At 44.6% G+C, this 115,343-nt stretch carries 97 protein-coding genes and 1 riboswitch (2 of these 98 cut by a window edge); of the genes, 82 read left to right on the top strand and 15 right to left on the bottom strand.

The features are described 5' to 3' along the window. A protein-coding gene (locus MKX68_RS27685) for an ABC transporter ATP-binding protein (protein ID WP_340914968.1) crosses the window boundary here: on the top strand, positions 1-932 show its 3' portion. Its footprint begins 838 nt before the window's first position; the window shows 932 of its 1,770 coding nt (coding positions 839-1,770); its start codon lies off the left edge, out of view; it ends in the stop codon at positions 930-932. 114 nt (positions 933-1,046) lie between these two features. Here MKX68_RS27685 and cyoE read toward each other — a convergent pair whose 3' ends face one another. Then, positions 1,047-1,976, bottom strand: coding sequence for a heme o synthase (gene cyoE, locus MKX68_RS27680; RefSeq protein ID WP_036608378.1), 930 nt, complete (start codon positions 1,974-1,976; stop codon positions 1,047-1,049). A 461-nt stretch (positions 1,977-2,437) separates the two neighbouring features. On the opposite strand from cyoE, the gene MKX68_RS27675 reads away from it, so the two are divergent. The 5 genes from MKX68_RS27675 (at position 2,438) to MKX68_RS27655 (ending at position 10,272) form a co-directional block, all read left to right on the top strand. After that, complete coding sequence (locus MKX68_RS27675; protein ID WP_340915525.1) at positions 2,438-3,358, top strand: NAD(P)/FAD-dependent oxidoreductase; 921 nt, start codon at positions 2,438-2,440, stop codon at positions 3,356-3,358. 297 nt (positions 3,359-3,655) lie between these two features. Then, positions 3,656-6,910 carry a bifunctional cytochrome P450/NADPH--P450 reductase gene (locus tag MKX68_RS27670; protein ID WP_340914966.1) on the top strand — a complete coding sequence of 1,085 codons (3,255 nt, stop codon included), beginning with the start codon at positions 3,656-3,658 and terminating at the stop codon, positions 6,908-6,910. 267 nt (positions 6,911-7,177) lie between these two features. Further along, positions 7,178-7,765: a TetR/AcrR family transcriptional regulator gene (locus MKX68_RS27665; RefSeq protein WP_036608373.1), complete on the top strand. Its 588-nt coding sequence runs from the start codon at positions 7,178-7,180 to the stop codon at positions 7,763-7,765. Between the two features lie 68 nt (positions 7,766-7,833). Continuing rightward, positions 7,834-9,315, top strand: a complete 1,482-nt coding sequence (locus MKX68_RS27660) for a DHA2 family efflux MFS transporter permease subunit (protein WP_340915523.1) — start codon at positions 7,834-7,836, stop codon at positions 9,313-9,315. 309 nt (positions 9,316-9,624) lie between these two features. After that, a complete protein-coding gene (locus tag MKX68_RS27655; RefSeq protein ID WP_036608371.1) occupies positions 9,625-10,272 on the top strand; it encodes a hypothetical protein in 648 nt (215 codons plus the stop codon). An 88-nt stretch (positions 10,273-10,360) separates the two neighbouring features. Here MKX68_RS27655 and MKX68_RS27650 read toward each other — a convergent pair whose 3' ends face one another. Then, positions 10,361-11,338 (bottom strand): alpha/beta fold hydrolase, encoded by a 978-nt coding sequence (locus MKX68_RS27650; protein WP_340914963.1) that lies wholly within the window; start codon positions 11,336-11,338, stop codon positions 10,361-10,363. A 234-nt stretch (positions 11,339-11,572) separates the two neighbouring features. On the opposite strand from MKX68_RS27650, the gene MKX68_RS27645 reads away from it, so the two are divergent. Then, complete coding sequence (locus MKX68_RS27645; protein ID WP_340914962.1) at positions 11,573-12,550, top strand: MBL fold metallo-hydrolase; 978 nt, start codon at positions 11,573-11,575, stop codon at positions 12,548-12,550. 53 nt (positions 12,551-12,603) lie between these two features. Here MKX68_RS27645 and MKX68_RS27640 read toward each other — a convergent pair whose 3' ends face one another. Next, entirely contained in the window at positions 12,604-13,185 is a 582-nt protein-coding gene (locus MKX68_RS27640; protein WP_338594432.1) for a LysE family transporter, read from the bottom strand. A 129-nt stretch (positions 13,186-13,314) separates the two neighbouring features. On the opposite strand from MKX68_RS27640, the gene MKX68_RS27635 reads away from it, so the two are divergent. Further along, positions 13,315-13,869, top strand: a complete 555-nt coding sequence (locus tag MKX68_RS27635; RefSeq protein ID WP_340914959.1) for a helix-turn-helix domain-containing protein — start codon at positions 13,315-13,317, stop codon at positions 13,867-13,869. A 136-nt stretch (positions 13,870-14,005) separates the two neighbouring features. Here MKX68_RS27635 and MKX68_RS27630 read toward each other — a convergent pair whose 3' ends face one another. After that, positions 14,006-16,423 (bottom strand): family 43 glycosylhydrolase, encoded by a 2,418-nt coding sequence (locus MKX68_RS27630; RefSeq protein WP_340914957.1) that lies wholly within the window; start codon positions 16,421-16,423, stop codon positions 14,006-14,008. A gap of 392 nt (positions 16,424-16,815) precedes the next feature. Between MKX68_RS27630 and MKX68_RS27625 the strand changes: the two genes are divergently transcribed. Then, positions 16,816-20,556 carry an alpha-L-arabinofuranosidase C-terminal domain-containing protein gene (locus tag MKX68_RS27625; RefSeq protein WP_340914953.1) on the top strand — a complete coding sequence of 1,247 codons (3,741 nt, stop codon included), beginning with the start codon at positions 16,816-16,818 and terminating at the stop codon, positions 20,554-20,556. A gap of 128 nt (positions 20,557-20,684) precedes the next feature. Here MKX68_RS27625 and MKX68_RS27620 read toward each other — a convergent pair whose 3' ends face one another. Beyond that, positions 20,685-20,945, bottom strand: a complete 261-nt coding sequence (locus MKX68_RS27620) for a hypothetical protein (protein WP_315935216.1) — start codon at positions 20,943-20,945, stop codon at positions 20,685-20,687. 206 nt (positions 20,946-21,151) lie between these two features. On the opposite strand from MKX68_RS27620, the gene MKX68_RS27615 reads away from it, so the two are divergent. The 5 genes from MKX68_RS27615 to MKX68_RS27595 all read left to right on the top strand — a co-directional run bounded on the left by MKX68_RS27615 (position 21,152) and on the right by MKX68_RS27595 (position 26,744). Next, on the top strand, positions 21,152-23,188 hold the full coding sequence (locus tag MKX68_RS27615) for a catalase (RefSeq protein WP_445671095.1): 2,037 nt from the start codon (positions 21,152-21,154) through the stop codon (positions 23,186-23,188). 87 nt (positions 23,189-23,275) lie between these two features. After that, the gene (locus MKX68_RS27610) at positions 23,276-24,028 is read left to right on the top strand and encodes a TrmB family transcriptional regulator (RefSeq protein WP_340914950.1); all 753 of its coding nucleotides are present in this window, start codon (positions 23,276-23,278) and stop codon (positions 24,026-24,028) included. Between the two features lie 127 nt (positions 24,029-24,155). Next, positions 24,156-25,319, top strand: coding sequence for an MFS transporter (locus tag MKX68_RS27605; protein ID WP_340914948.1), 1,164 nt, complete (start codon positions 24,156-24,158; stop codon positions 25,317-25,319). Positions 25,320-25,535: 216 nt separating this feature from the next. After that, entirely contained in the window at positions 25,536-26,102 is a 567-nt protein-coding gene (locus MKX68_RS27600; protein ID WP_340914946.1) for a sugar O-acetyltransferase, read from the top strand. Positions 26,103-26,141: 39 nt separating this feature from the next. Beyond that, complete coding sequence (locus MKX68_RS27595) at positions 26,142-26,744, top strand: sugar O-acetyltransferase (protein ID WP_340914944.1); 603 nt, start codon at positions 26,142-26,144, stop codon at positions 26,742-26,744. A gap of 194 nt (positions 26,745-26,938) precedes the next feature. On the opposite strand, the gene MKX68_RS27590 is transcribed toward MKX68_RS27595, so the two are convergent. Further along, a complete protein-coding gene (locus MKX68_RS27590) occupies positions 26,939-28,372 on the bottom strand; it encodes a glycoside hydrolase family 1 protein (RefSeq protein WP_340914942.1) in 1,434 nt (477 codons plus the stop codon). Between the two features lie 380 nt (positions 28,373-28,752). On the opposite strand from MKX68_RS27590, the gene MKX68_RS27585 reads away from it, so the two are divergent. Further along, on the top strand, positions 28,753-29,721 hold the full coding sequence (locus MKX68_RS27585) for a LacI family DNA-binding transcriptional regulator (RefSeq protein WP_339784070.1): 969 nt from the start codon (positions 28,753-28,755) through the stop codon (positions 29,719-29,721). A gap of 205 nt (positions 29,722-29,926) precedes the next feature. After that, positions 29,927-30,220 carry a DUF3817 domain-containing protein gene (locus MKX68_RS27580; RefSeq protein ID WP_036608336.1) on the top strand — a complete coding sequence of 98 codons (294 nt, stop codon included), beginning with the start codon at positions 29,927-29,929 and terminating at the stop codon, positions 30,218-30,220. A gap of 79 nt (positions 30,221-30,299) precedes the next feature. Here MKX68_RS27580 and MKX68_RS27575 read toward each other — a convergent pair whose 3' ends face one another. Then, positions 30,300-30,437: a hypothetical protein gene (locus MKX68_RS27575; protein WP_167350856.1), complete on the bottom strand. Its 138-nt coding sequence runs from the start codon at positions 30,435-30,437 to the stop codon at positions 30,300-30,302. A 118-nt stretch (positions 30,438-30,555) separates the two neighbouring features. On the opposite strand from MKX68_RS27575, the gene MKX68_RS27570 reads away from it, so the two are divergent. The 6 genes from MKX68_RS27570 (at position 30,556) to MKX68_RS27545 (ending at position 37,167) form a co-directional block, all read left to right on the top strand. After that, positions 30,556-30,900, top strand: coding sequence for a thioredoxin family protein (locus MKX68_RS27570; protein WP_340914939.1), 345 nt, complete (start codon positions 30,556-30,558; stop codon positions 30,898-30,900). A gap of 179 nt (positions 30,901-31,079) precedes the next feature. Next, positions 31,080-32,102 (top strand): LacI family DNA-binding transcriptional regulator, encoded by a 1,023-nt coding sequence (locus tag MKX68_RS27565; protein ID WP_076330992.1) that lies wholly within the window; start codon positions 31,080-31,082, stop codon positions 32,100-32,102. A gap of 119 nt (positions 32,103-32,221) precedes the next feature. Continuing rightward, the gene (locus MKX68_RS27560; protein ID WP_339784069.1) at positions 32,222-33,211 is read left to right on the top strand and encodes an ABC transporter permease; all 990 of its coding nucleotides are present in this window, start codon (positions 32,222-32,224) and stop codon (positions 33,209-33,211) included. A gap of 15 nt (positions 33,212-33,226) precedes the next feature. Next, entirely contained in the window at positions 33,227-34,114 is an 888-nt protein-coding gene (locus MKX68_RS27555; protein WP_017688674.1) for a carbohydrate ABC transporter permease, read from the top strand. Positions 34,115-34,151: 37 nt separating this feature from the next. Next, positions 34,152-35,795: a sugar ABC transporter substrate-binding protein gene (locus tag MKX68_RS27550; protein WP_340914936.1), complete on the top strand. Its 1,644-nt coding sequence runs from the start codon at positions 34,152-34,154 to the stop codon at positions 35,793-35,795. 22 nt (positions 35,796-35,817) lie between these two features. After that, a complete protein-coding gene (locus MKX68_RS27545; protein WP_340914934.1) occupies positions 35,818-37,167 on the top strand; it encodes a glycoside hydrolase family 30 protein in 1,350 nt (449 codons plus the stop codon). A 109-nt stretch (positions 37,168-37,276) separates the two neighbouring features. Here the strand turns inward: MKX68_RS27545 and MKX68_RS27540 are convergent, their stop codons facing one another. Continuing rightward, the gene (locus tag MKX68_RS27540; RefSeq protein ID WP_340914932.1) at positions 37,277-37,684 is read right to left on the bottom strand and encodes a hypothetical protein; all 408 of its coding nucleotides are present in this window, start codon (positions 37,682-37,684) and stop codon (positions 37,277-37,279) included. A 188-nt stretch (positions 37,685-37,872) separates the two neighbouring features. Between MKX68_RS27540 and MKX68_RS27535 the strand changes: the two genes are divergently transcribed. Both MKX68_RS27535 and MKX68_RS27530 read left to right on the top strand, forming a co-directional pair. After that, on the top strand, positions 37,873-38,964 hold the full coding sequence (locus MKX68_RS27535; protein ID WP_340914930.1) for a hypothetical protein: 1,092 nt from the start codon (positions 37,873-37,875) through the stop codon (positions 38,962-38,964). 61 nt (positions 38,965-39,025) lie between these two features. Next, the gene (locus MKX68_RS27530; protein WP_340914928.1) at positions 39,026-40,114 is read left to right on the top strand and encodes a glycosyltransferase WbsX family protein; all 1,089 of its coding nucleotides are present in this window, start codon (positions 39,026-39,028) and stop codon (positions 40,112-40,114) included. A 26-nt stretch (positions 40,115-40,140) separates the two neighbouring features. On the opposite strand, the gene MKX68_RS27525 is transcribed toward MKX68_RS27530, so the two are convergent. Beyond that, positions 40,141-40,986, bottom strand: coding sequence for an AraC family transcriptional regulator (locus MKX68_RS27525; protein WP_340914926.1), 846 nt, complete (start codon positions 40,984-40,986; stop codon positions 40,141-40,143). Between the two features lie 122 nt (positions 40,987-41,108). On the opposite strand from MKX68_RS27525, the gene MKX68_RS27520 reads away from it, so the two are divergent. From MKX68_RS27520 to MKX68_RS27345, 36 genes are all read left to right on the top strand, one after another. Next, the gene (locus tag MKX68_RS27520; RefSeq protein WP_340914923.1) at positions 41,109-42,569 is read left to right on the top strand and encodes an alpha-L-fucosidase; all 1,461 of its coding nucleotides are present in this window, start codon (positions 41,109-41,111) and stop codon (positions 42,567-42,569) included. Positions 42,570-42,852: 283 nt separating this feature from the next. Then, positions 42,853-44,319, top strand: coding sequence for an exosporium glycoprotein BclB-related protein (locus MKX68_RS27515; protein ID WP_340914921.1), 1,467 nt, complete (start codon positions 42,853-42,855; stop codon positions 44,317-44,319). A 688-nt stretch (positions 44,320-45,007) separates the two neighbouring features. Beyond that, entirely contained in the window at positions 45,008-50,254 is a 5,247-nt protein-coding gene (locus tag MKX68_RS27510; RefSeq protein WP_340914919.1) for a S8 family serine peptidase, read from the top strand. A 239-nt stretch (positions 50,255-50,493) separates the two neighbouring features. After that, positions 50,494-50,676, top strand: coding sequence for a sporulation protein Cse60 (locus tag MKX68_RS27505; RefSeq protein WP_133384634.1), 183 nt, complete (start codon positions 50,494-50,496; stop codon positions 50,674-50,676). Between the two features lie 153 nt (positions 50,677-50,829). After that, positions 50,830-52,002, top strand: a complete 1,173-nt coding sequence (locus MKX68_RS27500; RefSeq protein ID WP_340915520.1) for a GntR family transcriptional regulator — start codon at positions 50,830-50,832, stop codon at positions 52,000-52,002. A gap of 223 nt (positions 52,003-52,225) precedes the next feature. Further along, positions 52,226-53,527, top strand: coding sequence for a glycoside hydrolase family 125 protein (locus MKX68_RS27495; protein ID WP_340914917.1), 1,302 nt, complete (start codon positions 52,226-52,228; stop codon positions 53,525-53,527). Positions 53,528-53,606: 79 nt separating this feature from the next. Beyond that, complete coding sequence (locus MKX68_RS27490; protein WP_339784057.1) at positions 53,607-54,986, top strand: extracellular solute-binding protein; 1,380 nt, start codon at positions 53,607-53,609, stop codon at positions 54,984-54,986. 67 nt (positions 54,987-55,053) lie between these two features. Further along, a complete protein-coding gene (locus tag MKX68_RS27485; RefSeq protein ID WP_036608294.1) occupies positions 55,054-55,920 on the top strand; it encodes a carbohydrate ABC transporter permease in 867 nt (288 codons plus the stop codon). Positions 55,921-55,942: 22 nt separating this feature from the next. After that, positions 55,943-56,767, top strand: coding sequence for a carbohydrate ABC transporter permease (locus MKX68_RS27480; RefSeq protein ID WP_076211825.1), 825 nt, complete (start codon positions 55,943-55,945; stop codon positions 56,765-56,767). Positions 56,768-56,785: 18 nt separating this feature from the next. Further along, entirely contained in the window at positions 56,786-59,587 is a 2,802-nt protein-coding gene (locus tag MKX68_RS27475) for an alpha-mannosidase (RefSeq protein WP_340914913.1), read from the top strand. 210 nt (positions 59,588-59,797) lie between these two features. Further along, on the top strand, positions 59,798-60,445 hold the full coding sequence (locus MKX68_RS27470) for a restriction endonuclease (RefSeq protein WP_340914911.1): 648 nt from the start codon (positions 59,798-59,800) through the stop codon (positions 60,443-60,445). Positions 60,446-60,640: 195 nt separating this feature from the next. Further along, a complete protein-coding gene (locus tag MKX68_RS27465; RefSeq protein WP_339790636.1) occupies positions 60,641-61,165 on the top strand; it encodes a DUF5412 family protein in 525 nt (174 codons plus the stop codon). Between the two features lie 265 nt (positions 61,166-61,430). After that, the gene (locus tag MKX68_RS27460; RefSeq protein ID WP_340914909.1) at positions 61,431-62,435 is read left to right on the top strand and encodes a Gfo/Idh/MocA family protein; all 1,005 of its coding nucleotides are present in this window, start codon (positions 61,431-61,433) and stop codon (positions 62,433-62,435) included. Positions 62,436-62,459: 24 nt separating this feature from the next. Next, entirely contained in the window at positions 62,460-63,383 is a 924-nt protein-coding gene (locus tag MKX68_RS27455; RefSeq protein WP_340914907.1) for an AraC family transcriptional regulator, read from the top strand. Between the two features lie 12 nt (positions 63,384-63,395). Continuing rightward, the gene (locus MKX68_RS27450) at positions 63,396-64,493 is read left to right on the top strand and encodes a Gfo/Idh/MocA family protein (RefSeq protein WP_340914905.1); all 1,098 of its coding nucleotides are present in this window, start codon (positions 63,396-63,398) and stop codon (positions 64,491-64,493) included. Between the two features lie 135 nt (positions 64,494-64,628). Then, the gene (locus tag MKX68_RS27445) at positions 64,629-65,342 is read left to right on the top strand and encodes a glycosyltransferase (RefSeq protein WP_340914903.1); all 714 of its coding nucleotides are present in this window, start codon (positions 64,629-64,631) and stop codon (positions 65,340-65,342) included. Positions 65,343-65,707: 365 nt separating this feature from the next. Beyond that, positions 65,708-66,460: a FadR/GntR family transcriptional regulator gene (locus MKX68_RS27440; protein WP_036670784.1), complete on the top strand. Its 753-nt coding sequence runs from the start codon at positions 65,708-65,710 to the stop codon at positions 66,458-66,460. Next, positions 66,457-67,668, top strand: coding sequence for a M20 metallopeptidase family protein (locus MKX68_RS27435; RefSeq protein WP_340914899.1), 1,212 nt, complete (start codon positions 66,457-66,459; stop codon positions 67,666-67,668). The genes MKX68_RS27440 and MKX68_RS27435 overlap by 4 nt, the downstream gene beginning before the upstream one ends. Next, positions 67,665-69,230: an ABC transporter substrate-binding protein gene (locus tag MKX68_RS27430; RefSeq protein WP_340914897.1), complete on the top strand. Its 1,566-nt coding sequence runs from the start codon at positions 67,665-67,667 to the stop codon at positions 69,228-69,230. The genes MKX68_RS27435 and MKX68_RS27430 overlap by 4 nt, the downstream gene beginning before the upstream one ends. Before the next feature lie 103 nt (positions 69,231-69,333). Further along, a complete protein-coding gene (locus MKX68_RS27425; RefSeq protein WP_017688654.1) occupies positions 69,334-70,251 on the top strand; it encodes an ABC transporter permease in 918 nt (305 codons plus the stop codon). A gap of 16 nt (positions 70,252-70,267) precedes the next feature. Beyond that, positions 70,268-71,197, top strand: a complete 930-nt coding sequence (locus MKX68_RS27420; protein WP_091030896.1) for an ABC transporter permease — start codon at positions 70,268-70,270, stop codon at positions 71,195-71,197. Between the two features lie 21 nt (positions 71,198-71,218). Then, a complete protein-coding gene (locus MKX68_RS27415) occupies positions 71,219-73,240 on the top strand; it encodes a S9 family peptidase (RefSeq protein WP_340914893.1) in 2,022 nt (673 codons plus the stop codon). Next, positions 73,237-73,713: a hypothetical protein gene (locus tag MKX68_RS27410; protein ID WP_340914892.1), complete on the top strand. Its 477-nt coding sequence runs from the start codon at positions 73,237-73,239 to the stop codon at positions 73,711-73,713. Before MKX68_RS27415 ends, MKX68_RS27410 begins: the two co-directional genes overlap by 4 nt. A 163-nt stretch (positions 73,714-73,876) precedes the next feature. Further along, the gene (locus tag MKX68_RS27405; protein ID WP_340914890.1) at positions 73,877-74,239 is read left to right on the top strand and encodes an Asp23/Gls24 family envelope stress response protein; all 363 of its coding nucleotides are present in this window, start codon (positions 73,877-73,879) and stop codon (positions 74,237-74,239) included. Positions 74,240-74,271: 32 nt separating this feature from the next. Next, positions 74,272-74,880 (top strand): GNAT family N-acetyltransferase, encoded by a 609-nt coding sequence (locus MKX68_RS27400; RefSeq protein ID WP_340914889.1) that lies wholly within the window; start codon positions 74,272-74,274, stop codon positions 74,878-74,880. A 253-nt stretch (positions 74,881-75,133) separates the two neighbouring features. Continuing rightward, a complete protein-coding gene (locus MKX68_RS27395) occupies positions 75,134-75,739 on the top strand; it encodes a pentapeptide repeat-containing protein (protein ID WP_036608249.1) in 606 nt (201 codons plus the stop codon). A 143-nt stretch (positions 75,740-75,882) separates the two neighbouring features. Then, a complete protein-coding gene (locus MKX68_RS27390) occupies positions 75,883-76,266 on the top strand; it encodes a hypothetical protein (protein ID WP_340914885.1) in 384 nt (127 codons plus the stop codon). Between the two features lie 99 nt (positions 76,267-76,365). Next, entirely contained in the window at positions 76,366-76,902 is a 537-nt protein-coding gene (locus tag MKX68_RS27385; protein WP_340914883.1) for a GNAT family N-acetyltransferase, read from the top strand. Between the two features lie 376 nt (positions 76,903-77,278). Further along, positions 77,279-78,757 (top strand): Lsa family ABC-F type ribosomal protection protein, encoded by a 1,479-nt coding sequence (locus MKX68_RS27380; RefSeq protein WP_340914881.1) that lies wholly within the window; start codon positions 77,279-77,281, stop codon positions 78,755-78,757. Positions 78,758-78,909: 152 nt separating this feature from the next. Further along, on the top strand, positions 78,910-79,476 hold the full coding sequence (locus MKX68_RS27375) for a TetR/AcrR family transcriptional regulator (protein WP_338594503.1): 567 nt from the start codon (positions 78,910-78,912) through the stop codon (positions 79,474-79,476). 353 nt (positions 79,477-79,829) lie between these two features. Next, positions 79,830-80,984, top strand: a complete 1,155-nt coding sequence (locus MKX68_RS27370) for a glycosyltransferase family 2 protein (RefSeq protein ID WP_133384653.1) — start codon at positions 79,830-79,832, stop codon at positions 80,982-80,984. Positions 80,985-81,021: 37 nt separating this feature from the next. Then, positions 81,022-82,329, top strand: a complete 1,308-nt coding sequence (locus MKX68_RS27365) for an aminotransferase class III-fold pyridoxal phosphate-dependent enzyme (RefSeq protein WP_340914879.1) — start codon at positions 81,022-81,024, stop codon at positions 82,327-82,329. Positions 82,330-82,371: 42 nt separating this feature from the next. Then, entirely contained in the window at positions 82,372-83,403 is a 1,032-nt protein-coding gene (locus tag MKX68_RS27360) for a zinc-dependent alcohol dehydrogenase (RefSeq protein ID WP_036608226.1), read from the top strand. Between the two features lie 92 nt (positions 83,404-83,495). Beyond that, the gene (locus tag MKX68_RS27355; protein WP_091030860.1) at positions 83,496-84,740 is read left to right on the top strand and encodes an MFS transporter; all 1,245 of its coding nucleotides are present in this window, start codon (positions 83,496-83,498) and stop codon (positions 84,738-84,740) included. Between the two features lie 94 nt (positions 84,741-84,834). Beyond that, positions 84,835-85,428: a DUF1349 domain-containing protein gene (locus MKX68_RS27350; RefSeq protein ID WP_340914876.1), complete on the top strand. Its 594-nt coding sequence runs from the start codon at positions 84,835-84,837 to the stop codon at positions 85,426-85,428. 39 nt (positions 85,429-85,467) lie between these two features. Beyond that, on the top strand, positions 85,468-86,109 hold the full coding sequence (locus MKX68_RS27345; RefSeq protein ID WP_127548321.1) for an HAD family hydrolase: 642 nt from the start codon (positions 85,468-85,470) through the stop codon (positions 86,107-86,109). On the opposite strand, the gene MKX68_RS27340 is transcribed toward MKX68_RS27345, so the two are convergent. Then, positions 86,106-86,921 carry an AraC family transcriptional regulator gene (locus MKX68_RS27340; protein WP_340914874.1) on the bottom strand — a complete coding sequence of 272 codons (816 nt, stop codon included), beginning with the start codon at positions 86,919-86,921 and terminating at the stop codon, positions 86,106-86,108. The two genes, MKX68_RS27345 and MKX68_RS27340, sit on opposite strands and share 4 nt — an antisense overlap. A gap of 295 nt (positions 86,922-87,216) precedes the next feature. Here MKX68_RS27340 and MKX68_RS27335 point away from each other — a divergent pair, with 295 nt between their 5' ends. The 3 genes from MKX68_RS27335 to MKX68_RS27325 all read left to right on the top strand — a co-directional run bounded on the left by MKX68_RS27335 (position 87,217) and on the right by MKX68_RS27325 (position 90,093). Next, complete coding sequence (locus tag MKX68_RS27335) at positions 87,217-88,359, top strand: NAD(P)/FAD-dependent oxidoreductase (RefSeq protein WP_340914872.1); 1,143 nt, start codon at positions 87,217-87,219, stop codon at positions 88,357-88,359. After that, positions 88,356-88,643: a hypothetical protein gene (locus tag MKX68_RS27330; protein WP_340914870.1), complete on the top strand. Its 288-nt coding sequence runs from the start codon at positions 88,356-88,358 to the stop codon at positions 88,641-88,643. Before MKX68_RS27335 ends, MKX68_RS27330 begins: the two co-directional genes overlap by 4 nt. Positions 88,644-88,857: 214 nt before the next feature. Continuing rightward, a complete protein-coding gene (locus MKX68_RS27325) occupies positions 88,858-90,093 on the top strand; it encodes a cytochrome P450 (protein WP_340914868.1) in 1,236 nt (411 codons plus the stop codon). Positions 90,094-90,191: 98 nt separating this feature from the next. Here the strand turns inward: MKX68_RS27325 and MKX68_RS27320 are convergent, their stop codons facing one another. Then, a complete protein-coding gene (locus tag MKX68_RS27320; RefSeq protein ID WP_338594946.1) occupies positions 90,192-91,631 on the bottom strand; it encodes a DHA2 family efflux MFS transporter permease subunit in 1,440 nt (479 codons plus the stop codon). 281 nt (positions 91,632-91,912) lie between these two features. Between MKX68_RS27320 and MKX68_RS27315 the strand changes: the two genes are divergently transcribed. The 8 genes from MKX68_RS27315 (at position 91,913) to MKX68_RS27280 (ending at position 101,195) form a co-directional block, all read left to right on the top strand. Continuing rightward, positions 91,913-92,518: a TetR/AcrR family transcriptional regulator gene (locus MKX68_RS27315; RefSeq protein WP_339784029.1), complete on the top strand. Its 606-nt coding sequence runs from the start codon at positions 91,913-91,915 to the stop codon at positions 92,516-92,518. 89 nt (positions 92,519-92,607) lie between these two features. Continuing rightward, positions 92,608-93,141 carry a GNAT family N-acetyltransferase gene (locus tag MKX68_RS27310; protein WP_338594521.1) on the top strand — a complete coding sequence of 178 codons (534 nt, stop codon included), beginning with the start codon at positions 92,608-92,610 and terminating at the stop codon, positions 93,139-93,141. A gap of 73 nt (positions 93,142-93,214) precedes the next feature. After that, positions 93,215-93,889, top strand: coding sequence for a response regulator transcription factor (locus tag MKX68_RS27305; RefSeq protein ID WP_340914865.1), 675 nt, complete (start codon positions 93,215-93,217; stop codon positions 93,887-93,889). Continuing rightward, entirely contained in the window at positions 93,886-95,256 is a 1,371-nt protein-coding gene (locus tag MKX68_RS27300; RefSeq protein ID WP_340914863.1) for a sensor histidine kinase, read from the top strand. Before MKX68_RS27305 ends, MKX68_RS27300 begins: the two co-directional genes overlap by 4 nt. A 217-nt stretch (positions 95,257-95,473) precedes the next feature. Then, positions 95,474-96,460 carry an alpha/beta hydrolase gene (locus tag MKX68_RS27295; protein ID WP_340914861.1) on the top strand — a complete coding sequence of 329 codons (987 nt, stop codon included), beginning with the start codon at positions 95,474-95,476 and terminating at the stop codon, positions 96,458-96,460. 126 nt (positions 96,461-96,586) lie between these two features. Further along, positions 96,587-97,570 (top strand): alpha/beta hydrolase, encoded by a 984-nt coding sequence (locus MKX68_RS27290; RefSeq protein WP_340914859.1) that lies wholly within the window; start codon positions 96,587-96,589, stop codon positions 97,568-97,570. Positions 97,571-97,615: 45 nt separating this feature from the next. Further along, positions 97,616-99,070, top strand: coding sequence for an alpha/beta hydrolase family protein (locus MKX68_RS27285; protein ID WP_340914857.1), 1,455 nt, complete (start codon positions 97,616-97,618; stop codon positions 99,068-99,070). Positions 99,071-99,104: 34 nt separating this feature from the next. Next, the gene (locus tag MKX68_RS27280; protein ID WP_340914855.1) at positions 99,105-101,195 is read left to right on the top strand and encodes a serine hydrolase domain-containing protein; all 2,091 of its coding nucleotides are present in this window, start codon (positions 99,105-99,107) and stop codon (positions 101,193-101,195) included. 103 nt (positions 101,196-101,298) lie between these two features. Here the strand turns inward: MKX68_RS27280 and MKX68_RS27275 are convergent, their stop codons facing one another. Both MKX68_RS27275 and MKX68_RS27270 read right to left on the bottom strand, forming a co-directional pair. Continuing rightward, positions 101,299-102,687: an MFS transporter gene (locus MKX68_RS27275; protein WP_338594533.1), complete on the bottom strand. Its 1,389-nt coding sequence runs from the start codon at positions 102,685-102,687 to the stop codon at positions 101,299-101,301. A 112-nt stretch (positions 102,688-102,799) separates the two neighbouring features. Beyond that, positions 102,800-103,225, bottom strand: coding sequence for a MarR family winged helix-turn-helix transcriptional regulator (locus MKX68_RS27270; RefSeq protein ID WP_074094962.1), 426 nt, complete (start codon positions 103,223-103,225; stop codon positions 102,800-102,802). A 263-nt stretch (positions 103,226-103,488) separates the two neighbouring features. On the opposite strand from MKX68_RS27270, the gene MKX68_RS27265 reads away from it, so the two are divergent. The 4 genes from MKX68_RS27265 (at position 103,489) to MKX68_RS27250 (ending at position 107,317) form a co-directional block, all read left to right on the top strand. Then, on the top strand, positions 103,489-103,863 hold the full coding sequence (locus tag MKX68_RS27265) for a hypothetical protein (protein ID WP_338594536.1): 375 nt from the start codon (positions 103,489-103,491) through the stop codon (positions 103,861-103,863). A gap of 2 nt (positions 103,864-103,865) precedes the next feature. Continuing rightward, the gene (locus tag MKX68_RS27260; protein WP_340914853.1) at positions 103,866-105,584 is read left to right on the top strand and encodes an ABC transporter ATP-binding protein; all 1,719 of its coding nucleotides are present in this window, start codon (positions 103,866-103,868) and stop codon (positions 105,582-105,584) included. A 234-nt stretch (positions 105,585-105,818) separates the two neighbouring features. Beyond that, positions 105,819-106,241 (top strand): MarR family winged helix-turn-helix transcriptional regulator, encoded by a 423-nt coding sequence (locus MKX68_RS27255; RefSeq protein WP_036670809.1) that lies wholly within the window; start codon positions 105,819-105,821, stop codon positions 106,239-106,241. Further along, complete coding sequence (locus MKX68_RS27250) at positions 106,238-107,317, top strand: threonine aldolase family protein (RefSeq protein ID WP_340914851.1); 1,080 nt, start codon at positions 106,238-106,240, stop codon at positions 107,315-107,317. Before MKX68_RS27255 ends, MKX68_RS27250 begins: the two co-directional genes overlap by 4 nt. 179 nt (positions 107,318-107,496) lie before the next feature. Here the strand turns inward: MKX68_RS27250 and MKX68_RS27245 are convergent, their stop codons facing one another. Next, positions 107,497-108,414, bottom strand: a complete 918-nt coding sequence (locus MKX68_RS27245; RefSeq protein ID WP_340914849.1) for an AraC family transcriptional regulator — start codon at positions 108,412-108,414, stop codon at positions 107,497-107,499. A 537-nt stretch (positions 108,415-108,951) separates the two neighbouring features. Here MKX68_RS27245 and MKX68_RS27240 point away from each other — a divergent pair. The 6 genes from MKX68_RS27240 (at position 108,952) to MKX68_RS27215 (ending at position 113,303) form a co-directional block, all read left to right on the top strand. Further along, positions 108,952-109,716 (top strand): methyltransferase domain-containing protein, encoded by a 765-nt coding sequence (locus MKX68_RS27240; protein WP_340914847.1) that lies wholly within the window; start codon positions 108,952-108,954, stop codon positions 109,714-109,716. Between the two features lie 11 nt (positions 109,717-109,727). After that, on the top strand, positions 109,728-110,357 hold the full coding sequence (locus MKX68_RS27235) for a pentapeptide repeat-containing protein (protein WP_338594544.1): 630 nt from the start codon (positions 109,728-109,730) through the stop codon (positions 110,355-110,357). Between the two features lie 70 nt (positions 110,358-110,427). After that, a riboswitch (guanidine-I (ykkC/yxkD leader) is annotated at positions 110,428-110,528 on the top strand. 102 nt (positions 110,529-110,630) lie between these two features. Further along, complete coding sequence (locus MKX68_RS27230; RefSeq protein ID WP_340914844.1) at positions 110,631-110,969, top strand: DMT family transporter; 339 nt, start codon at positions 110,631-110,633, stop codon at positions 110,967-110,969. Beyond that, on the top strand, positions 110,969-111,283 hold the full coding sequence (locus MKX68_RS27225; RefSeq protein ID WP_340914842.1) for a DMT family transporter: 315 nt from the start codon (positions 110,969-110,971) through the stop codon (positions 111,281-111,283). The genes MKX68_RS27230 and MKX68_RS27225 overlap by 1 nt, the downstream gene beginning before the upstream one ends. A gap of 117 nt (positions 111,284-111,400) precedes the next feature. Further along, entirely contained in the window at positions 111,401-112,807 is a 1,407-nt protein-coding gene (locus MKX68_RS27220) for a DEAD/DEAH box helicase (RefSeq protein WP_340914840.1), read from the top strand. Positions 112,808-112,949: 142 nt separating this feature from the next. Beyond that, positions 112,950-113,303: an MmcQ/YjbR family DNA-binding protein gene (locus MKX68_RS27215; RefSeq protein WP_340914838.1), complete on the top strand. Its 354-nt coding sequence runs from the start codon at positions 112,950-112,952 to the stop codon at positions 113,301-113,303. Positions 113,304-113,343: 40 nt separating this feature from the next. Here MKX68_RS27215 and MKX68_RS27210 read toward each other — a convergent pair whose 3' ends face one another. Beyond that, positions 113,344-114,213, bottom strand: a complete 870-nt coding sequence (locus MKX68_RS27210; RefSeq protein ID WP_338594552.1) for a MurR/RpiR family transcriptional regulator — start codon at positions 114,211-114,213, stop codon at positions 113,344-113,346. A 180-nt stretch (positions 114,214-114,393) separates the two neighbouring features. On the opposite strand from MKX68_RS27210, the gene MKX68_RS27205 reads away from it, so the two are divergent. Further along, on the top strand, positions 114,394-115,343 hold the 5' portion of the coding sequence (locus MKX68_RS27205) for a Gfo/Idh/MocA family oxidoreductase (protein ID WP_340914835.1). It continues 70 nt past the right edge of the window; only the first 950 of its 1,020 coding nucleotides appear in the window; the start codon lies at positions 114,394-114,396; the stop codon falls past the right edge of the window.

Here is a 115,343-nt window from a genome sequence, read left to right as displayed (position 1 = left end):
ATCTTGCCAATATCGGATTTAGCATTTCACTGTTTGGTTATATGGTGTTTCAGCACAAAAGGCTCAAGGTATCCTATGATCGTATGCGTAAGCTATTCCGCCCAGGGGAAGAAGACCAGATCATGGATTCAAGGGAAATCTATCTGTATGAAGATCCGCCGGAGCTTGTAAGTGAACAGAGGGACCCTAAAGAGAAGTTGCAATCTCTTGAGGTGAATAAGCTGACTTATCAATATCCGAATTCTGCAAATGGCATAGAAGAGATCAGTTTCCGTCTGAAACGTGGACAATTTCTTGTGATTACAGGACGGATCGGATCAGGTAAATCAACGCTTGTACGCACACTTCTTGGACTGTTACCCAAACAAAAAGGGGACATTCACTGGAATGGAGCAGCTGTTGATCCAGCCACGTTCCTGATGCCGCCTAGAGCCGCGTATACCCCGCAAGTACCAAGACTTTTTAGTGATACGTTGAAAGAAAATATCGTCCAGGGCAAACAGGGTAACACCGAGCAAGCGCTGGAAAAAGCCATTCGTCTGGCTGTGATGGAGAAGGATATCAAACATCTGGATCAGGGGCTTGAGACCCCGGTTGGTCCAAGAGGGGTGATGCTGTCAGGCGGGCAGATTCAGCGCGCGGCCACAGGACGCATGTTAATGACGGAGGCGGACCTGTTTATCTTTGATGACCTGTCCAGTGCACTGGATGTGGAGACAGAACAACAAGTATGGGAAGGGCTGTTCCAAGAGCCGGATGTCACCTGCATTGCAGTTTCTCACCGCAGGGCAGCACTTTCCAAAGCAGATCATATTATTGTTATGAAAGATGGACGCATTGAAGCCGAGGGAAGCTTGGCCGAACTGCTTGCCACCAATGAAGAGATGCAGCTGCTGTGGCAAGGGGAGCAAACCCCCGCCAAAGTTGGATAGCTTTACAATTTTGAAAAGATAATAAAAAGCAAAAAAAGCCTTACAGGCGACTCCTTGCAAGAGTACAGTCTGTAAGGCTTTTATCGTTATAACGAGTGGAAAGATGGAATATTTTTATCTCATCATTTGAGCAATCAAGGAATACGCAATGATGACCAGGAAGATAATAGTGATATGGTTAATGGAGAAGATAAACATCCGTTTGGACCATTTCTCTGTTTCTTTCTTATCAAAGGTAGCCACACTAAGAATGAGCCAAGCCAAGCTAACCAGAAATGCCACAATAGCGACAAATGGACTCATTGGCCAGAATAAAAAGCTGGAGATCAGTAACAGTACCAGATACACATTGGTCTGAATGTATGTTCGTCTGATGCCTTTAACAACGGGTAGCATGGGAACACCAGCAGCTTTGTATTCGTCAAAACGACGAATCGCAATCCCGTAAAAGTGAGGCATTTGCCATAAGAGCATCGTAACAACCAATGCCCAGATCTCGAAATGACCCAGTTCCGGTGAAATGGCTGCCCAACCGATGAGCGGAGGCACAGCACCCGAAAGACTTCCCACTTCCGTGTTGTAGATCGTTGTACGTTTGGTCCACATCGTGTAAGGGAACACATACAGCAACAGACCCAAAATACCGAATACAGCAGCGGATGGGGAAGCGATGTACAACATGATGCCCCCGATGATGGTGATTGCAATACCGAGAATCAGACCCGACTTGGTATCTACGCGTCCCGTAACGGTAGGACGTTTCTTCGTACGTTCCATGATCGCATCGATATCACGATCATACAAGTTGTTAAACACCCCTGCAGCTCCAATAATGAGAGAAGATCCAATAAAGGAAAGGATGATTGGTACAATATTAGCTAAGATTGAAGCATCAAATACATATAAAGCCAAACTTAAACCCGCAAACATGGCGATCAGGTTGGACTTGATGATTCCGATTTTGATTGTATCGAAGAAAACTTTCGGAATCGAGCTATACTCCAGGCTGATATTGGTCTGTGAACCATTATTCAATGTTTTCAAGAACTCACTTCCTATATCTATACTTATATATTATGTCGCTATTATACCATTCAATACACTATGTGATTTAATTAACGTTTTAGTATTTAAAATAATGTCATTTGATTGTGAACAATTTAAAAACAAGGTTGTTTTTAATTGTTAAATAATTATTTCTGTGTTACAGGAGAGAATCGAAAAATCCGGAGATAACAGCGATGTGAAGTTTGTTCTGTCATTATAGTGTAAGTGTAAATGTTCTTTTGTTCAACTCACACAGGCTGGATTGAAAAAGATAGATAAAGATATATGTTGCAAAAAGCTTAGGATTTGTTTATTGTAGATATAAGATATCTTTAATGGTCTTTTTTAAAATAGTTCTTGTAATCTCCGAATTATCTTCTTTAAGAGAAAGCGGAGGTTATTTTTAAAACTTTATTAGAGATATTAAATGTCTGGAAAGGGTGTATAATATGAGTAATATGAATCAACTCTTGGATGTACTTATTATTGGTGGAGGACCAGCGGGGCTTAATGCGGCGCTTGTACTCGGCAGGGCACGTAAGAACGTCGTGGTCATTGATGATGAGACACCACGTAACTGGGTTACAAGGGAGACTCATGGGTTTGTGACAAGAGATGGGGCAAGTCCACGTGAATTCCGGAAAGCTGCCAAAGAACAGATTGAAGCGTATCCCTCAGTCCAATTTGCATCCGATACGGCAACAGCGATAACAGGTAGCGACGGTGATTTTGTAGTTAAGACTACTCAGGGGGCAAGCTATCGCACGAAAAAGATTTTGTTTGCGGTAGGTAAGAAAGACCTTCCCTTGGATATTAACGGATTAACAGAAGTTTACGGTAAAAGTGCGTTTGTGTGTCCATATTGTGATGGATGGGAGTTAAGAGACCAAGCGCTGGTCATCATCGTTAGTGGAGTTAACGCATTACATATGGCAAAAGTCATATCCGGCTGGACAGAACGTTATACGATCTGTACGAATGGATCAGATTCCTTAACCGATGAGCACCGTGAAGAGCTGAAGCAGCATCATGTTACTGTATTCGATGCACCGATTCAATCCATTAACTCTGAAGAAGGGATGGTACAGCAAGTTGTACTAAATGACGGAACAGCGATTCCTTGCACAGGAGTTTTCTTCCAACCGAAACTGTTCACTGGATCAGAACTGCCGAGAGCCATCGGTTGTGAAATTACAGAGTCGGGAACGGTTATCGTTGATGCTTCCGGCAAAACATCCGTATCGGGTGTATACAGTGCTGGTGATGCAGCTTCCGAGATGTATCAGGCAATCACGGCTGCGTCTCTGGGGGCATTGTCTGCGGTAAGCATTAATAATGAATTGAATTTCGAGAAGTGGGATGAGCCAAGTCATCATTAGAATAAATTAAAACGTCATTGAATCATAACGTCATTGGTTCATACAGTAGGGGATTGCATATGCAATCCTCTATTTGTTGTTATTCAATTTAAACGTTGAAGGGTTCAATTGAAAGTAATTCAGCCGGAAGAAAATTTGATATTAAATCAATTATGGTTTATTGTATTATCAAATGATACATATTACTATCAATTATATAATCATCAAAGGAGAGATCACTTATGAATGAAAGCAGAACAGCCATCATATGGCTAACGAATACTTTGCTCCACGGCGTACAGTTAAGAGGTGATCATCATGAGTGATGCAACTTATATTCCACAACCCAAAATGTATGGACCACTTGGCAATTTGCCCTTGATTGATAAAAATAAACCAACGTTGTCGCTAGGTGTTCTGGCTGAACAGCATGGACCGATATATCGACTTACCGTTCCCGGTTATTCCGGTTTAATCGTATCTGGACCAGATCTTGTCGCTGAGTTATGTGATGTGTCCCGTTTTGACAAATATGTATACAATGAACTCGAAAATGTACGTGCCTTTGGAGGCGATGGTTTATTTACAAGCAGAACATCAGAGCCCAACTGGAAAAAGGCCCATAACATTCTGCTTCCCACTTTTAGCAAACAGGCCATGAAAGGTTATCATCCCATGATGGTTGATATTGCCGAACAGTTGATCAACAAGTGGGCACGCCTCAATTCCAACGATACGATTGATGTTGCGGATGATATGACACGGCTTACGTTGGATACCATTGGACTATGTGGATTCAATTATCGGTTTAACAGCTTTTACAGACAGGACCACAGTCCTTTTATTGAAAGCATGGTTAGGGCGCTGAATGAAGCGATGCAGAAGAGTTCCCGTTTGAAAATTCAGAATCTGCTTATGGTGAAAACCAAGCGACAGTTCCAAGAGGATATTCAGACGATGTTCTCTCTGGTAGATCAGATTATAGAGGAACGTAAAGCGAGTTCAGCACCCGAAGAGGTCGACTTGCTCGCACGTATGCTGAATGGCAAAGATCCGGAGACTGGAGAAATGCTGGATGATGAGAACATCCGATATCAGATTATTACGTTTCTCATTGCCGGACATGAAACAACGAGTGGTTTGTTATCTTTTGCTCTTTACTTTCTACTGAAAAATCCGGAATCTCTTCAAAAGGCGTATGACGAGGTGGATCAGATATTGGTCAGTGACTCACCACAGTACGAGGAAATTCTTCAGCTTTCCTACATTCGCATGATTATCAGTGAATCGCTACGTTTATGGCCAACCGCTCCGGGATTTGACGTATATGCAAAAGAAGACACGGTTATAGGTGGCAGATATCCCTTGAAGAAAGGGGAAAGTTGCAGTATTCTTCTGCCTCAGCTTCACCGTGACAAAGAGGCATGGGGAGAGGATGCGGAACTTTTCCGTCCAGAGCGATTTGAAGATACAACGAAAGTACCTCACCATGCATATAAACCTTTTGGTAATGGGGAGAGAGCGTGTATCGGCATGCAGTTTGCTTTATATGAAGCAACACTTGTGCTTGGCATGGTCCTCAAACATTTTGAGCTGATCGATTACAGCAATTATGAATTGGATGTTAAACAGACGCTGACGTTGAAGCCGGGAGACTTCAGAATCCAGGTGAAAGCGCGTGAAGTGTCACAAAAGATGAATAAGTCTACCAGATCTATGGAAGAGAAACCTGCTCCTGATGTTCATAAAGACGTAGCAAGTTCCAGTCAAATGGGAGATACCCTGGCCGGTGAAGCAGATGGTAACCCTTCGCTCCTGGTGTTATATGGTTCCAATCTCGGAACGGCAGAAGGCATTGCCAGAGAGCTTGTGGTGAAAGGTCGTTCGTATGGAATCCCAAGCGAAGCAGCCACTCTGAATGAGTGGATGGGCCGCTTACCTCGTCAGGGTGTCGTTCTCATCGTCACTGCTTCGTATAATGGTAAACCTCCGCAAAATGCTACGGCATTTGTAGACTGGTTGAATGGTGCGGGGGCAGAGGAAGCAAGGGATGTGAACTATGCCGTTCTGGGCTGTGGAGATCGGAGTTGGTCCGGGACGTATCAGAGTATTCCTCGATTGATAGATGAGAAGCTTGAAGGATTGGGAGGTAAAAGACTGTTATCCCGCGGTGAAGCCGATGCCGGAGGTGATATGGAGAAACAAGTTGAGACGTGGCAGCATATGTTGTGGCCGCAGGTGTTGAATGCTCTGGGGATCAACGCGGAAGTAGTGAAGCCAACCCTACCAAGCACAAGCAGACTTCAAATGGAGATTGTCCATGAGAAAGCAGAGATGCCACTTGCACAAACTTATGATGCCAGCTATGCCACGGTTGTAGTCAATAAAGAGCTTCAGGCGCTGGGAAGTGGAAGAAGCACGCGTCACATCGAAGTGTTACTGCCTGAAGGCATGAGTTATAGAGAAGGCGACCATCTCGGCGTGTTGCCTAGCAACCAGAAGCAGAATGTGGATCGGATACTCAGTCGGTTCTCACTAAGTAGGGATATTCAGATCCAATTAACTTCGGACGTCAGCCACCTTACACATCTTCCATTGAACCGTCCCGTCGAGCTACATGAGTTGCTCACTCACTGTGTGGAATTGCAGACACCAGCTACCAGAACACAGTTGCAGGAGTTAGCCAATCATACGGTATGTCCACCTCATAAGCGTGAACTGGAAGGCATGTTGGATGAAAACAGCTACAAGGATTATATTCTTGCCAATCGAATCACCATGTTGGACCTGCTAGAAAAGTATGAGGCGTGTGAACTGCCATTCGAAAGGTTCCTTGAACTATTGCCTCCACTCAAGCCCAGATATTATTCAATATCCAGTTCGCCAAGCCTGAATTCAGAGCAAGCGAGCATAACCGTATCGGTAGTAAGAGAGCCTGCATGGAGTGGCAAAGGCGAATACCAGGGAGTTGCTTCATCGTACCTTGCCGGTTGTCCATCCGGAGAACGTATTCTGATGTTTGTGCGTACGCCGGAATCCGAATTTTATTTGCCGAAAGAGGCTGACGTACCGATGATCATGGTGGGACCGGGGACGGGGGTTGCACCGTTCAGAGGTTTCCTCCAGGCGAGAGCTGTCATGAAACAGAGAGGTTTGCCACTGAGTGAGGCGCATTTGTTCTTTGGGTGCAGGAATGATTCAGATTTCATATATCGTCAGGAGCTTGAGCAATACGAAAGGGAAGGGATCGTTAAGCTACACACTGCTTTTTCTCGTGCAGAAGGCAAGCCCAAAACGTATGTACAGCATCTGATGAAGGAAGATTCCGAAAAGTTAATTCACATGCTGATGAACAAAGGAAAACTCTACGTATGCGGGGATGGGAGCCTTATGGCTCCTGCGGTAGAAGAGACTTTGCAACAAGCATATCAGGAGGTGCATGGAGCAACGATGCAGCAAGCGAAAAACTGGCTCATTCAGCTTCAGGCCGAAGGACGCTACGTGCAAGACGTGTGGGCAGGTAATAAACGAACAGTTGAAACGCCTAAAGCTGTGCATGAGGAAGTACATTAAGACGGAGATGACTCCAATATCTACTAATATACAGTCCAGTCCTTAATATATTCAAGTTAACAAACAGCCGCTTAATCTGGAGCTTTGTCTCCAAATTAGCGGCTGTTATGATGATCTCACCATGAGCCGTCGCTCGGTTCATTTTCTCACTCCTGAACTGTTAGCGTTTACATTAAAATTTGAAATAAAAATGATTGACAGTCCTTATCTGAACGAGTTTAATTATATAGACCGATTGTTATAATTATTTGAAGGAAGTGGCTTTCGTTGAGTGAAAAGTCTAATGCTAGAGAGTCTATTGTCAGCACAGCAGCGAGACTGTTTTTTTCACAAGGATATCATGCGACCGGTCTGAATCAGATCATCAAAGAGAGTAGTACGCCGAAAGGGTCGTTGTATCATTATTTCCCGCATGGCAAGGAAGAGCTCGCGCACGAGTGTATTCAAAAAGCCAATGAACATATCCTGCAGACATTTGAGAAAACATTTGCAGCCCACGACAATACGGGGGATGCCATTCAGAGATTTATTCATGATTTGGCTCATGAAACAGAAGCAGCCGGGTTTACCGGATTTCTGCCATTCAGCTTCTGGGCAGCTGTGGAGACATCGTGTATTAGTCAGCAGTTGCGTATTGCATGTCAGGGTGTATTTGCAGATTGGCAGGATGTCATTAAGAAACATCTGATTCTGGATGGTGTTGGTGAAGAGAAGGCGCGGGAGACGGCACTTCTGATCATTTCTTTGATGGAGGGAGCACTGATTATCAGCCTGACGAATCAGGATAAACAGCCTCTGCTGACGGCTGCTGAGTATTTGTCGGTTGTGACGAAGAACGCCAAACAGATTCAATAATTTATACCAAGAGACAGAGAAAAAGAAAGTTCGATACGTTTGAGGAGGATGGGATCGTGGAGGTTTCCATGAAGGCTGATTCTGCACAGAATCAACAAGAAACAAAGCAATACAAGGTATTTCCGATTTTGTTCGCGATGCTGCTGAGCGGCTTTATTGGTCTGTTTGGAGAAACGGCATTAAACGTGGCATTGACGCCACTTATGGCTCTACTGGAAGTAGGTCCTACAACGATTCAATGGTTAACTACAGGTTACTTGCTTGTGTTGGGAATCCTGGTACCGGTATCCGGCATGCTGTTGCAGTGGTTTACCACAAGACAGCTGTTTACAACATCTTTGATTTTCTCGATTGCAGGAACATTTGTTGCTGCACTTGCACCTAGCTTCGAAATTCTGTTGGTGGCACGGGTACTACAGGCGATAGGTACAGCTCTGTTGTTGCCACTGATGTTTAACACCATATTGGTTATTTTCCCGATTGAAAAACGTGGCGCGGCCATGGGATTGATCGGTTTGGTTATCATGTTTGCACCAGCAAGCGGTCCGAGTATCTCCGGTCTGATTCTGGCTAATCTGAGCTGGCATTGGATCTTCTGGATCTCCTTGCCGTTCTTCCTGATCTCACTGGTATGCGGTTTGTTGTTCTTGCCTAATATTTCGAAATTGACCAAGCCCAAAATTGACGTACTTTCCATTATCCTTTCTACCCTTGGTTTTGGTGGTATCGTATACGGCTTCAGTAGCGCAGGGGGACACGGGGAAACTGGCGGAGGCTGGACGAGTCCGGTCGTTGTTGCCACTCTCGTTATTGGTGTGTTGTCCTTGCTGTTATTCAGTATCCGTCAGTTGAGAATGAAACAGCCAATGATGGATTTGCGAGCGTTCAAATATCCGATGTTTACGATTGGTTTGATCCTGATATTCATCTGTATGATGATGATGCTGTCATCCATGCTGATCCTGCCAATGTATCTGCAACAAGGTATGGCCGTTACCGCGTTAACTGCCGGACTGGTTCTATTGCCGGGCAGTTTGCTGAATGGTTTACTGTCTCCGGTTATGGGTCGACTGTTTGACAAGTTCGGTCCAAAGTGGCTTGTGATTATTGGTCTGACTATCGTAACGATTGTACTCTTCATGTACACTGGAATTACACCTACAACAACACTGGCGAAAATCATTACGCTGCATGTGTTCATGATGGTTGGAATCTCGATGATTATGATGCCTGCACAGACGAATGGTCTGAACCAATTGCCCCGTGAGTATTATCCTCACGGTACTGCCATCATGAATACGTTGCAACAGGTATCCGGAGCGATCGGTACGGCTGTTGCGGTAAGTATACTGAGCGCAGGACAATCCCGCTTTTTGAGCGGAGTGGCGAATCCGGAAAGTCCAGAAAATCAACTGGCAGGTTTCACGTCAGGTGTACAGAATGCGTTTGTATTCGCATTAGTTCTGTCGATTATCGGCCTGATTGCTTCACTCTTCGTGAAACGGGTCAAAGTAGGATCAACGCCAGGACAACAAGGTCCTATGCATTAATCCATTAATTAACAATAATAATTATATATTGTATAAGAGCGATGTGTCCCTTAACTTTAAGGGCGCATCGCTTTTTTTTGCGTATCTATCTTTTTTCGGTGTTGACGTGAAACGGGTTACAGCCATTAGAGTAAAAATATAGCCGGAATACGGCGGTTTAAAGAATGAATTTCAGAGCAAATACTTCATGTTCCGGCAAAATTGTATATGTTCATACTAATATAAAAGGGTAATATAGAATGTATTAGTACAATTTTTAACCAATTCGAAAACGGTTTATATTTTATTTTCACTCAAGGAGACATCGTTATGATTATCATCAATCCCATTAGCAATAACATTGAAAAGATGCTGTTGCACTACGAAAAAAACGGCCATCTCACTCTACAGGCTTCGCTTATTAGTAATAGCTCCGTCGTATATAGATTGCAAAACTATTGTCTCAAGGTATATGCTTCACGTGCAAGATTGGATGGGGAGTTAGAAAGTGAGGCACTTAGGGCACTGCAGAGTAATTCTTATGCACCTAAATTGTATGCGTATTCACCAGGTGAGTACACCCTGACAGAGTGGATTGAAGCATTCAAACTGAAAGAGTACCGTGTGACATATGGACATATTCCTCCCAACTTGATATACGATATGTTTACGACGGAACTTCAGCAGATTCATGCTGGATATTGGGACTGGGATGTCATCCGATATGAGAATTTGCTATGGACGGAGACAGGTGATGTGAAAAGAACAGACTTTTGGTTGTGTGAACCTGTGAACTCCAGACGTGAGAGCTTATATAACCAGGTCATTCGAAGAATTGATAACATCTACAATGGCGATCGTACCGAAATGGAGGCGATGGAACAGTACTTTTATCGTCACCAGTTGACTGCATTAGAGATCGAACAAGCTTTCAGCGATTTCAGGTCCCAACGGCCAAGACTGGCGATAGCACAATAAATCTCATACTTAAAACCCCAAAGATATTAGAGATACCTTTGGGGTTTCTTTCATGATATAACATAGCCTTACTTTAGCAGAGTGTACGTTACTTCTTCACCAGGGCCAATATTTCATCCGCAACGAGGTCAGGGCGATATTGATGGATGTAATGATCGGTATCTTTAATGGTTACCTGTTTTGAATCATCTGACCAAGATTTGAATTCTGATTGTGATTTATCCCATTCGGGTTCACTTGCACCAAGGTAGTCAGCTGTCAGTATGGTGAGTGGAAACGGTAAGGTTTGTTTGTGATCTACGACCACTTTGGCATTGGCAGCTATTTCACGTAATTCATCCAACGTATTAACATTACCATAGTTGTGCAACAGCGCAGTTGTATCCAGTTTTTTCAGATCTTCGGGTACAAGTTTCAGTTCATTACGATTGGCATTGGAAGTTTCGACAACCAAGTCAGATTGCATGGAGAGACGGAATAGTCCGGTTTGGATACGGAATTTATTCGCAAAACCACCAATTGTGTCTGCCAAAGAGTCATCGTCATTTGAATAATATTCGGGGCTTCCGCCATCAATCATGACGATACCCTTGACGAGATCCGGGTATTTTTGTGCGAAACGGATGGTCTCCAGCGAGCCGAGTGAATGTCCAACCAATACATAAGGTGGCTTCTGTCCAGATACCTGCAACAACTCGTGTAATTCTTCAGCTACGGTATCGACATCACGTTTCTTATCGGTCTGATCACTGTATCCATAGCCAAATCGATCATATACAGCGAATTTTGTGTTTGGAGCAAGCTTTTCATATAATGGATAATAATCTACATAGGGATTAGCGGTCCCCCAGCCAGAGGCGAGTACAACCGTTACATCGCCTTCTCCGCCAGTATATAGATGCATATTGTCTCCATGTACTTTGTAGAGCTTTCCAGGAGGTACGAGCATTTTTGCATCCTGCCTTACCCCTATTTGTTGGTAGATCACGCCTGTACCCAGAAGCAACAGAATTACCGCGAGGTCAAATATCAAAAACTTAACTAATCTTTTACGCCATTTCTTCATGTTCTCTCACATACTCTCCATGTATTTTCTCTATCATATATGCCCAATCTTATAGGAGAGAAAACAGAGTCTTAATTCTATCTTAATTGAGTTTATTTCTGATCAAGGGAGAAGGGCGTGTTCTAGTGAAAATTGTATATCAACGGCCAATGAATTAATATATAGCTACGATATGAATATATCTCATCTAAATGTTGAACCTAGATTGATTTTATAGAACAGAAGGTATGTACAATGACAAAATACGAAAATCAGCTCCCGACATCAGCCGGCATGAACTTCAAGTCCCTAATCAGTATATTGAGAGATTCCATGCGTGGCAATGTAGAGCGGAGGCCAGTGGGCGTAATGCCCATGGAGATATGTGAACCTGCTGAATCATTCAGTGCATCCGATAATCCACAGGTTACATGGTTCGGACATTCGGCTTTTTTGCTTGAAATTGAAGGGCACAGGTTGCTCTTTGATCCGATGCTGGGCAATCGTCCATCCCCTGTATCCTGGGTGGGTACCAAACGTTATAGCACGAATCTACCGATACAACCGGAGGATTTCCCGGCTCTGGATGCAATCATTATATCGCATGACCATTATGATCATCTGGATTATAACTCCATCCGCAGATTAAAGGATAAAACAAAGCGATTTATCGTACCGCTTGGGGTACGTCGACGGCTGATTCAACTGGGTGTGCCTTCGGAACAGATTACCGAGCACAACTGGTGGGATGAGTTATCGTTCAAAGGTTTAACATTGGCTTGCACGCCAGCAAGACATTTCTCGGGCAGAGGATTATTCGACCGTAATTCTACCTTATGGTGTTCGTGGGTTATCGCTGGACAACATACAAAGGTGTTCTTTAGTGGTGACAGCGGATACGGTCCTCATTTCAAGGAAATTGGCAGTAAATACGGTCCATTTGACCTCACCTTGATGGAATGTGGGCAATATGACGAGCGGTGGTGCAACATTCACATGATGCCGGAAGAGACGGTACAAGCACATTTGGATGTAGGTGGTAAGTTGCTCATTCCGATTCATTGGGCAGCTTTTACGCTGGCCTATCATGCCTGGAATGAACCGGTTGAACGAATTACGAAGGCTGCACATGCCCTGCAAGTTAAGATTGCAACACCCAAAATCGGCGAGAAGGTTGTGCTTCATACGGAGGATTACCCTACACATCCATGGTGGAGACCGGAATTGGGATGAAAAAATAAAAGCGTTCAGCTCATCGAATGAGTGGACGCTTTTTCTATTACATTTTACATCAGGATTGATAGTGCACTGTAAATTAACAACATACCCATTACGATATTAACAGGACGCTCGTATTTTAATAGAAAGCTCTGGAATAACATGCCACCGAACGCCCAGGTCATATTGGCACTAATGCCGATGAAGGTGAGCAGTAAGGAAAATACGATTAATTGAACATGGGACTGCCCAAGAGGCAGAACAAAAACGGATATGGCAGTAAGCCCATACAGAATGACTTTGGGATTGATAAATTGCAGGGTGAACCCGAATAGAAATGAATAATGATTGACCTTGTTTTCTTGTGCATCTGCAGGTTTACTTCGCATGATTTTGAACGCCAGATAGAGCATGTACACACATCCTAACACGTTCAAGACGGGTGTGATCCTGGGAATATATTGATGAAGAATAAGGTTGAAATAACTGGACAGAAACATAATTAGCAGGCAGCCGGCTGCAACTCCACTAATAAACGGAAGGGTCTTGCGAAACCCTTGATTTTTTGCATGCGTCATGGAAATGATGTTGTTGGGTCCGGGTGTAAATGAAGCGATGATTGCATAGGTCACTAAAGGTATAATGTTCATGGTTCCTCCACGTTTTCTTAGTTGTGTGATATAATGATATGAAATGTACGTTATAGCGTACGGTCTTCATTATTGTACAACATGTGCGTTATATAGCACAACATAATTATAAAATGAGGAGGATGGATTTTGAAAAACATTAATAGTATTCTTGCTCAGAACCTGAAACAGCTTAGGGAACAAAGAAAGCTTAGTCTGGACAAGGTCGCCGAAATGTCTGGTATTAGCAAGACCATGCTTGGTCAGATTGAACGTGGCGAATCCAATCCCTCCATTGCAACCGTATGGAAGATTGCTAATGGCCTGAAAACCTCCTTCACTGCTTTGATTCACGAGCCGAAGTCAGATACGACCGTTGTAACGGGCGATGATATTCAAGTATTGATGGAGGATGAGGGAAGGGTTCGGATTTATCCGCATTTTCCTTTTGAAGAGGGTCGTCGGTTTGAAATATATTTGATGGAGATGGACCCCAAGTCTGAGTTGAAAGCTGAACCGCATATAGAAGGTACGGAAGAATTTATTACTGTTTTTGAAGGGAAAGTTACGATACGGGTAGGCACGGAAGAATATACGGTGAACCAAGGGGAGTCAATTCGTTTTGGAGCGGACAAGCCTCATGCCTATGTAAACTCCGGTGCTAAGGAGAGTAAATTCAACATGGTCATCCATTATTCGAAGTGACAATAAAGCAGCCTGATGTAATGAACTGCAACGCCGCTGTTAGTTGTCTCTAACAAATGGGGTGCAGTTCGATACATTAGCTGCTTTATGATGTGTGCACTATGGAGTCCAACCGCTTGCGATTGGGGACTCTAAGTTAAGGCTTTTCTTTGGCTTGACGCTGGATTTCCTTGGCTGTTAATGCTTTATCATACACTCTTACGTTATCCAGACTGCCTTTGTAGAACGGATCAGCCGCATAACGACTCTTGCCCACATAAGCTTCAGTTACCTTTAGATCTTTCGGGTTAAAAGTAATCTCAGAGCTGCTTGCAACCGATGTACCATTCACATATAGAGTACCCACATCACCCTGAAGGGATACAGCCACATGAACCCACGCTTTGGAAGGCAGTGGATTTGCTGCAATCAGGTTCTGATCTCGACCCTCATTATGAATGGTGAATTGTAGCGCTCCATTATGCTGGGAGGGAGTAAGGAACATATGCCTGGTCAAACCATTTCCAAAGTCGAAAATACGCTGCCAGGACCCGCCGCCGTCCCAATTGACCCAAGCGCTAAACGTGAAATCCGTTGTATCTGTAATGAGTCCAGGTAACTGTATGAAACTGTCTGTCCCATTAAATGTGGCAGCCTGATTTTTGCCACCGGCAGCAGAACTGACCACGTTAAAGGCTTGTCCGTGATATTCGTTTTTACTGGAATCCTGTGCGACTTTGGCAAGTTTTTTGTGTTCAAAAGTATACTCCCCGAGCAACGGGCTTACCGCTTGCTTTGGAATGATAACGTTAAACGTTTTGGAGCTTACCGCAGTTCCTTTACGAATCGTTGCGGTTAATTTTACTTTGGCATCGCCCTTACCGGCGCGTGGTCGCTGTACTACACCTGTAGTGGATAGAACCGAAGTATTGGAGCTTTTCCACGTAATCTCTGCATCACTTGTTCCCTTGGTAGGCAGAGACAGATTAAAGAACACTTGATCTGTATTACCAATGCTCAGATCCTTTTTCACCGCATCTACAATGTCTTGATTACTCCGTTCAACACCTTGACTTCCCCAGATGGCTATCCCGGAGGAGGAGAGGGCGCTAAAGGTCAGAACCGTACTTTGAGATTCCGAATTCCATTCATGTGTGAAAACGCCTTTGTACAAAACGTTATTCGAAGTGATCTGAACCTTGTTGTCTGCACCAAGACTCCACGTTCCTGTCACGGCACCATGAATCTGCCCATCTGCCGTGAACTGAACGGTCTGGGATGGCTTGATGTCCGCCGTGATGTCCTTACCATGATTCACCCATTGGTACTGACCGGCGATCTCCTGAGTTGTCAGTTGCGTGGTATCTTCTCCCAAAGCCGCATAGCGATATGGAGAAACAACGGGCCAACCATCTGCATTCATATGCATCTCATGTACGCGAACTTCATGCTCTTCGCCACGCCCTGGAAAGCGGGTATGGAAGATGAGAAATTGTTTGCCAGTCTCCGGATCAACATAAGCAGAGTTATGCCCTGGCGATACATAGCCGCTACCTAGGCCTGTGCCCGGATCACCGATCTGTCTCTCGAACAGGAAGTTCCCCATCAATTTGACTCCAAATGGCTCAATAGAACGATCATCAAACAACGGTTTATCCTTGTCCGCTTTAACGTTGATCAAATCGTTTCCTTCCGCATCGAGGAAAGGCCCATCCGGTGTTTGGGAGCGAGCAACACGAATGTTGTATCCTCCATCAGCACCTAGTCCACCGTAAGACAGGTACAGATAATAATAATCGGTTTCGGGACTGTAGAGCATATAAGGTGCTTCAATACGACTATGATTGCCTCCGGTCAGCTTTTTGCCATAACCTTGATTCGGCAGTGGTTTACCTGTCGTTGCATCCATCTCCAGAATGAAAATCCCTCCGGAATATGAACCATACACCATCCATAACTTGCCGTTTTTATCATAAAAGACATCAGGATCAACCACATTGGGATGAATCGTTGCATCGTAAATGGTACCATCCTCACTGATCTGATCCCACATGCCGGATTTCAACAGAATGCCTTGATCCTTATAAGGGCCTTCGATATTGTCTGCGACAGCAATGCCGAGCGCTGATCGCGGGGAGTCCCCTTTACAAGCATTGTAGTACATATAAAATTTGCCGTCCGCGAGTTGAATGACATCTGCTGCCCATAACGTATCCGTCTGCGCCCACTCCAACCCTTCAGCGAATTCCTTGGTTACATTGGGGACAACAGGATTGTTATCTGTAACGCCGGAGGCGACGAGATCCCAGTTCAAAAAGTCTTTGGACTTAGCTACTTGCAGGTGTGAACCAAAAATATAAAACGTATCATCCACCTTAATGATGGAAGGGTCATGCACAGAAACATTTTTGAATGATGGAGCAGGAGTTGCGATAGTTGTGGTGGAAGTCTGCGAGTTACCCACGGGTGCCTCTGAACCATTTGCGAACACCGAGACCGGTGCCAAAGTTGTTGCAGTAAGTAATGTGGTGCTTAGTACAGAAATGTTAAGTACGCGTACCCAATAACGTTTCATACGTTTCCCCTTTCCTATTTCCCGGAATGAAAAATAACCCGATACTTGGCAACACACGATATAAGGTTCGGCAGACCTCCTTTGGGTATTTCATTATATCAAGCGCTTTCATTTGTTATATTATCAATTGGTTTATATGTTTGTAAACCATAAATATGATGTTTATAAGACTAAAATGAATAAATAAAGAGAGACGGAAAGAGCTCATAAACCTTCTAAGATTCAAATAAACCAGTCATCTTTCTCAAATTTAGGATTGAAATTAGGTTATGTGATGGGATATTATTACGTTTAGATTAGGCATTTAACTATTTATCAATCATTTTAAACTTATACGAATTAAAGGTGAGTATTCTTTAACGACAATTCCCAACTACATAGGAGGTAAGAACATGACCACATATCAAAATCAGTTGATTGCACAATACAAGTTTGAAGATACCGTTCAGATCGGGAAGGACAGCTCGGGTAAGGGACATGATGGTATAGCCAAAGGTGAGATTCGACCTGTGATATCCGAGTTGAAAGGCAGAACGGCGGTGACTTTTAACGGGGGAGCGAGTGGAACCTCTTATCTGCAATTACCCTCGAATCTGCTTCAGGATGTAAGCGATAACACTGGAGTTACTATTGCCACTTGGGTATTTCTCGGCAAAGGGTCCAATGTGTGGGAACGCATTTTTGACTTTGGCAAAGGCGAGAAGGGGCCGTATATGTTTCTGACGCGTCAGCTTCTGAGTACGTTATATGCCGGCGATAATCTGGTTGTCCACCCAAGTCGAGGAGTTGCAAGCGGAGAATGGTTGCATATTGCACTCTCCGTAGCGGGCAGCCAAGGGGGAACGTTGAGCAGTGCGGGTCCAATTGTATATGTGAATGGGGAGAAGGCCGCAGACGGCTCGATCAGTCAGACATCCAGTGGCAATTATGCCAAATTGCGCGAATGGTTTGATTCTTTCACCGATCCCGAAAATTATAGCCAGAATTATATTGGACGTTCCCAGTATGCAGCGGATGTGGATTTTGCAGGTTCGTTATCCGACTTTCGGATCTATGGGTCAGCGCTCACCATGGATGAAGTCATTGAAGTGATGTGTGAGTCACTGACAGATGAAGCGATTGTAAAGCTTGCGGCGGACAAGTACTTGTCCTTCCCCAACCGAATCATCACCAAGGATGTATCATTACCCGCAGACTTGCTGGGTGGTAAAGTGTCTGTTGAATGGAGCTCCAGTAAGCCGGAAGTCTTATCCGAGAGCGGAGAAGTTCAGGTGATCACATCAGCACAAGAGGTTACGCTCCGTGCGCTTCTGAACAGAGGTGATCGTAAGCTGAGCCAAAGCTTTGACGTGTCTGTTCTGCCAGCACATGTCGCTCCCTATACCGTCACCATCCATGGAGATCAGAAGGTGGCTGATATCAGTGAAGTCATGTATGGGCTTTTCTATGAGGATATTAACAACGCGGCAGATGGCGGAATCTATGCAGAGCTTGTTCAGAATCGATCATTTGAATCCTTTGCATTTGATACGTACTCACATGATTCTGGAGAATGTGGTTGTTCGACAGGTCGAAATCGTGAACCTTTGTTTGCCTGGTCAGGCGATACGGAGAAAATGCTCGTACAGCATACGGATGGACTAAACGTTCACTTTAACGTGGAAGACCCTGAAGTAAATGCTTATTATGTAACGGTTCAGGATGGGGCAACGATTCGAAATCGTGGATTCTCAGATTCCAACCAGCATTGTGCCATGTCCATCAAGCAGGGTGAATCATATGACTTTACCGTATGGGCAAAAGCAGAATCGGCAGGAACGATGACTGTTCAATTGCAGGATGGAAGCGACACTTCCATCAGTGATTCGGTAACGCTGCATGTTGAAGGCGGGAACACATGGAAGAAATACGGTTTGTCTCTGATCGGAACGGAGACTGTACTTGGTCAACTGGCACTTACGTTTGCAGGTGACATCTCCATCGATATGGTGTCCTTGGTCCCTCAGAATGTATGGGGAGCTGATCGGACAGAAGAGGGAATATCGGCTACAGCACATGCCAACTACACAGCTAACCCGAACTATCGATTGAGAAAAGATCTAATCCAGGCACTCGCAGATCTGCATCCGAAGTTCTTGCGTTTTCCGGGAGGGTGTATCTCGGAGGGATCTTTTATCTGGGATAACGTATATGACTGGAAGGATTCTGTGGGTCCGGTTGAGCTCCGCAAAGAAAATTATAATGTCTGGGGTTACATGATGACGATGGGGCTTGGTTATATGGAGTACTTCCAACTGGCGGAAGATCTGAATGCCGCTCCAGTTCCAGTCATGGCTTGCGGTGTGTTATGTCAGGCACGATCGGATTATGCTCACCCTGCGGGCGGTGCTTTAAGGGATTATTATATCAGCAACTTTACAGATCTGATTGACTTTGCGCTCAGTACAGACTTTGAACACAACGAATGGGCGGCGGTACGAAGCCAGATGGGACACCCTGAACCGTTTGATCTTCGTTATCTGGGCGTAGGCAATGAGAACTGGGGCACTGAATTTTTTGCCAACTTCGAAGTATTCAAACGTTCAATAGATGAGTACATGAAACAGAACTATCCTAATTATGAGCTGCACATTATCTCGACGGTGGGTGCTCAGGCAGATGATGATGCGTACCAGGAAGGATGGAAATTCCTCAGCGGGAACCTCACCGGGTCAGCTCAGGTTGCTTTTGCAGATGGTACTGAGGTGATTGAGGAGACCGTAACTTGGTATGAAAATCAGGACAATTACATGGACACCATCGCAGATGAGCACTACTACCGCTCCAATGAATATTTGCTGAATAACGTGGATCGGTACAACTATTATGACCGGGCCTATCTTGAAGACGGAAGTATCGATTGGAAAGAAACATCCAAAGTATTTGTTGGAGAATATGCTTCCACGGACAAAAACACGCTGGCAGGTGCGGTTGCAGAAGCTGCGATCATGACTGGATTTGAAAATAATGCAGACGTTGTTCGTTTGGCAGCCTATGCGCCATTGTTCAACAAAGTACTAACGGACGGCACCTACCGCTGGACGCCAGACTGCATCTGGTTTGATGATGAAACAGTATGGTATACACCGAATTATTATGTACAGCAGCTTTTTGCAAAACATGTAGGAAATCAGGTACTTGAAACTTCGTTCTCGACATATAGCAAAGGTAAACCGCTGAATCTCATTCCACGTGGCGGCATCGAGATTGCAACAGGTCATGCAGACATCGTGGTGAAACGAGTCACGGTCACGTCCAATGTGGATGGTACCATACTGCTAGATGAAGATTTCAGGGAACGTACACAGCCTAGTGAGGCATGGAACCAGATTCCCGGATCGGAAGGATATACGTTAACCGAAGGGAAAGGACTCATTTTGAAGGCACAATCAAGTGGATTAAATGGATTGTATCAGCTGAATGACGAATGGACTAATTACCAAGTTCACGTTGAGGCTGAAAGAATTTCAGGTGAGGATGGTTTTTACATCGGTGTGGGACTGACGGATATCTCACCGGAGAACAAGGATGTCATCGAGTACGCAATCAGTTACGGGGGAAATGCCACGGGAGTGAAGGTGTACAAACAAGGGATCGAAGGTTACACATTAGGAGATTATTCATCGAGTTCAGCAGCAGGTAACCTAAGAGCGGCCAACTATGAACCACTCGAGAATGGGACCGATTATACGATTACGGTTAACTATGGTGGGGACACAGGAAAGAATCTGATCTGCTCCTATACAGATGGTCACAATATCAGCAAAGTTCTGGATTACAAGCTGGAAGCTTACAACCGGGAAGTATTCCACTCTGTTACGAAAGATGAACGTTATGTGTATGTGAAACTGGTCAATGCAGATGGTGTGGATAAATCAACCCGGATTTGCCTTCAGGATCTGAAGGTGGATGCTTCAGCCAGATTGATCACACTTACTGGAGAAGATCATTTGGTGCATATTCCAAATGTGAATCAGAAGAATGATGAGAAAGTGATTCCCCAAGAACAGGAGATTACACTGTCCGATACATCGGTGGTGGTTAATTTAGCCGCTCATTCAGTGAATGTATTAGTGATGGAGATCTTGAATTAAATCAACATCGTGAACAAGAGACCGCGGATATCGCGGTTTTTTGGCGTTCCCAATCTGTCGATTGACGATCAAAGAACGAAAAAAAATGGTGCTCTCCTAAAGGGAGGTACCATTTTTTGGAGGTCTGATTATTTGCGTTTTAATAACAAAACGCCACTGATTGCTGAGGTTTTATGGCGGTAGACCACTTTGAATCCAATATCATTGTCCAGCAAACAGTTCAATGCATTAATCAATAAAGCGCCAGGAACCAACGTGAATGTACACGGAGCTGTGTTGCCAATCACACGCACACTCTGGATTCTGCGCGCAGAACCAGGAACGAGGGGATTTCTTGACCAATAGATTAATACCAGATCCGGTTGCGGAACAGCATTGACACGAGCCATACTAATCATCTCTTTTCTATTAGATTCTTTATAGTAAATGACAATGTGAAGTAGAAGGTGCTAGACAAAAGACGTCATGAGCAATAAATGGGGATAACACCTTCCATTTATATCTAGTGCCTGTGGAATTCACATCAATTCATAGGTATAACAGATACTCATAAATGCATTTTCAATCCCATACATATATTCTGGAGGTGATTGGGATGAGCAAGGAACCTATGGATGAGAATAAAAAGATTGAGCAAAGAAATACCTTTCTACGGGATAATAATGGCAAAGAGATGTCTTCCAACGAAGGGGTTAAAATATCAGATGACAGCAACTCGCTAAAAGCGGGGGATCGCGGACCCACGCTGCTTGAAGATTTTCTGATGCGTGAGAAACTGTCTCACTTTGATCGGGAACGCATCCCGGAGAGAGTTGTGCATGCCCGAGGATATGGAGCTTACGGTGAATTTGAGTTATATGAATCACTTGAAGAGTTAACGATGGCTCATTTTCTTCAGAATCCAGATGTGAAAACACCGCTGTTTGTTCGTTTTTCCGAAGTTGCCGGTTCCAAAGGGGTTAACGAGACAAATCGGGATGTACGTGGGTTCGCCGTGAAGTTTTATACCGAGGAAGGCAATTTTGACTTGGTTGGCAACAATATACCTATTTTTTTCATTCAGGACGGGGTTAAGTTCCCGGATTTGATTCATGCGGTAAAGCCGGAACCTAACAATGAAATTCCACAGGGCTCTACTGCACACGACACCTTCTGGGATTTCATCGCGAATAACCAAGAGTCGGCTGCTATGGTCATGTGGATTATGTCGGATCGCACGATACCACGGAGTTTTCGAATGATGCAGGGATTTGGAGTACATACCTTCCGACTGGTGAACAAAGAAGGCAAATCCAGGTTCGTGAAATTTCATTGGAGACCCATACTTGGTATGCATTCTTTTGTGTGGGATGAAGCTCAAAAGCTGGGAGGTGCAGATCCGGACTTTCATCGCAGAGATCTGTGGGAGAACATCAATGCGGGCAATTTTGCGGAGTTTGAACTCGGATTACAAGTTTTGGAGGAAGCAGATGAATTCAAGTTTGATTTTGATATTTTGGATGCAACAAAATTATGGCCAGAAGAAGACATTCCAGTGCGAATCATTGGCAAAATGACGATTAACCGCAATGTCGAAAATGTATTTGCTGAAACGGAACAGGTTGCTTTCCATCCAGGTAACATCGTACGTGGCATTGACTTTAGCAATGATCCGTTGCTTCAAGGGCGACTGTTTTCGTACACAGATACTCAATTGGCGAGGGTGGGCACGAATTATCAGGAGCTGCCAATCAATCGTCCGGTATGCCCTGTACATAACAACCAGCGGGATGGAGCTTCCCGGTTTACGATTGATCAGGGGAGAGTTGCCTATCATAACAATTCGCTTGCCAATAACTCACCTTATACTGTGCCGGGAACAAAAGGGGGCTTTGTGACATACCCTTCCCCGGTGCAAGGTCTTAAAGAACGGAAAACGGCACCCAGCTTCCTGGATCACTTCTCACAGGCACGTCTATTCTGGAATAGCATGACAGGCTTGGAGAGAAGCCATATTATTCAAGCACTCACGTTTGAACTTGGGAAGGTAAAGGATGTTTCCATCCGTCAGCAGGTTGTCAATATGTTGGGTCATATCAGCACAGAGCTGGCGACCATTCTGGCCGTGGAACTCGGAGTCAATGTACCTAACGTCCAAGAATCTCCAGTGACGAAGTCATCTCCTGCGCTCAGCATGGCAAATACGGTGTTTTCTCCCAAGACATTGCGTGTAGGAGTGATTGTTGGGGAAGGATTTGATGGACCGAGCACACAATACATTTTGGAAGAGCTTAAGGGAGTGGGACTTCAACCGGTCATTGTTCATGAAAGACAGGGTGTGGTGCGTGGAACAGGGAATGTGGAACTCAAGGTGGACGACAGCTTTTTGACCGGCTCGCCCTTGGTATATGATGGTCTGTTCATTGTTGGAGGAGAGAAGGAGAACAATTATGTTCAGAAATATACCCGATCCTATGCCACCGAAACGTACAATCATTTCAAACCGATCGGTGCTACACCGACGGGTGCAGCAGTGATCCAGCCTGTCGGCATTATAGGCAAACCTGGCGTCATTGTGGAACAGCAGCCTGCGGCGTTTGCAGAGCAATTCATTCAAGCGATGACCCAGCAGCGCTTTTGGGATCGGACATAGCCACGTGGGATAAACTGGACATGGGAAGTTCATGCGTCTAAACTAGATAGACCAGACACACTAAGAAGGGATGCGCCGATCCAAACCATGTTGCAGAAATTCGGGTTTACACAATATGAAAGTCAGGTATACGAGGCTATATTTGCCCAGGATGAACCGCTTGATGCCACATCGATTGTTAATTACTCCAACGTTCCCAAAGCCAAAATCTATGAAGTGCTCAATCGCCTGATCGACAAGGGAACGGTGCTGACAACGATGGATGGGAAGAAGAAACTATATATGGCTGTGGATCTTCAGTCCATTATTCATAAGATCAAGGCTGATTTTGAGAAAAATATTGAGGAGTTGAAGAGTTACAAAATCAAACGTACATTTACGGATGAGCATATTTGGACGTTAAAAGATGAGTCGTCCATCGCGTCGAATATCGAACAGCTTATCGAAGAAGCAGATTCATCGATTCTTTTTCTGGCCTGGAATGAGCGAATGGAGAAATATCGTGAACTGCTGGAGCAGAAGGAAAAGCAGGGCGTTTACGTTGAAGTGCTTGCCGTTGGGGGTATGGAGACATCCTTAAACCGGATATACTCGTTGATTCCATTGCTTGATGCGCCGGAACCTTCACAGCTGCTTATTGTGGATCATGCATATCTGCTGTTTGCTGGTGTAGAGCACGATTCATGGCGAGCGATCAAGACGATGTCCAAACCGATTGTTAAAGCGATGACTGATTATTTCTATCATGATGTTGCCCTTACTCAAATTACCAAAAAATACGGTGACCAACTGTTACAGGATGCTGAAATCGAGAAACTGCTCACCAGATTGATCTATTAAAACTATTCTTTTGAAGAATAGTTTTTTTTGTTATATCTTTGTTTGAAAATAATCATGAAAATAACTATTGAAACTTTCATTCTTATGGGTTACTATCGTAGTTGTAACTTTTGAGGAGGATTCAAAAATGAATAAGAAAGTATATGTGCTTGCTATCGCAGCATTTGTGGTCGGAACCGTTGAACTGATTTTGGGCGGGATTCTGGACCTGATTGCTACGGATCTTCATCTTTCTCTGGCGAAAGCCGGGTATTTAATCTCTATTTTCTCACTTGTCTATGCGTTGTCTGCACCGATTTTATTAAATATGACGGCCAGATTCGAGCGTAAAAAAGTATATATGTGTACGCTGTTTGTATTTCTGATCAGTAATCTGATCTCTGCGTTCAGTACCAGCTTTTATATGCTGATGGCGGGCAGAGCACTTGGAGCCGCAACGGGTTCACTTATTTTTGTGCTCTCCCTGACCCTTGCAGCACGCATCGTGGAACCACAATATAAAGGACGCGCCGTGGGGATCATTACCATGGGAGGCAGTGCATCACTTATCCTGGGTGTACCACTTGGTATCTTTGTAGGCAACTTGGCGGGCTGGCGTGAGGTGTTTATGTTAATTTCTATTCTGACCGCAGTGGTTATGGTAGCGATCTGGATTGCGATGGATCGTGTGCAGCCTATACCTGCTGTATCCCTGAAGAAACAGCTTACGGCTCTGTGGAATCCAAAAATGTTGGCAATCCATGCTACGACTTTGCTTGTTCTCGCGGGTCATTTGACGTTATATGCATATTTCACACCATTTCTGCAAGAAACGCTGGGTGCCAGCGCGACGATGGTTACCTTTATCTATATGATGTTTGGGATCGCCGCTGTTGCAGGTGGAGGCATTGGGGGCATGTTATCTGATCGTCTGCATCCTGCTAAAGCCATTGTCATTGTGCTGATTCCCTTTATCGTGAGTATGGCTGTCATTCCGTTCAGTGTGGGCTTGCCTCTGATCGCCTTCTTGCTGCTGTTAAGCATCTGGAGTGCACTGAGCTGGACCGTTACGCCTGTACAGAATAGTCTCATTATCAAAACTTCGCCGGAAACAGCCGAAACGCTAATCAGCACCAACTCAGGTATTGCACATGCAGGTATTGCACTGGGTACCTGTATCGGCGGCATGGTGATTGATCACTCATCGATTCTGAACACCGGATGGGTTGGTTCTGTTCTGATTCTGCTTGGTTTGGTGTCTGCCATCTATGCCATTAGTGTTAAGGAAAAAACCGTTCAGGCGGTTGCCTAGAATAAAGAAATTAGACAAAAATTTGAACCTCTTCATTCCCATAGACAATGGGTGTAGAGGTTTTTTGCTATTTTACGATAGTATCTTAGAGCAGATTAAACTATTTTCATATAGACTGAAACTTGCTTTATTCATCGTAATCTATATAATTAAAAGAGTTTTAAAAAGTGTCATCTAATGTCGAACTGGATGATATACACAGAGGGGGCGATGATCATGACTACGAAAACAGAAAAGCAAAAAATGCTGGATGGCGAGCTGTACTTGGCTTCGGATCTTCAATTGACTGAGGACAGAGAGTATGCAAGGAAAATGACGCGGACGTTCAATCAAACGACGGAAACGGACGGTGAGCTTCGCACCAAGTTATTGAAGGAACTGTTGGGATCTACAGGTGAACACCTGGCCATGGAACCTAATATTCATGTGGATTATGGATATAACATTCATGCAGGCAATCATTTTTATACCAATTTTAACTGTACGATATTAGATGTGTGTGAAGTACGTATTGGAGACCATTGTTTAATGGGGCCTGATGTACATATCTATACGGCTACTCATCCACTCCATCCGCATGAACGTAATACGGGTGCAGAATACGGCAAGCCAGTCACGATTGGCAATAACGTATGGATTGGTGGTAGAGCCGTTATTAATCCGGGGGTTACCATTGGAGATAATGTGGTCATTGCTTCCGGGTCTGTCGTTACAAAGGATGTTCCGGATAATATGATCGTGGGCGGTAATCCTGCTAGAATTATTAGAGAGATTGAGCTTTAACATATTTATAGATAGAAGATGGGAAGTGCTTACGAAATGATGACTGAAAAAGAAAAATCTCAATTAGGGCTCTTGTATAACGCCAATTATGATCAAGAGTTAATTGAAGAGCGTTTACATGCCAAAGGGCTTTGTTACGATTATAACCAGCTTCATCCAGCCAAGATCAACGAAAGAGAAGCGTTAATCAAGAAACTGCTGGGGAAAACGACGGATCGTTTCCTGATTGAACAGCCATTTGTATGTGATTATGGTTATAATATTGAAATTGGTGAGAACTTCTATAGCAATCATAATATTGTCATGCTGGATGGGGGGAAAATCAGTTTTGGAGATAACGTTTTTGTTGCTCCCAATTGCGGATTTTATACAGCAGGCCACCCTTATGATGTTGAGCAGCGCAATGAAGGTCTGGAGATCGTTGGACCCATCACGGTGGGCAATAATGTGTGGATTGGTGGCGGTGTGACAGTCCTTGCTGGTGTGACGATTGGAGATAATACGATCATCGGCGCAGGGAGCGTAGTGACCAAGAGTATACCGTCTGGTGTGATTGCTGCGGGTAATCCTTGCAGGGTCATTCGCAAGATAACAGAAGAAGACAAATCAAAGTACAGCAGGGATCTAGTGAAGAACATCTAGTGAAGAATAAATAGTGAACAACGTGATAGTCGCTAATGATAATGCCCGATGTGTATCATCGGGTGTTTCTTTTTGAAAATAAAAATAAAATCCCCCAGACAGAAAACATGCCAAGGTATCATATAACCGACACTTTTTCATGTGATATGTCTGGGGGATAGAAGAATGTATCTGTTACATTTGCTTAAAAAACCTTAACGCTGCAAACTTTTCCCGTTACTGCTGATCACTTCTTTGTACCAATGGAAGGATTTCTTGCGATAACGTTCGAGTGTTCCTGATCCATCGTCATGACGATCCACATAGATATAACCATAACGTTTTTTCAACTGGGCAGAAGACGCACTGACCACATCAATACAACCCCATGATGTATAACCCATAACTTCAACGCCATCTTCAATAGCTTCACCAACTTGAACCAGATGATCATTCAGATACTGGATTCGGTAGTCGTCTTCAACTGTTTTCTCGCCGTCAGCACCCGTGATCAATTCATCAACAGCACCAAGACCATTTTCTACAATAAACAGTGGTTTTTGATAGCGGTCATAGAACATGTTAAGCACATAACGCAATCCTTGCGGGTCAATCTGCCATCCCCATTCACTTGCTGGCAGATAAGGGTTAGGTACACCCCCAAGCAGGTTACCTTCACCTGCGATTTGTTTCTCCGGGTCTGCTGTCTGACAGATACTCATGTAATAACTGAAAGAGATAAAGTCTACCGTATTCAGCAACATTTCCTCGTCGCCAGCTTCCATCTGAATCTCGATTCCATTCTCCCGGAAATAACGTTTCATATAACCAGGGTAGCGACCTCTTACATGCACATCACCGAAGAAATAGTTGCTATGTTCGAATTCCATGACTTTAATCATATCGTCTGGATTCGGTGTCAATGGGTAGGTAGGCATACTGAGCATCATACAACCAATCTGTGCCGTAGGAATGATCTCATGACAGAGCTTCACAGCGGAAGCACTGGCTACAAACTCATGATGGATCGCCTGATAGAGATCTTGCTTGCTAAGCTTTTCCTTCGGCGTATAGATGCCACCGCTCATGAATGGTGCTTCGAGAATGGAATTGATTTCGTTAAAAGTAAGCCAGTATTTTACTTTGTTTTTGTAACGGTTGAAGACAGTGGTTACATAACGCTCGTAGAATCCAACCATTTTCCGGTTAACCCAGCCATCGTATTCTTTGGACAAGTGAAGAGGTGTCTCATAGTGGGATAACGTTACGAGTGGTTCGATCCCGTATTTGTGACACTCGTCAAACAGATCGTCGTAGAATTGCAGTCCTTCTTCATTTGGTTCCAGCTCGTCCCCTTTTGGGAAAATACGGGACCAGGCGATGGAAGTACGGAATACCTTGAAGCCCATCTCGGCAAACAGTTTCACATCTTCCTTGTAGCGATGATACAGATCGATACCGATCAGTTTCATGTTATCTTCGGTTGGTTCTTCCGTGATTGGGCCCATGATACCTTTGGGAGCTACATCCTGAGTAGATAATCCTTTGCCGCCTTGATTGTATGCACCTTCAGCCTGGTTGGCTGCAATTGCGCCACCCCACAAGAAATTTTCCGGGAATTGATAGGTTTGATTTTGAGAGTTGCTCATGTGTATCGCTCCATTCATCAAATATTTTAAGATGATTCAGTTATGACATAAAAAAAGCTTAAACGTTGTAACGGGTTACACGTCAAGTTTTACTTTTGACCCCAATCTAAGGCATACTATTATTCTAAATAAGTTCAACTAAAATTTACACGAAAACGGAGAGGACAGAAATAACCAGAAGAAGCGAAGCGGTCGCCTGAAAGCTTTCTGCAAGAAAGCTACATCGGAAGCATACGCTATCCCCGGATTTTCCCTTTTAGATAAGGGAATCAAAAAAATCTGGGGATAACAGCGATCGGAAGGTTGTTCTGTCATCGAAGTGCCAGTGTAAATAATCTTAGTTGAACTTATACAGTTCGTTAGCAAGAAGGGAGTCTCCGATGTCCAAGTTTGATGAAATTATGAAGCGGTCCGGTTACTCAAAAGCGACGGTGTCACGCGTGATTAATCATTCTCCGCATGTTAGTGATGAAGCAAGACAGATCATAACGGATATTATGAAACAGTTGAATTATATTCCCAACCGGAATGCAATATCGTTATCTACAGGGCAAACAAAACAGATTGGAATTGTGACCTCTACCACAGGTGAGATCATTCTTACATTCATGAATCAATTCATTGATACAGCCATGGATTTTGGGTTTCAGACGATTATCTATACATCCCGTGGAGATCCAGAGATTGAATTGCAGGCGTTCGAAGATCTGCGCAGTAAACGAGTTGATGGTCTAGTTATTATTGCTTGTGTCAATGATCCTCGGAAATTAAAAGCTTATATGGAGTATGGGCCCATTGTCTCCTGGCAGCGAATGGGGAATGACGAGATTCCGTCTGTCGCGATGGATCAGGCAGAAGGGTATAAGTTAGCTCTGGAGCATCTGGTATCAAGAGGATACACCCGAATTGCCAATGCATTTGGCAGGGCTGAAAGTTTGAATACCCAGAGCCGCCGTGAAGCCTATGAATCTTTCATGAAGAGCAGAGGGTTGCATGTGTGGACTGAAGCATATCAATATTCCGTATTTAGCTCCTCCGACGGCGAAGAAGCGATGCGAAGAATGGCTGAGGGACCAGAACTTCCACAGGCCGTATTATGTTCGAATGATTATGCAGCCATCGGTATTCTGAGTGAAGCACGCAGACGAAATATTCAGGTACCGGAACAACTCGCCATTGTGGGGTTTGATGATATCGAGCTTTCCCGTGTTCTTGGAATCACGACCATACACAATCCGATTGCGGAGCAAGCCACCCAGGCTTTCCATCACTTGTGGGCTGTATTGGGTAAAACAGAGTTGAAGACAGAGCAGCTGACATACCAGCTGATTGAGCGTGAGACAACTTGAATCCATAAGACCTGATGTGGAAATCTGGTTTTATGGATTCAATAATTATTCAAATTTGAAGCATCTTCGAATCGGACACATACGTTATACTGAATATGAGCTTCAGAACGACATATCTGTACGGAGATGTGGCGTGAGGTTTTTGTATCATGTTACAAGTTACATATTTCACAAACGATTAGCAGGAAAGGTGAGAATGGACTTTATGAAGACAGTGACAGGCCGATTCAGAATTGCGGGTATATGGGAGGGTGTATCCTTACTTCTGTTGATTTTTATTGCTATGCCTCTGAAATATTTTGCAGATATCTCTTCCGCTGTAGCTGTAATGGGCATGATTCATGGTATTTTGTTTCCTTTGTACCTTATTGCGCTAGTTCACTTGGCTCTGGTCAAAAAGTGGAAGATAACGCGCTGGCTGATGGGTGGACTGGCCGGTCTTTTGCCGTTTGGAACTTTTGTATTTGAATCTTATCTTCGGAAGAGAGATTGGAAATAAAAATCAATATGACTAAATGAAAGCAGGCGACTAATTCAGATGTTATCCGAATTGTCGCCTGTTACTTTCTGTATAAGTACTACTTTACTGTACCTTGTTGACGATCGGACAGCAGGCTGACTCCAATATCGCCAGAGGCATTCGATACAGGTGCATATGCCGAGAAGGAAGTAACAACTACCAGCGCAGTGAACAGAAACAAGAATGATTTTTTCATACCATAACCTCTTTCATATGGGGATATATTCCATTTGATTCTAACGCATATAGGCTATACTTGAAAAGAAAAAGTTTAAATGAGCAAGCTATTGAATGACTGAAAGGGTTGAGCTTCTATGAAAGATATTCATGAGTTAACATCCATAGAAATGGTTGAAGAAACTATTCAACAACATGAATTGGTTTTTTTGTATGTATCTCGGCCAGAGTGCAGTGTATGTCACGCTTTACTCCCCAAGATCAGGGTGTTGCTTGAACCTTACCCATCAATATACCTGGGTCACATTAATGCTAATGAAGTGGAAGAGGTTGCGTCCAAGTTTCTTATTTTTACCGTTCCAACAATGATCATGCTTGTGGAGCAGAAGGAATATATTCGAGCGGATCGTTTTGTTCGCTTGGAACGTCTGGCAGAGCAGCTGCAACAGATTCACTCCATGTATATCCAGGATGAGGAATAGAAAGCAAAGTTACAGGAACAGCGGCTCATACATGAGCCGTTTTTTTTCACCCGCAGTGGCATATAGCTATATATAAAGTACATGATGTCTGAACTCGCAAATTAAAGTGTTGCCATGAAAACGGTTTTATGATAATTTAAACATTATAAAAACGTTTTTATAGTAAAGGGACAAAACTTATGGCAAAGATAACGATTAAAGATGTAGCAAGGGAAGCGGGCGTATCCATATCTACAGTCTCCAACGCCTTGAATGGTGTGGATGTCTTGAACCCGGAGACGAAATCACATGTTCTTAAGGTGGCAGAGCGTTTAAACTATGTGCCTAACCTGAATGGTAAGCTATTGAAGTCCGGTCAAACCAAAATGCTTGGTTTTTTCACTACAAGTGTATCGGGTCCGTATTTCTATAAGCTGGTTGAGTCAATGTCTCGCGAATGTGATCGTCTTGGGTATGGGCTGAATGTATTTGTGACCAAGGATAAACACGTTATTATGAGTAATATTCTGGGTCGGCGGGTGGATGGTGTCATTATCTACGAAGAGCTTCGGATCGACGAGCAAGATATTATCGCCATGGAGAAAGACAAGATCAAGGCGGTTTTTCTGGATCGGGTCTATCAGAGCGATACGATGGGAAGTGTCATTTTTGACTCGTATGTAGCGGCTTATGAAGCAACCAAGTATTTAATTGGGCTGGGGCACAAGAAAATTGCTTATATTTCGGGTGTGGACACGATGTTTGACAGTGTGCAGCGTAGAGACGGCTATTTGGCTGCCCTGCGTGAATACCAGCTTCCGATCGATGAAGATTACATTATACAGGGGTATTTTGAGGAGGAAAGCACATATAGTGCGATAAAATCTTTTCTTCATTTGCACCCCGGCAAGCGGCCAGATGCATTTCTTGCGGGGAATGACTTGAGTGCAATTGGCTGTATGCATGCGTTGAAATCTGAGGGTTTTGAAGTACCTCAAGATGTTAGTGTCGTGGGTTTTGACGATATTGATATTGCACAGTATTTTTCTCCACCGCTCACAACGGTAAGAAATCAAATTGCAAGACAGGGTATCCTGGCAATCAACCAACTGGTGGGGATGATCAAGGAGAAAGAACAAGGGGCTGCGCAAAAATTGGCGGGTGAGCTGGTGGTGAGAGGTTCAAGCCATGTGAAGATCGACCGGAAAGACTACCGTACATAAGTTGATTCAGCGTCTTCTCCGGTCTTTTTTTACATAATTAAAAACAAAGGGGTTTTTTATGCCGAAAAATAAAAACGTTTTTATAAACATTCATACATGATGGAGGGGAGTAAAAAAACGTGGATAAATTAGCCGTAGAGACATCAACTGGTAAAAATACGATCAATCCCAATGGGAAGAAACCCATCGGACAACGAATCAAAGAATTCGTCGTGGATTATCGAAGACAATGGGAGATTCAATCGATGATTATCCCGGGCATTATCTTTATGATTATTTTCTGTTACATCCCGATTTACGGTTTGACAATTGCCTTCAAAAATTACACAGTCATTGATACACTGGCTACTGCTCCATGGGTAGGACTCGATAATTTCAGAATCATTTTATCAGACAAATACTTCTGGGATGCAGTCGTGAATACGCTGGGGATCAGTTTCTTGAAATTAGGTATCGGGTTTGTCATTCCGATCATTCTCGCGATCATGATCTACGAGTTAAACAGTGGACGATTCAAGAAATTTGTGCAAACGGTTTCATATTTACCTCACTTTTTGTCCTGGATCGTACTTGGGGGAATGCTGATCACCTGGTTTTCAACCACGGGGTTATTTAATCAATTGTTGCTTAGCCTGGGAGTGATCTCGCAACCGCAGAACATTTTGCTGGATGCAGGCAAGTATTGGTGGATTGCTACCTTATCGGATATTTGGAAAGAGGCAGGTTGGGGAACGATTCTGTATCTGGCGATCATGGCAAAGATTGATCCAACGTATTATGAAGCTGCCAAAATCGATGGTGCAAGCCGTCTCAGACAGATCTGGAATATCACATTACCTAATATGAGATCAATTATCAGCCTAAATCTGATTCTAACTGTAAGCGGTTTATTGGGGTCGAATCTGGATCAGACCCTGGTGCTCATGAACTCCCAAAACCGCGACAAAGCGGAAGTCATCAATTCATACGTGTATCGTATGGGGATGTCTCAGGGTGACTTTTCATATGCAACGGCCGTTGGCTTGGGTGTCTCAATCATCTCTGTCATTCTACTCGTCACGGCAAACAAAATCACAAGCAAATTAAACGATAATCAATCTGTGTTGTAGAAGGAGGCATCCCGCGTGAATGGAAAGGTGGCAAAAGAAGATCTCGATAGTCGGATCTTTGATACCTTAAACATGATTTTGTTAATCATCTGTACGATTGTTATTCTGGTTCCGCTCTGGAATGTCATCATCTCTTCCTTTAGTTCAGGCAAGGCACTGGCGGAAGGTGGATTCATCTTCTGGTCACCGGAATTCTCGCTGGAGAATTACAGAGCGGTATTCAATGATCAGGGCATCTGGCAGGCATTCTTCATATCAGTTTCCAAAACAACGATTGGCGTTGTTACACATGTGTTCTTCTGTGCCATGGTTGGTTACGGTCTCAGCAAAAAGTACATAAGAGGCCGTAAATTATACGTTGCCATGGGGGTCATTACGATGTTCTTCTCGGGCGGCATGATCCCAACATACCTGTTAATCAAATCACTTGGATTGTTAAACAGCTTCTGGGTGTACATTATTCCGGCGTTGTTCAGCTTCTATGATGTCGTGATTCTGATGAATTTCTTCCGGAATGTCCCGGATTCGCTGGAAGAATCGGCCAAGATTGACGGCGCAGGGGATTGGCATATTTTCCTGAAAATCTTCATTCCACTCTCCATGCCTGCCATGGCTACAATTGCGCTATTTAATGGGGTGGGGCAATGGAACGACTTCATGACGACCAAGTTATACATTACCGATCAGTCACTTTATCCACTTCAGATGATGCTCTATGAGATTATCGTTCAGTCCCAGACACAATCCATGCAAAATGTCGGGGGTTCCGCTGTGATTGAAACAACAACCAAAGGCGTACAGTTAGCCACGATTGTCATTACAACACTCCCTATCGTGCTGATCTATCCCATCGTTCAGAGATACTTTATCTCGGGAATGATGCTGGGTGCGGTCAAGGAATAAGAGCAACAAACACCCCATTTTGAGGAGGAACAAAAATATGTTGAAGTTGAACAAGGCATCAGGCAAAAAAGGGATAAAATTGCTCGCAACACTGCTCACAGCCGTACTTATGATTACAGGTTGCAGTGGTGGATCGGGGGGCTCCAGTGAAGGGAACTGGGTATCCATTGAAGATCGTTATACGGTCGACCCGGAAAAGCCAGCTTGGCAGTTGGATAAAAAGGAAGAGGCTACCGACCTGACATGGTACGTCAATGCGGACTGGTGGAACACTGATTTTGGCAAGGACATTGTTACCAAGAAAATCAAAGAGGATCTGAACATCAATATTAAATTTATCACGGGTGATGATACCAAGTTAAACACCTTTTTCGCGGGTGGAGATATGCCTGATTTGTTGACGGTGTTTGACTCGAATTCTCCAGTGGTGCAAAAAGCTGCAACTTGGGCTATGCCGCTGAATGATCTGGCGGAGAAATACGATCCTTACTTCAATAAAGTTGCGGCTGCCGATACATTGAACTGGTTCCAATTGGCGGATGGTAAAACCTATGGTTACCCGAACTATTCCAATACACAAGAGGATTATGATAGCGGTAACATTCCTGCCAAAACGGCATTTATCATTCGTAAGGATGTGTATGAAGCATTGGGCAGCCCTGTTATTGGAACGCCAGAAGAATTCCAGCGTGTGATGAAACAAATTAAGCAAGAGTTCCCTGCGTTGATCCCTTTTGGATTCAACTCCATTGGTGAAGGAACAGGTTCACTCGGAGATACGTTGCAAGATTTCATCGGTGTTCCGTTGGAGACCGAATCAGGAGAATTCTATGATCGTAATCTAGATGAAGATTACCTCACGTGGCTGAAGACATTAAACACTGTGTACCGAGACGGGAATATCAGTGATGACAGTTTTGCCGATGATGGAACGGCTTTTGAGGAAAAAGTAAAGTCCGGTAAATACGCGACCATGTTGCTTGACGGTACACCTCAACAAGGAGGAAACCTGCAAATTTACATGAGTGCCAACCCGGGCAAGGAATATATTGCAATTGATGGTCCGCAGAGCACCAAAGGTAATGCACCAACATTGAATCAATCCGGGATAACGGGGTGGATGATCAATTTCATTTCCAAGGACTGTAAAGATCCGGCCAAGGCCATTCAGATATTCACATACTTGCTGAGTGAAGAAGGACAGACGCTTATGAATTACGGGATCGAGGGGGAAACCTACCAAACCAAAGCCGACGGTAGTGTAGAATTGCTGCCAGCAGTGAAAGACCTGCAACTCAATAACGCGGATCAATTCAAAAAGGATTATCGGATGGGTGAATTTATGTTCTTTGGTCATGACCGCCACAAAGCACTCAGTGCAGATGCTTTTCCGGAAGCGATTAAACAGATGCAGGAGTGGGGCAAAGGCAAACTGAAACCACACTTCATTCTGGAGAATATTAGCCCGGATCAAGGTACACCTGAAGCTCGTGCGTTGTCAGCAATCAATACGAAGTGGAATACAACACTGGTCAGTATGGTACGTTCCAAGGATGATGCCTCGTATGACAGTGCACTGGCTTCTTACAAATCATTTTTAGGTGAAAATCGGTGGGAAGAGATTGTGAAGGTACGTAGTGAAAAGATGAAATTGAACAAAGAGAAACTAGGCATTCAATAATAGAAATACAAAGGAGAATCCTATGACTACATTTAAAATGTACAAATCTACGGGTGAAGAAGATTTATTCGTATCTCTACCCCAAGAGCAATTGAAACCACTGGATGCTGATAAGGAGAAAACGACCATCCATCTGGATGATCAGTTAACGTATCAGGAGATGGACGGATTTGGTGCTTCTTTTACCGATTCATCTGCTTATTTGATCAACCAAATTTTGAATGAGGAGCAGCGGGATGAGGTCATGAACCGACTATTCCATCCGGAGAAAGGGATCGGGCTGTCAGTCATCCGTAATCCGATGGGAGCTTCGGACTATGCGAGAACGATATACAGTTATAACGATATGCCAGAACAGCAGACAGACCCGGAATTAGCCCAATTCAGCATTGCACATGATGAAGGGGACGTTATTCCTTTAACGCAAAAGGCGTTGGCATTGAATCCTGAACTGAAGCTGTTTGCTTCACCATGGAGTGCACCCGGCTGGATGAAAACGAGTGGATCAATGATCACCGGACAGTTGAAGGCTGAATGGTATCCCGTTTATGCTGAGTATTTCGTGAAATACATTCAAGCGTATGGCAAGCATGGATTACCGATCCATGCCATCACACCACAGAATGAGGCGCTCTATGAACCGGGACATTATCCTGGTATGTTGATGCCAGCTGAAGCTCAAGCAGATTTTATCAAGAACCATCTCAAACCAGCCTTTGTGCAAAACGATATTCAAACCAAGATTCTCTGTTACGATCACAACTGGGATCAACCGGACTACCCCTTTACCGTACTGGAACAAGCGGGAGAGGAAGTGGATGGCGTAGCCTGGCATTGGTACGGGGGCGATGCTTCTGCTCAAACGAAGGTTTATGAAGCTTTTGCAGGGAAAGAAGTGCATTTCACTGAAGGTTCGGGTGGAGAGTGGATTCCGCCATTTGAGCAAGCCTTCTCAAATGTGATGCGAACGGGAATTCAGATTCTTCGCAATTACAGCAAGTCCTTTGTACTTTGGAATATGGCACTTGATGAGAACAACGGGCCAACCGTTCCTAGATTTGGCCGCAGTACGTGCCGTGGGATCGTACAGGTGAATCAGCAAACAAAGGAACTTACGTATACACTTGATTATTATGCTCTGGCTCATTTTAGTGCTGTGATCCGTCCGAAGGCTGTTCGGATCGAATCAACATCAAGTGATGATGGAATTTGTTCTGTGGCTTGTAAAAATGCCGATGGTTCCGTAGCTTTAGTCCTCTTCAATGACGGGGAGGAGACGGGCAACATACAGGTTAAGCTGCGCGATGATGTATTGATGAAGTTCCAGCTGGAAAGCAAGAGTGTCTTGTCCGTATTAATCACAGATTTATAAATGGATGAGTTATACCAGGCTTCATCAGAAAAGAAACCAAAAGAAGCGATATCCGGAGTGTACACGGATATCGCTTCTTTTGGTGAAATTCATCTGATTCAGGGCTATATTATACGGGTTGAATGGCGAGATGGGGTGTCCCACTACTTTCATCAATGAACAGTATATATTGGTTGCCAGCAGTCCCTGTTAAGACCAGACCAGGTTGACCTGCAACACCAGGATTGTAATATCTGAGTTGTTGCAAAACGGGTAGGGAGATTGGAAGAGTAGGTTGATTAAGTGCCATTAATTGTGTAGCGGCCTTAACGCTATCTCCAGCTTCAATCACTCCGCCTACACCCAAATGGTTGACAATCGAGGAGCTGGCGTTGATTTGAAGGCTGCCTGCTACGGTCTGACTGCCATTGACGTTTAGATCGACACCAACGGTTTGATTACCATTAACTTGCAGATCTTGGTTAATGGTCTGATTACCGGTGACAAGGATGCTATCAAAAGTTGGCAAAGATATCATCTCCTATATAGTATTCTTATATTCTATGAGGACAAGATTTGGAATGATCCGGGTGGCCACACATTATATACTTGGGATAAAGCCCCTTTTGCAAAAAAAGAGTTAGCGAAACACTATGTCGTGCATATTGTAGGCAGAGAATGTTTTCGCATGGAACAGGAGGGTTTGTTATCCAAAAGAAGTCAAAAATGCAGGTTAAGTCCACGAAAAAGAGACGTTCAGTTCATGATGCGAACCGGTTATTCCTGAGACAGATGAATGTGGTTCTGAACAGGAAACTCAAATCCATGCGTAAACATATGGAAGTACAGCAATTGGAACTGAATCAGCAATGGCTGAACATGATGCAGGTGGGAAGCATACCTACCCGAGAAGTGCCAAAAGTGATCTATAAGGAGTTAAATGTGCTTCTTATTACTCCTTGTAATGACCGAGCAATGTCATCCCATTGCGTCCTGATTGAACAGAGTCTGAAACATCTCGTGAGAAATGTGAATGAGATTAAATATATCGAATCCGTGTCAGCCTGTTTGTCTTCCTATGAAGTTGACCTGATTATGGTCATCGGAAGCGAAGAAAACTTGCCGGATGAGAATATCACAGCATTAAGGACATCAACCGTGAAGAAGGCAATCTGGTTGTCTGTCGATCAACATGGGAATCAAAGCGAAACTATCCTACCGATTTTTGATCATGTGTTTACACAACATTCAACGCAAATAACCGATGATCAGCAGCATATGGGAAGCACTGGTAGTCATGAACTGTTCATGCCGCCTGATCCACATCTATTCTGTCCGCAAGCTGTTCCCCCGGAGTATGAATCGGATGTTTGTATCATCGGGGATGCAGAACCGGATGGCATCGTCACCGCTATTGCCAAATCAGGTCTTATGGATAACAAAAAGGTTCGGGTGGATGGAAAGGGTTGGGCACAGATCGGGGATTTCAAGCCTGTTCATACGAATGAAGCTCGTCAGATGTTATATAACGGAAGCAAACTGGTTATTCATAGTGGGGAATCAATCAAAAACGTGATGGAAATTGCCGCATGTGGGACGTTTCAGCTCATAGGACCATCTGTGAATCAGAGCAACGGGATTGACCTTAGTAACTTTCAACAATACAACTCTTGTGAAGAACTCACTCAGAAGTTTGAACATTACTGGCAGAGTGTTGATGCAAGGAGACTGGCCGCTAGCCATGCTCTGGCATACATGAAATATAATCAATCCCATCTACAAAAAACATTGCGACTACTGGATATCATTTTCATATAAATCATCCCAAAAATCACAGGAGCGTAGGCTGCATCATGTTGCTGCATTGGAGGAGTTCTGATTGAAGGTAATTGCTCTGCATCTGCCCCAATTTCACCGGATTGAGGAGAACGACCGATGGTGGGGGGACGGTTTTACTGAATGGACGAATGTAAAAAAAGCCACGTCTTTATATTCGGGTCACCATCAGCCTAACCAGCCATTTCAGGGGAAATATTATGATCTTTCCGATCCAGATGTACGAAAGTGGCAAGCAGAAACAGCCAAACATCATGGCGTTTATGGATTTTGTTATTATCATTATTGGTTCAAAGGCAAACGTTTATTGGAAAAACCAGTTAATGAAATATTGAACAGTGGGGAGCCTGATTTCCCCTTTTGTTTGTCTTGGGCCAATGAGACATGGACAAGAAAATGGGATGGGCAGGAATCCGATATTCTCATGGCCCAGAATTATGGGGATCGAGAGGATTGGGAAGAACATTTTAATTATTTGGTAAAGGTATTTAAGGACAAACGATATATTCGAGTGGGAGGTAAGCCGTTATTTCTGATCTATCGGCCAGCCAGTATTCCGCAATGTGAGGAAATGATTCAGTTTTGGCGTGAATTGGCTTTGAAGCATGGCCTGAAAGGGATCCATTTTGTGCAGACCATTGGTGGATTCCCTACATTTAATCGTCAGGTCTTTGATGCGAGCATGGAATTTGAACCGCATTATACGTTTGCACATGGACATATGAATGGAATCTGGATCCAAATGAACATCAAGGGACAGCAACATATTGCTGTGAATTACGACAAGGTTTGGTCCTCCATTCTCGAACGAACACCACACCGTAACGGAGAAATTGTCTATCCAGGTGCTTTTGTCAATTGGGATAATACACCGCGGAGAGGCGTTGACGGACAGAGTACGCTCGGTTCTACTCCAGAGAAGTTTGGGCTGTATCTATCAAGGCAGATGGAGAGAGCAAGGACACTGTACAAAAGTGAATATCTTTTTGTTAATGCCTGGAACGAGTGGGCGGAAGGGGCATATCTTGAGCCGGATCAAAACTATGGTTATGCTTATTTGAGAGAACTCAAGAAAGTAACTCAGCATGAGCAATTGAATAGAAACAAGTCTATAAGAGGGAGTTCCGAATGAGGGAACTCTCTCTGAAGTGAGCTTATTTATAGACCATGTTTCGTTGTAAGTACTGTTTTTTGTTTGCGGTATTCCGTTGGCGTTAGCCCTGTATGCTTTTTGAACTGTCTGGAGAAATAATACAAATCACTGAAACCGAGATGCTCGGCGATGGCAGTTATTGTGTTCGGGGTGCAGGCCAGCAACTCCTTGGCCTTATCGATTTTTTTACCAGTAATATAGAGGATCGGAGGAACTCCAATCTGCTGCTTGAAGAATCGAATGAAATAATTTGGATGCATGTAGGCGATCTGGGCCAGATCCTGAACCGAAATATTCTCTTCAATGTTGGAATCAATATATGCCAGAATGGTGGACAGTTTCTCCATGACAGGAACGTTAATAAAAGAGATCTGATCCAGATCCAGATTCATTAGATAGTGGGATAGTAACTCGGTCAGTTTGCTCTTGGCCATCATATGGGCATAGACTTCATCGGATTTTGCATATGTAAGGATACTGCTGAAGATTGCTTGAACCAACTCAGGTTGATCTATCGTACAGATGTGTGGGAATTTCAGAATTTGGAACAAATTGATTCCCCCAACCTTTGCGCTAAAGTGACACCAATATTTGAGAAAAGGACTTTCATTAATGGCAGAGTATGACTGTTTGATCCCCTCTGGCATTAGAATAAGCTGATTAGGCGCAGGATAATACTCCTCATCCCCAATTTTGAGCCAACCTTCACCTTCGCATATGAAATAAAACTTGCTGTAATCGGGCGTGTAATCCAGATCCCGCCAATCCGTATCGCACCGATTGTAATTGACCATGAATAATTCGACTTGGAGATTGGACAGGTAGTTCGTAAGCAAAGTTTGGTGATTCATACTTTTCATCTCCATACAAGGTTATTATTGTCCATCTAAAAGTTAGTGTTCTGCATGTCTATCCTTCGGCCTTAGCACTACAATACAACTACAGACAATAACAGAAGGGATGAGAACATCTCATGGACAAAAACGAATATTTGCAACATATCGAAGCAACGATTGAGAGCGGTAAATTCAAGGACAACTGGAGTTCGCTTAGCGCCTTTCAAGTACCCGAATGGTACCCAAAAGCGAAATTCGGCATATTCATTCACTGGGGGCTATATTCTGTACCGGCCTATGATAGCGAATGGTATTCGCGAAATATGTACATACAAGGCACCAAAGCTTATGAACATCACCTTGAGGTGTATGGACCTCATAAGGACTTTGGATATAAAGACTTCATTCCAATGTTTCGTGCAGAGAAGTTCGATGCAGACGAATGGGCAACGTTATTCAAACAGGCTGGAGCCAGATATGTTATGCCTGTGGCTGAGCACCATGATGGTTTTCAGATGTACAAAAGCTCTATCTCTCACTATAACACATATGAAATGGGCCCCAAACGGGATCTTCTGGGTGAGATGAAGGTTGCATACGAGAAGCAGGGGCTGACATTATGCGTGTCGTCTCACCGCGCTGAGCACTGGTTCTTCATGTCTCACGGGAAGGAATTTGATTCAGATATTAAGGAACCCCTGGAGCGTGGGGATTTCTATTGGCCTGCCATGCCTGAACCCAAGGATCACTTCGACTTGTATGACTCACCTCCAACCGAGGAGTATCTGGAAGACTGGTTGATTCGCTGCTGTGAACTGGTCGATCAATATCAGCCAAAGGTCTTTTATTTTGATTGGTGGATTCAAACGGTTGCATTCAAACCCTATCTCAAGAAATTTGCTGCCTATTATTATAACAAAGGCGAAGAGTGGGGTGTGCCTGTAGCTATCAATTATAAACATGAGGCCTACATGTTTGGTAGTGCCGTTCCGGATGTGGAGCGGGGACAGTTCGCTGAGCTCAAGCCCTATTTTTGGCAAACGGATACAGCTGTTGCTAAAAACTCATGGTGTTATACGGAAAATAATAACTATAAAACGGCTGAGGAGATTATTCGGGATCTCGTCGATATTGTAAGCAAAAACGGGAATTTACTGCTGAATATTGGTCCCAAAGCAGACGGCAGCATACCGGATGAAGATCGCGACATTTTGCTGAGCATTGGCAAGTGGCTGGAAGTGAATGGGGAAGCGATCTATGACACGTCATTCTGGCGTACGTTTGGCGAGGGTCCGACAGAGGTGAAGGAAGGGCAATTCACGGATGGGGATACGAAGATATTTACGAGTGAAGATATACGTTTTACGTTAAAAGAAAGCAGTCTGTATGCCACGGTTCTTGCCTATCCAGATAATGGGGTGGTGCAGATTAAATCCCTGAAGGAAAATTCTCACCATTTTCAAGGGGTCATTCAAGATATTCAGGTACTTGGCTATGAAGAACAGCCGCAATGGGAGAGAACAGCGGACGCACTGACGATCACAACAACAACTGTGAAAAGTAATGCGCCAATTGTTTTCAAAATTAAATTGGACTAATCAACAAAGATAAATTAACTACTGTAAATATAAAAAGGGCGCATCCAGGAGTATTGTACTCATCGGATAGCGCTCTTTTGGTTGGGCTATACACAGGGCTGACTTCCATGCAAAATCCTCTCCATGATAATGGAGGCTGCTCCAAGCTGAAAACGGTAATTCGGAAACTTACTTATATAATAATCACGAAATTCTTTCTTGCTAATATACTGATATCATCAAACCAGTGATGTTCGCCTGTAATGGAATGATTGAGACTCACTAAGGAGGATCTGCAAAAAAGATGAAACCAAAGAAACGCATCAGATATGGTTGGAGCGGATTTAAGAAAAAAAAAGCTGAGGACTGTGACCATCCCCAAGAGCAGCACAAAGAACACCATCACGAGCACAATAACCACCACAATAACCACCATCATAAGTGTTTTGACAAAGAAGCCGAATTGCTTCTCAAATTAATTGGTGAGTTGAAGGGAGCAATTGTACAGGTTTTTGCCAATCCCACGCCTCACAATGTTTCACTTCTGATTGAGGTACTGCGTAAATTACTGGCTCTGGTTCATCATTCGGATTTGAAAAAGGGAACCAAGGCAGATCTCGAAGCGGTCTTGGAGCTTACCATTGTATCTGCAGAGGCCGTTCCATTTTCTCCAATCAGTGTGGGAACCAATTTGCAGCAATTGCTGGATGTGCTCCTATCTGTCATTTTACAGGGGAATATCGATTCGGCTGAGAAAGATCAACTGGTCATTTTGATCCGGGCGACCGAATTGGCTATCACATCAGGGCTTAGAAACATAGGGAGTCAAGGTCCGGCAGGACCTGCAGGACCAGCGGGTCCTCAGGGCGTACCTGGTCCACAAGGCCCGGCAGGCGTTGCTGGTTCTCAGGGTGGTGTAGGTCCAGCTGGTACACCGGGAGCTGCTGGTGCCCAGGGACCAGCAGGTGCGACAGGTGTTACTGGAGCAACGGGTGCGGCAGGCCCAGCAGGTGGCGCAACAGGATCGACAGGGGCAACGGGGAGTACAGGAGCTGTTGGGGCAGCTGGCGTTACAGGAGCAACTGGTGATCCTGGCGTAGCAGGAGTCACCGGGGCTACCGGGGCAGCTGGACTTGCGGGAGTCACCGGGGCAACGGGTGCAGCCGGAATTGCAGGGGTAACCGGGGCTACCGGCGCAACTGGGATTACGGGAGTAACTGGCAGCACTGGTGTTACTGGGGCTACGGGTTCTGGGGCCATCATACCGTTTGCTTCTGGCGGACCTGCCATATTAACAACGATTCTTGGTGGACTGGTCGGAACGACAAGCCTTATCGGTTTCGGCAGCTCGGCAACAGGAGTCAGCATTCTGGGTGGCACAATTGATTTAACGGGAACGATTGTCGGACCACTCATTAACTTTGCGTTCTCTGTTCCACGAGATGGCGTTATAACTTCCATTGCTGCCTATTTTAGTACAACAGCAGCCTTGGCCTTGGTCGGTTCAACGGTGACCATCACTGCACAATTATTCAGTTCACCTACTCCTGATAATGCATTTACTGCGGTTCCGGGGGCGGTCGTTACACTAGCACCTCCACTAACTGGTATCATTGCTTTGGGTAGCATCTCCAATGGCATAACAACCGGATTGACTATACCTGTGACTGCACAGACACGTCTTCTGCTTGTATTCTCCGCAACGGCAACTGGACTTTCTCTTGTGAATACCGTTGTTGGCTATGCAAGTGGCGGCGTGAACATTACATGATGAGATATAAATTTTGATATGAACGACATGAGAGTTCTCATGTCGTTCTTTTTCTTGGTTTGAAATTTTGAGTATCAGGTCTTGGTTATATAGAACTACTAAAACCTATTATTCATCAAAAACATGCAGGAATACGAAAAATAAGCTGATATGTGTAAGCGACATGAGACACATAAAAGCATTAAATAGACTTATTTTCTATATTTTTCAATAAAGTGCTTGTATATATCGAATAATGATTTTATACTATACCAATAAAATCCAATTAAATTCCTAATCGACTATTATATGTAATTAAAATGTTTAACTACTCACTCGAATCACGATCGAAAGTCATATTGACCACTCCTTAGCAAGCGTTCTGCTAACGCTCCAGATTACCCTTCCACATGAATGCTTATCGACATTCACTCTCATTGCATTATTCAAACACCCAAACTATTCACTCACATGGTTTAATCCGATTCATTCAATCTCCTAAACTTCCAAGTCAAAAATCATAGACTGATCTGTTATCTCTTCTGACTCATATTGTTCCCTAACCAGACCTGCAAAGGAGGTGAGGCTTTATGTGAAATCCATGGTATCTATTTCGTCCGCAATAAAGGTTATTTTACCGTTTTATTCTGCAGAGAAGGGTATATGTACCAGACTAAATTAAAAAACCGGGTAAAAGGAGTGGAAAAGTTTGATAAAGATTAATCGGTTACGCAAGCCCATCTCCATGGGGCTCTCGCTTCTCCTTGCATTTTCGATCATTCATCCGGTTTCAGCTGAAAACTCCACATCATCCAAATTGGATATGAAATCTGGACTTGCCAATGTTTCGGAGTCCAAAGTAAACGCCAAGTTGACCAAAGAATTCGAAGGTAGTGAATATGTTACCTATCTGGTGAAAATGAAGGAACAGGTGGATACAGCAGCAGTCTCCAAACAGGCCCTTGAAAAGGCGACCATCGCCAAACAAACGGCTTCAGCCACAAAGCTGTCCGTTCGTAATTCGGTCGTCAGCTCTCTGCGAGAAACGGCCTCGCGTACACAATATCCATTGGAAACTTATCTGGAAAAGGAAGTTGACCTGGGTAAGGTCAAAGAATATAAAAGCTATTTTATTGTCAATTCACTGGCAGTAACGAGTACCAAAGAAGTCATGGAACAGATTGCGCTGCTGCCTGAGGTGGAGAAGATTCTACCAAATGAGACACGATACTTACAGAAAGCCGAAGTGAGTAAAGAACCGGCGAATGCGGTATCAGGCAAAGATGCTGTCCAAACGCCAACTAAAGACTCTTCAGTCGGAGTCAAAGACAAAGAGCCTGCTACAAAGGACAAGCTTGCGACAGAGAACGTGGAATGGAACCTGGATTACATCAATGCGCCAGCCGTGTGGGATCGGGGCATCGATGGAACAGGGATTGTTGTTGCCAATCTGGACAGTGGTGTGGACTATACCCACCCTGCGCTTCGCAGCAAATGGCGGGGACTGGATGCTTCGGGTAATATCGTTGATCCCGAACTGAGCTGGTATGATCCGCACAGTAATGCTTCCCTCCCTGCGGACGGAGACGGGCATGGTACTCACACGATGGGTACGATGGTTGGCTCCGAAGCAGATGGCACCAACCAGATCGGGGTTGCTCCCGGTGCGAAGTGGATTGGTGTACGGATATTCAATCCGGAAACAACAGATGCCATTATTCTGGATGGCGGACAATGGTTGATTGCTCCGGTGGATGCGGAAGGCAATCTGCATCCTGAACTTGCACCGGATGTTGTCAACAATTCATGGGGCGGAGGAGCAGGACTGGATGAGTGGTTCCGACCGATGGTGCAAGCCTGGCGTGATGCTCAGATTTTCCCAGAATTCTCCGCAGGAAATGTGAGACTGGGTAACCCGGGCGGACCTGGTTCTGTTGCTAACCCGGCGAACTATCCTGAAAGTTTTGCTACAGGAGCAACCGATATCAACGGAAACCTGGCTTCATTCTCCTTGCTGGGCCCATCCCCGTATGGTGAGATCAAACCGGAAGTATCTGCCCCTGGTGTGAATATCCGCTCAGCAGTTCCGGGCGGTGTATATGAGGGAGGGTGGAACGGAACATCCATGGCAGGCCCACATACAACTGCGCTTGCTGCACTTCTTCTTCAAGCCAATCATTCCCTTACAGTGGATCAGCTGGAGCAGATCATTACAGATACAGCCACGCCGAGAACAGATAGTCAATATCCGACATCTCCTAATAACGGCTATGGTCACGGCATTATTAATGCCCTTGATGCTGTAGGTTCTGTACTCGAAGGGATCGGCACAGTATCCGGCAGAGTGGTTACGGCCGGAGATGATCTGGAAGAGCCGGTACTGGCACACACCCCTGTTAATTCTGCCTTTACAGGCATCGATATACCATTAACCGCTCATGTGACAGATAACGTCGCGGTAGTCTCCGTCGAGGCTTTTGCCAAAACGACAGGTACCAACCAGTACGTCTATCTGCCGATGAATCGGATTGCTGGAGATAACAAAGATGGTACGTATACAGCGACCATTCCGGCATTTCTCATTGAGCCACAAGGTGTGGAGTATTATATCCGCGTTAACGACTACGGCAACAACGGCTTCGAAAGTCAGGTATATAAAGTGGCTGTGTCCAATGGTGTTCAGCCAGGATATCTTCAGGATTTTGAAGAAGATCAGCTGGGCTTCACGACAGGCGGAACCGGAAGTACTTGGGTATGGGGAGCACCAACCAGTGGTCCTGGAAGTGCATACTCCGGTGACAAGGTGATTGCAACCAATCTGCAAGGGACTTATGTGGCGAATAGCAATGCATATCTGCTTGCGCCACCAATTGATCTCACCGAGAGTCCAGAAGGCGCGTTATTATCCTTCAAACACTGGTATGATCTGGAGAATAACATCGACTTTGGCAAGGTATATATCGCTTCCGAGGACAGCGACTATGTGTTCGAAGAGTTGTTAAGCTTCACGGGTACAGGTGGGAACTGGAAGAAACAATATGTCGACCTTCGCGAATACGCGGGACAGCAGGTATTTATCAAATTCAATCTGACCAGTGATAACTCGGTGCAAAAGGCTGGTTGGTACATTGATGATTTCGCAGTTGAAGAATTGGATGATCTTGCACCAGGAGCTCCAGCGGGATTAACTGCAACCGCTGATATTCTGGGCAACGTAGCCTTGAGCTGGACTGGTCCGAGCGATGAGGATCTCGAATCCTATATCGTATATCGCTCCACAACCGCAGGTGCAGGTTATGAATCCATTGGAACTGCAACAGGAACAACGTTTACGGATACGGCTACGGTGACAGATTCGACCTATTACTATACCGTTTCCGCACTTGATTATAGTGGTAATGAAAGTGACAAATCGAACGAGGTCTCCATTACAGTGGATGTGCCTCAGGATATCTACATTGATCATTTCGATGGTAGTGATGATAATGGCTGGACTCATTCAGGAACCAAAGATGAGTGGGAACGAGGCATTCCGGTAACGGGACCTGCAAGCGCCGTTTCTCCGCCAAATGTCTGGGCGACTGATCTCGACAATACGTACGAGAATGGCTCCAACTATTCACTCGTATCTCCAGTTGTTGATTTGACGGATGTATCCGAAGGAACACTTACGTTTAATCATTGGTACGAGATTGAGAGTGGATACGACTACGGTTATGTGGAAGTTACCAAGGATGGTGGAACGACATGGTCAGAACTGGGCAAATTCTCACATAGTACAAACGGTAAACAATGGACACCGGTATTTTATGACCTGGATACACTTACCGGCAATGAAGTGCAATTCCGGTTCCGTCTGACCTCAGACAACAGTGTTGTGAAGACAGGTTGGTTCATTGATGATTTCCGTGTACTGGGAGTTGCTGCGGAGACGGTAACGGAGGACAGTGCGGTTGTGCTTAACAGCGACAAACCGAAACCGTCCTATGATAACCCATGGTACAAAATTTCGCGGACTGACAAAGCGGAATTTAACAAAACGAAACAGCAATTACCGGAAGTTGAAAAACCAGGAACAGGTTCGGTTAATCCACAAAGCCTGCCTGCAAGTGCAACGGTTACCGTACTGGAAACCGGACGTTCGGTGAAGACAGATTCAGCTACAGGCAAGTATAGCTTCACACACGTAGCAGGTGATTACACGTTAAAAGCTGAGGCATATGGATATTATCCTCGAACTCAGCAGGTAACGATCACCGATGGCAGTGGTGCCAAAGCCAACTTTAATCTGGAGGCAATCCCGCATGGGCAGATTGAAGGTGTAGTCACAGATGAGCGGACAGGACAACCACTGGCTGATGCTTCCGTTCTCGTGATGGAAGATGCCAATGTAGGTGAAGTTCGCACAGGTTCAGATGGCAGCTTCAATATTCAGGTATTGGAAGGAAGTTATACCCTGTCCATCCGGGCTGCTGATTATTACAGTAAAACCGTTACTGTTACTGTCCCTGGTAATGGTACAGCTGAGGCAAATGTTGCCTTGAAACCATTCATCGGTTTCCCTGGGGAAATTGCTTATGATGATGGAACAGCAGAGAACGCACGAGCTTTTAACGCTGCGGATAACGCTTGGGCGGTTCGAATGACACCAGAGCTGGAGACCGCTCAACTGACAGGTGCATCGTTCCGATTCTGGAACAGCGAATGGCCTGTACCTGGAGGTACAGCGTTCCAATATGCCGTCTATGATGCTTCGGGTACTGGCGGCGCTCCGGGACGACAACTGGCTGGACCATTTGACGGTACTGCACTTCGTAACGATCAATGGACAACCGTTGAATTCCCGGAACCGGTCATTGTAACGGGCGACTTCTATATCGTGTATGTTCAGAGTGTAGCTGGAACTGGTGCTCCGGGACTGGCTACTGATGAGAATGGTACGAATGCAGGTCGAAGCTGGCAGCGAGTAGGTGGCGCATGGAGCACTTCACCTGCAGAAGAAGGTAACTACATGATTCGTGCAGTTGTGAGATATCCGGTAAATGCACCGGTGCTCACAGCCCCTGCGAACACGTATACGAATCAGTCAACCTTCACCGTGTCGGGAACGTCTCCAGCATCCGGCGCCCAGATCAAGTTTTACAACGGCAAGGATCTGGCAGGTACAACAACGGTAGCGAATGGGAAGTTTTCATATGGTGTGAAACTCCGTTCTGGCATTAATGCGATTACTGCTGAGGCAGTGGTAGACGGTAAAACAACCGACCGTTCACTCCCCGTTGTCATTATTCTGGATCAGACCAAACCGCAATTGACGATTGTTACCCCAGCTCAAGGGGATCGCATCAATGCAGAAGTTGTTCACGTAACGGGTAATGTCGTGGAACAATTCCTCGATAAGGTAACCGTTAACGGACAAACCGTACAAGTGGGCAAAGACAGAAGCTTCAGTCACCGCGTATTGGTCAATGAAGGCGAGAACACAATTACCATCACGGCAACCGATATCGCTGGCAACAAAACAACCGTAACACGCACCGTTTATGTGGAGACGGTGTTGCCAGAACTTACGAATATTACTCCGGCTGAGGATGTGCGAATCACATCAGGGGAGAGTGTTACCGTTTCATTTGACAGTAAACCTGGTCTGCAAGCATCTTTCCGTATTCAGTTACCCTTGAATCTGAATGCCCAAGGGGCAGGAGAGATTCCATTGGTGGAGACTGAGCCTGGTCGTTACACGGGTACGTACACAACACCTGCATCCCTTGTTCTTGAGGGGGGAGTCATTGTGATTCGCGCTCAGGATGCAGCAGGCAACAAAGTAGAGGCTGAAGCAGCTGGACGATTGTTCGTCAGCGCAGCACAAGAACAATCAGTTCCAGAACCAGATACGACCTCTGAAGAGACTGAAACAGAAGTAGATCCACCGTCCGCTGAGGGTCTGCAACCTTAATTATGAAAAGTGTGACATGGATGATAACTGCATTTTGACCATCTAAGCAAGAAGTCGATAAGCCGAGGGTATCAGGGCTTGTCGGCTTTTTGTTGTATCAATTCATATCTGACGCCTAAGATTACTCGGCTATCAAACCATTTATCCCTGATACACAGCGAAGTTTGATATGCGACCTAAATGCATCAAAGACGTATAATATCCCTTAAGTCATTATTAGATGGATAGGGAGATGAACGATGAGAACACAAGTGAGAATATTTGAAAATACAAGTACTGTAGAGTTGGAGAAAGAAATGAATGAATTTTTAAATGGGATCAATACTGTGAATGTAGTGGATATCAAGTATTCTGAAGTATCCGTTACTAACGGAGGTTACGTTATAAATCATTACTCGGCTATGGTTATCTACGCCAAATAAATTTAATAATGAACTTTTGGAAATGAAGCATCCATCGGGATGCTTTTTCTTTTGCTCTCATAGGACACAAGGTGAGCCGTCTCTTTCTTCACATTAATGATATAACATGATATATTAGGATGTAGAACATGAGAAGTATGGGTATTTATGGAGGTGCTTGTATTGGGGAAAGATTCGGCATCGAAGCCGATGTATGAACAGATCTTTGAATCCTTGCGCGAACGGATACAGCTTCATCAATATCAAGTCGGTGAGCGTGTTCCTTCGGAGAAGGAGTTATGTGATGAATTCGGAGTTAGCCGGATTACAACAAAAAAAGCGCTTGAGATGCTGGCGAGTGAACAATTAATTGTTCGTCAGCCAGGACGGGGTTCTTTTGTAGCCGATACAGCAGATGTGTTACAGGAAAGACCTAACAGACTTGCTCCGCGTGCTTCGGTTAAAGATCCAGAGAAGAAGCTGCTCATTGGTCTTGTCATTACTAACTTCAGTGATATGTATGGTACAGAACTGTTATATGGTATGGAAGAAGCTTCGCGAGAGCATGATTGTTTTCTTGTACTTAGACGCTCCTTCGGGATTCCCGAGCAGGAGGAACAGAGCATTCAGGAACTGCTGGAACTGGGTGTGGACGGATTGATTATTTTCCCGGCACAGGGTGAATACTTCAGCGATGAGATTCTTAAACTGGTTGTTAACAAATTCCCTTTTGTCCTGATTGATCGGTACTTGAAAGGCATTCCGGCTTCATCTGTCAGTACGGATAATGTAGGCGCGGCGCGAGAAGGGATGAATTATTTGTTCGATCTCGGTCACCGACATATCGCTTTTCTGACGCAGCCTCCGGCGAACACTACACCGATTGAGGAACGAATTGAAGGAATCATTGAGGCTCATAATGATCAAGGGGTTCTGGTGAACAAGGAATTGTGGTTAGAATCTTTTCTTTCGACACTGCCAAGTGTGTTTGATCCTCAAGTCGAGGTCCGTGATGTGGAGACATTGGTGGAACATTTACAGAAATACCCCCAGATTACTGCACTCTTTGCTGCGGAGTATCATATTGCTTTACTTGCAGAACAGGCAGCGGATCGGCTTGATCTGAGAATCCCGGAAGATATGTCCATCATTTGTTTTGACAGTCCAAACGCTGCCGAAGGAAGCCGTATAACACATATGAGACAAAGCCAGTTTGATATGGGAAAACAGGCATTCGAGATGGTGCTTCAAAGTATGCAGAACAACGAAATGGCAGTGAACAGAGTTATTTTGCCTGCCCGCTTGGTGAAGGGCAAATCAACGAGTATGGTGAAACAAAAGGGTTAATTTTAGCGGCTTTATAATTATTGTGTTTAAAGAGGGACTTCGTGGAAACGAGGTCTCTTTTTGTTGTGGATAAAAAGGGGAACATTACCTTAATTGGTATACTATTTAGTGTGGTGAAATTAAAATAACATGCTAATATACAAATAAATATATTGACATAACATTATATTCGTTTTAGGATGATGAAAGCGGTTAACAAACTGGATTACATAAGGAGGACAACATGCTGACACCCAGAGATGATCAAGAAATTTCTCCCTCGATATACGACATGATTGATCGGGTTAACAAACGTATGCCGGATTATCCGGAACTTAACCAAATGTTCAAAAACTGTTTTACCAATACGATGGCGACCACAATTCAGCGCAAAGAAGATGGGACAACTTTTGTGATTACGGGAGATATCCCTGCCATGTGGTTACGTGATTCTGCCGCTCAGGTCAGACCTTATCTGGTTCTGGCTTCAGAGGATGAAGATATCGCCGACATGATCGCTGGACTGGTTGAACGTCAACTGAATTATATTCTGCTGGACCCTTATGCAAACGCTTTTAATGAGACGGAGAGTGGGAAAGGACATCAGGAAGATCTGACGCAGATGAATGATTGGATCTGGGAACGGAAGTATGAGATCGACTCGCTGGCTTATCCGATTCAGCTCAGTTATCTCCTGTGGAAGAACACGGGGAGAACAACTCAATTCAATGATACGTTCCGTAAAGCAGCCCAGATCATCATGCAGTTATGGCAAGTGGAGCAACATCATGAGACGAAATCACCCTACACGTTCCAACGTCTGGATGCTCCCGAGACCGATACGCTCAGCCGAGAGGGGCGAGGTACTGAAACAGCCTATACAGGTATGACCTGGTCGGGATTCCGTCCCAGCGACGATCGTTGTGAATATGGTTATCTGATTCCATCCAATATGTTCGCTGTTGTGGTGCTTCGATATCTTCAGGAAATTGCTGAAGCGGTGTTCGAGGATGAAACGCTGGCAGCGAATGCTAAGCAGTTGGAGCAAGAGATCAACAAGGGTATTCAGGATTATGGCACCGTTGAACATCCTGAATATGGAACCATATATGCGTACGAAACGGATGGGAAAGGCAATCACAATCTGATGGATGATGCCAATGTGCCAAGTCTGCTGTCTTTGCCTTATCTCGGATATGTGGAGGAGAACGACGAGGTGTATCAGAATACACGCCGTTTCATTTTATCCACGAACAACCCGTATTTTTATGAGGGAACAGCTGCAGCGGGAATCGGTAGTCCGCATACACCGGAGGGGTACATCTGGCATATCGCGTTATCGATGCAGGGGCTGACTACAGAGGATCGCAATGAAAAACTACGATTGCTTCAGCTCATCCATAAGACGGATGCGGATACCGGACTGACCCATGAAGGTTTTTCGGCCAACAATCCACATGAGTATACACGTCCATGGTTTTCATGGTCCAACATGCTCTTTAGTGAACTGATTATGGATTATTGCGGATTCCGCGTACAGAAATAGATAGGGAAGCAAGAGATAACCTGCGAGTACATCATAACGTTCGGAGTTCGTTGAATTCCGACAAAGAGGAGAGCGAATCATGAGAAAAATATCATTGAAAATGCCGGTAGCAGCAGTTATGACATCCTTGCTCATTCTAACTACAGCCTGTTCAGGCGGAAGCTCAAGCACAGGCACAACCAGTGACGGCAAGAAGGAAGTAACTGTATCGTTCCGTTCTTCAGGATCGGAAGATACACTTACGAAGTTCTTCCAATCAGGCTTGGTGGATCAATTCGAGAAAGAAAACCCGGATATCAAAATCAACATTGCTCCTGTACTGGCAAGTGAAGGCGATTATACGTCCAAAATGGTTCTGCAAATGAAATCCCCGGATACAGCGCCTGATGTCATTGCCGAAGATACATCCATCATCAAATCCGATGCTGCGGCGGGATATCTGGAGCCGCTGGATACACAAGTTCAGGGATGGCCCGATTGGGAAGAACACATCATCGACAACCTGAAGGCAGGGGTTACTGGCGAAGACGGCAAAGTGTATGGCGTTCCGGCTACCTCGGATACACGCGGAATCTGGTACAACAAGGAACTGTTTCAACAGGCGGGACTTGAAGTTCCATTCAAACCTGCAAGTTGGGCAGAAGTACTCGAAGCAGCACGTACCATCAAGCAAAAACTGCCAGGTGTGACACCGCTTAATATGATCGTGGGCAAAGCAAACGGTGAAGGTGTCACCATGCAAACGCTGGAAATGCTGCTCTATGGTACGGCGGATACGCTGTACGACGACACCACCAAGAAATGGGTCGTTAACAGCCCGGGCCTTCTGGATTCCTTTAAATTCATAGATCAAGTGTTTAACACGGATAAAACAGGTCCGACCATGCAGGTTGCCTTAAATGGACAAGCTGGCAGTATTGCTTTCCAGCAACAGTTCCCGCAAGACAAACTGGCGATGGCTGTAGATGGTAGCTGGGCAGGTTCAACATGGGCCGAGAACGGCGCTGCTCCAATCGCCAACGTTGAAGAGAAAATAGGCTTTGCACCATTCCCAACACAAAATGGGGAAGAGCCTGGAGCAACTACGATGTCCGGAGGATGGGCTTGGTCTGTTCCTGCACAAGCGAAGAACAAGGAAGAGGCTTGGAAATTTATCGAGTTCCTGATGAATAAGGAAAATGCGACTGCTCGTGTAGTAGCGGAAGGCAGCCTCAGTCCACGTAATGATTCCACGGAAGTTGAAGGTTATACGGATCGTCCATATACCAAAGAAGCACAGGAACTCTTGAATGTGGCCCACTTCCGTCCAGCGAACGATCAATATGCAGCAGTATCCGCACAATTGCAAAGCATTGTTGAGAGTATTGCCTCTGGCAAGCTGACGCCGGAACAGGGAATTACGCAATTGAAGGACAACGTATCCCGTTCCCTTGGCGCGGACAGCATCGAAGAGAAATAAGGATATCGATATATTCGGAGGGGGAGGCACAATCTCCCCTTTTTCCGGTTCGAATGGAGAGTGACTTATGAAAAGGAAAGCACCAGGTTCATTTCTGTTTCTAATGCCTTCCGTACTGTTATTACTTGTGTTTTTCATTGTTCCCATCATTCTGACGATCTGCTTTGCCTTTACGAACATGGCTTTGACCGGGGCGGCAGCCAAGAGTTTGGAGTTTGTTGGATTCCAGAATTTCATTAATATGTTCCATGATCCTGACTTTCGCATTAGTGTCTGGCGCACGCTGGTCTTTCTCATCTTCTCCGCAGTGATTGGTCAGGTATTGCTTGGGTTCATTCTGGCACTTCTAATGAAGGAGAAAAATGTGACGTTCCGCCGGGTCATCGGGATCATCGTCATTGCCGGTTGGGTGACACCCGAGATTGTTGTGGCATTCTGTATGGTGGCCTTTTTCAGTGACAATGGTTCATTGAATCAGATCCTCGGCTGGTTTGGAGCGAATCCAGTCTCTTGGTTGTTCAGTTTCCCTATGGTGAGTGTCATTATCGCGAATATCTGGCACGGCACAGCCTTTTCGATGATGGTCTATCAGTCGGCACTGGATGATATCCCGAAGGAAGTTGAAGAAGCTGCGATTATTGACAGTGCCACCGGGTTCCAGATTGTCAGACACATTACGATTCCAATGGTAAAAGGGTCCATCGTGACCAACATGATGTTGGTTACTCTACAGACACTGGGTGTGTTCACGCTGATCTATACGATGACCGGTGGTGGCCCGGGTACTTCAACACAAACCTTGCCGATCTTCATGTATAACCAGGCCTTTGTGAACTATCAGTTCGGATACGGCACAGCCATATCTCTGGTTCTGTTGTTCATCGGTATTATCGCCAGCCTGTTCTACATGCGATCCATGAAAGTGAAAGTGTAACCATGAAGGAGGTTCGATCCCTATGGTCAAACATGGGCTTCAACGCAAAATCCAGTACGGGATTTTAGTTTTTCTAGGGCTCTGTTTTTTATTGCCGCTGCTCTGGATCATTTTGGCTTCATTTGACCCGAACGCGCAACAGGGCATCAAAATGCCCAGTACCTGGACCATTCAAAATTTCAAGGATGTACTCGGGGATTCGAGCAATCTTCGTTCATTCGGTGTGGGCCTGATTCTGTCGGGAGGGCAAGCGATATTGGTTGTTCTGGTATCTGTTCTTGCTGCGTATCCTTTATCCCGTTATGAAATGAGATTCAAAAAAAGCTTCTTGTTGTCCATTCTGTTCATGACAGCTCTTCCGATTACTGCCGTGATGGTTCCGGTATTTCAGATGTTTCTGTTCTTCAAAATGCAAAATAGCATCATTGCCACGATGCTGTTCCTGACGGCATCCTCACTTCCGTACGGCATCTGGATGATGAAAAACTTCATGGATTCGGTGCCGATTGATCTGGAAGAATCGGCATGGATTGACGGTGCGTCCGTATGGAACGGATTGAGACGAATTGTAGCGCCATTGATGTTGCCGGGTATTGCAACGATAGCGATATTTACCTTTTCGGGAAGTTGGGGCAACTTCTTCGTGCCATACATCCTGCTCCAGACACCGGAGAAACTTCCGGCATCGGTCACGATCTATCAATTCTTCGGCAGCCACGGCATGGTTGAATACGGCAGATTGGCTGCATTTTCACTACTTTATACAATGCCTTCGGTTGTGTTATATATCTTCTCCCAGCGTTACATGTCCAAGGGCTTCAGCATGGGCGGGGCAACCAAAGGTTAATGACAGGAGGTACGCAACATGACAACCAAAAAGACGGCACATCTCATCTCGCACACCCATTGGGACCGCGAATGGTATATGCCTTATGAACACCATCACGTACTGCTCATTGAGCTGATGGATAAACTGCTGGACACGCTTGATCAGGACCCGAAATATCGTTATTTTCATCTGGATGGGCAGACGATTATTCGTGAAGATTATTTGCAGGTTCGGCCCGAACAACAGGAGAGGCTCGACCGTTATATTCGTGAAGGACGTATTCATTTTGGCCCATGGTATGTGTTACAGGATGAGTTTCTGACCAGCAGCGAGGCCAACTTGCGTAATCTGCTCATCGGTCATCGTGATGCTCGACCTTTAGGTGTGATATCCAAGACAGGATACTTCCCAGACTCATTCGGAAATATGGGACAGGCACCGCAGCTTCTGCAACAGGCGGACATTCATAACGCGATTTTTGGGCGTGGGGTAAAGCCTACGGGATTCAATAATGCGGTGGTTGATGCAGACAGTTACGAATCTCCATATTCCGAGATGATCTGGCGTTCGCCGGATGGTTCGGAAGTACTCGGCATTTTGTTCGCGAATTGGTACTGTAATGGGATGGAAGTTCCGGTTGATTCAGAGAAAGCCCGAGCGTATTGGGATAAAAATCTGGAAGATGCCGAGAAGTTTGCCTCGACCCCACATCTGTTGTTCATGAATGGTTGTGATCACCAGCCGATCCAGACGGACCTGCCCGAGGCATTACGTACGGCAGCGGCTTTGTATCCTGATGTGGAATTTATCCACTCCAATTTTGACGATTACATTGAGGCGGTTACGAAGGATGTCCCTGAGCATCTGGCGACCATTGAGGGCGAACTTCGCAGTCAGCACACGGATGGTTGGGGAACACTGGTGAATACGGCATCCGCACGAGTTTATCTGAAACAGTTGAATCAGCAGGGGCAGACGTTGCTTGAAAAAGTAGCCGAACCACTGGCCGCCATGGCGCATATGGCCGGGGTGAAAGATTATCCGCACCACCTGTTGACGCATGCTTGGAAGATGCTGATGCAGAACCACCCACATGATAGCATCTGCGGATGCAGTGTGGATGAGGTTCACCGTGAGATGGTGACCCGCTTTGCCAAGAGCAGACAGCTTGCAGAGAAATTGGTTTCCCAGAGCGCGCAGGCGATTGCTGAGTCCATCCGTGTGCAACCTGCTGAGGCTTGGGGAGAGGAAGCAGTGCTGTTCACTGTGTTCAACACGAGTGGATGGAATCGAAATGGAATCATTGAGATGGACCTGATTGTAGACAAAGCTTTTTTCCCAGAAGGGCCTAATCCCCAGGCACTTGCGCAGAAGGTGGAAAAAGATGCACTGCCAGCGTATCAGCTGGTCGATTCGGATGGACACGTGTATTCGGCAGAACTCACTGATATGGGCGCACATTTTGGTTATGAACTTCCGAAAGATCGCTTCCGACAGCCTTATATGGCTCGTAAAGTAAGAGTTACTTTCCAGGCGGTGGATGTACCTTCGCTGGGTTATAAGACATATGCTCTCATTCCAGTAGAGAAGCCAGCAGAGATTGCTGAGATTGCTGAAGTGCCCGATACGAGCGAACTCATCCTGGTTCAGGGAATGATGATGGAGAACGGTCATTTGCGGGTGACGGTTGAAGAGAATGGTACGGCAACGATTGAAGATAAAGTCTCTGGTGCTGTTTACAGGGGGTTGAATTCATATGAGAATACCGGTGATATCGGCAATGAATATGTCTACCGTCAACCTGAGGGAGAGACAACGCTGACCACGGAGCATCTGAAGGCAGACCTGCGGATTGTGGAGCAGTCTCCGTATCGTGCAGTTATGGAAAGTGTATTACGCTGGGATATTCCTGCTGAAGCAGATGAACTTTTCGAACTTGAAAAACGCCAAATGGTTCCTTTTACAGAACGAAAGGCGCAGCGAGTTAAGAACACCGTTCCGCTTGTGATTACGACAACGTATACATTGGAAGCAGGCAGTAATATGGTCAAGGTAAAGTCTGAATTCAACAATCAGGCCAAGGATCATCGACTGCGCGCACTCTTTCCATCAGGACTGCTGACAGAGGATCATTATGCGGATTCTATTTTTGAAATCGCCAAACGTTCCAATACACCGGCCAAAGAATGGGTGAATCCGAGTAATGCGCAGCATCAGCAAGCGTTTGTACATGTGACCGATGGTGCTCATGGCTTGATGATTGCAAACAAAGGGCTGAATGAATACGAGATTTTACAGCGTGAAGAGGGCAGTAAGATTGCGGTTACGCTGCTGCGTGCCTCTTCGGAACTGGGAGATTGGGGTGTGTTTGAAACACCGGAAGCCCAATGTCTGGGACCTCAGAGCGTGGAATATGCGATTATTCCATTTGCAGGCGATGCGGCACAGTCAGGTGCATGTGCATCCGCATACGTGTATCCGATTCCGTGGACGACTTTACAGCTAGGGGCACTAGCACGCACGTTTGAGCGAGAAAGTCATGCCGGAGCTGATGCGCACAAGGTGGAGCTGCCTCTGTCGAAGCAATGGCTGGCGTGGAATGCACAAGGTTCGTCACTGGCCTTCTCCACATTGAAGATCGCAGAGGAAACCGGAGATTTGATTGCTCGCTGGTATAATCTAAACTCCGAACCTGTTGAGTTGAATGTACAAACTGGATTCGAATGTGCTTCCGTCTATGAGAGCGATGTGCTGGAACGGGTTAAGGACACGTTGGAGGGGCACAGCCAGATGGTATCGGGGTACAAAATTGTTACACAAGGGTACGCGTTACGTTGAGTTGATTTTTGAACATGATAATTATAGAAACCTCCTGTTCACGTTATTGTGGACAGGGGGTTTTTGTTAGTCAAAACATTAACTTATTGAAGGGTGCTATAGCGGCGTTATTACTCGTTCTAAGTTCTTTTTATCCAATAAAATAATTAATTTCCAATATAGAAAAATGTGGTATTATTGTGCTAGTTTGTTGTAATGGAGGTAGAGCTAATGATCTATATTTTATTTGTATTATTCGTAGTAGTAGTTGTTGTACTTAGCCTTTGGATTCTGAGTTTGACACGTAAACACAAGAGATCAGGGGGATTCACTGAGGAGAATTACGACTTAAAAGCCATTACTATCGCTGATATAGACAGGATGGAGGATGGCTCTGGCTTCGAGATGTACTTGTACAGATTGTTAATTGAGTTGGGCTATTCCGGGGTCTATAAAACGTTAGGAAGTCGCGATTTTGGTGCTGACGTAGTTTTCACTGATCGGGAAGGTGTTAGAAATGTCATCCAAGCAAAGCGATACTCAATAGAGTATCCAGTCGGAATCAGCGCTGTACAAGAGGTCTTTTCTTGCATGAGATATTACAAGGCTAAAAAAGCAATCGTAATTACTTCATCCCATTTCACAGAATCGTGTGAGACATTAGCTGGTATTAACTTTGTAAAGTTGATTGATCGAACTGATTTAATTCATGTGATTGAGGCTTTTAGAGACGGTGATATTATTGAGGCGCGTGACATCATTGAAGGGGAACCGAGGATGATACTTGAATCCTGGTCGGAATCGAATAGCAGTACGCTACATGAGGTTCGAAAAGATTACAAGGCAGAAAAGTATGTAAAAAAAGTGATGAGTAAGTGAACATATGAATTATTCAGTAGATTTTGTGATGATTGATCAATAAACGAGTATTCTATCTAAAATGAATGATTTTGGTGGCTTTTCATACATAATATTTAATTCTGTATTTATTCAGGGATGGAGATGGGTGACACATTCAGGTTCACTAAGTGTAATCTATTTGTGGGAAGAGGGGGTTCAATTTTAGTGAAAAAAATGAGCTGGATTGCTTTGTTTTTAGTCCTGATTTTGTACTTTGTTTCGATGTACTCACTATATTCTCATATGAATAATAAATGGCTAGTTAGTCCTCCAACCTATGTAATACTAATTCTTTCTATTTTAGGACTGGCTCTAGCCATACTTGGTTTTAAAGATACATCGAACAAGTCTACGAAGGTAAGAAGTTGGATCTCAACGGTTCTATCCTTAGCATTGATCTTCATCCTTTTGGGTGCTTTGTCATTTACATCGATATTTTCTGGGTACAAACAATTACTTACGACTACACATTCACCAGATAAGCACTATACAATAAGTTTCTATAAAACTGACGCTGGAGCCATGGGATCGTTTGGCGTTATGGGGGAATTGAAAGGCCCGCTTTGGTTTAAAAGAGTATTTTATTATGAGGGAAAGACGGATCAGGTAGACTTGGAATGGGTTGATAACCATACCATTTCAATTAATGATCAAAAAGTTAATTTATTAAACGGTGAAACTGTACGCCGTAGCCCTTAATTTTCTAAGATTTTTTTCTTAACTGATATCTAAAGTGAAATTCTTTTGCGGAGTTTCGCTTTTTTGCGTTTCGAGAAAAAGATGGATAGAAGAGAAGTGATCGTCATCAAGAATCCTTTGAGGTTTTATATGAATGAATAGAAGAAGTTAAACATGTCGTGATTTTATACATTTATTGTCGTGAGTTTCTATTAAAAATAGATTAAGTCTGTGATAACTTATAGATAAATGTCAGAATATTATATAGTATGGAGGTAAGACAACAGTGACCATTCGAATTGGGAAAATTAGCTTGTGGCATGTTCACGCATGGGATTACATCAAGCAGGCACAAGAACATGAGGATACAGTCATCGCCGCTGTGTGGGATGAAGATGCCAAGCGGGGGCAGGAAGCGGCTGAACGCTTAAACGTACCATTCTATGCTTCACTCGAAGATATGCTGGCCAAGGATGACATCGATGCCGTTATTGTAGATGCGCCAACCCGCATCCATGAAGAAGTCATCACCGCTGCTGCAAAAGCAGGTAAACACATCTTTACAGAGAAGGTAATTGCGTCGACACAGGCGGAATCCAACAGAATCCTTAATGAGGTAAAGGCAAACAAAGTCAAAATTACGGTCTCCTTGCCACGACTGAATGCAGGGTATACGTTAACGATTCAGGATGTACTTAACCAAGGATTACTTGGCAAAGTGACTTATGTTAGAGCGCGTTTATCGCATGATGGAGCGATTTCGAACTGGTTGCCTGAACACTTTTACGATCTGAAGGATTGTCAGGGCGGTGCGCTGATTGATCTGGGCTGCCATCCAATGTATCTCGCCAAACTGTTTCTGGGTCAGGAAGTAACAGCGGTTAATGCAAACTTTGGATATATTACAGGCAAAGAAGTGGAAGATAATGCAGTTGCAACCTTGTTTACGGATTCCGGAGCAGTTGGCGTTGTTGAAGCTGGTTTTGTGAACAGCCATTCTCCATTTACGATTGAGGTTCATGGTACGGAAGGTACACTTCTGTACGGAACACCCGAAGAAAAGTTATTGATTCGCACGAAAGCAGCACAAGGACAATATGATGACTGGACAGAACTTCCTTTGGCAGACAAAAGAGAAAGCGCATTCAATCAATGGGTTGCACATATACAGAATGATACGGATGCAACTGAAAACGTGCAGATCGCTATGGAGCTGACCCGTTTGATGGAAGCAGCGAATCTCTCTGCCAAAGAAGGGTGCAGAATCACTCTGAATGAGTTGAAGGGTTAGGTTTTATTAAGGAGGTATGCAATCTTGAGCCTGTATCCTTATGAGAAAATGCTTGAACGGCAGGATCTCCTGGAGAGACTGGATATTCTAATGGTTTGGGGACATTATGAGATTCGTGTGATGCGATTTCATCTGACTTCTTTTCCAGCGGGCCGAGTTGTGGATTTCCATAATCATGCGGAGTTTGAGTTTCATTTTATCCCAAGAGGTAAAGGTAAAGTTATTCTCGATGATCAGACACATGCTCTCTCTGAAGGAATGCTGTATTTGACTGGACCGGGTGTCGTTCATTATCAGGAGGCGGATGCCAAAGAGGACATGGATGAACTATGTCTTCATGTGGATATTGTTCACAAGCCAAGAGAGCATGTCGATCCCTGGGAAGCCGCTGAATCCGAGGAAACGATTGAAAAGCTGAGAACGCTTCCGTTTACTCCGGTGAATGATTATCATCGGGCGATGTATTGTTTTTTGGAAGCCTACGAGGCATGTGATCAGAAATTGTTAGGTTATTATACATCGATCAAGCAACTGGTTATCAGCATATTACTCAAAACCGTGCGAGCATACGACACCGGGGGAAATCGACCGGAAGCCCCTGTCCGGGATATGTCGGTATATCGCTATGAGTATGCAGTGCAGTATATGGAAGCGAATCACCCTACCGTGGTCACGCTGGAGCATGTGGCAGAGAAACTTCATATCAGCAGCAGACAATTGCAGCGAATCTTCTACCAAGTACAGCCGGAGATGCCGTTCAGCCGTGTACTGGAGGATATTCGTCTGCGCGCCGTGTGCCGCAATCTGGAGGAAAGTAACGTATCCATTGAACAGATCGCTCTTGCTTCAGGATTCAATAATGCCAACTATTTGCATGCTGTATTTCGCAAACGATTGGGGATGACCCCGTCGGCTTTTCGCAAAATGAAACAACCAATACTTAAGTGAGGGTGAATATATATGAGTAAAGTATATCGTATCGGAATTATTGGCTGTGGGGGAATCGCGAATGGCAAACATCTGCCGAGTCTGAGTAAACTGGATAATGTTGAACTGGTGGCTTTCTGCGATATCGTTCAGGAACGTGCGGATGAAGCCAAACAGAAATATGGCACTACTGAAGCCGAAGTCTACACGGATTATCAGGAATTGCTCAAGGATGAGTCTTTGGATATTGTGCATGTGCTAACGCCGAATATTTCTCATGCCGAGATTTCCATTGCTGCTCTGGAGGCAGGCAAACACGTGATGTGTGAAAAGCCAATGGCGAAGACATCTGCTGAAGCACAGCTCATGCTGGAAGCGGCAGAACGTACCGGCAAGAAATTGACCATCGGATACAACAACCGTTTCAGAGAAGACAGTCAGTATTTGAAGAAGGTGTGCGAAGCGGGTGACCTGGGTAATATTTATTTTGCCAAAGCACATGCGATTAGACGTAGAGCAGTACCAACATGGGGTGTTTTCCTGGATGAGGAGAAACAAGGTGGCGGCCCGTTGATTGACATTGGTACGCACGCACTCGATCTGACGCTCTGGATGATGGATAACTATCAACCAAAAGTTGTGCTAGGTACGACCTATCATGAGCTTTCGCAACGTGAAAATGCGGCCAATGCCTGGGGCCCGTGGGACCCAAAACAATTCTCTGTAGAGGACTCGGCCTTCGGCATGATTGTGATGGAGAATGGCGCAACGATTATGCTGGAATCCAGTTGGGCACTGAACTCACTGGATGTGGATGAGGCGAAATGTAGCTTGAGTGGCAGCGAAGCGGGTGCGGATATGAAGAACGGACTGCGCATCAATGGCGAGAAATTCAGCCGTCTATACACGAATGAGATTGAACTGAGTGCAGGCGGGGTAGCTTTCTACGATGGTAAGAGCGAGAGCGCACCGGATGTTGAGATGAGAAAGTGGATTGAAGCGATTGAGAACGATCAGGAGCCGGTGGTCACACCGAAACAAGCACTGGTTGTATCTCAGATCCTGGAAGCACTTTATGAATCTGCTCGTACAGGCAAGGCTGTATATTTGAATAACGGTAATAAAGCATAGAACAGATCACAGAACCCTTTGTCCCGTTATTGGGACAGAGGGTTTTTGGTGTTTTGGCTACTAGCTGTTGGTCCATACCAGACTCTATTTCGGCACATATGATGAGAGAAAAATAAGCTGAAAAGAGGGTATGTCGTGACTAAACACAAAACGAGTCATGGTGTTTCCATTGTGGTATGTACCAATCGGCCGCAATTTTTTGAAAACATTCTGCAAAATTACAGTCGGCAGCATTACAAAAGCAAAGAACTGATCATTGTTCTGAATCATGACCGTATGAATCTGGCATTATACCAAAACCGGGTTCGGAATCTTGCCAATGTTCATGTATATCAAGTTCCTGAGAGCATTTCGCTAGGACAAAGCTTGAACGCTGGCATGACAAGGGCTCGCTTTTCGTTGATTGCGAAATTTGATGATGATGACTACTATTCGCCGTATTATTTGACAGAGCAGGTGAGAGAACTTAGACGGACCAAAAGTGATATTGTGGGCAAACATTCGTGCCTGGTCTACTTGGGTGCGTCCAAGACACTGTTGGTCAGATCTCCGGCTGAAAAAAATAAACCGGTTGAATTTGTACAAGGGGGCACTATTTTATTCAAAAGAGAGATCTTGAAAAAAGTCCGCTTCACGGACCGTTCCATAGGGGAAGATGTAACCTTCCTGAGACAATGCAGGAAAAGAGGATTCAAAGCGTACGCGACCTCTCCTTACAATTATGTCTATCACCGTAGACAGAACAAAAAAAGTCATACCTGGAGAGCGGATGATAGCTTTTACCTGGAGGGAAGCAAGAAACTTGCGGTTACAGAGGATTTCAGACCCTATGCTAATAAAAAGTTATAGAGGACAGAGTTAGATATATTAAACTAAACATTTACACAAAACGGAGAGGACAGAAATAACCTGAAGAAGCGGAGCGTTCGCCTTTATCTCCGGATTTACCCCTTTCAAAAAGGGATTCAATGAAATCCGGGGATAACAGCGATCGGAAGGTTATTCTGTCATCGTAGTGCCCGTGTGTCGTTAAATAACGAAAGCGAAGATGCATCTGCTGCGTTTAGATGCGTCTTTTTTGTGCCAAAATGCTTCAATTTGGAGGTGGTGAGAAAAAAATATGAATTTACTTGAAAAAAAGTATTGCATATAAGTTTAGTCGGAATTATATTAATGGTATAAGGTCTAGACCATATACAGATCGGAGTGTTTAGATGTCCAGTACGTTTTCATTTCGTTTTGAGAAAGTATCTACCAAAAAAGTTAGTGAATTCATTAGAGAACAACTGGAAGAAGCCATTATTTTGAAAGAATTAATGAGTGAAGAACAACTTCCAGCCGAGCGAGATCTGGCAGAGATTTTTAATGTAAGCCGCATTACGGTTCGTGAGGCACTCTCTTCACTGGAAGAGAAAGGTTTGATTGAGAAAAGGGTGGGTGCCAAAGGTGGAACGTTTGTACTGCCTCTGACAGCCAATTCGCATAAACGGACCAGAGAAGAAATTAAACGGGATTGGTCACAGATGCTGAAGGTGTTTGAATATCGAACCATCATCGAACCGGAGGGAGCTTTTCTCGCTGCTGAGCGGATCACCGCAGGCGAACTGGAGCTGCTTGAGGGTTACATGGAACAAAGTATAGAGCCAGACTGTACAAGGGAATGGTTCAGGGCGCTGGATGTAAAATTTCATCTGACCATCGCCAAGGCTTCGGGGAATCCATACTGCGAGAGAGCCGTCAGACAGATCCGGACCAAAATTAATCCGGCGCTCGACTTGATGCCTTATGATGACAGAATACGTACCGTCAATCACGGTGTACATATGGAGATTCTTGAAGCATTGAAAGCCCATGATAGCATCAAGTCTAAGGAGACGATGAAACGACATATCGAATTCTCGGCGGATGCAATCTATGCCCGTTTGGTTTCTGAATCGGACAAAAATGAAGGGAATGACAGCGAATGAATCGTTCAGAACTAATACAGCTGGCTCAGCCACTACAAGCCCAGTTAAGCGCCTGGCGCAGAGATTTGCATCGCCATCCGGAAATCGGCTACGAGGAGCATCGTACATCCGCTATCGTAGCTGAGCATCTCGAAAGCCTGGGGCTGGAAGTTACACGCAATGTGGGACAGACCGGGGTTACAGGTCTGCTTCGCGGAGAGACCGATGGACCAACCTTTGCCTTGCGCGCAGACATGGATGCTCTGCCAATTCAGGATCAAAAAGCGGTGGAATATCGCTCACAAGTAGAAGGCAAAGCGCATCTGTGTGGACATGACGCTCACACCTCCATCCTGATGGGGGCTGCCCAACTGCTTACAGGCCTTGGAAGACCGAAATCAGGCAACATCAAATTCATTTTCCAGCCAGCGGAAGAAGGACTTGCAGGGGCAAGAGCCATGATCCAGGATGGTGTTCTGGAGAATCCGAAGGTTGATGCCATCGCAGGATTACACATGACACCTGGACAGGACACGGGAACCTTGGGTGTAAGTCAGGGCGTTGCTTTTGCATCAGCTGATCCCTTGATTATCAAGGTGTTTGGCAAGGGTGGCCACGCAGCTCGTCCGCATGAGGGCATTGACGCAATCGCGGTATCCGCTCAGGTCATCACCGCTTTGCAAAATATCGTCAGTCGGATGGTCGATCCACTTGAACCCGCTGTAGTCACCATTGGCAAAATCACCGGAGGTTATATGGGAACAGCCATCGCCCCGGAAGTGGAGATGATCGGTACAGTTCGTACACTCTCACCTGCCATTCGTGAGCGGATGCCAGCTTTGATCGAGCAGGTTGTCAAAGGGGTCTGTGATTCTTTCGGAGCAGGATGCGAAGTCGTCTACGGCGATGGATACCCTGTTGTCGTGAATGATCTCGGCATGGTTGACCTGCTAACAGAGACCTGCAATCAGGTTAATGCGGAGAAAGGATGGAACTATATCAAACCTTCCACAGGGGGCGAGGATTTCGCTTTTTATTGTGAACAGATTCCGGGTGTGTTTTTCAGACTAGGATCTGGTAATGATGAGGAACGTACTCGTTATCCGCTCCACCATCCCATGTTTGATCTCGATGAGACAGCAATGCCATATGGTGTGGGCATGTTGTCTGCAGTAGCACTTGAATTTTTGGCAAGGAATACAACTTCTGAGGGGGAGCAATCACAATGAAAAAAAGACAATGGACAGGCTTATGGATCACGTTACTGGCAGTCGTAATGGTACTCAGCGCTTGCGGAGGAAAAACGACAAGCACGAATGATGGTTCCGCAACAGAAGGAACAGGCAGTGGAAGCGCAAGTACAACACTGACCGTTGCTGCGGCAACCGATATCGAGAGTTTTGATCCGCACAACAACAACAATACCTCTAGTGAGGCCGTTCTGGTCAACGTTTTTGATTATCTGATCAAAAATGACAGTGAACAGAAAAAAGTTGCGGGACTTGCGACATCATGGGATCAAGTCGATGATACAACGTGGAGATTTAAGCTGCGTGAAGGTGTTACCTTCCACAATGGCGATCCATTCACTTCAGCAGATGTAAAATACACGCTGGAGCGCGTAGCCAAGGACGAGACACTGAAACAAAACAGTTATTTCAAAAATATCGTAGAGGTTAAAGCTGTGGATGACTATACCGTAGATATTATCACGGATGGTCCAGATCCGTTGCTCCTGAATCGTCTGTCCAAAATGGGAGCAGGCATTCTGCCAGCAAAATATATTGCAGACAAAGGATTCGATGCTTTCCTGAAACAACCGGTAGGCACAGGCCCTTATAAATTCAGTAAATGGACCAAAGATGATCGTGTGGAACTGGTGAAAAACGAGAACTACTTCGACGGTGAACCAAAATGGAATGAAGTGGTGTTCCGCGTTATTCCTGAAGCCTCCACACGTGTATCCGAATTGCTTGCTGGTGGTGTAGATGTGGCGTCTTCCATTCCGTCCACGGACATTGCTCGGATCGAAGGCGAAGCAGACAAGAAGATTGTCAAAGCACCAATCCAACGTGTGCTTCAGTTGATCTTCCGTCAGACAGAAGGCAGCATCACGGCTGATCCGAAAGTACGTGAAGCGATTGACCTGGCTATCGACAAACAAGGAATCGTGGACAGCATTGCCGGCGGAGCAGGTATCGTAACCCGCACATCCGTAACGCCCGGCAACTTCGGTGCGGATCCTTCATTGTATAAAACATCACTTTACGATCAAGCAAAAGCAAAACAGTTGCTGCAAGAAGCTGGCTATGCGGAAGGTGAAGCCGAGATGACCATCTCCGTTTCCGCACAGTACAAAGAACAAGCTGAAGTTGTTGCAGCGATGCTGGAACAAGTCGGATTCAAAATCAATCTGGATGTCCTGGAAGCAAGTGCATTCAGTGAACGTTACAGCTCCAAATCATTCAAAGAAATCTTCATGATTGGTATTGGTAACTCCTTGTTCGATGCTTCGAACAACTACAATCGTTATATGTTGGAAGAAGCAAAAGGCGAGTCGGATTACAACAATCCTGAAGTAGAGAAACTGCTTCAATCGGCATTGGTGAACATGGACCCTGCGTCTCGTGAGAAAGAGTATCAGCAAGTACAACAGATCTTCTCTGAAGAACGCCCAGCGGTATATCTGTACCAAATGGAAGGTGTCTACGGAACAAATGCCAAAGTGAACTTCGCGCCACGCAGTGACGAGATGTTCTATGCTGACGAGATTACACCTGTTGCACAGTAACATCGGGTATAACAACCGGTCATTGAAAAGATAAGGCCGTGAACGGCAGGGACTGGATAACCATGTTCCTGCCGTTCTTTTTTAAAAGGGAGGTGAACAAGGAGTGGGCAAATACGTACTTAAGTCACTACTACAGATCATTCCGGTGCTGTTCATTGTTTCATTAATTGTGTTCATTTTGGTTCGAGTTACCGGTGATCCGGTTGCGCTAATGTTGCCTGAAACGGCTACCGCTGAAGATCGTGCTGTCTTGACGCAGGCACTTGGTTTGGACCAGCCTTTATATACGCAATACGTGAAGTTTCTGGGCAGTGCGATACAGGGAGACTTTGGTCAGTCTTTTCGCTACAATCAGCCTGCATTAGAGCTTGTGCTGGAGAGATTGCCTGCCAGTTTTGAACTGGCAGTAGCCGCGATGTTTTTTGCTGTACTTATGGCTGTACCACTTGGCGTCATTTCAGCTGTCAAACGAAATACGTTTACCGATCTCATTATTTCAGGAATATCCGTCATTGGTAAGGCGATGCCAAACTTCTGGATGGGGATTATGCTTATCCTCTTGTTCTCCGTCATGCTGGGCGTATTGCCGGTATCCGGACGCGGAGGATTGTCACATCTGATCTTGCCTGCATTCACGCTTGGCGTTGGACTGGCTGCGCAGATGACCCGGCTGATTCGCTCCAGCATGCTGGAGATTCTCAACCAGGACTATATTCGAACAGCCCGCAGCAAAGGGCTAGGCCGAATGGTTGTCATTGTAAAACATGCGTTTCGGAATGGACTAATTCCGGTCGTGACGATTATGAGTTTGCAGTTTACAAGTCTGATCGGGGGAACCTTGATTACGGAAACGGTATTCTCCTGGCCAGGACTGGGTCAATTGCTGGTCGTTGCAGTCAACACACATGATATGGCGATTGTACAGGCCGCGGTGTTTGTCATTGCCTTTATCGTTGTAGTAATTAACATCTTGACGGATGTAGCTTACAGGCTACTCGATCCGCGCATCAAATACGACTAGAAGGAGGTGCAATCATATGACAGGCAGCAATGAAATGCCAATTCCGGGTACAGAACAGGAACAAGACAATGGGCGTGCACCAACGGGATTTCGTTATATCTGGCAACAACTGATCATCAGCAAGACCGGAATGTTTGGTGCTGTGCTTGTATTGTTGGTTGTGTTAATTGCCATAGGTGCACCTCTATTGACGAGTCATGATCCGGCAGCGGTGAATCCGCTAAACCGACTAAAACCACCAGCATGGCTTGAGGGTGGAACGGCCGAATACTGGCTGGGTACCGATAATCTCGGCAGAGACATGTGGAGCCGTATTGTATACGGTGCCCGGGTTTCCTTAATCGTGGGTATGGGTGCCGTGATTGTGTCAGGAATCATTGGCGCGATTCTGGGGCTGGTATCCGGATTCTACGGGAAATGGCTGGATGCCGTCATCATGCGTGTAGGTGATGCATTCATGGCGATTCCAACCATCCTGTTCATGCTTGTTGTGATGGCGATTGTTGGCCCGGGTATTACAACGTTGATCTTTGTCATCGGAGTGACGAACTGGGTTCCATTCACCCGTGTGGTAAGAAGTGAGGTTCTCAGTATCAAAGAGCGTGATTTTGTTCATGCGGCCAGATCGATTGGCGCGAAGAATGGAAGATTGATTCTCAAACACATTCTGCCGAATATTCTTTCATCCTTTATCGTCATCTGCGGTATGAATGTGGGCACGACCATTATTATGGAAGCTTCACTCAGTTTCCTGGGTCTGGGTATCAAACCACCCGATGTATCCTGGGGAGGGATGCTTAGTGATGGCAGACAATACGTTGCAACAAGCTGGTGGGTCGCTACATTCCCGGGACTAGCCATTACATTTACCGTACTCGGTGTTATTTTCCTTGGAGATTGGCTGCGTGATGTGCTTGATCCACGTACGGAGACAACCCATAAATAAACGGAGAAGGGAGCCATCATTATGAATCATAGACCAATTATGCCGGAGGATCTGGTTCACTATCGTTGGATAAGTCAGCCGGTAGTTAGTCCGAACGGACGAGTGGCTTATGTGGAACAGACCATAGATCAGGATAAAAACGAATATAACACGCAAATTCGAGGAATTTCGCTCGATGGTGATGAAGATATTGCACTTTCGGATGGAACAAAGGATTCCTCACCTGCTTGGTCGCCGGATGGCACACAGCTCACATTCATTCGCTCAGTGGATGGGGGGAAAGGACTATGGACGCTCCATTCAGATCAAAAAGAGCCGGTCATGCTGATATCTCCCGCACGTAAAATATTGAGTTATATCTGGTCACCGAACGGGCAGTACATTGCGTTTACCAGCAAGGTGCAACCGGAGGACCAACAGAAGAAAGCAGATGTCCAACAGGAGCCAGCACCTGTGTTGCGAGGTAAAGTCTTCGAGCGCACAACGCCGAAGGCGGAAGGATCTGGCTGGTGGGATGGTCAATACAGCCATTTGTTTGTATATGGGATCAAAAGCGGGGAGATCACACAGGTGACTTCCGGGCTATGGAATATCAGTGCTCCGGCGTGGTCGCCAGATAGTCAGCAGCTTTCTTTCATATCCAAGCAAGTGGAAGATAAAGAGCTTGATGCAGATCTGCTGTACTTTACGGATATATACAGCGTTCAATTGGGAGAAAGTGATCTCTTCAAAGTGACAGATTCCAGTCTGGCGATAAACCAGTTCTCCTATTCATCTGATGGGCAGCAGCTGATCCTGATCGCCAGTGATCGTGAATATGGAAGCGGGAGCCACAACAGCTTATACGCTGTCCCCGTTCAGCGGGGTGTACCCAGGATAATTGCACCTCAATTAGATATGCAGATTGGTAACGCAGCACTGGGGGATATGAAGTCAGCAGGTGCATCACCTTCTCCTATCTCGGATGCCCATCATCCGAAGCGTGGTGTGTATGTACTTGGGACGCATAACGGGAATGTGGACGTGTATCGCATTCAAGATGATGGGAATTGTCAATCTGTGACAGGCGCTGGTGAAAAGGATGTGTATCAGTATACCTTAACACCAGATGGTTCGTCGCTGGTAATCGCTGCGTTGACTGCGGAACACCCTGGAGAGTTATATCGCGTGGATATCGACAGTGGAGAAAGGTTCAGACTCACCCGGCGAAATGATGAATTCATGGCTGAATTGGCTGTAAATGTGCCAGTTCGTGTAGAGTTTACATCCTCCGATGGATGGCCGCTTCAAGGTTGGTTAGCCACACCGGCAATACGTGATTCCAATGTGAAACTGCCACTGATTATGCAGATTCATGGCGGACCTCACGCGATGTATACAGGAACATACAGTCATGAGATGCAGACACTCGTTGCGCAAGGGTATGCAGTGTTGTGGATCAATCCTCGCGGAAGTATGGGATACGGTCAGGAGTTTGCCAGAGCTTGCCGTGGCGACTTTGCCGGAGGGGATTACCGGGATCTGATGGAAGCTGTTGATTATGCCTTGGCTACATACGATTTCCTTGATGCATCACGTCTGGGTGTGGCAGGTGGCAGTTATGGTGGAGTGATGACCAACTGGATTGTAGCGCATACCCACCGCTTCAAGGCGGCTGTAACTCAGCGATGCATCTCCAACTGGTTGTCCATGTATGGAACGAGTGATATCGGAATTTCCTATGTCGAGGGAGTCATTGGTGGTAATCCGGCGGAAAACGCTGAATTCCTGTGGTCCCGCTCACCTCTTGCCTATGCACATCACATTGAGACTCCACTTCTGATTATGCATGGAGAGCAGGATTATCGGACACCGATTGCGCAAGCGGAGGAATTATATACCACACTAAAACGATACGGCAAAAAGACCAAACTGATTCGTTATCCGGGTTCCAACCACAGTTTGCTGAAAAGCGGTAAACCTTCACTTCGGATTGATAGCTTCGAACAGGTGAATGCCTGGTTCAATCAGTACCTCGGGAATGATGAGGAGGGCGAGCAATGAGTCGAACTCAGCTGTCCATTCCTGTAGGGCTTCTTGTAGAGAATGTTCTGACAAGTGGGGAATCAAAAGAAGTGATTATTGAATGTTTACAACGTCGAGACTATTCCCGGTTGTTGCCTCTGGTTAAGGAATCCGCGATGGATTTTGATGAAAGACTACAGACAGCAGCTGATATCGGAGATGATTGGGAAAAGGCGATACTTCAGGGTTATGAGTTCAAGTTTTTGCATATTAACGGGTTGAAACGATTGCTCGATTTCCGGTTTGACCGTAAGGTGGATCGGGATTACGTTCAAGATGAACTGTCACTGAAGCATATTCGTCTGACCACACAAGAGATTGAACTGCTGCAATCGTTAATTGGCAGGCAATGGCTCGTGCAGGCAGAAGAAACAGAGGCAGCAGAAGAAGGCAGAACAGATAGTGAGTTATCTTCCTGCATTCCTGTCCATATTCAATTGAAGTTCCCATAGGATGACCAGAAGAAGCCGCGATGATCGCGGTTTTTTTGCTATGTACAGGTAGAAATGAGGATGACTGAATTCAAAAGTTGAAATTGGACTTCGTATGATTTATATTTATATTAAATGATATTATTTTCTATCAAAAATGCAGATGTAAAAAGGAGGACATGGGATGTCCATTCAAAATGTTTTGGGAAAAATTCAAATATCGGATGATGTGATCTCCAAAATTGTCGGCAAGATCGCGAATACTACCAGTGAGATTTCCTCCATGTCGACAGGACTTATAGAAGGGGTCACCAAAAAGTGGAGCGGCAAAAGTCTGCAAAATGGCATAGATATCCGCAAGGTAGAATCAAGACTGGAGATAAACTTAAAGGTTGTCGTTTGTTATGGAACAAAAGTGCATGAAGTCTGCAGGGAATTGCAAAACAATGTGAGACTGCATGTTGAACAGTTGACCGGATTAACAATTGATACGGTGAATGTGATCGTTGAGGGGTTATCATTCAACCAACCTGCTGCCAAGCTTTAATCCAATTTTAGCTACCTAGAGGAGTGACAGCGATGAATAAGATTTCCATAAAAAAAGCCAGTCCACAATCATTAGTCGGCGGGCAACTAAATCAGATGGCACTTGAATATATGGCCTATTCGCTTGCAGGTACCAAGGATAAAGGCATTATAGAGAAAACATTTAACAAGTTATGGCGTTCGAATCAGAACCGATTCAGTCACCAATATGCTTATGAAGCCAAAATGGGTAACCAAACGCTGGGCATGATCATGTGTTATCCGACCACTGTAATGAAAAAACTTGCTTTGCCAACGTTCTCCAAACTGTTTGAACTTCGTAAATGGAGCCTGATTAAGTATAATCTCCAACACTGGAAAGAGTTCTACTCCATGGTGACATTAAAAGAAGCGAAGAACGACGAGTACCACATCGGAACATTGGCTACGTTGCCTGAAAGCAGAGGACTTGGTGTAGGGACACAGCTCATTCAATTTGCAGAGGAGCAAGCTGTAACACAAGGACTGTGCAAATCTTCGCTTACGGTTAAAAAGGAAAATCTACTAGCTATTAAACTGTATGAACGTTTGGGGTATCAGAGAGTAGGGGAAATCAATAAACCTTCGCTATCCCTGTACCGAATGTCCAAAATACTGGTGTAGTGCATTCTAATACGAATAGGAAAAAGCAGCTAACTGGAGAGTTTCACATAAATAAGCCCACATTGGAACAGTTAAAAGTGTGTGCTTGAGGGGCGCTTTATGCGTCCCTTTTTTAGTTTTCAGATTTTTCTCACAAAAAAAGTAACTTGACTTTTGTATGGGTTTAAGCAGGTACTTGACAGGGGTGTGGTATAGTATAAAAAGTTCTTTTAATGAAGAAAGACGGAGAAATATACAATGTGGGGTGTAACCAGTGTATCAATATAAGGATCAGGAATATGAAGCAGTACATTTTGAGGGACGTGATCTGCGCTATGGAGAACTCATAAGTTGTGTTTTCAAGCAGTGTACATTTATGAACGCTTCTATGGAAGAGATTGAGACAAGTAACTGCCGTTTTATCGAGTGTGACTTCAAAGGGGCTTCCATGAATGGTTCGATTCATACGGAATCAGCTTTTGAAAACTGCACCTTTGGTGGTGCGAATCTATTTGCTTCCAAATTCAGTTCTTGCAAGATGACGGGATCGGACTTTTCAGGTGCGCAAATGGATGGGATTACACTAAGCCACGGCGATTGGTCTTACACGAATCTTAGACATACGCGTTTGGGTAAACAGGATCTGCGAGGAATTCGTTTCTTTGAGGCTGACTTTACGGACACGGATTTCACCAAAGCGGATTTGAGAGACTGTGATCTTACTCGAGTTGTATTAAGCAGAGCCAAGCTGCAAGGGGCCGATTTAAGAGGGGCTAACCTGGAAGGCATCGATCTGAAATCACTGGATATCAAAGGCGTACGTTTGGATCGCGAACAAGCGGTTCTGTTTGTACGCTCGTATGGTGCGAAAGTAGACTAAGTTGAGTTGAACATACACAGCATGAAGCCGCCCTTAAGGCGGCTTTTTTGAGTTTGAAGCTTTCCGATTCAAAGAAAATAGGCAGGAATAAGAGATCTAAACAAGAAGTAGTTAACATAAGTTTCAAATAAAAGGAGGTTATCATGACAGTCACATTAATTATTTTTGTTGCTGTTATTGTCTTTGGGCTTATAACAGGCACGATCACTACGATTATGGCATATAAACTGTTACGTAATAATAAAGAGAAACATCACCTTCGCAAGAGCATTCTGATGGACGGAATTCCAACAGAAGCAATAATTCATGATATTGTACAGACATCATCCAGCAGGGATGGAAGGCCTGGCGTGCGCTTGGATTTGACTGTAACCCAAGTTGACGGCCGCACCTTCCCAACAATTGTAGAGACTTATATTCCAATCACACATATTCCCCATTTTCAGAAAGGAAATGTCATTAATGTAAGATACATTGCGATGGGGAATGAACGAAAAGTTGAGGTAGAGGATGCCTACCTTCCGTGAGACAATCCCGATGAGTACATCATCAAAATTTATGTAGAGGTGTGTACGGCTGATAACACAAGCAAAAAACAGAATGGCTTGATTTAGGAGGATATTTTTTTGGAATTAATTAAAACATATGATGTGGATCTAAGTGAAGCCTGGTCAACTCTTCTTCAAGAATTACTTGTTACCAGTTTTCCAGAGGTTTATCCAACAGACAGATTGTTCTTTAAGCAAATACCACATGGCAGAGTGTTGGCATTTACCCCTGATAACCAATTAGTTGGGCATGTCGGACTGGATTACAGGATGATGAATTTAAATGGAACACCCATAAGAGTGCTGGGGATAATCGATTTGTGTGTTTCTCCGGCTGTTCGCTCTCAAGGAATCGCTTCTTTGTTAATATCCGAAGTGGAAAGGTTGGCCAAAGGGCGTGTTGATTTTGTCCTTTTATTTGCGGATCATGAGGAATTGTACAGCAAAAATGGATTCAAAACGGTAAGCAACACATGTAAGTGGTTGAAAATTGATCATGAAACCTTAACCACAGTTGGAGTTGGGACTGAAAAGGTAGAGGGGTTAATGATTAAAGAAGTGGGAAGCATGCCATGGGGTGAAGGGGAACTCGACTTTTTAGGATATTTATATTAATCCCTACGCGCCAATATGGGAGAAGGGTGCCTTGACCCATGTTGTATTCCATGTTAAGTTTTCTGTAATAAATTGTGAGCTTGTAAAGGGGTGGTAAAGTGATGACTGAATTAGAGGTTGTAGATGTTTATGTGAACCTGTCAACGAACATGAACAGTGGCATGGTTCACAATATAACTAATCAGAATCCGACACTTTGTCCTCCTATGCATAGATCTACTCGGCGCTAAATGATTTATCGCCAGGTTTCTTTATTGTATAAGCGAATCTAAATTCTGATTATGTTCAAATATTTAAAGTGAGGGAATCCATGCCATGTTCGATGGTGAAATCCCGTCAGTTTACTTTTATATTTCACATAAGAAGGATGATCTGTATGTCTTTAATTAACGTTACCAACCTGACCTTTGCCTATGATGGCAGTTACGATAACATATTTGAAAATGTTAGTTTTCAGTTGGACTCTGATTGGAAATTGGGTTTTACCGGAAGGAACGGCAGAGGTAAAACAACCTTCCTCAATCTGTTGCTCGGCAAATATGAGTACAGCGGACATATCTCTGCGAATGTTAGCTTTGAATATTTTCCTTTCCAGGTAGAGAATAAGGGAGCTATGACCGTCGATGTCATCGGCGAGATTCATCCTGAATATCTGCACTGGCAAGTTGTGCGCGAGCTTAACCTGTTGAAAGTGTCAGAAGATGTGTTGTATCGGCCTTTCGATACGTTATCCAACGGAGAACAAACAAAGGTGATGCTGGCTGCTTTGTTCCTGAAGGATAATCGGTTTCTGCTCATTGATGAACCTACCAATCATCTTGATCTTCATGCGAGACAAATTGTAGGTGATTATCTCCGCAGCAAGAGTGGATTTATTTTGGTATCTCACGATCGGGCGTTTCTGGATCACAGCGTGGACCATATCCTTTCCATCAATAAGAGTAACATCGAGATTCAGAAAGGCAATTTTTCCGCTTGGTGGGAAAATAAAAGAAGGCAAGATCAGTTTGAACTTGCGAGTAATGAGAAATTAATAAAGGATATCAAACGTTTATCCGATTCAGCCAAACGGACCGGTGGATGGTCGCATGAAGTTGAAAAAACCAAAAATGGTACGAGAAATTCCGGTTCCAAGGTGGATAAAGGATATATAGGGCACAAGGCTGCCAAAATGATGAAACGTTCCAAAAATATCGAACAAAGGCAGCAATCTGCGATTCAGGAGAAATCCAAACTTCTCAAAAATATCGAGAGTGCAGAACGTCTACAGATTCATCAGCTGGATTTTCACAAGCATGAACTTGTCGAATTGGAACATGTGTCGATCTCATACGGCTCCAATACGGTGTGTAAGGATGTCAGTATCACGGTTGAAAAAGGGGATCGTATATCCCTATACGGTAAAAATGGATCTGGAAAATCAAGCATTCTCAAACTGATCTGTGGTGAAGATATCCCTTATACAGGTCTTTTCCGTAAGGATCATCAGCTTAAAATCTCGTATGTGTCGCAGGACACGTCCGATCTCGGAGGATATTTATCTGAGTATGCGGCCACACAGGGGATTGATGAAAGTCTGTTTAAATCGATACTTCGAAAGTTGGATTTTTCCAGACTGCAATTGGAGAAAGATATCTCAACGTTTAGTGCAGGTCAAAAAAAGAAAGTGCTCATTGCCAAAAGTCTTAGTGAGAAAGCTCATCTGCACATTTGGGATGAACCACTCAACTTTGTAGATGTCATTTCACGTATGCAGATCGAAGACTTATTGCTGGAATACTCGCCAACCCTGCTTTTTGTAGAGCATGATCGTGAATTTTGTACAAATATTGCAACGAGAATCATCGAACTGTAAGTAACGGGAAAGATAACGATGCTAAGAGCCGCCAAATGGCGGCTTTTAGTTTTACTCGTGAGGAAGTATGCTATAATTTTATAGTCTAATCCAATCATATGATGGATGATCAGATCAATTGTTGAACTATACTCGCCAAGAGGTGTAATAGAATGAAAAAAGAAATGACTACAATCAAACAAACCAGGCTTCATTCCATTTTGGACGAGGCCACCAAGTTGCTGATTGAAAAACCGAATGCTTCCATGAATGAAATTGCAGAATCTGCAAAAATCGGGATCGCGACGTTACATCGATACGTGGAAAGCCGCGAACAGCTCATGGTTCATCTGGGATTACGCGCAATCGAGGTGGTCAGTGAGACCATGAAAGAAATTCAACTGGATGAAGAGCAATGTGAAAAATACATACCTGAGCTGATCGAGGCGCTTATTCCATTAGGCGACAAAATTTATTTTCTGGCTCATGACACCACCATTAACTATAATCCCGAGATTGAGGGAGCAGATCTGAAACTGAGAGAACCTGTATTGCACGCGGTCGGTCTGTTACAACAGAAAGGTTATTTCCGCTCCGATCTCGATAAAACCTGGATTGTCGATGTGCTGTATTCCATCATGTTCCTGACGTGGCAACAAGTTGTGAGTGGTCATATCGCGAGAAAAGCAGCCCCTGCACTTGTGGTGGATACGTTTTATCATGGATTTAAGCAGCGTTAGGTCAGGGCCTATCCAACGAAAAATATAGATTTTAATACGAAAGCACCTCCAAAGAATCAACCGTATCGTATGATACACAGACTCTTTGGGGGTGTTTTTTTTTGCGTTCACAACAGCGTTTCTCAGTGTGCAAGCTGCAAAGACTTGATTTTCTCACATATTCAAATATTAATAGAGTTCAGAATTTAAGATTTTCAGTTTACAAAAAATGATATAAATTTCTAGTAGATTCAAATCATTACCAAATAAAGACAAAATATTCAAACGAGGAGGCCGGACTGAACTACCTGCAATTATGCATTTCAAAATCAGCTCAAGTACTCATTCCATCAACCCAAATCAGGAGGGATTCCATGCTTTACACCATTATTGTGCCAGTCAACCAGGACTATAATATTTTGAACCTGTTCACAGATTCGTTGCTCCGGACGGTGAGCCCATCCACTCAGATTATTTTCATCAACGATGGTTCCGGCTCAGCAGTCTTTCAACATCTGGATAAACTGAAGCAAGAAGTAAGAGAAGGTGTGACCATCGAGATTCTTCAGCATGATTTTCCACTCGGTTGCGCCGTGTCGATTAATAGCGCACTGAGTCTAGCCAAGGGAGAGTACATTTTCTTCCTGGATTCGGACACCATTCTTCAACCGAACTGGCAACCGATGATGAAAGAGACACTGGATAGCGATATTACAATCGGCATGATTGGAGGGGTTCTGTTGTATCCGCAAACCGGAGGCGTGCAGCATTGCGGTATTGCTTTTGCGGACACCATCGGCCGACACCTGTTCCTGAACGCATCCCCTGATGATATACCGAAAGAAACCTTTTCTGTTCAACTGGTGGTGTTCGCCATGTTTGGCATGAAGCGGGAGGTGTATGAGACCATCGGGAACCTCGATGAGAAGTTCTTTAACGGATACGAGGACTTTGATTATCAGATGCGGGCACGAGCTGCGGGATACGATACGGTCATTAACCCGAATATTCAGGCGTATCACTGGGAACGCAGCAGCGGCATTCACCGCAACTTCAACCGCAAGAACAATCTGGCACGCTTCTGGAAAAAGTGGGGCGGTCAAATCGAGGCTGATGTGTGGCCTTTCGTTTTCAGTCATTTGAAAACACAGCTGGAAAGCCAAGGGGAATACCAGCATCTGCCGATTGTTGGCATTGACCTTGCCGAGGTTCGAAGTGATGCCGATACATTCTGGACTAAGCTGGAGGAAGCCGAATTTGCAAATGTAGCCGAAGTACGGGACTATTCAAACCGCTTTAATTCCAATGGGGCCATCTGGCTGCCACAGGTACTGGGCAAGGAACTGATTCATAGTGAGAACCGGTTACTGTTTTTGGTGGACAATTTCGCCCGTTTGCTGGAGAACCGCTACTGGATTGAGATGAGACATGCTCATCGAGCCAAGGATCTGATCATTGACCTGTATGGCAATGTGATCACAATGGATCGCATCTACGATGGATGCTGGCCTGGAACCAAAGTTCGGTAATTCACTCACAACGAAAATAAACAGGGAGGTACTTAAGGTGAAAGAAAAAGAGAGCACGCTCGATCGTGCCGTAAGATTTACCCGGAATCTGGAGTGGTTGGAACAAGTCGAAAAGGTAATTCCGAGCGGATGCAGCACTTTAGCCAAAGCACCTGAACGTTTATTTCCCGGGCATACACCCGTATGTTGTGCAGAGGCTTACAAATCCCGATTTACAGATATCGACGGGAATGAATGGCTGGATTGCGAGATGGCCATGGGTACGGCGTCTTGGGGCCATGCGAGGCATGAAGTCCAACTAACCGTCATTCACCAGCTGAAAAAAGGGACAAGCTTTTCTCTGCCTGCCGACATTGAGCTTGAATGCGCCGAGTTGATTTTGGAGCGGTTCGAGGGTCGTTATCCATCGCTTCGCTTTACCAAGAGTGGGGCCGATGCAGTGAGTGGAGCTGTACGTCTGGCTCGTGCTGCAAGTGGTAAGAGCAAGGTTATTGCGACGGCTTATCATGGGTGGCACGATTGGTCTGCCTACGGCTATTATGGTGGCCAGACGAAAGAACGTGGCATCCCGGTGGATATCGAGCGTTCAACGATCTGGGTCAACAAACCTACTGTGGAGCGAATTGAGGCCCAGATTACCTCATCTCCCGAGGATATCGCATGTATTGTTTTGTGCCCCAACGAGTGGAAAAGGGACGCGCTGGAGGAAGCCGTAAACCTGTGTCGCTCTCTGGACATCATTATCATATTCGATGAGGTAACTTCCGGTATTCGAATGGGCAAGCAGGCTACAGCAGGAGAATATGACATCTGGCCTGATCTGCTCTGTATCTCTAAAGGTATGGCCAACGGTTTACCGCTCGCAGCGGTTATGGGGCCTGAGCACTTGATGTCTTTGTCGGGACAGGTCAGATTCAGTAATGCCCATTCCAGCGAAACGACAGCGCTCGCGGCAGCCATTGCCTGTGAACGATTAATGAAAAATGCGAAAGTATGGCCGACCTGGCGTGATCCGGCAACCCGGATCATGGATCGTCTGGAATCCGAACTTGTGTTACTCGGATTGACGGATCAATTGGAAGTGAGAGGGACGTATGCAAGCTTCTGCATTCAATCCTTAGCTGAAGATAACTTCCAGACAGATCCTTTCCGCGAGTTCATGGTGAAGAGAATGGCTCACTTCGGCATTTTCACCAAGGGTTACTTTATTTTCTCCGATGCCCATACACGGGAAGAATTGTTGTGGGTCGAGGAAGCGCTGTTGCAGATCCTGTCAGACTGGAAAGAGATTCAGAAGCAGGAACATCTTCATGCGATGCAACTTTCGAAAACGTTTGAAGCTTAATCCATAGATCATAATTGAAAATCGACTAGGAGGAATTATTCAATGAAAGCACTCGTATATCAGGATCTAAAACAGGTGACTTACCAGGAGATTGAGGAGCCAACCATTCAAAAGCCAAACCAGGTAAAAATTAAAATCTATGGTTCCGGCATCTGCGGGACAGATCTGAACATTGTCAAAGGTAAAGTGCCGGCGAATAAAGGAACGATCATTGGTCATGAAGGCGTAGGCACAGTGGTTGAGGTGGGCGACGACGTTCGTGGTTTCAAGATCGGTGATCGGGTATTGGTTGATCCCACGCAATCTTGCGGTACCTGCTCATACTGCCGTGAGGGTCTGTTCATCTACTGCGAGAATTTTGATGATTATCAAGTAGGGATGACGACACACGGAACCTTTGCTGAATATTTTGTTGGGGACGAAAAGTATATCTATGCCATCCCGGATTCCATGAGTTGGGAAACGGCCATGATGATCGAACCACTGGGATGTGTACTTCAGACGTTCATGAAAGCAGGGACTAAGCCAAGTGACTCCGTACTGGTCCTCGGTTCGGGTGCAATCGGTTCCCTGTGTCAGCTTGTTAGCAAACGATTGGCAAGGCTTACTGTAGGCACGGAAGTTGATCCATACCGCAAAGAGTTCGCTTCAGGGATCGCGGATCATGTGTTCTATCCTCAGGATCTGACACTGGATAAAGTTTACGAGATCAATAATAACAAAAAGTTTGATATTGTAGTGGATGCGGTGGGGAACCAGCTTCATGTAGGGTTTGAGCTGATTGCCAAAGGCGGCAAAATTATTCCTATGGGATATGACGACAGCTATGAGGTAACGTTCAAATCAACAGCCGTCATTAATGATGGAATTAGTATCATCGGTGCAGTTGCTAATCACTCGATGATCAGTACGGCACTGAAATTTGCCCAAAGTATCCCCGAACTGGAACAGATGGTTACAGCCAAGGAACTGCTGAGTGATTATGAACAGGCCTTTAATGGAACGATTGGTTATGACATGCATACTGGAGAGAAATTGCCGATGAATTCGGTCAAAACAGCTCTTATCCTATAAGAGGTACTATAAGCATGTAGACATTGGCTGGTTCACCGCTGCGAAAAGTTGGAATTCGCAGCGGTGAAAACCGCAGAAGGAAGGGATATCGATTGAAATTGCTTCAAGATTTGCCGAAGAATCCACGCTACTCCATTTTACTCGAACCGGTATGGGCCATTCCGGGCACGATCGTTCTCTTCTACGCTCCTTTATATATGAAGGAAGCCGGACTTTCGGACATTGAAATCGGTTTAATCAATTCGGTGAATCTTTATTTTGCCTTTATCTTTCAATTGTTTGCGGGTTCCATCACAAATAAGCTGGGACGGAAACGAACAACGCTGATCTTTGATCTGCTTGCCTGGAGTGTTCCGATGTTCATCTGGGCTTTCTCCCAGAACTTCTGGCTGTTTCTAATCGCCTACTTGCTGAACGCAACCTCCAAGTTTGTAACGGTCGCTTTTAACTGTCTGATCATAGAGGATGTGGAGGAACACAAACGATCCAAAGTGTTTGCCATTCTCAACATGATTATTACAGGGGCTGGGGTTCTTACGCCGATTGCCGGAGTTGTCATTGCTGATTTTGGTATTGTACCAACACTGGCCAGCATTTACTTTGTCGGGGGCATCCTCATGACCGCCATGTTTTTCATTCGTAACCGATACACGGATGAGACCGAGGTCGGCAAGGAACTTATGGGATTGCATAGTAAAACCCGCGTGCTTCAAAGTTTGGGTTCCAGTCTGCGCCTGTTCGGCAAATCGTTCTACAAACGGAGACTTTTTCCGATTATTCTGATCACGGTGTTGTCCAATCTGATTTTGCAGCTGAACTTCTTTCAGGTCATTTTCTTCAAGGAACAGTTGAAATTTGATGATCGTGTCATTTCGTTTATCCCAGTAGTGACTGCGGTAACCGTCATGCTGCTCTATCTGGTCATCATTCCGCGACTGAAACGGCGTTCGGAAGAAAAGTATGTTGGTTTTTCCATCGTGCTTAGCACGGCTGGAGCCATTCTGTTTCTATTGATCCCTGTGGGGAATATAGGCATGCTGTTTCTCACGCTAATCGTGCTCGCTGCGGGTAACTTCATTTTGCAGACGTACCGGGATTCCCTGCTGATGAACCGATTGGGGACGCATGAGAAAGCCGACATGTTCTCGGCTGTGCAGACGGTCATGACGCTGACAGCCATTCCATCGGGATACCTGACGGGTTTGCTCTACCATCACAATCCAACACTGTTGTTCAGTGTCATTCTTGGTCTATATATCGTACTCATGGTCATCATGTTTTTCCTGCCAGATCCGCAAAAGCACTCCCAAGTGCTAGAACCTTACAAAAATATGTAGAAAAAGGGGTTTACTGTATTTGGAGCGAATATGTAGTACAGAAAAAAACTAGAACTACCTCAGAACATATTTTAACTTGGGAGGCTGCTAACAAATGACTAACGTAATGACAACAGAAGCACGAAAGCAATGGAGCTGGATGAACGAGCCCGAAAGCTGGTCCTTTACAGATCAGGGAGGTGTGCTGGTGGAAGCGAAGGCGGACACCGACTTTTTCCAGGACCCTGCGGGCAAGCACATTCGTGCAACTGCTCCTTTCTTGTTCATGCCTGTGCCTGGCGATTTTGAAATTACAACCCAATTAACCGTTGATATGAAAAATCAATATGATTCCGGATGTCTGATGGTGATGGCGGATGATCTTAACTGGTGCAAAATTTGTTTTGAGTATGATGGAAAAGTGCCTACCATCGTGTCGGTGGTGACACGTGATGGTTCATCCGATGATTGCAATTCGGTTGAAGTCTCCGTACCTAATCCTTATCTGCGTATACGCAAAGTAGAGGACTGCATATCATTCTTTTATTCACCCGATGGGGATGAGTGGAAACTAATTCGTTATTTCGGCATGCCGATACAAGGGGAACTTCGAGCTGGATTAGTTGTACAATCGCCAACTGGAACGGGCTGTACGTGTCACTTTTTATCTGTGAACGTTACTCATCCGGACTTGACCGCACGTTTCTAATCCGCTCCCCCGGCCGATCATTGGAGGGAGAACAGGTTCATGGTAAAAGCGTTTATATTTGATTTTGATGGACTCATTGTCGATACAGAGACACCTTGGTACTATGCATTTCGCGATATTTATGAAGAGCACGGAGTGGAACTTGGTCTGGAGCTATGGTCGAAAAATGTGGGGACATCCTTTGAGGAGTTTCATCCATTTCTATATCTGGAGCAGGCGCTCCAAAAAAAGATAGATCATGATCATATCAAACTTCTCTCTGAACAGAAATACGAAGTCTATTTGGGACAGGCTGCCATTCTTCCGGGGGTGTATGAATTGCTTCAGTCTGCGAGGGAGAAGGGGATTCAGCTTGCGGTTGCTTCCAGCTCCACACGGGACTGGGTGCATGGTTACTTGCAGAAGTTAGGCATTTTCGATTATTTTACAGTTGTTCATACATCTGAGGATGTGAAGCGAGTGAAACCGGACCCTGAACTGTACCTTCTTGCTCTCCAGAGTCTTGGGATCGAGGCTTCCGAAGCGATTGTGTTCGAAGATTCACCTAATGGCTTGAAGGCAGCCAATGCGGCAGGTATTCGTTGTATCATCGTGCCTAACGAGGTAACGCGTGGTCTGGAATTCGCCATGCATGAACTGCGGTTATCCTCGCTGGCCGAGATAGATATGGAGGCGCTCTAATCCAGATACTGCTTGCGTAGCTCGATAGGGGAGATCCCTTCGTATTTTTTGAACACTGACCCAAAGTAACTGGCACTGTTGAAACCAACGGCTTTGGCTATTTCATGAGCGGTTGTAGCGTCATTTTCGATGAGCATTTCCTTTGCTTTCAACAACCGATATCTCATGAGATACTCCAGTGGAGTCATTTGAAATTCTTTTTTGAATATCCGATTCAGGTGCTGCTCGGTAACATCCATCTGCTCAGCCAACATGGGGAGAGAAATATCCTGATGATAATTTTGTTTGATAAAAGTAATGAGTTCATCCAATCTTAATCGGGCATCAGAACGTTCGTAAGCACTATAGCGTTCACCTTCAATGGTTAATCTGACCAAAAGCATGTACAGTAATGTGGATACGTGCCAGATCTGATCCTTGTGCCGGGACTGCAGCGCCAACGTAATTTCACGCAACAGGATATGAAGCATTCCATCCGGCTTGAAGGCGCGCAGCTCCCCGATCTGCAAGGTATGCAAGAACCGTGGCAACAAATAGCCATTGAAAGACAGACAATCAAATCGTAATGAATCACTCAGATTGTGGTAACGGTAGGTGACCTCCGGAAACAAAATAAGAGCGGTCCCTTTTTTGATCGAAAATTCATGATTCTTTGCTGCGATTCGCCCTGTTCCTCCGATGCACTGTACAATGCTGTAATCCCGTGAATGGTCGCTCCAATTCATCAATTCATCAACGGTCAACTGGTTTTGCCCTGTAATCATGAGCGGCATATCGGTATCCAGCGGATTCCCCATGCTAGGTTTCGGCATCGTCGTGTTATTCCTCTTTTCGTTAAAGGATCATGTGCGTAAGTGGCGTGGTTACAGAGTTAAAAGAAACCTAGAAAGAATTATATTACATAAATGGAATAATTTTAATTGAATGACGGGTGATATATAAAACGTTTTCATATAAATGTTTCAACAATTATTTCTTTGATGAATGAGTATGAACAGGGGTCTGATCAGCCTCTATTTATGGACCTTAAAGTACGCCTGCCTTGCCAACAGAATGCGAAACGTTATACGCTATAACGAATGAGTGATTAAAGAAAGGAATGCAAACATGAAGAAAGTCATCGTAGTCGGATCGGGTATTCTGGGGGCATCAACAGCCTATCAATTAGCCAAACATGGCGCAGAGGTCATCATCATAGACCGAAAAGATATAGGACAGGCAACGGATGCAGCTGCTGGTATCATCTGTCCATGGCTGTCACAGCGACGTAATCAGGACTGGTATCAGCTCGCCAAGGCTGGTGCGCGGTTCTATCCTGGCATCATAGCGGAGCTTGAGGGTGAAGGAGAAACGGAAACCGGATATGCTCAAGTGGGTGCGCTCAGTATTCATACGGATGTGGACAAAATCAACAAGATGGAAGAGCGGGCCCATCTTCGCAAAGCAGATGCACCGGAGATTGGCGACATCACACCTCTGGATGTAAAAGAAACCCATGAACGTTTTCCATTGCTGGATGAACGTTATCAGTCGGTACATATCAGCGGTGCTGCACGTATAGATGGAAGGGCGCTGCGTGATGCCTTAATCCGGTCTGCACAGCGAAATGGAGCGGAAGTGATTCATGGAGACGCCACGCTTCAATTCGAAGCAAATCGGGTCGTTGGTGTGAGTGTTAATGATCGGAGTTTCCTGGCAGATGAAGTCGTTGTCTGTGCAGGTGCATGGGCCAACGAACTGCTGAAGCCGCTCGGGTTACACTTTAAAGTGCATTATCAAAAGGCACAAATTATGCATCTACATGTCACGGATGGGGAGGATACAGGCCGCTGGCCTGTGATCATGCCACCTTCTGACCAATATCTCTTGGCCTTTGATCAACAGAAGATTGTGATTGGAGCCACTCATGAAAATGATGTGGAGGGTTATGATACAAGAGTAACTGCAGGAGGCATGCAGGAAGTTTTGAATAAAGGTCTGGAACTGGCGCCGGGGCTAACAAATAGCACATTCCAGGAAGTAAGAGTTGGGTTCCGTCCGTTCACGCCAGGCTTTCTGCCAGTAATGGGGGCTGTCCCAGGCTGGGAAGGTCTGATTACCGCGAATGGACTTGGAGCCTCTGGATTGACCATGGGTCCTTTTATCGGGAGTCAACTGGCGAAACTAGCTCTTGGCATGGAGCTGGATATCGATATTGAGCCCTATGCTGTTGGCAAAGCAATGGATGAAATTAAAAGAGGTGAGTCATGACATATTCACAACGTTTATCCGATGGAGCGAATTCGTCCGACATCATATATCTGGAACATCAGATCGGTACGACTAAAGAAGAACTGCGCATAGCTTTAGAGAAACAAGAAACATACAAAAGCGAATTGTCGGAATTGTCGTCATCACCAATCGGTAAAGCATCGAAAGAGGGTTCGGACGAGCAAGTCTTAATGGAGAAGGCAAGCCAAACGCAGAACTTGATTGAAACCTTGTCTGCACAGCTGGATCAGCTACAGGAAGCATTGGCGAAACTAGGCGATTGATCGGTTCGTATCGCTGATCTCTCTGGAACAGCGACAGAATAATATACGATACGTATAAAACGAAAACCCCTTATATTAAGGGGTTTTTCTGATTTAGTTCAAATGGTTTATATCAATAAATGAACGAGTGGTATAAAATGGAATCAGGTGCTGAACTGTCAATTCAGGTACCCATGTAATCAATCACGAAACTATGCTGAGAGGTGGATTCCAAATGTATAAAGAAGTGATACGTGTTGAGGACATCACGGGGTTTCAGTCCAGATCTGAAGAATTTTTCCCACTTCACTGGTTTCGAAAAATGCTGTCCGAGCATCCAGTGTACTATCACGAAGTTACAGACACCTGGAATGTGTTCAGATACGATGATGTGAAGCAGGTCCTTAGTAATCATGAGTATTTTTCAGCCGAAGGAACCCGGACAACGATTGCCGTTGGAGCAAAGAACAATGAAGGCACACCTCCAGACAAATTAAACATATCAAGTATCGATCCTCCCCGTCATCAAAAAAGTCGTTCGTTGTTATCGGCTGCTTTTACACCGCGTAGTCTGAAAAACTGGGAGCCACGAATTCGCAACATTGCAGAGCAACTGGTAGCCGATATTGAGCCAAATACGACCATTGATATTGTTCAAGCGTTGGCCGCTCCTCTACCTTCGATGGTTATGGCCGATCTGCTTGGCATCCCTCTTACAGACAGCCATCGCTTCAAGAACTGGGTAGATATTCTGTTTCAACCCATCAATCCCAAGACGGCTGAGGAGAGTGAACTGAAAAAACAAACTGCAGCGCAAGAGTACTATCAATTCCTGTATCCTATTGTGGTTCATAAACGGACTCATCCTGGTGAGGATATCATTACCGATCTGTTGAACGTTGATGTTGAGGGGGAGAAGTTCACGGAGGATGAGGTTGTTCGCACGACCATGCTTCTGCTTGGAGCCGGTATAGAGACAACGAGTCATATGGTTTCAAATACGTTCTATTCCTTCCTCTACGATGACCCGAGCTTGTATGGCCAACTCAGGCAGAACCCCGAATGGGTTCCGCTCGCAGTGGAAGAAATGCTTCGTTATAGGTTCCATAATGCCAAGCGACATCGGACAGTAAAGCAGGATAATCAACTGCTCGGAGTGGATTTGAAAAAAGGAGATGTTGTCATCTCCTGGATGAGTGCAGCCAATATGGACGAGCAGATGTTTGAAGACCCCTTTGAGCTGAATATTCATCGTCGGAATAACAAAAGACATCTTACCTTTGGTAATGGCCCACACTTTTGTCTAGGTGCCCCGCTGGCAAGAATGGAACTCAGCATTGCCTTGACAGCATTTGTGGAGAAGATTGCTCGGATTGAACCGGTTGAGTCCTTTGATCTGGAGAATAATCTGGCCACTTCAGCTCCGGGACAGTCATTGACCCATCTGCCAGTGAAGATCGTTGCGGAGTGAGAAGGAATCATACGGGACACAACCTAAAAAGCGGCAGATCAGACGTAAACGTCTTGATCTGCCGCTTTGTTATGCAAGCAAGTATGAGGCTGGACACCTTAATTTGAATTCATGGAAACTTTTTGTCTTACCACCTGTTTGATTTCTTCCTCTTTGGCTTGTTTGGTGCGTTTGATAAAGAAGGAAAGAACCAATCCCACAACAGCGATACCGATGATAACAACATAAGCATCATTGATACCCTGGATCATGGATTCTGTAGCAAGCTGTTTTTGACTGAGACCATTGGCTGCACCAGTCGCCATCATATCCTGTACGTGTGCCGTTGTACGGGAGGTCATGACACTTACGAGCAATGAAGTACCTACAGCGCCAGCTACTTGTCTAACGGTGTTGGAGATAGCTGTACCGTGTGCACCAAGTCTTGGTGGCAGTTGGTTAAGCCCCGCAGTCTGAATCGGCATCATGAGCAGAGCCATACCAATTCGGCGGCCGGTTGACATTAATACCAGGTAACCATAGCTGGTTGAATCCGTTAAGTCGATAAAACCAATTGTCGTCACGATGGTGATCACCATCCCGATAACAGCCAGCCATTTTGCTCCGAATCGGTCAAACAATTTTCCGGCTACAGGCATCAGGAAGCCCATGACGAGAGCACCCGGGAGCAGTAATAATCCGGACTCCAGTGCAGTGTAACCACGTGCGTTCTGGAGGTACAAGGGAAGCAACATCATGTCAGCATACATGATCATCGTAATTGCGATACTAATGACCGTGGTCAGGGAGAACATGTTGTATTTGAAAGCCCGCAGATCAAGCAGCGGAGTATCTGAAACGAGCTGCCGCCATGTGAATAGTGCAAGAGCAACTATACCAGCAGCGATACAGATAAGTACTTCTGCACTTGACCATCCCAGACTTCCTGCTCTGCTGAAGCCATACAGCAATGCGCCGAATCCGATGGTGGACAGTACCACACTGATGGTGTCGAACTTCGTACTAACTCGTTCGGATACATTCTTCAGGTATACAAACGCAAAGGCAATGACAATAAGAGTTAAGGGTATCATGCCGTAGAACATCGTTTGCCAAGAGTAGTTCTCCAGAATATAACCGGCAAGTGTAGGCCCAATTGCAGGGGCGAAAATGATCGCAAAACCAACCATACCCATGGCTGATCCTCGTTTTTCAGGAGCAAACAAGGTCAAAATAACGTTCATCAAGAGCGGCATGATAATGCCCGCGCCCGCTGCCTGAATCATGCGTCCTGTCAGCAATGTGCCGAAGTTGGTTGCAAGGGCGGATACGATGGTACCAATCAGGAAAATAAACATTGAAGCTTGGAATAATTGCTTGGTTGAAAAGCGTTGCATGAAGTAAGCCGTAATGGGGATAAGTACCCCGTTCACCAGCATATAACCTGTCGTTAACCATTGTGCTGTTGCGGCGGAGATGTTAAAATCACCCATCAGTTCCGGTGTAGCGACACTCATGATCGTTTGATTCAACGTTGCAAGGAAGGCTCCCAAAATCATGATAAACAGGATGGGGCCTTTCTTTACGGATAATTCTTCTTGTACTCTAGGCTGACTCAATCCTTTTCATCCTTTCAATCCACGCGTGACTAAATTTACAACGTGTTGTATAGTTTACATTGTATTTATTGAATTATATACATATTCGGACAGATTACAATTTACGTTATGACGTGTTTTCGTCGTTTATTTTACAAATAAAATGAATTTGTTGTGTAAATCAAAAATAAACGACTGATCGTTTAAAATTGTAATGTTCAAAATTTGAAGGAGGGATACACGTGAAAGACGAGAAGAAATCAGCCGTGGACCCAAGAATATTGCGAACACGTCAGTTAATTCGAGGTGCATTTGTTGAATTGCTGCAGGAAATGGATATTGAGAAGTTGTCAGTCAATAAAATTGCCGAACGAGCGACGATTAATCGGGTAACCTTCTACCTGCACTATCGAGATATTACGGATATGATGGAGAAGATGGCCGACGAGATGATTGAGCATATTGAACGGATCGTGGATGAATATGCCCCTCATTTTGAGAAGCATAGGACGGAAGAGGCTTGGCCTGTTTTGGTCAAGTTACTGGAGCATTTTGCAGAGAACGCCTCGTTTTATAAGGTCGTACTTGCTACAAAGCGCACACCGATTTTTACCGAACGACTGCTCAAATTGTTGAGTACGCTGGTCAAAGCCAAAATTGATCGGGTGGAGATGGAGGATGAACTCGAAGAATCTGGTATTCATAAGGAGATTGCAATCTGGTACGGTTCTTCCGCCCTGATCGGCACCATTGTCGCCTGGCTGCGCAACGACATGCCGTATTCCCCGCATTTTCTGGCGAAACAATTCTCTTTGATTCGCTCGTACTCGTATAATGACCTGATATAATCAAAGTAGAATCCACTGATGGCAAATGAGGAGATATGACAGGAAAATTGCAGCCCATTTCACCTAACGTAATAGAGGAGGAATAAATAATGAAATATAGTGCAGAACGTATCTATGTGAGATTTTGGAATGTGGAAGATGCCGCTTTGCTTCTGGATCTACAGATTCGTAACCGTGCGGAAATTGAGAAAATCTCAGCGAGTAATCGGGATGAGTCTTTCTACAGCTTGGAAGGGCAAAGGTCACTTATTGAGAGCTGGAACAAGAAGAGAGAAGACGGAAATCGCTATTCTTTTGGTATTTTTCTACATACAACGGATGAACTCGTCGGTGAAATTTCTTTGTTCGAGATCATATTGGATTCTACCCCAAAATGGATCGTTGGTTATGTGACGGATATTCTACATCAAGGAAAAGGGTATATGAGCGAAGCCCTGCAATGTGTGCTGGAGTTTGCCAAACACGAAACTGAAATTACTCGAATCGAAGCTGGCGCTGTACCAGAAAACACAGGCTCTATCCGTGTCCTTCAAAAGGCAGGATTCAAGGAGAATGGGTCACAGCCTGTGCCAATCCAGGGAACGTTGAAAGAGCATACGATGTTTGCTGTAGATATACTATAAGCACGAGGTTTTACTATTTACTATATAAGTTGAACTATATATTTCAACGTAACGGAGAGGACAGAAAAAACCTATGGCTACTATACTCGTTGCTGACGACGATGCGAATATTCGCGAACTCGTTTGTTTATTTCTAAAAAACGATGGATTCACAACGGTGGAAGCTGCGGACGGTAAGGAAGCTCTCACCGTGTATGGCGAAACTCCAGTGGATCTGGTTGTGCTTGATATTATGATGCCTGTTATGGACGGTTGGGCACTGTGCAAGGAACTCCGGAGATCCAATCCCGACCTCCCGCTACTCATGTTGACGGCGAGAGGAGAGACTTGGGAGAAGGTGAAAGGATTCGAACTGGGAACGGATGATTATTTGACCAAACCATTTGATCCATTGGAGCTTACCGCTCGTGTCCGAGCATTGCTGAAACGATACAAAATTGGGTCCACACACACAATCCAGTTTGGCAACGTCATTCTGGATCGTCAGACGTATAAGGTGATGAGAGGCACGGAGTCGCTTACGTTACCACTTAAGGAGTTCGAATTGCTGTATAAGCTTGCTGGAACACCAGGACAAGTCTATACACGTGAGCAATTAATCGATCAGATATGGGGTATTGATTACGCCGGAGATGATCGAACGATAGACGTACATATTAAGCGCCTGCGCGAACGATTCGCAACTACACCTGATTTTCGAATTGAAACGGTGCGTGGGCTAGGATACAGACTTGAGGTCTACGAATGATCCGATCCATATATATTCGTGTGGTCCTGACCTTTCTGGGGTCTGTCATCGCTGGTACGGTCATTTCATTTTTTGTGTCTACCTGGATATTTGAGGACAAATTGAACCAAAACGCTCAAATTAACTTGCGTAATTTTGGCCAAGACGTTGTGCAGATCTATAAGACCCTCCCAGTACGTGAGGCGGACTTGTACGTAAGTGGAATGAAGCAGCTCAATTCCTATCATATCCGAATTTACGAAGCTTCCGGTCAGTTCGAGTCTTACGGAAAACTTAACGGACATAAGTCTGCTGCTGTGACGAGTGAGCAACTAAAGAAAGTATTAGCTGGGGGCGTTGTTCAAGATACGAGGGATGGGATCGCTACGGTGATTTTAGGGTTGCCTTTGAAAACGGAGATGGGAACCAAAGCGATGTTTTTGGAAACACTCTCACCTCCCTCAGCCACGTTTGTGGTCAAGTGGGGCTTGATCTTTGCAATCAGTTCGTTGATGACAGGAAGTTTGTTAATCCTGGTTGCTTCTGTATATCTGGTGAGACCGATCAAGAAGTTGACCCAAGCAACCAAACGAATTGCAGCTGGAGATTTCAACGTCAAGTTGAACATTAAGCAAACGACTGAGATTGGTACGTTGGCCCGCAGCTTTGAAGAAATGATGCATGATCTGAAGCAGTTGGAGCAGATGCGCAGGGAATTTGTTACAAATATTTCGCATGAGGTTCAGTCTCCTCTCACCTCGATATCCGGTTACGCTTCGGCACTGAAGCAAGTAAACCTCTCAGAACAAGAGCGAAACCGTTACCTGGATATTATCATCTCTGAAGCGAAAAGAATGTCCAAAATGAGCGATAGCCTGCTCAAGCTGAGTTTGCTTGAATCGCAGTCACAGCAACTACGGCTCACCACGTTAAGCCTTGATGAACAGATCCGGCGGGTCATCGTGGCACTTCAGCCGCAATGGTCTGCGCGCAACATTCATTTCGAGCTTGATTTGGAGAACGTGAAGGTAACGGCTGATCACGACCAGTTAAATCAGGTATGGACAAACATCATAGGAAATAGCATCAAGTTTTCCAAGGATGGCGGTATGATTAAAGTCCGTATCGAAGAGGATTTCAAAAATGTGACTGTTCTAATATCCGACACGGGCATTGGAATTCCCCTGGAAGACCAGAAGCGTATATTCGACCGCTTTTTCAAGGCAGATCGTTCCCACAGTCGTAAATACGACGGGAGTGGTATGGGACTAGCAATCGTTAAACAGATCGTATCGCTTCATCAGGGTGACATCCGAGTGGAAAGTGAACCTGGTCAAGGCACAACCTTTATGATCACGTTGCCCATCCATCCACCAACCGATAGTTAGATTCACAGGATAGGTGAATGAATTAGAATATCCATCGGAGTATCTAGACCGAATTATCATGTCATGTGTAACATGCAAGCTTCCTTGTATGTTACACATGGCATTTTTTTTGCTTGTTCATACTCCGTTCATATTATGGTCATGGGGAGTACATCTTCGTTGGTTAGGCTTTTATTAGCAGCCTGTTAGGCCAATATACAGATGAGGATAGGAGCAGATGAATGTGAATCAACAAGCAGAGAAAGAAGTACAAAGTAAAAGCAAAATAAAGAAAGTGTTAAACATCTTGTTTAAAGTGTTTGCCGCAATCGTTATCGTAATCCTACTTTTTGTAGCTACCGTATATACCGTTAATAAAATCAGTAGTTATTCGGAGCAAAAAAGAATGGAGCCGTATGGTCAACATGTATCCGTAGACGGGAAAAATATGAATGTATTCATTCAAGGCGAAGGCGAGGAAACGATTGTACTTCTGCCGGGTTTTGGAACAGCGTCACCTGCACTTGATTTTAAGCCACTTATTTCAGAACTATCCCCCTATTATAAAGTCGTTGTGGTTGAACCTTTTGGTTATGGATTGAGTGATCAGACTGACAAGGAACGCAGCACAGCAAATATCGTAAGTGAAATCCACGAAGCGCTGCAAAGTCTACATATTGATCGGTATATTCTCATGGGTCATTCCATTTCGGGGATCTATAGTCTGGATTATGTGAACAAATATGCAGATGAAGTAAGTACATATGTCGGGCTGGACACCAGTGTTCCAGCGATTAGTGAACAGAAGGTTGAAGCATCAGAAATCGTACCGATTACATGGTACCGTAACTTGGGTTTCCCACGTTTGCAATTGAAAATGAGTGATGATCCATATGCTGGGCTACCGTATGATGAGCAAACCAAAGAACAATTGAACATTTTGATACAAAAGAACATGTTTAATTCAACTCAATTAAACGAGATTGTAAGCATGTATTCCAATTTTAAAGCAGCTGAACAGCAAACGTTGCCTGTTAATCTCCCGGTTCTTTTCTTTGTTCAAAAGAATCATCCGGTAGCGGAGAATTGGGTTCCTGAACATGAGAAGTTAATAGAGAATTCTGTGCGTGGTGAAGTGATGCTACTCGAAGCAAATCATTATTTATACCGTTCCCATGCCAAAGAAATCGCTGAAAAATTCAGGAGTTTTATGACGCAGCAATAAATATTGATTGGCTTATTCATATTCAGTTCATATTGGCGTCACGGAGAGTACATTTTCATTGGATAAGATTTCATTAGCATCCAAGAAGACAACCGAACAAACAGTTCAAGACAGGAGAAGATCAGAGTGACACTACCAGAAGGAAAAAAAGCCAAGAACAGAACCAGGGTCAAGAAGGTACGAAATATTATACTTAAAGTACTGGGCGCAATCTTAATTGCCATTATTCTATTTTTAGGTATTGTTTATATCACAAATGTGATTAGTAGTAATTCAGAGGCGACAAAGATAGAGCCCTACGGTCAGCATGTATCTGTAGACGGGAAAAATATGAATGTGCTCATTCAAGGTGAAGGCAAGGAAACGATTGTGCTTCTGCCCGGTTATGGAACAGCAACACCAGCGCTTGATTTCAAGCTGCTTATTGATGAATTATCTCCATATTACAAAGTGGTTGCTGTTGAGCCATTCGGTTATGGATTAAGTGATGAAACTGAAAAAGAAAGAACCACTGAGAATATCGTAAGTGAAATTCATGAAGCTCTGCAACAACTTGATATTCATCAGTACATGCTTATGGGTCACTCTATTGCAGGCATTTACGGCATTGATTATGTGAACAAATATCCGGGTGAGGTGACTGCTTTTGTCGGTATTGACAGTAGTGTTTCCACCCAACCAAGTATTACAGATGCGAAGTTCCCATTAAAAACGTTTGCTTTTCTCCGAAATACAGGTCTCTTAAGATTAATGATGAAAGTGGGTGCGGACCCCTATGAGGGACTTGCATTCGATGAACAGACGGTTGAGCAGATGAAAATGATCTCGAATAAAAACATGTATAATCCCACCTCATTAAACGAGATGGATCATATTTATACCAATTTTAAAGGTGCTCAAGGTTTAAGCTTCCCTAAAGATCTTCCACTTCTTCTCTTTGTACAAGCGAATAATGAAGGGGTAGAAGGATGGATCCCATTACATGAAGGGCAGATCAAAGATTCAGTACATGGGAAAGTCATCACTATGGATGGTTCACATTATTTACATCATACTCAATTCAAAAAAATTGCTGAAGATGTAAGAGCATTTATGAACGAAGCAAAATAAATATGGTTTCGGCCGTTGCCGTGATGAAAGAGAGAGGAATTCAACATGAGATTATTTGAGATACTGTTAGTTCTATCCTGTTTTGCTTTACTCGTAGACCTGCTATTTATTAAAAGAAGTGCAAAGAAAACAGGATTGGGTTTGGGGATAGGAAGTAGCGTTATACTCGTAGTTCAATTGTTAGTTGAGGGATACAGATGGCAGTTGCTTTTGGTATATATCATGACGGCTCTATTCATAATTATTGTTTTACTCAGACATTCCGAAAAGATGATGAATCTAAAAATAGGGAAGTTCTTGAAATATAGTTTATCTTCCCTGATTGTCATTCTGCTGGTTGCTTCTACTGCCTTGTCTGTATACTTACCTGTCTTTAATTTGCCGAAGCCGGATGGTCCAGAGAAAGTGGGAACTCAAACATTTCATTTAACGGACCAGAACAGAGACGAAAGCTTCACTGAAGATCAAAGCGATAAGAGGGAACTAATGGTTCAAGTTTGGTACCCTACTGAAAATAAGAATAATATCAAGCGTGACACGCTGTTTCCAAAAGATAAAGAGAGGTTCAAAAAGTATATTCAGAGCTTCTCTAATTCTTTAAAACTGCCTGAATTTGTGCTCGACTATTGGAAGTATAGTCAAACCAACTCTTATGAAAATAGTGAAATATTGTCTTCTACAAGTCCTTATCCCGTGATACTGCTATCTCATGGTATGGGAACCAGTAGAGTTCTACATGCATCACAGGCCGAGAATCTGGCCAGTCATGGGTTTATCGTGGTCACCATCGATCATACGTATAGCACCTTTGCTACCCTTTTTCCAGATGGCCATGTAACGGATTATAAAAAAAGTACGACTACACTAGAGGAACGTACAAAAACAGGGAATATATGGACGGAAGACGTGGAGTTTGTAATCGATCAAATCGAAAAGCTGAATTCAGGTGCAATCGAAAGTCAATTTAAAGGGAAGATCGATTTAAATAACATAGGCGCAATGGGGCATTCTTTTGGGGGTGCAACCGCGTTTAATGCAACTTATCTAGATCAGAGAATCAAGGCCGGGGTTAATATGGATGGGTCATTATATGAAGTGGAAAATAGAGATGATATAAACAAGCCGTTTATGTTCATCCGATCGGGAAGTTTTGAAGACTGGTTAGCCAATTTTGAAGTGGATAGAAATTCGGATGATGAAGTAACTAAATTTCTTTCAGATGAGCTACACATTATGAAAAATGTTATCAATCATGGGGGAAATGTGATTTATGTAGAAGGAACCCAGCACTTCAATTTCACAGATCTTCAATTCTATTCGGAGCTGGTTAAGCTGTCCGGAATAACAGGAGACATCAATGGTAAAAGAGGATCAAACATCGTAAATCAATATGTACTCGATTTCTTTAACAAGCAACTGAAAGGAACGGGTGGAGATCTGATTCAGGGACCGAGCGACAAGTATCCGGAGGTGAAATTTGTAAACCCAGAAGAACTCTAATACCAAAACATATAAAATTCAGGAGATGATGTGAATGGGACGACAAAAGGGAAAACGAACTTCAATCACCGCCTTAACTCTGGTGTTAACGATGTTGGCTCCAATGTCAGTCATGGCCGCACCAACTGCCGGTAACAGCAGCGACCTGAAGTATGAACCAACAGAGAAAATAGTAGCGGATAAAGCCAAGTTACTCACCGAGAAGCATGGAATCACAAGCCTGCAATATGCCCTTATCGACGATGGCGAGATTGTGGTGTCCGGTCAAACAGGCAAGAACGATCTAAAGGACAAGGTGCCTCTGACGCCGGATACGATCTATGGCATAGGTTCAACGAGTAAAATGTTCCTCACAGCTACTGTTATGAAGTTAGTTGACGAAGGCAAGATTGATTTGGATCTGCCTGTTGTGAACTATATACCGGATTTTCAGATGAAAGATCATCGCTTCGCCCAAATCACACCACGCATGCTGTTGAATCATTCTTCCGGTTTGCTGGGCAGTACTGGCAGCAATGCCACATTGTACGGGGATAATGACACGTATTCACATGATACGTTTCTCGAGCAATTGGCGAGTCAAAACCTGAAGGCCGATCCCGGCGCATTCTCCGTGTATAGTAACGATGGGTTTACGTTATCCGAGATTATGGTTGAACGTGTTAGCGGCATGAGTTTTACAGCTTTCATACACCACTATTTTACGGAACCTTTGGACATGCAACATACCAAAACACCACAGGATGTCGTTGACCCGGCAGCAATGGCGGGAATCTATTCTCCTGTGTATGAGGGACAGCTTCCACAAGAGAATTATAATATCATCGCTACTGGAGGCATTTATTCGACCGCTGAAGATCTAGTGAAATTTTCACAAATCTTCACGGGAGAAGTCGATGGCATTCTATCCAGTAAGTCGGTAGAAGCCATGGCGCAAGAAGAATACAAAAGAGGTATGTGGCCGGAGGATAGCGACACGTCTATCTCTTACGGGCTAGGGTGGGATAGTGTGAACTTGTTCCCATTCAGTGAATATGGCATCAAGGCCTTGACGAAAGGTGGAGATACGATATCGTATCATTCATCATTAATCGTCCTGCCGGAATATAATCTGGCTGCGGCCGTTACCTCATCAGGGGGAACGAGTGCCAGAGATCAGTTCATTGCAAGTGAATTATTACTAAGCGCACTTGAGGAAAAGGGTATTATTACGGAACGAAAGCCCGAAAAATCATTTGGCGTGCCAGTGAAGGCTGTTATACCTGAAGAAATATCCACGTATGCGGGTATATACGGTACTAATAATTCGGTTAAGAAGATCGAAATTAATGCTGGAAAAATGAATGTATCGGCGCTAACAGCTCCAAATAACCCGGCTCAAGTATACACATATACAGCGGATGGTACGTTTGTTAACGATGAAGGCACAGAAAAGTTGAAATTTGTTAAGGAGAAGAATGGAAGGACTTATCTGTGGTATCGATCTTATATATCCTTGCCAGGACTTGGACAATTGGCTTTCTCCGAATATAAAATGGAGAAGCTGGAAGCCAATGAATTATCCCAGGATATTACGGCCTTATGGGAGCAGCGTGAAGGTAAAAAATATTACCTGGTGAATGAGAAATATACATCAACGGTTTATCTCCATTCGGCACCAATTCTCCCTATTCATTTGGACAAAGAGACCCCGGGATATATATCCAATACTAAGATTATTGGAGCAAACGAAGCAGTCACTGAGCTGCAAATCCCTGGCCTGGCTGGACGTGATACAAAGGAGATTTATTTTGCTAAAAAGAACGGAGTAGAGTACATTACAGCCGTTGGTAGCATATACGCCAGTGAGGAAATGGTACAACCACTCTATTCGGGTAAACAATCTCTAGCAACAATTCAAGCAGACGGATATGCCAGATGGTTTTCGATACCAGCAACGGTGAAAGGAAAAGTCATGACTGTTAAAATGCCTGCAACTGGCGCCTTTGCCGTATATGATCAAAAGGGTATTTGTATTAATCACACCGTAGTCAGCGGTCAGAATGAGGTTGTTTTACCAGAAAACGGCCGCATTGTATTTGCAGGTGACGTGGATTCCACTTTCGAAATTTCATTGAAAAAGTAAAATGAATGTATTTAAAAAACATACCAAAGCCTTCTCCATGACGTGGGGAAGGTTTTGGTATGTCAATGTAGGGAATATTTAATTTTCCGAATTCAGGACGGTATCAGTTCTCCGCCGAGGCTTTTGCCTGCTTGATGCGAAAGGAAATCGTAAAGCTCAAGAGAACGAGAATTAATTGAAGAGATAGAGCCAATATAATCCCCGTCAACAACCCCAAATTTAGTGACTGACTAACGGCAATAAGGGCTCCTCCGACGCCGATGCTTACCCCTGGGCTAAATGCATCTGTAAACTGAAGGCTGGCGGAGATCTCACCTTCTTCACCTGTTTTTGTATTCTGTAGTGCAATCGCTCCAGTCGTAGGATGTGCCAAACCGATGCCGAATCCAGTGAAAAGCTGTGAAATCACTGCAAATACGATCCCTCCTTCGGGGAGGCCAACAGCGAGAATGACCGCAGCAACACCAATGATCATAAATCCAATACCAATGGTTACCCGTTTTTTTCGGCCCATCCCATGATCTTTAGCATCAAACCTGGACTGAAGCCAGGCAGCCGCTGACCAGCTTAATGCACCAGCGGCTACAATTAATCCCGCCATATCCGCAGGAAGCTTTTTCACATCTGTCAAAGCGAGGACAACATAACTCTCGGTCGCATTATAACTAGCAACAAAGAATCCTCTTGAAGCAATTGTGGCCGGTAAACCTCTTCTGGCACTTAAGGTGCCCTCGGGCAGCAGCTTTCGCAAAGGTTGAATCATGATAAGCAATCCTGCTACGGAAAGCACAATTCCTTTCCAATCGGTTATATAGCCTAGCCCAGCCAGCAACATTCCCGTTCCGATAGTCAGTAATACTGCAAAACCTTCTTTTTGGTTATTCTCGGAAGGTTTATTCACTCTAACTGTAAATTTGCGGAAAGCGGGAAGCGTCAGCATGACAGCCAAACCAATGAAGGGAAGCACGAGCCAAAAAACAACTCTCCAGGAGATATGCTCCGCTATAAGCCCAGCAATATAAGGGCCTATTAGTGCAGGTAGAATGTATGCGCCGGAAAACAAAGCAAGTATTTTCGTTCTCAGCTTATCAGGATAACCTAAAGTAATGCTGTAATATACACACGTAATGATACCGCCTCCACCAAACCCTTGAAATACTCTCCCTATAATTAGAGTAATCATGTTCACCGAAGTAGCCGCAATTACGATGCCGATCACAAAAAAAAGTATCGATATGCCAAACGATGCAAATACGCCGTTTTTGTTGATCCGCGCTCCAATGATCATTGTTCCAAGGATTTGTGCCAAAAGAAAAGAGCTGAATATCCAACCGTACAAATGGAGCCCATTTAATTTTTGAGCCAGGCTTGGAGCAATCGTAACAACTGCTAAACCTTCAAACGCGACGGTAGTGACAGCAAGAATGATCCCAATGGTCAATGCTCTGTACTTGGCGTCGAAAACACCTGTTTCTTTTGCTGTTATTTCCATCTTTAAAATCTCCTTTAGAATAAATTTTAATAGTCTCGACCATAGTTGCTGCAGCAAGTATATGACAAAAAAAGTTATCCCCCCTTTAAAGTGGAGAGGACTCCTCTTTGGACTATAGATCTTTTACGTTGTTATACATTACAGTAAGAATCCTTCTAAACATCTCAACCTCCTCCTTGGATAACCCCTGGATCGTTTTATTATATGCATCCATGGAAGGAGCAAGAATTTCATCTTTCATATCTCGTCCTTTAGGAGTTAAATAAACACGTAAAGATCTTCTATCCGTTTCATGAATCACACGATAAATAAATTCTTTCTTTTCGAGCTTAAACAGCATCCGTGCAACATTCGTTTGGTCCTTATGAAGTCTCTCGGCAAGTTCTTTTTGAGTAATGCCTTCTTTTTCCCATAGTACGATTAGTATTTCCCACTGATCCACTGTGATGTCAAACGGATTGACTACCTTTTGATAGTAATTATTCAGTTTAAGTGCCGCGCGCTGTACATTAACACCGATATATTTTTCTAATTCCAAGGTTTTCCTCCTAAATAACCGTCATGATTATAGTTGCTGTGACCATTATAATTCTACCTCTTTTTGGTGTCAATTAATAGAAGTGTTCATGGAAAAGTGCCCGATCCAAAGAGATCACTTCTTTTTCCGTTGGATTGATGTATGGCGTAAAGTTTACGTTGTTTCAAGTGAATATAAAGGTTGACATCTTTTGGGATTTCGCATACATTCGTATACATGAATGCGTTGTATACATATGTATACACGTAATGGGGGTGGCAAAAATGAGAGATCGTGATCTGAATGAAATCGATGGAAGTGTACGTCAAGGTGAGCGTCCGAAACGTGATATGATTGACAGCGAGCAACGTGGAGAGCGTTCCAGACGTGGCAGAGGGCATGGAGAACATCAGGGAAAACGGGGCCATGGTGCGCAAACATTCCGCCGCGGCCGGATTCTTGTATTTCTGGAGCAGATGCAGAATCGAAGAACAACGCTCGCCAGACAACTTGGCCAGGAGGAGTATGAACATATTCGCCCAATGATCAGCGGGGAGTTGAAAGCTATTGATCAGGTCATCGACGAGTATATCCATCTGTTCGAGCTGCAAAATGAAGATGTAAACCCCAATAAGGATCTGGAGAGTGAGAGTGAATAAGTATGATTCGTCGTTTTTTTTCGTATTATCGTCCTTATAAAAAACTGTTTTTGATTGATTTTGGATGCGCTGTACTCGCAGGTCTTCTGGAGTTGGCTTTCCCCCTTGCCGTCAGCAAATTCATTAATGAATTGTTGCCAGGTCAGGATTGGCCTCTCATTTTGCTTGCCTGTGTTGTGCTGTTATCCATCTATGCACTTAATACTGTATTGAACTATGTCGTTACATATTGGGGACATATGCTGGGCATTAACATTGAGACCAACATGCGTGAGAAAATGTTCGCTCACTTGCAGAAGTTGTCCTTCCGGTTCTTTGATAATCGTAAAACAGGCCACTTAATTGGTCATCTTACGAATGATCTGAATGATATAGGCGAGGTTGCTCACCATGGACCTGAAGATGTATTCATCGCAGTAATGACATTGATCGGATCGTTCTGGCTGATGGCTAACATTAATCTTGAGCTTGCGCTGCTTACCTTTATCATTATCCCAATTATGGCTTGGGTCATTATCGTATTTGGTGGTCGCATGACAAAGACGTATCGGCGACTTTTCGGAGACGTCGGCAATTTCAATGCGCGTATTGAAGACAACGTTGGTGGCATGCGTGTGGTGCAATCGTTCGCCAACGAAGAACATGAGAAAGAACTTTTTGCGGTGGATAATCAGAATTTCCGTAAAACCAAACTGCTTGCCTACAAAACGATGGCGAAAAGTATCTCGGTCAGTTATATGATGATGCGACTGGTTACGGTGTTTGTCATGATCAGCGGGGCTTGGTTTTATATCGATGGCAGAATCAATATGGGTGACTTTATGGCCTTCCTGCTTCTGTCTAATATCTTCTTCCGCCCGATTGAGAAAATCAATGCCGTCATAGAAAGTTATCCAAAGGGTATCGCTGGTTTCAAACGTTATCTGGAGATCATTGATACAGAACCTGAAATTGCGGATAGCAAAAACGCCGTTGAATTTGAAAGTGTGAAGGGTGATATTCGCTTCGAGAACGTCTCGTTCGGATATGAATCCAGTCGGCGTATTCTGAGTGATATCAGTCTGTCTGTTCGACCAGGCGAAACGGTTGCTTTTGTTGGTCCTTCGGGTGCAGGCAAAACGACAATCTGTAGCCTGTTGCCCCGATTCTATGAGGTAGAAGAGGGACGTATCACTGTAGATGGTGTGGACATTCGCGACGTTAAGCTTCAATCCTTGCGCAAACATATCGGAATCGTTCAGCAGGATGTATTTTTGTTCTCGGGTACCATTAAGGAGAATATTGCTTATGGTGATCTGAGTGCAACGGATGAACAAATCTGGGATGCAGCCCGTCGTGCCTCGTTGGAGGAACTGATTCTCACGTTGCCTGATGGCATGGATACTGTCATTGGCGAGCGTGGAGTTAAGCTATCCGGAGGACAAAAACAGCGTTTGTCCATCGCACGTATGTTTTTGAAAAACCCGCCCATTCTTATTCTGGATGAGGCAACCTCTGCGCTGGATACGGAAACGGAAGCACTGATCCAGCAATCACTTGCTGAATTGTCGGTGGGCAGAACAACACTTGTGATTGCACACAGACTGACAACTATCAAGAATGCAGATCGAATTATCGTAGTAAACACAGATGGCATCGCTGAACAGGGTAACCACGAGGAATTGGTCGCCGCTGGAGGGATCTACAGCCGTCTTCATCAGGTGCAATATAGTCACTCTTAATCCATATAAATTGAACAAAAAAATAATTACACTCGTCACTCCGATGACAGAACAACCTTGCCGCGCATCTGCGCGGCTTTTTGCATGGTGTCAAAAAAAGAGGTTATACAATGTTAAGGGAAAGATAATGTTGACAACGTCCACTAACGTGATTATTATAATGTTGACAATGTCCACTAAAAAGGAGGGTTTGACATCGACTCTCAGTACATAAATCCAGATATACTGGCTGACATGCGACGTTTTAACCGTTTTTATACCAACATACTTGGTGTACTCGACAAGCATATTCTCGGAACAGGGTATTCCTTTGCTGAAGTACGGGTCATTATTGAGATTGGGATTCGGGGAGAGAGCATTGCGAACAATCTGGTAGATACTCTGACCATTGATCGCAGTTACATGAGCCGAATTGTGAACAAGCTGTCCAAGGAAGGACTGCTGGTGAAAGTGGATTCTGCTGCCGACAGCCGGGTCAGTCTGATTCGTCTGACAGCCAAGGGTGAGGAACTGTATGCCCAATTGAATGATCGATCCGATCAACAGATCCTGAAGCTGATGCAAGAATTGAATGAAGAAGAGATTCAAGAGGTATACACCTCCATGATGAACATACAAGAGAAGTTGAACAAGAAGGCAGGAGAGACAACACGATGATACGATTTGAATGTGATTATAACGAAGGTGCGCACGAACGAATTTTACAAAGACTGATGGAAACCAATATGGAACAGACGAGCGGGTATGGCACGGATGAGCATTGTGAACGGGCGAGAATGCTTATTCGTCAGGCATGTGACAATGAGCACGCTGATGTTCATTTCTTGGTTGGCGGTACACAGACAAATACAACGGTGATTGCATCTATTTTGCGTCCATATCAAGGAGTGATTGCTGCGACATCGGGACACATTGCGGTTCATGAGACGGGAGCTATTGAAGCTACGGGACATAAGGTGCTCACAGTTCCAAGCGAGGACGGAAAGATCACGCCTGAGCAGGTTAGAGCAGTCTATGATGCGCACATGAATGAGTCGTCACCGGAACATTGTGTGCAGCCAGGCATGGTCTACATATCTCAGCCAACCGAGAACGGAACGATGTACAGCAAGGCAGAATTGCAAGCATTGCATACAGTGAGCAGAGCATGTGGTCTTCCGTTTTTCGTGGATGGAGCACGTCTTGGATATGCACTCGCTTCACGTGATTGCGATATGACACTTGCTGACCTTGCGCGCTTGTGTGATGTGTTTTACATCGGGGGAACCAAGATTGGCGCATTGATGGGAGAGGCGGTTGTTATCCTGAATGATGCGCTGAAACCGGATTTTCGTTATATGATCAAACAAAAAGGTGGCCTGCTTGCCAAAGGTAGATTGCTGGGTATCCAATTCGAAACGTTGTTCGAAGATGGTCTGTACCTCGATATTTCCCGTCATGCGGTAGATATGGCTTTGAGAATTCACGACTCACTTGAACAGCACGGGGTAAGTTTCCTGTACGACTCACCAACCAACCAGCAGTTTCCGATACTGCCTGATCGTTTGCTTGAGAAATTACGCAGCGGTTATACCTTCTCCTTCTGGGAAAAAGTTGACGCTACACACAGTGCGGTGCGATTCTGTACCAGCTGGGCAACTCGTCAGGAGAATGTGGATGCACTGACTCGTGAAATCACTCAATTATTGCACGAAGAGACCCACGTGCCAGAACGGGTCGAAGCATTGGTCTGATCTTGTTCAAAAATGAAGGAGAACAGCCCGATTTCCTACTCATAAATACGAGTATTTTGAATAAATCCAAAAGCAATTACGCAGAATTCTGATACTGAAAAAAGGACAACTCATTGTGGTTGTCCTTTTTTGGTTTGCCTTTTGTGTGATACTTGTGAGATAGAGAGGTGCATACTCGGTTACTCACTCAAGGCCATGTCGTATTTCTCTTTCAGCCGTCGGATATCGGCTCTTGGCGGCGCACCGAACATGCGTGCATATTCGCGGCTAAATTGGGAAGAACTCTCGTAACCAACCCGGAATGCTACATCTGCCGCATCAGCAGATTCGGCCATCAGAATTCGCCGGGCTTCCTGTAATTTTAATTGTTTCTGGAATTGTAATGGGCTCATGGCAGTGATCTCTTTGAAGTGACGATGGAATGAAGAGACGCTCATGCTGGCGGTCTCAGCCAGATCTTCAATGCGAAATGGCTGTTCCCAATGATGAACGATGTAATCAATCGCTTCTCTGATCCGATAAGTGCTGCTACCTTCAACCGCAATCTGTGCCAGCTCTCCTCCATAAGGCCCTTGAAGGAGGCGGAACAGGATTTCTTTAACGTACAACGGAGCCAGAAACGGAATCTCTCCCGGCGTATCCAGCAAACGAACAAGTCGGAGTACAGCGTCCTGAATGGACGATTCCATCTGACCTACAAACATGGCTCGTCTGGCGTTTTCGTTGAATGTTACCTTGATATTGCATTCATTAAGTACTTCGAGAATTTGGTTCGGTGTGAATTCGAGCTTAAGACTTAAGTAGGGTGCATCTGCGGATGCCTTGATAATCTGCCCGATGACCGGGAGATTCATGGAAGCAATCAGGTAATTGGAAGGTCCATATTCATAACGCTCCTGTGCGAGCAATACTTCTTTCAACCCTTGAACAATTACACAAAATGAAGGTTTATATACTCTGTATGCCGGTTCACTAACCTTGGAATGGTGATAGACAAACAAGGAAGGAACCGCCGTTTCCATTGCACCGTTATGATTGGAATGGCGTCCGATCAGGTCACTCAATTCCTGTTTTGGTAGGAATAATTCTTCGGTCATACGTATCCTCCTCACGGATTTAACCTACTTAAATTATAAAGCTTACCGTACAGAACCAAAAGGGGGCCTGAGAGGATCAGGCAATCAATTAAGACGATTGATATACCGCTTGCAGCCCATGACTCGGCATACTAAGAGTATGTTAACAGAGCCAAGCGATTAAAGTTTATTCGAAAAGTTGGGTGAGTAAGGTGATGAAGTGGTTATCAAACCATGTGAGGCAAATTTTGATTGACAGGCTCCAATCACAGATTAAGTATGAAGAAAATTCCGTACATCGAGAGATATACTTCACATGCTGGTTAGAGCTAGTTACCGAAGAGGTCGAGACAAAATCAGTTTACAGAACAAATTCAAGGAGAGTTTGAAATATGGAATATGTGGGCTAACAAAATCTCAGTTGATCCGAATTCTTAATGTTAAAGTCGCCATTCGGCGGCTTTTTTTATAATTATCTGATGAGTGAATTGACAGTTCTCATATATTAAGGTTATTATAGATACATTAGATCCTTAATTAAAAAGGAGATTATAATCTATGAATAACGGACATTCATCCGGTCAAACGAACGAATCATCGAGTGGTCATTCCGCTCCTTTTGCTACGTTACAGGAAACACCTATCTTATCCTTGCTCCAGCCGTCTCAAGGTGAACGTATTCTTGATGTGGGTTGTGGCAATGGGGATCTCACAGCCAAAATTGCAGCCGCAGGAGCGCTGACAACAGGTATAGATTTTTCAGAAGAGACGATTAGGCAAGCTAAACAGAAATACCCTGATATGAATATTCAAGTTGAAAATGCTTGTCATTATCGGACTGAAGAACCGTTTGATGCGGTCTTCTCTCATGCCGTTCTGCATTGGATAAAGGATGCTCCAGCTGTAGTACAATCAGTACAGTTAGCGCTCAAGACGGGAGGACGATTCGTGGCTGAGTTTGCTGGAAGTGGCAACACGGCTATATTAATATCAGCGGTACGAGAAGAATTGGATGCCCGTGGATATGAATGGGAAGGACGGAATCCATGGTATCACCCGACGATTGGCGAATATGCTAATCTACTGGAACAGAACGGATTTCGAGTTCGTCTGGCCCAGCACGTGGACCAATTTACCCCGTTCAAGCCAGGTGCCAGAAAGTGGTTGACCAGCTTCGCGGAGTATTTATTCAGTGGTATCACAGCTGCGGAACAGGATGTTATTATGGAAGCAGTTGAGAAAAAAGTACAGCCACAACTGATGCGGGATGGACAATGGTATTTGGACAGAAGCCGACTGCGAGTCGTAGCTATTAAGGAATAGGGGAATGCGGTATGAAAGTGGACAAACCCAAGCTTCAGGAGCAGTTGCTCGAACCGGAAACGATTGTATTTCTCGAATCCAAAGTGGAGTACAAACACAAACTGATCGAGAGCATTACATTAGATCAACAGGAAGCGAGTAAGGTTTCCTTTGAAAATGTTGTATTTAGACATGTGACAATCTCGGAGTCTGCCTTGGAACAATTTGAATTCACCGATGTCCGGTTCGAACACTGCGATTTCTCCAATGTCAATCTCTCTGGTGCCTTCATGCACCGGATCGAATGGCATAACTGCAAGTTTGTCGGAACTGATTTTTCCAATAGCCGATTGCAAAATGTCAATTTCCTTCATGGTCTAGGCGACTATAGCAATTTCCGTTTTGCCCATCTGAAACAGGTCTCTTTCTCGGAATGTACCTTGATTGGTGCGGACTTTGCCTATCTGGCACTGCAAAAAATGGAGTTCAGTCAATGTAACATCGACCAAGCTTCCTTAACGGGGACCAAAATGAAAGATTTGGATCTTAGCGATTGCGAATTTGACTCCTTGGTGTTGACCATGGAAGATCTCAACGGTTGTGTGATTTCACCACATCAAGCCGCCACATTTGTAGGATTAATGGGTTTGATTATCAAATAAATGGTATGATCACATTTACGGGGTTGCCAAGATAGCGGAAGTGTGTATAATTGGAGTCACATTAGAATAAAAACAGGTTTTCTAGGGTTCCGCGGCGGATGTGTCGGTCTGGTCCGAGAGAAAACCCGCAACCTGTTGGTTGTGCCACGGAGGGATAAAAGCCTGGGAGATGAACTGCTACATGCAGTTTGTTTCCCGGGCTTTTTTTGTTTTTTCGCTAATGAATCCTTACAGGCTGTACAAAAAATGTAGTAGAGAAGGAGTGTTACAGGAATGAATAAAACGTGGATGTCGGTTGTGATTGCTGCTTTCTTTGAAGTGGGTTGGGTCATTGGATTGAAACATGCGAGTGGTCTGCTGGAATGGGGCCTCACCCTGGTTGCGATTATGATCAGTTTCAGCTTAATGATTGCAGCTTCGCGGACACTGCCTGTGGGAACCGTGTATGCAGTATTTGTTGGCCTGGGTACCGCTGGCACGGTACTTGCAGAGATTGTTCTGTTTAATGCACATGTCCAAACCGGAAAAATGGTACTCATTGGCGTACTTTTACTCGGCGTAATTGGTCTTAAAATGCTGAGCAAAGAGAAGAATAAGGAGGTGCAACTATAATGAACTGGGTATTTCTTATCTTGGCAGGTGTATTTGAGATGATCGGAGTGCTTATGATAAACAAGTTGCACAAAGACCGTAATATCATTTCACTGGTTCTATTGGTAGCCGGGTTTGGATTGAGCTTCCTGTTCCTGTCCATTGCGATGGAAACTCTTCCGATGGGGACAGCATATGCGGTATGGACGGGAATCGGAGCCTCCGGCGGTGCTATTCTTGGCATGGTGTTTTACGGAGAACCTCGAAATGCCCTAAGAATTCTGTTTATCGCTATGGTGCTTGGATCGGCAGTCGGTCTTAAATTGGTCAGTTAAGCAAAGTGATATTAAAAAGATAATGTACAGATTACGTTTTTAATGGTATCCTTATACGTTACGTGTGAAATAAAAGATGCGTCTTATTGATAGATGTGCGTAAATGAAGGAGACAACATGACATTTAAGGACTTAAATATTATCCCCTCTATTATGGAAGGGTTAAGCAAAGCAAACTATACTAATCCTACCCCTATACAGGAACAGGCCATACCAGCTGTATTAGCTGGCAGAGATCTGCTGGGATGTGCACAGACAGGAACAGGCAAGACGGCAGCATTTTCGGTGCCGATCATTCAATTATTAAGCGAAAGATCCAAAGGGCAAGGATCGAAGTCCGCACGACATATTCGCTCATTAATTTTGACACCAACAAGAGAACTGGCTATTCAGATCGCGGATAACATCAAGGTATATAGCCGATATACGGACATTCGTTGTACGGCAATTGTTGGCGGCGTTTCGCAAAAAGTACAAGAGCGTGCGCTGAATCAAGGTGCAGATATTATTATCGCAACACCTGGCAGATTGAACGATCTGATTAATCAGAAACGTATTGATCTGAAGATGGTTGAGATTCTCGTTCTGGATGAAGCAGACCGGATGTTGGACATGGGCTTCATTCATGATGTGAAAAGAATTATTGCCAAAATGCCGAACAAAAAGCAGACGCTGTTCTTCTCAGCTACAATGCCTCCTGAAATCACCAAAATGGTTAAAACCCTGCTGGTTGATCCAGTCAAAGTAGAAATCACACCGGTATCTTCAACGGTAGACCGTATTGAGCAATCTATATATTTGCTGGAGAACGGTAAAAAGCAACATATGTTGAACCAAATTTTGGAGGATAAATCCATCGTCACGGCATTGGTGTTCACACGCACGAAGCGCGGCGCTGACCGGGTTACACGTGATTTGGCCAAAGTGAATGTTACGGCACAGGCTATTCACGGCAACAAGTCTCAGAACGAGAGACAACGGGCACTGAACAACTTCAAGAGTGGTGCAACACGTGTATTAGTTGCGACGGATATCGCGGCAAGAGGAATTGACGTGGAGGAACTGTCACATGTCATTAACTTTAACCTTCCTAACATTCCGGAAACGTATGTTCACCGTATTGGCCGTACAGGTCGAGCTGGGAAAAGCGGAATGGCAATTTCGTTCTGTGAAAAGGATGAACTTCCATTCCTGAAGGATATCGAAAAAGTAATCAAAAAGACGATTCCTGAAGTGAAAGGTCATCCGTATCCAATGACAGGTGTACCTGTGTTTGATAAAACCAGCAAAGCATCAGGCAGTAAACCTTCGTTCAACAAATCGGCTTCAGGCAAACCGGCGAAGTCCAAAGCTAACCCGGCACGCAAGCCCAAATCCGAATGGTTTGCCAAGAGTGGTAAATCAAACAGTAGTCGTTCAAACGACGGTAGACCCAATAGTAGTAGATCAAACAGCAGTAGCAGTAAATCAAGCCCTGGCTCATTCAGCCGCAGCAGCAAAACTAGGAATGATAGAGCCAATTAAGCTCTAAATAAATCCAGATAAAACCTTCTCCACTCATATGGAGAAGGTTTTATTATGTGCTTTTATGTGCAACGAGCTTATTTACATACGAACTTACATTCGGTATCATTATATCGTCCAATGGTGAAAGGGAGGTAGTGGCTTGAAGGATACGATGATTGAATACAGTTTGAAGAAGAAAGGCGCGACCAAGGATTATCCATTTGGTCCTGATCCAGTCGCGATTAAGGTTGCGGGTAAGATGTTCGCGCTTATTTTTGAAAACCAAGAAAAGCACTGTCGCTTAAACTTAAAATGTGATCCCGTTATTGCAGAGAATCTGAGAGAGCAGCATGAAGCAGTTCAACCGGGATATCATATGAATAAAAAACACTGGAATACCATTACACTGGATGGTTCCTTGTCAGATGAGGATATCTACGTCATGATCGATCACTCGTATGATATGGTTGTCAAATCCCTTCCGAAAAGCGCTCGGGAATCTCTGGCCGAATAGTGAAGCATTTCTATTTGAGTTAACACCAATTTAACTCATGTTACTCGTCATTCATCAGGTCAGTGACCTGGAGTTTCTCATATGTCTCGGCTAATGTCTGTCTATTCGTCGTGTATTCGATTTTATAGATACAGGAGTAGATGACGTTTAACACATATTCAAAAGCAATCTGGGAAGAAAAAGATCCAATCTTGGCAAGCTTCACTTCATCATCGGGAACTCGTATACAGATGGTGCTGAGCTTTGCCAGTTCACTCTGACTGGTTGCCGTAATGGTGATAAAAGGGATACTCTCGCGCTTAAAATGATGGGCCGCTGTAATATAACTCTGAGATTTTCCATGATAGGTTAGGAAAATGGCACAATCTTTTGTCGTCAGATTGACGGTATGGTGCGCCCATTCAGAAAGCTCGGTGGCAATGACTACATATTTGTTGATTTTGAACAATTTATTTTGAAAACTTTTCGCCCGGATCTGTGAATCGCCCAAGGCATAGATGAATATTCGGTCAGCCTGATCCAGTAATTGTGCTGTACGTGTCAGCAATTCGTCGTCCATATAAGCTACATTCTTTTCGATGGTTTCCTTCATTAACTCGGCAATTTCTTTTGCCACCTGAAGCGAAGACTCACCCAGACTGAACGGATAATTAGGGTCCACATTGGATATGTTCTGGGCGGAGTCCTGCTCAAATTCCCGGGCAAGTCGAATCATGAATTCTTTGAAGCCAGTGAGTTCAAGTTTGTGAATGAGTCGGTTAATTGCCGAATGTGAGGTATAGGTGACTTTCGCGAGTTCTTGCACATTGAAGTGTAGAATACGGTCCTTATGTGTCAATATATAAGAAGCGATGCTTTTTTCATTCGGTGTAAAGTTATACATGTCGGATAATTGAGTTAGTATTTTCAATAAATTCACCCCAAATAAGTTGAATAACGTCGATTAACGGGCGTTCATTAAACATTTTGTTTATAGACAGACCGTTAAGGATACATAAATATGGTCGATTGTACCGTTATGGCGGCAAAGCCTTTAAACAGGGCTGTCTTCTTTTATAATAAATGAAAAAGAGCTTTGGGGGGAATGATTATGTTAACCATCGGATACATTGGTAATGGCAAAAGCACGAATCGATACCATCTTCCGTTTTCATTGAATCGGGATCATCTGAACGTAAAGACCATATACGCACGCAATCTGGATAAAACCGAGTGGGATCGTATACCTGACGTAAACTACACGGATGATGTCTCCACGTTGATGAATGATGAGGACATTCAATTGGTGGTGGTCTGCACACACACGGAGTCCCATTATTCATACGCGAAAATGGCACTTGATCACGGAAAACATGTGCTTGTGGAGAAACCGTTCATGTTAACACAGGCCGAGGCCATATCCATCTTCCAATACGCCAAAGAGAAAAATCTGGTGATCCAATGTTATCAGAACAGACGTTATGATTCGGACTTCCTTACAACGAAGAAAGTAATTGAATCAGGCAAGTTGGGGGATCTGTTGGAAGTAGAGATGCACTACGATTACTATCGCCCGGAAATTCCGAACAACACCTCCCATTTTTCCAAATATAACAGCTATCTATACGGGCATGGGGTGCATACCATCGACCAGGTGTTGTCCTACTTTGGCAAGCCGGATACCATCCATTCCGATGTGCGTCAACTGCTTGGTGAGGGAAGAATGAACGATTACTTTGACCTGGACTTTTATTATTCCACCCTCAAGGTATCCGTCAAATCAAGCTTTTTCCGCTTGAAGCCCCGTCCAAGCTTTGTGGTATATGGCAAGAAGGGGATGTTTGTGAAACAAACGGAGGATCGTCAGGAGGAACATCTGAAATTGTTTTATCTGCCAAAGGGACATGCTGATTTTGGCGTGGATCTCCCACAGCACTATGGCGTCTTGACCTTTCTGGATGATGAAGGAGTCTATCACGAGGAAAAAGTGGTTTCGGAGATTGGCGACTACGCCCGAGTGTATGACGATATCTATCAAGCCATTGTACATGGCAAGGATAA

Origin of the sequence: Paenibacillus sp. FSL M8-0212, assembly GCF_038004645.1 — a bacterium.
Lineage (GTDB): Bacteria > Bacillota > Bacilli > Paenibacillales > Paenibacillaceae > Paenibacillus.
This window is presented reverse-complemented; position numbering and strand designations above follow the sequence as displayed.

Excerpts from the sequence above, each read along its gene's own strand:
- MKX68_RS27675 (WP_340915525.1), top strand. The coding sequence starts at position 2,438 with ATGAATCAACTCTTGGATGTACTTATTATTGGTGGAGGACCAGCGGGG.
- MKX68_RS27670 (WP_340914966.1), top strand. The coding sequence starts at position 3,656 with ATGAGTGATGCAACTTATATTCCACAACCCAAAATGTATGGACCACTT.
- MKX68_RS27660 (WP_340915523.1), top strand. The coding sequence starts at position 7,834 with ATGAAGGCTGATTCTGCACAGAATCAACAAGAAACAAAGCAATACAAG.
- MKX68_RS27655 (WP_036608371.1), top strand. The coding sequence starts at position 9,625 with ATGATTATCATCAATCCCATTAGCAATAACATTGAAAAGATGCTGTTG.
- MKX68_RS27650 (WP_340914963.1), bottom strand. The coding sequence starts at position 11,338 with ATGAAGAAATGGCGTAAAAGATTAGTTAAGTTTTTGATATTTGACCTC.
- MKX68_RS27645 (WP_340914962.1), top strand. The coding sequence starts at position 11,573 with ATGACAAAATACGAAAATCAGCTCCCGACATCAGCCGGCATGAACTTC.
- MKX68_RS27640 (WP_338594432.1), bottom strand. The coding sequence starts at position 13,185 with ATGAACATTATACCTTTAGTGACCTATGCAATCATCGCTTCATTTACA.
- MKX68_RS27630 (WP_340914957.1), bottom strand. The coding sequence starts at position 16,423 with ATGAAACGTTATTGGGTACGCGTACTTAACATTTCTGTACTAAGCACC.
- MKX68_RS27625 (WP_340914953.1), top strand. The coding sequence starts at position 16,816 with ATGACCACATATCAAAATCAGTTGATTGCACAATACAAGTTTGAAGAT.
- MKX68_RS27620 (WP_315935216.1), bottom strand. The coding sequence starts at position 20,945 with ATGGCTCGTGTCAATGCTGTTCCGCAACCGGATCTGGTATTAATCTAT.
- MKX68_RS27615 (WP_445671095.1), top strand. The coding sequence starts at position 21,152 with ATGAGCAAGGAACCTATGGATGAGAATAAAAAGATTGAGCAAAGAAAT.
- MKX68_RS27610 (WP_340914950.1), top strand. The coding sequence starts at position 23,276 with ATGTTGCAGAAATTCGGGTTTACACAATATGAAAGTCAGGTATACGAG.
- MKX68_RS27605 (WP_340914948.1), top strand. The coding sequence starts at position 24,156 with ATGAATAAGAAAGTATATGTGCTTGCTATCGCAGCATTTGTGGTCGGA.
- MKX68_RS27600 (WP_340914946.1), top strand. The coding sequence starts at position 25,536 with ATGACTACGAAAACAGAAAAGCAAAAAATGCTGGATGGCGAGCTGTAC.
- MKX68_RS27595 (WP_340914944.1), top strand. The coding sequence starts at position 26,142 with ATGACTGAAAAAGAAAAATCTCAATTAGGGCTCTTGTATAACGCCAAT.
- MKX68_RS27590 (WP_340914942.1), bottom strand. The coding sequence starts at position 28,372 with ATGAGCAACTCTCAAAATCAAACCTATCAATTCCCGGAAAATTTCTTG.
- MKX68_RS27585 (WP_339784070.1), top strand. The coding sequence starts at position 28,753 with ATGTCCAAGTTTGATGAAATTATGAAGCGGTCCGGTTACTCAAAAGCG.
- MKX68_RS27580 (WP_036608336.1), top strand. The coding sequence starts at position 29,927 with ATGAAGACAGTGACAGGCCGATTCAGAATTGCGGGTATATGGGAGGGT.
- MKX68_RS27575 (WP_167350856.1), bottom strand. The coding sequence starts at position 30,437 with ATGAAAAAATCATTCTTGTTTCTGTTCACTGCGCTGGTAGTTGTTACT.
- MKX68_RS27570 (WP_340914939.1), top strand. The coding sequence starts at position 30,556 with ATGAAAGATATTCATGAGTTAACATCCATAGAAATGGTTGAAGAAACT.
- MKX68_RS27565 (WP_076330992.1), top strand. The coding sequence starts at position 31,080 with ATGGCAAAGATAACGATTAAAGATGTAGCAAGGGAAGCGGGCGTATCC.
- MKX68_RS27550 (WP_340914936.1), top strand. The coding sequence starts at position 34,152 with ATGTTGAAGTTGAACAAGGCATCAGGCAAAAAAGGGATAAAATTGCTC.
- MKX68_RS27545 (WP_340914934.1), top strand. The coding sequence starts at position 35,818 with ATGACTACATTTAAAATGTACAAATCTACGGGTGAAGAAGATTTATTC.
- MKX68_RS27540 (WP_340914932.1), bottom strand. The coding sequence starts at position 37,684 with ATGATATCTTTGCCAACTTTTGATAGCATCCTTGTCACCGGTAATCAG.
- MKX68_RS27535 (WP_340914930.1), top strand. The coding sequence starts at position 37,873 with ATGCAGGTTAAGTCCACGAAAAAGAGACGTTCAGTTCATGATGCGAAC.
- MKX68_RS27525 (WP_340914926.1), bottom strand. The coding sequence starts at position 40,986 with ATGAATCACCAAACTTTGCTTACGAACTACCTGTCCAATCTCCAAGTC.
- MKX68_RS27520 (WP_340914923.1), top strand. The coding sequence starts at position 41,109 with ATGGACAAAAACGAATATTTGCAACATATCGAAGCAACGATTGAGAGC.
- MKX68_RS27515 (WP_340914921.1), top strand. The coding sequence starts at position 42,853 with ATGAAACCAAAGAAACGCATCAGATATGGTTGGAGCGGATTTAAGAAA.
- MKX68_RS27505 (WP_133384634.1), top strand. The coding sequence starts at position 50,494 with ATGAGAACACAAGTGAGAATATTTGAAAATACAAGTACTGTAGAGTTG.
- MKX68_RS27495 (WP_340914917.1), top strand. The coding sequence starts at position 52,226 with ATGCTGACACCCAGAGATGATCAAGAAATTTCTCCCTCGATATACGAC.
- MKX68_RS27490 (WP_339784057.1), top strand. The coding sequence starts at position 53,607 with ATGAGAAAAATATCATTGAAAATGCCGGTAGCAGCAGTTATGACATCC.
- MKX68_RS27485 (WP_036608294.1), top strand. The coding sequence starts at position 55,054 with ATGAAAAGGAAAGCACCAGGTTCATTTCTGTTTCTAATGCCTTCCGTA.
- MKX68_RS27480 (WP_076211825.1), top strand. The coding sequence starts at position 55,943 with ATGGTCAAACATGGGCTTCAACGCAAAATCCAGTACGGGATTTTAGTT.
- MKX68_RS27475 (WP_340914913.1), top strand. The coding sequence starts at position 56,786 with ATGACAACCAAAAAGACGGCACATCTCATCTCGCACACCCATTGGGAC.
- MKX68_RS27470 (WP_340914911.1), top strand. The coding sequence starts at position 59,798 with ATGATCTATATTTTATTTGTATTATTCGTAGTAGTAGTTGTTGTACTT.
- MKX68_RS27465 (WP_339790636.1), top strand. The coding sequence starts at position 60,641 with ATGAGCTGGATTGCTTTGTTTTTAGTCCTGATTTTGTACTTTGTTTCG.
- MKX68_RS27450 (WP_340914905.1), top strand. The coding sequence starts at position 63,396 with ATGAGTAAAGTATATCGTATCGGAATTATTGGCTGTGGGGGAATCGCG.
- MKX68_RS27440 (WP_036670784.1), top strand. The coding sequence starts at position 65,708 with ATGTCCAGTACGTTTTCATTTCGTTTTGAGAAAGTATCTACCAAAAAA.
- MKX68_RS27435 (WP_340914899.1), top strand. The coding sequence starts at position 66,457 with ATGAATCGTTCAGAACTAATACAGCTGGCTCAGCCACTACAAGCCCAG.
- MKX68_RS27430 (WP_340914897.1), top strand. The coding sequence starts at position 67,665 with ATGAAAAAAAGACAATGGACAGGCTTATGGATCACGTTACTGGCAGTC.
- MKX68_RS27420 (WP_091030896.1), top strand. The coding sequence starts at position 70,268 with ATGACAGGCAGCAATGAAATGCCAATTCCGGGTACAGAACAGGAACAA.
- MKX68_RS27415 (WP_340914893.1), top strand. The coding sequence starts at position 71,219 with ATGAATCATAGACCAATTATGCCGGAGGATCTGGTTCACTATCGTTGG.
- MKX68_RS27410 (WP_340914892.1), top strand. The coding sequence starts at position 73,237 with ATGAGTCGAACTCAGCTGTCCATTCCTGTAGGGCTTCTTGTAGAGAAT.
- MKX68_RS27405 (WP_340914890.1), top strand. The coding sequence starts at position 73,877 with ATGTCCATTCAAAATGTTTTGGGAAAAATTCAAATATCGGATGATGTG.
- MKX68_RS27400 (WP_340914889.1), top strand. The coding sequence starts at position 74,272 with ATGAATAAGATTTCCATAAAAAAAGCCAGTCCACAATCATTAGTCGGC.
- MKX68_RS27390 (WP_340914885.1), top strand. The coding sequence starts at position 75,883 with ATGACAGTCACATTAATTATTTTTGTTGCTGTTATTGTCTTTGGGCTT.
- MKX68_RS27380 (WP_340914881.1), top strand. The coding sequence starts at position 77,279 with ATGTCTTTAATTAACGTTACCAACCTGACCTTTGCCTATGATGGCAGT.
- MKX68_RS27375 (WP_338594503.1), top strand. The coding sequence starts at position 78,910 with ATGAAAAAAGAAATGACTACAATCAAACAAACCAGGCTTCATTCCATT.
- MKX68_RS27370 (WP_133384653.1), top strand. The coding sequence starts at position 79,830 with ATGCTTTACACCATTATTGTGCCAGTCAACCAGGACTATAATATTTTG.
- MKX68_RS27360 (WP_036608226.1), top strand. The coding sequence starts at position 82,372 with ATGAAAGCACTCGTATATCAGGATCTAAAACAGGTGACTTACCAGGAG.
- MKX68_RS27350 (WP_340914876.1), top strand. The coding sequence starts at position 84,835 with ATGACTAACGTAATGACAACAGAAGCACGAAAGCAATGGAGCTGGATG.
- MKX68_RS27345 (WP_127548321.1), top strand. The coding sequence starts at position 85,468 with ATGGTAAAAGCGTTTATATTTGATTTTGATGGACTCATTGTCGATACA.
- MKX68_RS27340 (WP_340914874.1), bottom strand. The coding sequence starts at position 86,921 with ATGCCGAAACCTAGCATGGGGAATCCGCTGGATACCGATATGCCGCTC.
- MKX68_RS27335 (WP_340914872.1), top strand. The coding sequence starts at position 87,217 with ATGAAGAAAGTCATCGTAGTCGGATCGGGTATTCTGGGGGCATCAACA.
- MKX68_RS27330 (WP_340914870.1), top strand. The coding sequence starts at position 88,356 with ATGACATATTCACAACGTTTATCCGATGGAGCGAATTCGTCCGACATC.
- MKX68_RS27325 (WP_340914868.1), top strand. The coding sequence starts at position 88,858 with ATGTATAAAGAAGTGATACGTGTTGAGGACATCACGGGGTTTCAGTCC.
- MKX68_RS27320 (WP_338594946.1), bottom strand. The coding sequence starts at position 91,631 with ATGATTTTGGGAGCCTTCCTTGCAACGTTGAATCAAACGATCATGAGT.
- MKX68_RS27310 (WP_338594521.1), top strand. The coding sequence starts at position 92,608 with ATGAAATATAGTGCAGAACGTATCTATGTGAGATTTTGGAATGTGGAA.
- MKX68_RS27305 (WP_340914865.1), top strand. The coding sequence starts at position 93,215 with ATGGCTACTATACTCGTTGCTGACGACGATGCGAATATTCGCGAACTC.
- MKX68_RS27300 (WP_340914863.1), top strand. The coding sequence starts at position 93,886 with ATGATCCGATCCATATATATTCGTGTGGTCCTGACCTTTCTGGGGTCT.
- MKX68_RS27295 (WP_340914861.1), top strand. The coding sequence starts at position 95,474 with ATGAATGTGAATCAACAAGCAGAGAAAGAAGTACAAAGTAAAAGCAAA.
- MKX68_RS27285 (WP_340914857.1), top strand. The coding sequence starts at position 97,616 with ATGAGATTATTTGAGATACTGTTAGTTCTATCCTGTTTTGCTTTACTC.
- MKX68_RS27280 (WP_340914855.1), top strand. The coding sequence starts at position 99,105 with ATGGGACGACAAAAGGGAAAACGAACTTCAATCACCGCCTTAACTCTG.
- MKX68_RS27275 (WP_338594533.1), bottom strand. The coding sequence starts at position 102,687 with ATGGAAATAACAGCAAAAGAAACAGGTGTTTTCGACGCCAAGTACAGA.
- MKX68_RS27265 (WP_338594536.1), top strand. The coding sequence starts at position 103,489 with ATGAGAGATCGTGATCTGAATGAAATCGATGGAAGTGTACGTCAAGGT.
- MKX68_RS27260 (WP_340914853.1), top strand. The coding sequence starts at position 103,866 with ATGATTCGTCGTTTTTTTTCGTATTATCGTCCTTATAAAAAACTGTTT.
- MKX68_RS27255 (WP_036670809.1), top strand. The coding sequence starts at position 105,819 with ATGCGACGTTTTAACCGTTTTTATACCAACATACTTGGTGTACTCGAC.
- MKX68_RS27250 (WP_340914851.1), top strand. The coding sequence starts at position 106,238 with ATGATACGATTTGAATGTGATTATAACGAAGGTGCGCACGAACGAATT.
- MKX68_RS27245 (WP_340914849.1), bottom strand. The coding sequence starts at position 108,414 with ATGACCGAAGAATTATTCCTACCAAAACAGGAATTGAGTGACCTGATC.
- MKX68_RS27240 (WP_340914847.1), top strand. The coding sequence starts at position 108,952 with ATGAATAACGGACATTCATCCGGTCAAACGAACGAATCATCGAGTGGT.
- MKX68_RS27235 (WP_338594544.1), top strand. The coding sequence starts at position 109,728 with ATGAAAGTGGACAAACCCAAGCTTCAGGAGCAGTTGCTCGAACCGGAA.
- MKX68_RS27230 (WP_340914844.1), top strand. The coding sequence starts at position 110,631 with ATGAATAAAACGTGGATGTCGGTTGTGATTGCTGCTTTCTTTGAAGTG.
- MKX68_RS27225 (WP_340914842.1), top strand. The coding sequence starts at position 110,969 with ATGAACTGGGTATTTCTTATCTTGGCAGGTGTATTTGAGATGATCGGA.
- MKX68_RS27220 (WP_340914840.1), top strand. The coding sequence starts at position 111,401 with ATGACATTTAAGGACTTAAATATTATCCCCTCTATTATGGAAGGGTTA.